Below are 110758 nucleotides of genomic sequence, written 5' to 3' on the forward strand. Positions count from 1 at the left end.
GAGTCCACCCTGCGCGCCCTGCTCACCACCGTGGTGGACGAGGCCGCGGCCTGACCCGGCCGCCGTGTCCATGCAGAGCAACCCCTTCGCCGAGATCGCCCTCGACGGCTCCCTGCTGCTGGCCGCGCCGATCGCCGTGCTGGCCGGCCTGATCTCCTTCCTCTCCCCGTGCGTGCTGCCGCTCGTGCCCGGCTACCTCGGGTACGTCACCGGCCTCGGCGGGGACGTGCTCACCAGCCGCCGCCGCGGGCGCCTCGTGCTCGGCTCCGTGCTGTTCGTGCTCGGGTTCGCCGTGGTGTTCGTGGGCATCACCGTGGTGTTCACCCAGGCCATGGTCTGGCTGCGGCGCGACGGCGCCTGGGTCACCCCCGTGCTCGGCGTGCTCGTGATGCTCATGGGCCTCGTGTTCCTCGGCGGCGGCGGCCGGCTTCAGCAGGAGCGCCGCGTCCACTTCAAGCCCGCCGCCGGCCTGGTCGGCGCGCCCCTGCTGGGCATGACCTTCGGCCTGGGCTGGGCGCCGTGCATCGGCCCCACCATGGCCGCCGTCCTGGCCATGTCCACGGCCAGCTCCGGCTCCGTGGGCCGCGGCGCCCTGCTCGCCTTCCTCTACTGCCTCGGCCTGGGCCTGCCGTTCGTGCTCATGGCCCTCGGCATGGAGCGCGGCATGCGGGCCCTCGGGTTCTTCCGCCGGCACCGCGTGCTGATCATGCGCCTCGGCGGCGCCCTGCTGATCGCGCTGGGCCTGCTCATGGTCACCGGCGTCTGGACCGCCTGGACCACGCAGCTGCAGCTGTGGTTCGCCAACGAATGGGAGATGCCCCTGTGAGCTCCAAGGCCGCCCGGACGCGCTCCGAGCCCGTCACCCTGCCGCGCCTCGGCCTGGCGGGCACCCTGCGCTGGATCTGGACCCAGCTGACCAGCATGAGCACCGCGCTCATGCTGCTGCTCCTGCTCGCCGTCGCCGCCGTGCCCGGCTCCCTCGTGCCCCAGCGCCGTGCCGGCCCCGAGATCGTGGACCAGTGGATCGAGGACAACCCCGTGTGGGGCCCCGTCCTGGACGCCCTGCAGTTCTTCGACGTCTACAACTCCGTCTGGTTCTCGGCCATCTACCTGCTGCTGTTCGTCTCCCTCGTGGGCTGCGTGTGGCCGCGCGCCATCCAGCACGCCAAGGCCCTGCGCCAGCCCCCGGCCCGCACCCCCCGCAACCTGACGCGCCTGCCGGCCTCCGGCGTCGTCGTCCTCGAGGAGGGCGGCCCGAGCCCCGAGGAGGCCGTGGCCAGAGCCCAGGCGTGGCTGCGCAAGCGCCGCTACCGCGTGGAGCACCGCCCCGAGGCCGGCGGCGCGTCCGTGGGCGCCGAGCGCGGATACCTGCGCGAGATCGGCAACATCCTGTTCCACGTCTCGCTGATCGGCGTGCTCGTGTTCATGGCCTACGGCGGCATGACCAAGTACGGCGGGCAGAAGATCATCGTGGAGGGCGAGGGCTTCGCCAACAACCTCGTGGCCTACGACTCCTTCACCCCCGGCACCTACTTCAGCGCGGACGACCTCCAGCCGTTCTCCCTCACCCTCGACTCCTTCGACGCCGTGTTCGACCGCGAGTCCGAGACCCACTACGGCCAGCCGCTGGACTACACCGCCGTCATGGACGTCCGCGAGGGCTCCGGCGGCGAGCTCCAGCGCCAGATCCTCAAGGTCAACCAGCCGCTGGACATCGACGGCGTGCGCGTCTACCTCGTGGGCAACGGCTACGCGCCCGTGGTGACCATCCGCGACGGCGCCGGGGACGTGGCCTTCCAGGGCCCCGTGGTCACCCGCGTGTTCGACCAGAACTACGGCTCGCAGGCCACCATCAAGGTCCCCGACGCGCGGCCGGACCAGCTGGGCTTCGTCGGCTTCTTCCTGCCCACGGCGGTGGAGGACGAGGAAGGCGCCGCGTTCTCCGCGGACCCCGAGCTGCTCAACCCGGAGCTGCAGCTGAACTCGTACTACGGGGACCTCGGCCTGGACACCGGCCGCCCGCAGAACGTGTACGTGCTGGACACCGCATCCCTCACCGAGCTCAACAGCCGCACCAACGAGAACGGCGGCATCGTGCTCAGCCCGGGCCAGACGTACGAGCTGCCCGAGGGCAAGGGCTCCATCAGCTTCGACGGCGTCCGCCGCTACGTCGGCCTGGACATCCACTACGACCCGGGCAAGTGGGGCGTCGGCGTGTTCGCCGGCACCGCCCTGCTCGGCCTGGCGATCAGTCTGTTCGTCCGCCGCCGCCGCGTGTGGGTGCGTGCCCGCACCGACGACGACGGCCGCACCCGCGTGGAGTACGCGCTGCTCGCCCGCGGCGAGGAGTTCGGTCTCCACGAGGAGCACGTGGCCCTGCGCGCCGCCATGGAGAAGTGGTGGCCCATCGTCGCCGCCACCGAGACGGCCGACGACGCCGCGGCCGGTGCCGCCCCCCAGTCCACCCCCACCACCCCCGAGACCCCCGCCGGCCCCGCCGACGCCCGATCAGGAGACTGACAGTGTTCAACCCCACGGCCCCCGTGAACGAGCAGCTGGCGCTGTACAGCGACCTCTTCATGCTCATCGCCGCGCTCGTGTACGCGGCGGCGTTCATCCTGTTCACCATCGACATGGCCACCGCCTCGGCCACCATCCGCCGCCTCGAGGCCGACCTCGCGGCCCAGCGCGGGCAGGTGCGCACCGCTCCGGACCGCGAGACCGTGGGGGCCGCCGTCGGCGGGTCCACGGCGGTCGGCGCGAGCGACTCCGACACGGCCCGGCCGGCCGCCGCCGCCGAGCCCGGCGTCGACGCGGACGCTGACCTCGTGGACGAGGACATGGACTACACGGGCGGCGGCCGCCGCCCGGTCGCCAACGTGGCCGTGGCCGTGCTGGCCGTCGGCTGGGCGCTGCACGCGTTCGCCGTCGTCGCCCGCGGCCTCGCCGCCTCCCGCGTGCCGTGGGGCAACCTGTACGAGTTCATGACCACGGGCGCGCTCGTGATCACGACCGTCTACCTGCTGTTCCTCTTCCGCAAGGACCTGCGCTTCGTGGGCACGTTCGTCACCGGTCTCGTGGTGGCCATGATGTGCGCGGCAACCATGGGCTTCCCGACGCCGGTGGGCCACCTCCAGCCGCCGCTGCAGTCGCCGTGGCTCGTCATCCACGTGTCCATCGCCGTGCTCGCCAGCTCGCTGTTCGCGCTGACCGCGGCGATGTCCGTGCTGCAGCTGCTGCAGGACCGTGCGGAGAAGCGCGCCGCGGCGGGCGAGCGCTCGTGGGCGTTCCTGCGCCTCGTGCCGGCCGCGCAGGGGCTGGAGAACTGGTCCTACCGCCTCAACGCGATCGCCTTCGTGATGTGGACGTTCACCGTGATCGCCGGCGCCATCTGGGCCGAAGCCGCGTGGGGCCGGTACTGGAACTGGGACACCAAGGAGGTCTGGTCCTTCGTCATCTGGGTGGTCTACGCGGCGTACCTGCACGCCCGCGCCACCCGCGGCTGGACCGGCGCCCGCGCGGCCTGGCTGAGCATCGTGGGCTTCCTGTGCATCGTGTTCAACTACACGATCGTGAACACGTACTTCCCGGGCCTGCACTCGTACGCGGGTCTGCCCGGCTGAGTCCGGCGGGGCCCCTCAGGCGCGCGGGCCGTCGCCGTCCGGGTCGGCGTCGTCGTCGCCCTGCTCCCGACGACGGCGCAGCTCCTCCTCGCGGGCGCGCAGCTCGGCCTCGCGGCGGTCCAGGTCCTGCTCGCGGGCGTCCTGGCGGCGCTGCATGCGCAGGCTGCGCAGGAACGCCTCGTCGTCGTCCGGGGCCCCGGTGGGCCGGGGCGCCGGGCGGCCGGCCGCGCCGGCCGGGCGGGCGCGGCCGAGCAGCAGCCACAGCAGCGGCCCCACGAGCGGCACGAGCACGATGACCGCCACCCACGCCGCCTTCGGCAGGCTGCGCACCTCGCGGGCGGGGGTCAGCAGCGCCTCGAACAGCGCGTAGAGGGTCAGGCCCGCGAGGATGATCGCGGCGGGGATGATGAAGCGGCCCATCCTTCCAGTCTAGGCGCGGGCTGGGCGGTCGGCGGGCGGGGCGTCCTTCCTCGTAGGATGGACCGGTGCGCATCTTCTTCTACGGTCTGGTCCGCGTGGTCGTCTTCGTCGCCCTGTGGGCGCTGTTCTACTACGTGATGGACCTCGGGATGATCTTCGGGGTGATCGCGGCCACGATCCTGACGTTCGCGGTCAGCTACCTCTTCCTCGGCCGCCTGCGCACGGGGGCCACCGAGGACCTGTCCGCCGCGTGGGAGGGCCGCCCGGGCCGCCGGGGCCGCACCGAGACCGCCGATGCGGACGCCGAGGACGCCTACACCGAGGGCCGGTTCCGCGAGTGAGCCCCGCGGGGCGACGGGGCGGATGCCGCCGCCGACGCCGTCGTCACCCCGTGCGGCTCAGAGCAGCGCGCCGAGAGTGAACGTGATCGCGTAGACGATCCCGATCACGCCGGTCGCGCGCAGCACCGGGATCAGCGCCCGGCGGTCGTCGGCGCGCAGCACCGTGCGGATCGGCCGGATCGCGAGCAGGCCGCCGATCGGCACGAGCAGCAGCCCCGGGTGCACCGCCACCCAGAACAGCGGCAGCAGCAGGGCGACGGCCAGCATGACGCCGTAGGACGCCCGCGCGGGTCCGTCGCCCAGGCGGGCGGCCAGCGTCATCTTCCCGACCTCGCGGTCCGTGGGGATGTCCCGGATGTTGTTGGCCATGAGCAGGGCCGTGGAGATCAGCCCGCAGCCGATCGCGCCGGCCCAGGCCAGGCCGCTGACGGCGTCGGCCTGGGTGTACGTGGTGCCGAGGACGGCCACCAGCCCGAAGAACACGAACACGAACACCTCGCCGAGGCCGAGGTACCCGTACGGCCGCTTCCCACCGGTGTAGAACCACGCGGCCAGCACGCAGGCGACGCCGACCAGCAGGAACCACCAGTGCCCCGAGAGCAGGATGAGCCCCAGGCCGGCCAGCCCGGCGAGGCCGAAGGACGCGAAGGCCGCCTGCTTCACCTGGGCCGCGGGCACGAGCCCGGAGACGGTGAGCCGGAAGGGGCCGACGCGCTCGTCGTCGGTGCCGCGGATGCCGTCCGAGTAGTCGTTGGCGTAGTTCACGCCGATCTGCAGTGCGAGCGACACCACGAGGGCCAGCAGCGCCGCGCCGAGGTGGAAGGAGCCGAGCTCCGCGGCGGCGGCCGAACCGACGATCACGGGGGCGATCGCCATGGGCAGCGTGCGCGGGCGCGCGGCGGCGACCCACTGGGAGAGCGTGGCGGCCATGGGCGGGGGTTCCTCCTGGGGAGCGGGGTGGGCAGCGGCGCGCGGCGGGCCGGGTCGACGGCGGCGCGCGGCCGGGGCCCGACGTCGGCCGGGCCCGGGTCATTCTCCCACGCGGGCGGGGCGGCGCTCAGCCGGCGGTGAACCGGGCGGCCAGGGCCTGCCGGTCGGTCTTGCCGGTGGAGAGCAGGGGCAGGGCGTCGAGGACGAGCCACGTCTTGGGCACCGCGGCCGCACCCAGCGCCTCGCGCACGTGGGCGCGCAGGACGGCCTCGTCGGGGGCCGCGGCCGGGTGGGCGGGCACGACGGCGGCGCACAGCCGGGCGCCCCACTCGGGATCCGGCACGCCGGCCACGTGGGCCGCCGCGACGCCCGGGTGCGCCTCGAGCACCGCGGTCACCGCCGCCGCGGACACCTTCACCCCGCCCGTGATGACGACGTCGTCCAGGCGACCGGTCACGGCCAGCCGCACGCCGCCGTCGTCGGTGGGGGAGAGCACGCCCGTGTCCTCGGTCAGGAAGGCGCGGGCGCCGTCCGCGGCAGCGACGAAGTGGGCGGCGGTGCGGGCGGGGTTGTCGAGGTAGCCGGCCGCCACCATGGGCCCGGCCAGGCGCACGCGCGGCGGGGCGTCGGGGTCGTCCGGGGCCACCGCGGCGGTGACGCCGGGCAGCGGCACGCCGTCGTAGACGCAGCCGCCGCACGTCTCGGCCATGCCGTAGGTGGCGGTGAGGCGCACCCCCGCCGCCTCGGCCGCGGCCCGCAGCGCGGGATCGAGCCGGGCGCCGCCCACGAGCACGCGGTCGAAGGAGCGCAGGGCCGCCCGCCCGGCCGGGTCGGCGTCGGCCGCGAGGAGGCGGGCGAGCTGGGTGGGGACGAGCGAGACGAGCCGGGGGCCGGCGTCGTCGGGCAGGGCGGCCGCCCCGGTGGCGAACGCCGCGGGCGTGAACGGGCCCGGTGGCAGGGCCACGGGTGCGGTCCCGGCCGCGATCGAGCGGGAGAGCACGGCGAGCCCGGCCACGTAGTGCACGCCGAGGGCCAGCAGCCACGCCCCCTCGCCGCCGAGCCGCCGGGCCGTGGCCGCGGCCGAGGCGCGCAGGGCCGCGCCGGTCAGGACGATCTGCTTCGGCGTGCCCGTGGACCCGGAGCTGCGCACCACGGCGACGGCGTCCGGGTCCCCGCAGCGGCGCGGGTCGCGGGCCTCGGGCCGGGGGAGCGCGGCGCCGTCGGCGGTCAGCTCGACGGGGGCGCCGCCGTCGAAGGCCGCCGCGAGGGCGTCCGTGGCGCGGGCGAGGGCATCGGCGGTGGCGGGCATGGCCCCGAGTGTAGGAGGCCCGACGGTCGGACGGACCCGCCCGGCAGACCGGACCCGCCCGGCCGGTCAGAGCATGAACGGCACGGTGGCGATCTTGACCACCATGATCAGTGCGAACAGCTGGGCGTACCCCTCGGTCACGCGGGCGTCGGTGGACCGGGAGAGCGCGTAGTCCAGGATCGCCGGCTGGCCCGTGATGCCCGCCAGCGCCCCGAAGGTGCGATCCACGGACTGCCCCAGCAGCCGTGCCGCGGCGATGAGCAGGGCCGCGGTCAGCGCGGTGAGCACGGCGGACATCAGGATGGCCAGCCCGCCGACCCGGGTGAACACCGTCTCGATGAACGCCGGGCCGGCGGCCAGGCCCACCACGCCCAGGAAGAGCATGAGGCCGAACTGCCGCAGTGTCAGTGCGATCTCCGTGGACGGCTCCCACACCGTGGGTCCCGTTCGGCCGATCGCACCGAGGGCGAGGCCGACGAGGATGCACCCGGCCGCCGGGCCGAGGGAGAAGGAGGCCCCGCCCGGAAGCGGGATCGTCACCATGCCCAGCAGGTAGCCCAGCGCCATGCCCGTGCCCAGGGAGATCCAGTCCAGGTCCGAGAGCCCGCGCGTCGAGTTGCCGAAGAAGTCGCGCACCGCCTCCATCCGCGGCGCGGTGGTCACGATGAGCACCCGGTCGCCGACCTTGAGCTCGGTCTGCGGGGTGGCCAGCGACTCGACGTCGTCGCGCCGCAGCCGGGCGACGTCGGTGCCGAAGCGCTCGCGCAGGGACAGCGTGCCCAGGCGGCGATCGGCCAGGGCGCGGGCCGTGACGATGACCATGGAGGTCTGCAGCGGGTTCATCACCCGCGCCGGGTCGGCGCCGGTGCGTCGGCCGAAGGCCTGCACGGCCGCGTCGATGTTCTTCTCCGTGCCGTCCAGGACGACCTCGTCCCCGGGTTCGATCCGGTCGGCGGAGCCGGCGATCCGGGCCATGCCGCCGTGGCGCAGCGCCACCACGCGCACCAGTCCCTCGGAGATCCCCGGGATGTCCCGCACGGCGAGGGCGGAGGTGGCGGCCGCGGCGGTGAAGCGCAGCTTGCCGTCGGTCACCGGCGCCGGATCGCGCGGGGAACTGCTCCACGGGCGGGCGGCGAGCAGGGTGATCGCGATGATGGTGCCGACCACGCCCACCAGGTAGGACAGCCCGTAGCCCACGGCCGGGGCCTGCCCGCCGGTGAGCTGGTTCGCCAGCGCCATCGCCGGCGTCGCGGTGAGCGAACCCGTCCACACGCCGATCGCCGTCGGCAGGTCCAGGTGGAGCAGCGCGGCCAGCGGGTGCACCGTGAAGGCGGTGAGGATCACCACGACGACGGCGGCCAGCATCAGGGGCAGGTTGCGGCGCAGGTCCCGGAAGAACACCTTGCCGGCGCCGAGCCCGATCAGGTAGGCGAAGAGGGCCAGGCCGAAGCTCTGGAACAGGGCCAGCCGGTCGCCGACGTCGGGCAGCACCGCTCCGACGAGCAGGCCCACGAACAGGGCTCCGGAGGCGCCGAGGCGGATCTTGCCCAGGGGGATGGTGCCGACGGCGGCGCCCAGGGCGACGGTGGCCATGAGGACGAGGATGGGCTGGTCGTTGAGCAGTGCGAGCATGGGCGGGTCTCCGTCCTGCCGTGGTGGTCGGTCAGAAGTGGTACGGGAAGGCGGACCAGTCCGGGTCGCGCTTCTGCAGGAACGCGTCCCGGCCCTCCACGGCCTCGTCCGTCATGTAGGCCATGCGCGTGGCTTCGCCGGCGAAGACCTGCTGGCCGGCCATGCCGTCGTCGGGAAGGTTGAACGCGAACTTGAGCATGCGCAGGGCCTGCGGGGACTGACGGTTGATGTCCGCGGCGTACTCGAGGGCGACCTCCTCGAGGCGCTCGTGGTCCACGGCCTCGTTCACCGCGCCCATGGCCACCATCTCCTCGGCCGAGTACTCGCGGGCGGTGAAGAAGATCTCGCGGGCGCGCTTCTGGCCCACCTGCCGGGCGAGCAGGGCCGAGCCGTAGCCGGCGTCGAAGGAGCCCACGGTGGCGTCGGTCTGCTTGAACTTCCCGTGCTCGCGGGAGGCGAGGGTGAGGTCCGCGACCACGTGGAGCGAGTGGCCGCCGCCGGCCGCCCAGCCGTTCACGACGGCGATGATCGCCTTGGGGGAGGTGCGCATCAGGCGCTGGACCTCGAGGATGTGGAGGCGTCCGGCGCGGGCCGGGTCGATGGTCTCGGCCGTCTCCCCCTCGGCGTAGCGGTAGCCGTCGCGGCCGCGGATGCGCTGGTCCCCGCCGGAGCAGAACGCGTGGCCGCCGTCCTTGGGGGAGGGGCCGTTGCCGGTGAGCAGCACCGTGCCCACGTCCGGGGTCATGCGGGCGTGGTCGAGGGCGCGGTAGAGCTCGTCCACGGTGCCGGGGCGGAACGCGTTGCGGACCTCGGGGCGGTCGAAGGCGATGCGCACTGTGGGCAGGTCGCGCACCCAGCGGCCGTCGGCGTCGCGCTCCACCTGGCGGTGGTAGGTCAGGTCCTCGAAGTCGAAGCCCTCGACCACGCGCCAGCGCGTGGGGTCGAAGATGTCGGAGACCTGTTCGGGCAGGCGGTCGCGGTCGGGGCGGGCGGCGTCGGGCTGCGGGGTGCTCATGGGGCCCGAGTCTAGGCCCGCCGGGCGAGGCGGGGGTGAGCCGCCCACAGTCGGCGGAGCCGCCGGCCCGCACCGCACGACGCCGTCCCCCTCGCCGCCGTGCGACCCACGGTCACTCCCGCGGATCACCTCTCCGGCCAGTCCTCCGGTCCCGAGGACCCGGCGGCGTACTCGTCGAGGGGCACCCGCCCCGCGTCCCACGCCTCGATCACGGGGGCCAGGATGCGCCAGCACTCCTCCGCGGCGTCGCCTCCCACCGAGAGCATCCGATCCCCGGTGAGCACGCCGCGCATCACCTCGCCGTACGCGTCCACGTCCTCCTCGGCCAGGTCCGCCGCGAGCACGCTGCGCTCCGCGACGAACGGGGTGTCCGGCCCGTCCACGGCCAGCTCCACCCGCAGGGCCCGCGGGTCCAGTCCCACCACGATCCGCTCCCGCCCCGCGGCCGCCTCCAGCCCCGCGGGCACCCCCTCGGGCGGCCGCAGCGAGAGCACGACCTCCCAGCGGCGCGGCTCGAGCGCCTTGCCGGACCGCAGCCGGAACGGCACGCCCGCCCACCGGTCGGTCCGGACCTCCAGCTCCACCTCGGCGAGCGTCTCGGTCCCGTTCTCCGGGTCCACGCCCTCCTCGGCGACGTAGTCGGGCACGTCCTGGCCTCCCACCGTCCCCGCGGTGTACCGGGCCCGGCGCGAGGAGGCGAGCGCGTCGTCGTCGCGCACGCGCGTGGCCCGCAGCACCTCGACGGCGGCGTCCTGCAGCGCGTCCGGGGTGAGACGCCGCGGGGGCTCCAGGGCCACCATGGCCAGCACCTGCAGCAGGTGGGACTGGAGCATGTCCTCGAGAGCCCCGGTGCCGTCGTAGAATCCGGCGCGCCCCTCCAGGGCCAGGGACTCGTCCGCCACGATGTCCACGTGCTCGACGTCGGCCGCGCTCCACACGCGCTCCAGCACGCGGTTGGCCGTGCGCAGGGTGAGCAGGCCCGAGACCATCGACTCCCTGAGGAAGTGGTCCACGCGGAACACGTCCTCCTCCTCGGCGATCCGCCCCAGCAGCGCGTTGAGCTCGCGCGCCGACCGCTGGTCCGAGCCGAACGGCTTCTCCAGCACGATGCGCAGCCCCGTCGGGCGGTCCTCCACCTGCTCGAGCGCCGCGCACGCCTCGGCGGCGAGGTCCGGGTCCAGCGCCAGGTACAGCACGACGACGGCCTCCTCCCCGGCGGCCTCGCGGGCGGCGACGAGCAGGGCGCCCAGGTCCTCGGGGTCCGAGGCGTCGGCGGTGCGCCAGACGGCGCGCTCGACGAGGCCCGCCCGTGCGTCGGCGTCCAGATCCGTCTCTCCCACGGCCTCCTCGATGACGCCGCGCCACTCCTCGAGCGAATGGCCGTCCGAGTGGGCCGAGCCCACCAGGGTCACCTCCGGCAGGTCGTGGACGGTGAGGGCCCGGGCCAGCCCCGGCAGCAGGAGCCGTCGGGTCAGGTCACCGGTCGCGCCCACGATCACAAGCGCCACGGACGCGGCGGCCCGGTCGTCGTCGGGTGCCGGGGATGCTCCGGCGGGGCAGGGGTTCTGGACGTCGGGCATGGGTCCTCCTGGACGGGGCGGGCAGACGGAACGGGGGAGCGGGGTGGGTGCGCGGGCGGCGGCCGGGAGGGACCCGGCCGACCACGCCATTCTCCCGGTGACGTCGTCGTGGGTCCACGCCGCGCCCCCGGCTGGCCCTGCCTCCCCCCGGGGTGATGGACTGCCCTGCATGAGCGCCCAGCCCCGCATCGACGACCACGCCTTCCTGTCCCACCAGCTCAGCGGGGCACTGGTGTCCCGGGAGGGGGCGATCACGTGGCTGTGCCTGCCCCGCTTCGACTCGGCCTCGGTGTTCACCTCGCTCCTCGGCACGCGGGAGCACGGCGAGTGGAGCCTGGGGATCGAGGACGGCGAGGTCGCGGAGCGCGCCTACCTGCCGGGCACCCTCGTGCTGCGCACCCTCTGGCGGTCGCCGTCCGGGGAGACCGAGGTGCTGGACTTCATGCCGCTCATGGACGCGGACGGCGTGGGGGACGCCCAGGGGGACGACGGCGGCCCCGACGGGACCGGGGCGTCCGAGGCGGCGCCGCGGGCCGACGTCATGCGGCTGGTCCGCTGCCTCGCGGGACGCGTGCGCGTGACACAGTCCGTGTTCGCCCGCCTCGACTACGGCGAGGTCGAGCCGTGGGTCTCGCGTCAGGAGGACGCAGACGGGGAGTCGTTCCTGGCCGTCGTCGCCGGCGGGGATGCGCTCGCGGTGCACGGGCCGGACCTGGAGCCGGTGGACGGGCATCACGAGGGCACGACGGAGCTGGTCGCCGGGGAGTCCGCCCAGTGGTGCCTGACCTGGTACCCGGCGTGGGGCATGGCCCCCTCCGCGCCCCGCGCCGAGGACGTGCTGGAGGCCACCGTGCGCAGATGGCGCGGCTGGCTGGAGGAGTCGACCCGACAGGCCCCGCGGGCGGACGACCCGCTCGCCGATCGGGTCCAGCGATCCCTCCTCGTGCTCAAGGGGCTCACGCATCGGGCCACGGGCGGCATCGTGGCGGCCCCGACCACGAGCCTGCCGGAGGACATCGGCGGGGTCCGGAACTGGGACTACCGCTATGTGTGGCTGCGGGACACGGCGCTCGCACTGGAGGCCCTGCTCGCGTACGGACACGTGGAGGTGGCGACGGCCTGGCGCGACTGGCTGCTGCGCGCCATCGCGGGGGAGCCCCACGAGGTGCAGGTCATGTACACGCTCTCGGGGGAGCGGTACATGCCCGAGCGCGAGCTCGAGCACCTCCCCGGCCACGCGGACTCCCGGCCCGTGGTCGTGGGCAACGGCGCCGCGGACCAGTGGCAGGCGGACGTCATCGGCACCGTGATGATGGCGCTGTGCGCCCTCCGGGACGCCGGCGTCCCGGAGGACGAGTGGTCCTGGCCGCTGCAGAAGCGGCTCGTGGAGCGCGTCGTCGCGCATCGGGAGGACCCGGACCACGGGCTGTGGGAGATGCGCGGGGAGCCTGCCTTCTTCACGCACAGCCGCGTCAAGATGTGGGCCGCGCTGGACCGTGCGCTGCACGCCGTGGCCACCCACGGCGTGCCCGCCACGGAGGCGGAGACCGCGGCGTGGGAGCGCCACCGGGACGAGCTGCGGGAGGAGATCCTCACCCGCGGCGTGCACGCGGACGGCCACTTCACCCAGGCCTACGGCTCGGATGCGGTGGACGCCTCCCTCCTCCAGATCCCCCACACCGGGTTCCTGCCTCCGGACGACCCGCGCATGCTCGCCACCGTGCGGCGGATCGAGGAGGAGCTCGTCACGGACACCGGCCTGGTGCTGCGCTACCGCCCGGACGGCTCCGACGGGTTGCCCGGTGAGGAGGCGCCGTTCCTCGCGTGCGCCTTCTGGCTCGTGGAGCAGTACGCGCGCACCGGCCGCCTGGACGACGCCGACGCCCTCATGGAGCGGCTCGATGCGTGCGCGAACGACCTCGACCTCATGGCCGAGGAGTACGACGACGGCCAGGACCGCATGGCGGGCAACTTCCCCCAGGCGTTCAGCCACCTGGCGCTGCTGCGCGCCGCCGACGCGCTGGCCCTGGTCCGCGCGGGCGACGGGGCCGGGGAGGCCGGAGACTGACCGGTTCCGGGCGAACACCCCGCCCCCGTCACACCACGCGGCGGGTCGCCCCCAGCGCGGTCAGCAGGAACGCGTACTCCCACGCGGTGTCCTCCCAGCCCTGGTACCGGCCGGACGCGCCGCCGTGGCCGCCGTCCATCTCGGTGCGCAGCAGCACGGGCGCGCCGCCGTCGGCCAGCGGCCTCGCCTGGTCCGAGGTGACGGTGCGGCGCAGCTGCGCCACCCACTTGGCGGGCTCCACGTAGAGCACGCGGGTGTCGTGCAGGCTGGTGACCGCGGCGATCGCCGGGTAGTCCACCGCCCGCACGTTCTCGTACGGGGTGTAGGCGCGCATGGCCTCGTACACGGCCGCGTCCTCGATCGGGTTGCCCCACTCCTCCCACTCGAGCGCGGACAGCGGCAGCTCCGGGTCGAGGATGGTGGTGAGCGCATCCACGAACGGCACCACCGCCAGGCACGCCCGGTACAGCTCCGGCGCGAGGTTCAGTACCGCGCCCATGAGCAGGCCGCCGGCCGAGCCGCCCATGCAGGCCACACGCGCCGGGTCCGCCCAGCCGAGGTCCACGAGGTGCCGGGTGGCGTCCACGAAGTCCGTGAAGGAGTGCCGCTTGGCCAGCTTCTTGCCGTCCTCGTACCAGCGCCGGCCCAGTTCGCCGCCGCCGCGCACGTGCGCGACCGCGAACACCACGCCCCGGTCCAGCAGGGACAGCCGGGCCACACCCAGCACGGGGTCCATGGACATCTCGTAGGAGCCGTAGCCGTACACCACGCACGGGGCCGTCCCGTCCGGCTTCACGTCGCGGCGCCGGATCACGGTGACGGGGATCCGCACGTCCTCCCCGGTCACCGACGACGGCTCGGACGCCGGCGCCCACACGCGCTCGGCCACGTAGTCGGCCGGGTCGTAGCCGGGCACCTCCGTCTCGCGGCGCAGGTGCACCTCGCCCGTCGCCGCCGAGACGTCCAGCACGCGCGCGGGCGTGATCCAGGACGTGTAGGCCAGCCGCAGGAACGGGGACTCGGCCGCCGTCGCGGACAGATGGCACGCGTAGAGCTCCTCGTCGAACGCGGGCTCGCGCCAGTGCGCGGCCTGCCCGGCCAGCACGGCGTCCAGCTCGGTGACGACGACGCGCGGGGTCGTCTCCCGGCGCACGGCCAGGGCGGCGTGGGTCAGGGTGACCATGACACCGTCGACCTTCACGTCCTCGCGGTGCGGCACGACGGTGCGCCAGGCGCCGCGGTCGGCGACGTCCGCCTCGGCGACCACCGAGAGCATCCCGTTGGGCGCGGCGACGGGGGCGCCGTCGTCGTCCAGGGCGCGGTCGTGGACCACGAGCAGCCGGCGGACGCCGTCGGCGTCGGTGACGGGCTCGACGTCGGCGAGCATCCGCCACGCGCGGGGGATCAGCACGCGCGGGGCCGGCAGGGGCGCGGCGGGGTCCTCCGGCAGGTCGACCACGAGGGTCTCGGAGACCTCCGAGTTGCCGACGCCGATCAGCAGCTGGGTGCGGTCGGCGACGCCCTCGAAGCCGGTCCACATGCCCGGGTCGGCCTCCTCGTGCAGGAGCACGTCCTCGGCCGGGTCGGTGCCGAGCACGTGGGCCTTGACCTGGTACGGCCGCCACGAGTCGTCCCACACGGTGTAGAACACGCGGGTGCCCGAGCGGTCGAAGCGGACGCCGTGGGCCACGTTCTCGACCGCGTCCGGCAGGTCCTCGCCCGTGGCGATCTCGCGCACGCGCAGGGTGAAGCGCTCGTCGCCGGTGTGGTCCACGGCGTAGGCCACCCGGGTGGCGTCCGGGCTGATGTGCAGGCCGCCGAGCGCGAAGAACGGGTGGCCCTCGGCCTCGGCGTTGCCGTCCAGGATCACCTGCTCGCCCGGCAGGGCGGCGTCCGGGGTGATGACGGGCGGGGTCCAGTCGGCCTCGAGGTCGCCGGTGTCGCGTGCGGGCACGCGGCAGTGGATCGGGTACTCGGCGCCCTCGCGGGTGCGCACGAAGTACCACCACCCGTCCCGGCGGGCGGGCACGGAGCGGTCCGTCTCCACCGTGCGGGCCTTGATCTCGCCGACGATCGCCTCGCGCAGCGGCGCCTGGTCCGCGGTCACGGCCTCGGTGTACGCGTTCTCGGCGGCCAGGTGCTCGAGCACGCGGGGCTCCGCCTTGCCGCGCAGCCACTCGAAGTCGTCCTGGAACGTGTGGCCGTGGTGGCGGCGGGTCACGGGCTCGGCGGAGACGGACGGCGGGACGGGGGCGTGCGACGTGGTCTGGGGCATGCGGCCCATCCCATCACGTCGCGCGGGGCGGGGCCGACACCCCGCGCCGCACACGACGACGGCGGCGCACCGGTCCGGTGCGCCGCCGTCGGGGGTGGCGGGTCAGTTCAGGCCGAGCGATGCCCGGACCACGCCGAGCCCGAAGTACGCGACGAACGCGAGCGCCACGAACCACAGCAGCGGGTGCACCTCGCGGCCGCGGCCCTGGCCCGTGCGGATCACCGCGTAGGCCACCACGCCGGCGCCGATGCCGTTGACGATCGAGTAGGTGAACGGCATGAGGATGAACGTGAGGAACGCGGGGAAGGCCGCGCCCGGGTCGGACCAGTCGATCTGCACCACGTGCTGGCACATCATGAACCCGACCACCACGAGCGCGGGGGCCACGGCCTCGAACGGCACGAGGTGGATGAGCGGGGAGAGGAACACGGCTGCCAGGAAGAAGAGGCCGGTGAACACGGAGGCCAGGCCGGTCCGGGCGCCCTCGCCGATGCCGGTGCCGGACTCCACGAAGATCTGGTGTGCCGAGCCGGAGGCGCCGCCGCCCACGGCGACCGCGAGCGCGTCCGCGGCGAGCACCCGGTTCAGGTCGGGGATGGAGCCGTCCGGGTTCACGGTGCCGGCCTCGCGGGCCAGGCCCACGGAGACGCCCATCGCGTCGAAGAACACGGAGAGCAGGATCGCGAACACGAGCAGGGAGGCCATCAGCCCGCCCACGGAGGTGAAGGCGCCGAACAGGTCCACGCTGCCGAGCAGGTGCAGGTCCGGGGCGGTCCACTCGGGCAGGGAGGGGGCGATCAGGGACCAGCCGGTGGGCACGGCGTTCCCGTCGGCGTCCACGGAGGGGCCGATGTGGAACACGGCCTCCAGCACGTTGGCGAGGATCGTCGCCGCGACGATGCCGATCAGGATGGCGCCGCGCACCTTGCGGATCACGAGGACCGCGGTCAGCAGCAGCCCGACGACGAAGACCAGCACGGGCCAGCCCTCGAGCTCGCCGCCCGTGCCCAGGCCCACCGGGACCGTGGTGTCGGCGGCGTCCGGCAGCCGCCGCACGAACCCGGCGTTGACGAGGCCGATCAGTGCGATGAACAGGCCGATGCCCACCACGATGCCGGACTTCAGCGCCTCCGGGACCGCGTCGAACACGGCACGGCGGAAGCCGGTCACCACGAGCAGCAGCATCACGAGACCGGCGAGGGTGACGAGGCCCATCAGCTGGGGCCAGGTGAGCCCCGGCGTCGTGGCGATGGTGATGGAGACGAACGCGGAGACGCCCAGGCCCGCGGCCACCGCGAACGGGTGCCGCGCCCACACGCCCATGACGATGGTCATGACGCCCGCCACGAGCGCGGTGACGGCGGCCACGGCGGGGATGCCCAGGGTGTTCCCGGCCGAGTCGGGCCCGGACAGGATCAGCGGGTTCAGCACCACGATGTAGCTCATCGCCAGGAACGTGGCGAGGCCGCCGCGGAACTCCTGGCCCACCGACGAGCCGCGCTCGGTGATGCGGAAGTACCGGTCCAGGGCGCCGCGGGCAGCGGCGGGGGACGGGGCGGGCGAGGGCGGTGGAGAGGCGGTGCGGGAGGCCATGGCACCAGCGTAGTGACCCGGTCCCACGACGATCGCGCGCGTGCCGTCCCGCTACGCTCGCGGGCATGCGTCCCCGCTCCGCCTCCGCCGCCCGCACCCGGGAGGCGCTGCGCGACGCCGTGCAGATCTACGCCCCCTCCACCGTCTACGCCGTCGGCCTGGGCGCCATGACGCCCGCGCTCGCGGTGGCGGCGCTGGCCCTCGGCCTGGACGCGGCGCGGGCGGCTGCCGTCGTGCTGCTGGTGGGGCTCGGCTCGCTCGTGGCCAACGGGCCGGTCTCGGCGCTCGCGGCCCGGGCGGGGGAGCGGGTCACCATGGTCGTCTCCGCCGTGCTCGGCACGGCCGGCGCGGGCCTGGCCTGGGCGACGACGGCCGGGGTGTCCTCCGGGCCGTCGGCGGCGGGGGTGGCCGAGCCGGGGCGGCTGGCGCTGTTCCTGGCCGCGGTGCTCGCCGTGGGCATGGCCGGGGCCGGGTTCAACCTGGCCCGGCAGGCGTACCTGGCGGTGGCGGTGCCGGCCACGCACCGGGCCCGCGCGATGTCCACGCTCGGCGGGACCGTGCGGATCGGGACGTTCCTGGGCCCGTTCCTGGGCGCCGCCGCGCAGGCCCCGCTCGGGCTGGACGGCGCGTTCGCCGCGGCCGCCGCGGCCATGGCCGTCGGCGCCCTGCTGTGCCTGCGGATCCGGGATCTGCCGGTGCCGGCGTCCGATCCGGTGGCGGGGGAGGAGCCCGGCCCGGCCGGTCGACCCCGGCTGCTGGACGTGGCGCGCGCCCGGCGCGGGGCGTTGCTCACGGCCGGCTTCGGTGTCGTGGCCGTCTCCGCCGCCCGCGCGGCGCGCAACGCCGTCATCCCGCTGTGGGCCACGCACCTGGGCCTGGACGCGGCGACGGCGTCGCTCGTCTTCGGCCTGGCCGGCGCGGCGGACCTGCTGCTCTTCTACCCCTCGGGCCGGCTCATGGACCGCTTCGGCCGGCGCGCTGTGGCGGTGCCGTGCCTGACCCTGCTGGGGGCGGGGTTCCTGGCGATCAGCCTCACCCGGGAGCCGACGGCGTTCGCGGCGGCGGCGGTGCTGCTGGGCATCGGCAACGGCTTCGGCGCGGGGATCGTGATGACCCTCGGGGCGGACCACTCGCCGCCGAACGCGCGCGCCCAGTTCCTCGGCCTGTGGCGCTCGATGTCCGACGCGGGGATGCTGGCCGGGCCGCTGCTGCTGTCCGGGGTGACCGCCGCGGCCGGGCTGGCCGTCGGCGTCGGCTCCCTCGCGGTCGTCTGCGGTGTCGGAGCGGTCGTGTTCGCCGCGGTGCTGCCGCGCGGGCCGGGGGCCGTGGCGGACCCGCCGGCCGTCGTCGTGCGCCCCCGCTGACCGGGGCGCCGGACCGTCGGCTCAGTCGGCGGTCTCGTCCGGGGGGATGGTCTGCCCGGAGGCCTGGTCGTCGAAGACCATGTACGTCTGCGTGTCGACGACGCTCGGCAGGGTCTGCAGTTCGTCGAAGATCACACGGCGCAGGTCGGCGGTGTCCCGCGCGCGGACCAGCAGGATCACGTCCATGTTCCCGCCCACGAGGGAGACGTGGGAGACCTCGGGGATGGCCAGGAGCGTGGCGCGCAGCTCTCGCCAGTCGTGCTGACGCAGCTTCATGGTCACGTGGGCGGAGGCCCCGAAGCCGACCTTGACGGGGTCGACCCGCACGGTGAAGCCTGTGATCACGCCCGCGTCCTGCAGGCGGTTCAGGCGCGAGTAGCAGTGCGCGCGGGAGATGTGCACGCGCTCGGCCAGGGCCGCGACGGACATCCGCCCGTCCTGCGTCAGTTCGCGGACGATCGCGCGGTCCACGCGGTCCAGCGGCTCGGCGGCCATGGCTCCTCCTGGGGCGGGCGGACGGGTCGGCCACGCGGCGGCGGACCGTCTACGTGGCACGAGTCACCATAGCAGTTCGTCTGATGGAGTGCCTGGTTTGCATTCGATTGTCTCGTGATCCCGGGCGGGCGAGCGACACATTGACCCTCTTGGGCACACTGAAGGCCACAGATCGAGAGGACCCGCCATGAGTGACCCCACCCCCGCCGTGCCCGGGGCCGTCCGGACCGACGAGGCCGAGACCCGCCCGAACGCCGGCGCCGCCTTCGGCATCTCCCTCGAGGAGTACCTGCTCCCCGCCGCCCGCCGCATCCAGCTGATCGGCGAGGACGGCACTCTGCTGGCCCCGGAGGAGCAGGGCACCGAGCCCGGCCACGAGTATCCCCTGCCCTCCGACGAGGAGCTGCTGGCCGCCTACCGCCACCTCGTCATCGGCCGCCGCGTCAACGACCAGGCCTACGCCCTGGTGCGCCAGGGTCGCATGGCCGTCTATCCGTCCTCGCATGGCCAGGAGGCCTCCGAGGTCGCCGCCGCCGTCTGCCTGGGCGAGGACGACTGGCTGTTCCCGACCTACCGCGACACCGTGGCCGTGATCGCCCGCGGCGTCCCGCCGCTCGAGGTGATGGTGGCCTACCAGGGCACCTGGCATCAGGGTTACGACCCCCAGAAGCACCACGTCTCCATCCAGTCCACGCCCCTGACCACCCAGATGCTGCACGCCGTCGGGATGGCCAAGGCCGCCCGCCTGCGCGGCGAGGAGGTCGTGTGCCTGGCCATGGTCGGCGACGGCGGCACCTCCGAGGGCGACTTCCACGAGGCGCTGAACTTCGCGGCCGTGTTCAAGCTGCCGGTGATCTTCTTCGTGCAGAACAACAAGTTCGCCATCTCCGTGCCGTTCGCCAAGCAGTCGGCCGCCCCGTCCCTGGCCCACAAGGCCGTGGGCTACGGCCTGGCCGGCGAGCGCGTGGACGGCAACGACCTCGGCGCCCTGCTGGCCGTGCTGGGCCGCGCCGTGGAGCTGTGCCGGCAGGGCCAGGGCCCCTTCCTCGTGGAGGCGGACACCTACCGCATGCAGGCGCACACCAACACGGACGACCCCTCGCGCTACCGCGACGACGCCGAGGTGAAGGAGTGGGAGGCGCGCGACCCGCTGCGCCGCATGACCGCCTACCTCGAGTCCACCGGCGCCCTCACCGAGGAGGTCTCGGCCCAGATCGCCCGCGACGCCGAGGACGTCGCGCAGCAGCTGCGTGACGCCATGAACGCCGAGACGGAGCTCGATCCGCTCGAGCTGTTCGACCACGTCTACTCCGTGCAGACCCCGCAGCTCGCCGCCCAGCGCGCGCAGCTGGCCGAGGAGCTGTCCCGTTCCGAGAACCAGGAGGCCTGAGCATGGCGACCCTGACCTTCGCCGCCGCGCTCAACGCGGCGCTGGCCGACGAGATGGCCGCCGACGACATGGTGGTGGTGTTCGGCGAGGACGTCGGCACCCTCGGCGGTGTCTTCCGCATCACGGACGGGCTGACCGCGCGCTTCGGTGAGGAGCGCTGCTTCGACACCCCGCTGGCCGAGTCCGGCATCGCGGGCATGGCCGTGGGCATGGCCCTCGGCGGCGCCCGCCCCGTGATCGAGATGCAGTTCGACGCGTTCGCGTACCCGGCCTTCGAGCAGATCGCCTCGCACGTGGCCAAGATGCGCAACCGCACCAAGGGCGCCACGCCCATGCCGATCACCATCCGCATCCCCTACGGCGGCGGCATCGGCGGCGTGGAGCACCACTGCGACTCCTCCGAGTCCTACTACGCGCACACCCCGGGCCTGAAGGTGTACACCCCGGCCTCGGTGAAGGACGCGTACATGATGCTGCGTTCGGCCATCCGTCTGGACGATCCGGTGGTCTTCATGGAGCCCAAGAAGATGTACTGGACCAAGGCCGAGCTCGACCTCGACCAGCTGCGCGAAGAGTTCGAGGAGGGCTGGGCCCGCGTCGAGGACAAGAAGGAGCACGGCGAGGCCTGGGCGCGCGCCGCCGTCGTCCGCGAGGGCACGGACGTCACCCTCGTCTCCTACGGGCCCTCCGTCCCCACCTGCCTCGCCGCCGCCCACGCGGCCGCGGAGGAAGGGCTCTCGGTGGAGGTCGTGGACCTGCGCACCGTGAACCCGCTGGACGAGGACACGATGACCGCCTCGGTCGCCAAGACCGGCCGCGCCGTCGTCGTCGCCGAGCCGCAGGGCTTCGCGTCCGTGGCCTCCGAGCTGGTGGCCCGGATCCAGCAGCGCTGCTTCCACTCGCTGGCGGCGCCCGTGGGCCGCGTGACCGGCTTCGACATCCCGTTCCCCGCGCCGAAGCTCGAGGAGCACCACCTGCCGAACATCGACCGCATCCTGGACGCGATCGACGACCTGAACTGGGACCTGGACGCCGAGGAGGCCCGCGCATGAGCAACACCTTCCTGCTGCCCGACCTGGGCGAGGGCCTGACCGAGGCCGACATCGTCCGCTGGCTCGTCGCCGAGGGCGACACCGTGGCCGTCGACCAGCCCATGGTCGAGGTCGAGACCGCCAAGGCCCTCGTCGAGGTGCCGAGTCCGTACGCCGGCACCGTGCTGACCCTGCACGGCGCCGAGGGCGAGACGATGGACGTCGGCAGCCCGCTGATCACCGTCGGCGAGGCCGGCGAGTCCGGTGAGGGCTCCGCGCCCGTCGCCGGCACCGAGGCCCAGGCCGTCCCGCCTTCGACCGGTGCGGCCGCGGCCGAGGCCGCCCGCCCCGGCGCGCTGAGCTACCGCGAGGAGGAGATGGCCGGGGTCCAGCCGAAGCCGGACAAGGCCCGCGGCGGCGACGGCGACGTCGCCGGCTCCGACGACGAGGCCTCCGGCGCCGTGCTCATCGGCTACGGCACCTCCGGCCACAGGGCCACCTCCCGCAGCCGTCCGTCCAAGCGCGGCCGCGGCGCCGCCCGCCCGACACCGGCCCCCACGGCCGAGGCCGGCGCCCCGCGCGTGGCCTCCCCGATCGTCCGCAAGCTCGCCCGCGAGAAGGGCGTGGACGTGGCCGCGCTGACCGGCACGGGCCCGGACGGCCTGATCACCCGCGCCGACGTGCTCGCCGCGGCCGAGGGCTCCACCCCGCAGACCGCCCCGACCCCGGCCCCGTCGGCCGCGGCCGCCGCGCAGGCGGGCGCCGTGGACGGGCGGACCGGCCTGGCCGTCGTCGCCCGCACCCCGATCTCGGGGGTGCGCAAGGTGATCGCGGACCAGCTCTCCCGCTCGCGCCGCGAGGTCCCGGAGGTCACGGCGTGGCTGGACGTGGACGTCACCGCCCTGCTCGAGCTGCGGGTCGCGCTCAAGGCGAAGGACCCGGAGAACGCGCCCTCGCTGCTCGGCCTGATCGCCCGTTTCACCCTGGCCGGCCTGCGCCGGTACCCGGTGATGAACGCGCGCATCGAGGCCGGGGCGGACGGCCAGGACGAGATCGTGGAGGTCGACGGCGTCCACCTCGGCCTGGCCGTGCAGACCGACCGCGGCCTCATGGTGCCCTCCGTCGAGCACGCGGAGAAGCTGTCCGCGGACGAGCTCACCGCCGCGATCAACGACACCGTCAGCCGTGCCCGCGCGGGCAGGGCCGCCCCGGCCGAGCTCACCCGCGGCACGTTCACGCTGAACAACTACGGCCCGCTGGGCACGGACGGCGCCACGCCGATCATCAACGTGCCCGAGGTCGGGATGCTCGGCATCGGCCGGATCATCGACCGCCCGTGGGTCGTGGACGGGGAGATCGTGGTCCGCAAGGTCACCGAGATGACCGTGACCTTCGACCACCGCGTCACCGACGGCGCCACCGCGAGCGCGTTCCTCACGTTCGTGGCGGACTGCCTCCACGACCCGACGGCGGCCCTCGCCCGGATCTGATCCGGACGATCCCCGCCCGCCCCGACCCCGGACGAGCCCTGCGATGTGGCGGCCATACCTCGCGGAAGGCCGCCACATCGCAGGGCTCGTCGCGTGGTGGGGGTGCGGTGAGCGTGCGGGGAGGGGTCAGTCCGCGCGGCCGCGGCGAAAGGCCGTGCCGAGCGCGCCCCACAGCAGGACCGCGGGGGAGGCGCTGAGCAGGATCCCGGCCGGCTCGGCCGCCGGGTGGGGGCCTGCGCCGCTGGTCGCGGGGGTGTCGAGGGTGAGGGCCAGCAGCGTCAGCCCGGCCGCCAGGCCCGCGACGCCCAGGGACCAGAGCGTGGCCTCCACGCCGCGGGCGCCGCGCGGTACGGGCCGCGGTGCGCCGTCGTACCGGGCGAACGGCACGGCGAGCAGGCCCCAGGCGGCGGAAACGAGCGCCGCGGCGGCCATGTCCGACGGCCGGTGCCAGGCCTCCGTGTAGGCGACGGCGCCGGTGCAGGAGCTCACCACGGCGCCGAGGACGGTGGTGAGAGGTCGCCACCGGGCGGGCACGAGCAGCAGCGCGGCCACCGCGGCGCCCGTCGCGAGCGTCATGTGGCCCGAGGGCAGTGAGTTGCCGCCGGACCACGGGACCCCGTCGGCGTGCTCGGGCCGCGGAAGCGCCGCCTTGAGCAGCTGCGTGGTGAGGTTGGACCCGGCCAGCACGAGGAGGGCGAGCAGCCCCCGCCGCCGCCACCGGGCCACGGCGAGCGCGCCGAGCGAGGCCAGCGCCATGCCGACCGCCAACGCGAGCGGCAGGATCCGCACCACCTGGGAGGTCACGTCCGGCACGGTGTCCGCGTAGCGCTCCTCGACGGCGCGGAACACCTGGTACTCGAGCACCTGGCCGGCGGAGGACCACACCAGGGCGGCGTAGACCAGCACGACGCCGGCCACGCACGCGGCCAGCGCCAGCCACCACGTCCACGAGGGGAGGCGGCGGGGGGCGCGGGCGGTGGGGGGCATGGGTTCCATTGTGTCGGACGCGCAGCCGTCATGCAGGCTTCATCGGACGGTCACGCCCCCGTCGCCGTCCCGTCCTCCGCGCCTCTGAGCCGCCTGCCTAGCCTGGGGCCATGACCCGCGTGCCCCCCGCCCACGGACATCGCCCGGCCCTCCGCGACTCCACCGGCTCGGCCCCCGGCCCGGGTGCCGAGCCGGGCCCCCGGCCCCGTCTCTCGGCCGAGGACCTGCTGGCCGCCCGGGACGCCCTGGCCCCCTTCGGCCGGCTGAGCCGGCAGGAGCCCATCGAGTGGGCCGCCGAGGAGCCCCTCGCCCCGGACCTGGCCGACTTCTACCGCTACGTGGGACCGGAGTGGCTGGAGATCGACACCCTCGGCCTGCCCGTGATGTTCTTCCCGCTGGACCGCCTGTGGGACGAGCAGGCCGGCTACCGGTGGAACCCCCGAACCGGTGCGCTGCTGGTGGACTGGAACGACGACTGGACCGTGGTGGCCAAGCAGGGCGCCGACCCGTTCATCCACGCGGCCTCCACCGGCCAGGTGCTCATGGCCCCGGGAGACGAGGGCTGGGAGGACCGCCTGGACGAGCCGCGACCGGTCTTCCGGGACCTCACCGAGATGACCCGCGCGCTCGCGGCCGTGGGCACGGCGTGGGCGCGCTTCGACGACCCGTTCACCGCCGACTGGCATCTCACCGAGGAGGTGACGGCCGCCGTCGTCGCCGGCCTGGAGGGGGTGCTCGGCGCCCACGACCGCGCCGTGGACCTGGCCCGAGCCCTCGGCTACCTCCGCGCCGTCTGAGCGTCGGCGCCGACACAGACAGTCCCACCCCGCCGGCGCCCGTCGGAACGGGAGCCGAGCGCCCTTCCTACACTGGCCGCATGAGCACCGCCCCCGCCCTGCCCCCGCTGCCCGGCGCGCCGGGCGGTCCCGCCCTGCCGAGCGTCGAGGAGCTGCTGGCCGACGCCGTCGCGGTCGCCCTGCCGATGCGCGTGAGGTTCCGCGGCACGGACCTGCGCCACGCCCTGCTGCTGCGCGGCCCGGCGGGCTGGGCCGAGTTCTCCCCGTTCCCGGAGTACGGTCCGCACGAGTGCGCCGCGTGGCTGGCCGCCGCGATCGAGGCCGGCTGGCAGGGCTGGCCCGCCCCGGTCCGCGAGACGGTCCCCGTCAACGCCACCGTGCCCGCGGTGGCCGCGGACGACGTCGAGGCCGTCCTGGCCCGCTACGGCGACGGCATCACCGCGGTCAAGGTCAAGGTGGCGGAACACGGCCCCGAGGGCGGGCTCGTCCCCGGCAGCCGCGAGGCCGACCTGGCCCGCGTACGGCGGGTGCGCGCGCTGCTGCCCCACGCGCAGGTCCGCGTCGACGCCAACGCCGGTTGGACGCCCACCGAGGCCGTGGACGTGCTCACCGCGCTGGCCGACGTGGGCCTCGAGTACGCGGAGCAGCCCGTGCCCGGCATCACCGACCTCGCGGAGGTCCGCGCGGAGCTGCGCGCCCGGGGCGTCCCCACCCCGATCGCCGCGGACGAGGCGGTCCGCAAGGCCGAGGACCCGCTCGCCGTCGCGGCCGCCGGGACCGCGGACCTGATCGTGGTGAAGGTCCAGCCGCTCGGGGGCGTGCGCCGCGCCGCGGCGATCGTGGCGGCCGCGGGGCTGCCCGCGGTGGTCTCCTCCGCGCTGGACACCTCCGTGGGCATCGCCGGCGGCGCCGCGCTGGCCGCCTGCCTGCCGTCCCTGCCGCACGCGTGCGGGCTCGGCACCGCGGCCCTCTTCGAGCACGACGTCGTCGCCCCGGCCTGGCGCCCACGCGCGGGGGCCCTCCCGGCGCCGGGGGAGCGGGCCCCCGCCCCCGACCCGGAGCTGCTCGACCGCGTCCGGGCAGACGGGGCGCGGCAGGCGTGGTGGGCCGACCGCGTGCGCGCGGCCCACGCGGTGCTGGCCGCGCAGGGCTGACGGGCCCGCCCGGTCCCCGTCGGCGCGGGGCATGTGAGTCGGATTACAGCACGTCGACGGGACGAAATCCGGCGGCCGGGAAGAGTTCAACTCGCGGCCACCTGGGCGTGGCTCGCCGCTCGGAGTGAGGGGCCAAGGTGAGGGCGGCCCCGGCCGGTCTCACCCCCGGGGTCGCCTCCGGCCCGGCACCGGACCCCGGACCATCCCCACGACGCGAAGGACCCCGTCATGCTGAAGCGCCTCCTCCCCATGGCCGGCCACACCCGTGGCAACCGCTCCGCCGTCACGTGCGAGCTCAAGTGCGGCAACGCGTGCGCCCACCCGGTGCCCAACACCTCGGCGAACCCGACCTTCCAGCAGATCGCGGAGACCGCCATCTCCCGCCGCTCCGCCCTGGTCGGCGGCACCGGCCTCGCCGCCGCCGTCGTCATCGGCTCCCAGGTGGCCCAGGCCCCCGAGGCGCTCGCGGACAACGGTCGGCGCCCGACCGGCGGCGGCAAGCTCCCCTTCGAGCCCATCGCCCCGGTGACCCGCACCGTGGACACCATGACCGTGCCGGAGGGCTACGACTGGGGCACCGTGATCCGCTGGGGCGACCCGCTGTTCGCCGACTCCCCGGAGTTCGACATCGAGCACCAGACCGGTGCGTCGCAGGCCGCCCAGTTCGGCTACAACAACGACTACCTGAACATCATCACCGACGGCGGCAACGACCGCTCCGGCTACCTCGTCTCCAACCACGAGTACACCAACGAGAACATCATGTTCTCCCCGGAGTACATCGCCTCGAACTTCGAGGACGTCGTCAACGTCGGCCTCCAGGCCCACGGCCTGTCCATCGTGGAGCTCAAGCGCGCCAAGCGCGGCGCCCAGTGGGAGTACGTCCGCGGTGGCCGCCGCAACCGCCGCATCACCGGCACCACCGAGTTCGAGGTCCGCGGCCCGGCCGCCGGCCACGCGCTGCTCACGACCGTCGAGGACCCGACCGGCACCCGCGTGCTGGGCACCCTGAACAACTGCGCCGGCGGCACCACCCCGTGGGGCACCGTGCTCTCCGGCGAGGAGAACTTCAACCAGTACTTCAAGGGCCGCGGCACCGCCGAGGAGAAGCGCTACGGCATCTCCACCTCCGCCACCCGCCGCGGCTGGGAGAAGGTCCACGACCGCTTCGACCTGACCAAGCCCGGCTACGAGAACGAGGCCAACCGCTTCGGCTGGGTCGTCGAGATCGACCCCGAGGACCCCACCTCCACGCCCGTGAAGCACACCCTCCTGGGCCGCTTCAAGCACGAGGCCGGCACCGCCGTGATCTCCCCGTCCGGCCACGCCGTGGTCTACTCCGGCGACGACGAGCGCCACGACTACCTGTACAAGTTCGTCTCCGCCGAGAAGGTCCGCGAGGGCGACAAGAAGCACAACATGCGCCTGATGGACAAGGGCACCCTCTACGTGGCCAAGTTCTCCGGCGACTCCCCGGCCGCCCAGATCGACGGCAGGGGCACCCTGCCCTCGGACGGCGCCTTCGACGGCTCCGGCGAGTGGATCGCCCTGGCCGACGAGAAGACGTCCTTCGTCCCGGGCATGTCCCTGGCCGAGGTCCTCGTCTACACCCGCCTCGCGGCAGACAAGATGGGCGCCACCAAGATGGACCGCCCGGAGGACGTCGAGACCAACCCGGTCACCGGCAAGGTCTACGCGGCCCTGACCAACAACACCAAGCGCACCGCCGTGGACGAGGCCAACCCGGTCATCGGCAACCGCGACGGCCACGTCATCGAGATCACCGAGCGGGGCGGGGATCACACCTCCACCACCTTCACCTGGGTCATCCTGCTGCTCGCCGGCGACCCGGCGGTCTCCTCCTCGGCCTACTTCGCCGGCTACCCGAAGGAGAAGGTCTCCCCGATCTCCTGCCCGGACAACCTGGCGTTCGACTCCGAGGGCAACCTCTGGATCTCCACCGACGGCCAGCCCGGCACCATCGGCTACGCCGACGCGCTGCACAAGGTCACCCTCGACGGCGCCGAGCGCGGCCGCGTCCAGCAGTTCCTCGCCGTCCCCCGCGACGCCGAGACCTGCGGCCCCGTGATCCACGACCGCGACAACTCCGTGTTCGTCAACGTCCAGCACCCGGGCGAGGACGGCACCTGGGGCGCGCACACCTCCTCCTTCCCGGACTTCCTGAGCCCGACCGGCCCGGTCCAGGTGGGCGACAAGGTCGCGGCCCCGCGTCCGTGCGTCGTCCAGGTGTTCAACGCCACCGGGAACAACGGCATCGGCAAGGGCGCCGGCAAGGAGAAGGGCAACAAGGGCAAGGGCAACGGCAACGGCAACGGCAAGGGCAACGGCAAGGGCAACGGCAACGGCAAGGGCCCGAAGGGCTGACCCCCGCCTCCGCGAGGACCCTCGACGAGGCCGTCACGGCCGGCGCCACCGCGTCACCGTGGCGGCCTCGCCGCGTCCGGGGCCCGTCCGCGCCCGGGCCTAGACTGGTGGCCACCATGACCTCCGTCGACTCCCTCTCCGTGGCACGCGCCGTCGCCACCGCCCTGATCGACGCCGGCATGCGGGACGCGGTGGTCTGCCCCGGCTCCCGCTCCGCCCCGCTGGCCTACGCGCTCGCGGCCCTCGAGCGCGCCGGCGAGGTCCGCCTGCACGTGCGGGTGGACGAGCGCTCGGCCGGCTTCCTCGCCCACGGGCTCTCGCTGGCCTCGGGGCGCCCGGTGGGCGTGCTGACCACCTCGGGCACCGCCGTCGGGAACCTGCTGCCCGCCCTGATGGAGTCCATCCACGCCGGCACGCGCGTGATCGCGCTGACCGCGGATCGTCCGCCCGAGCTGCACGGCACCGGCGCGAACCAGACCACGGACCAGAGGGGCGTGTTCGGCACGCACGTCCGCCATGCCGCCTCCCTCGGCTGCGACGCCGCCGACGGCGTGGATGCCGAGCAGCATCTGCGCCACGTGCGGGCCACCGTGCGCCGGGCCCTGCTGGCGGCCGAGGGGGTCGTCGCCGAGGCCGGTTCCGACGACGGCGCGCCCGGTCCGGTGACGATGGCAGAGGCCCCGGCCGGGCCGGTCCACCTGAACCTGCACTTCCGCGACCCGCTCGTGCCGAGTCCTGAGGAGGCGGCCGCCATGGGCGCCGCCGCGGCGCCGCACACCCCTGCTCCGGCCGTCGCCCCGACCGGCGCGAGCCCGGCCGCCGCCGCGTCGGCCTACCGGGCGCCCGGGGCGGTGCTCTCGGGGCTGCCCGAGCTGGACGTCGCCCGCCTGGACCAGCGGCGCACCGTCGTGCTGGCCTGCCACGGCGCCGGCCCCGTGGCCGCGGCCTTCGCGCTGTCCCTGGGCCTGCCCCTGCTGGCCGAGCCGTCGTCGAACGCGCGGTTCTCCGCCAACGCCATCGCCGCCTATCCGCTCCTGCTGGGCGCGGCCGGCGGGCGCGACGCGGACGCACACCCCCTTGCCGCCCGCATCGAACGGGTCGTGCTGTTCGGCCGGCCCACGCTCACCCGGACGGTCAACGCCCTGCTGGCCCGCCCCGACGTCGCCACGGCCCTGCACGCCCCCGAGCCCGCACCATGGTTCGAGCCGGGCCGGCGCCGGGAGACGCCCGTGGAGACCCTCGAGGAGCTCGCCGCCTTCGCCGGGCAGGGCGAGCCCGGCTGGCTCGCCGCGTGGCAGCACGCCTCGATGCGCGCCCAGGCCGCCGTGGAGGACGCGCTCGTCACCACCGACGCCGGCGACCGGCTCAGCCCGCAGACGGTGGCGCACGTGAGCGCCGCCATGGTCCGGGGTCCGCTCGTGCTGGGCTCGTCCTCGGTGATCCGGGACGTGGACCTGACCTGGCGGCCCCCCTCGGCGCCGGACGCGGAGGTGTACGCCAACCGCGGGCTCGCCGGGATCGACGGGACCGTCTCCACGGCCGCGGGCGTCGCACTGGCGCGCGGACGGCGGACCGTGGCCCTGCTCGGCGACCTCACCGCCCTGCACGAGGCGGGCGGCCTGCTCGTGGGCCCCACCGAGACCGAGCCGGACCTCGACCTCGTGGTCGTCAACGACGACGGCGGGGCGATCTTCGCGAGCCTCGAACACGGGGCCGTGGCCGAGGCGCCCGGCATGGCGGACCCCGTCGAACGGCTCTTCGGCACCCCGCACGGCGTGGACCTGGCCGCCCTGGCCGCCGCGTACGGCCTCCCGCACACGCGGGTCACCGACCGCGTCGACCTCGTCCGGGCCCTGTCCGACCCGGTGCGCGGCCGGCGTCTGCTCGAGGTCCGCTGCGACCGCGCCGACCGCCCGCGCGTCGCCGCCGCCCTGGCCGCGGCGGTGCGCGCCACGTTCCCGCCCGCGTGCCCCGTCCCGGACCCCGCGCCGGACGCCGGCCCGGCCCCCGCCCCGCCCACCGCCGAGCTCGCCGCCGAGGAGGCCCCCCAGTGACCGGCACGCCGACGTCGCCCGCGCCCGCCTCGACCCCCGCCGTCGTGCGCCGTGCCGACGTGCTGATCTCCGGCTGCGGCCCCGCCGGCGCCACCGCCGCCGCCCACCTCGCCGCGGCGGGGCTGGACGTGGTGGTGCTCGAGAAGACCGCGCACCCGCGTGAGAAGGTCTGCGGCGACGGCCTGACCCCGCAGGCGGTCCGGGAGCTGCAGCTGCTCGGCGTGCCCCACCGGGGTGAGCCCGGCGACGACGGCGGCTGGCGCGTCATCCGCGGCCTGCGGCTGCGCGCGGGCGAGCGCAGCGTGGACGTGCCGTGGGCGCCCACCCAGACGTGGCCGGACTACGCGCTCACGCGCACCCGACGCGATTTCGACGCCCTCCTGGCGGACCTGGCGCGCACCCGCGGCGCCGAGGTCCGCGAGCGGCACGCCGTCACCGGCGTCGTGCGGGACGAGGCCGGACGCGTGGTCGGGCTGGACGCGGAGCTGATCGCGCCGAACGGCCGCAAGACCGGGGAGACCGCCCGCTTCACCGCACCGATCGTGCTCGCGTGCGACGGCGTCTCCGCCCGCGCCGCCGTCTCCGCGGGCCTGCACCGCCGCGAGGACCGGCCCATGGGCGTGGCCGTGCGGGCCTACTACACCGCCGGCGCCGCCGTCGACGGGGCGATCCCCGCCCCGCCCGGCGACCGGGGGGAGTGGATGGAGTCCTGGCTGCGCCTGCCGGATGCCGAGGGCAACCCGCTGCCCGGCTACGGCTGGCTGTTCCCGCTCGCGGACGGCACCGTGAACGTGGGCCTGGGCATCCTGGACACCTCCCCGCAGTTCGGGAAGCTGGACTACCGCGGGCTGCTGAAGTCCTGGACCGGGGCGCTCACCGCGGACTGGGGGATCGCCGAGCAGACGCGCACCTCGCGGATCCTCGGCGCGGCCCTGCCGATGGCGTTCAACCGCACCCCGCAGCACGTGCCGGGCATGCTCCTGGTGGGCGACGCGGCCGGCATGGTGTCCCCGTTCAACGGCGAGGGCATCGGGTTCGCGATGGAGGCGGCCCGCCTCGCCGCGGACCTGGCGGTGCAGGCGCACGCGGCCGGGACCGACGGCGCCGCGGACGCGATCCTGTCCCGTTACCCGGTGATCACCCAGCACCTGTGGGGCCGCCACTTCGCCCTCGGCGCCCGGTTCGCCCGCCTGATCGGCGATCCGCGGGTGATGAAGGCGGCGCTGGGCGCCGGGATGGCCGCACCCCCGCTGCTGCGGGCCGCGGTGAAGGTCATGGGCAACACGGTGGACGCGCGGGGCGGCGACGCCGTCGACCGGGCCGTCCGCGTCCTCGAGGCCCTCACCCCCGCGCTGACGACCGCGGGCGGCGCGCCGTTGGGTAGGCTTGCCCGGTGACCACCGCAGACCCCGGCTTCGCCCTGCCCTCCGGCTTCGAACCCCTCGCCGAGCACGGCCGTGTCCTGGAGGTCGTGCTGACCGCGCTCGAGCAGGTCGAGGAGCAGCTGGACACCGCCCTCGGCTTCGACGACCTGTTCTCCGACACCGCCGCCCACCACCTGATGGCCGCCGGCGGCAAGCGGGTCCGTCCGGTCCTGACGGTGCTCGCCTCCCTCCTGGGCGACCCCGCCCTGGCCTCCGGCGAGGTCGCCGACGTGGACGCGCCCGCCCGCCAGGCCGCCGTCGTGATGGAGCTGACGCACCTGGCCACGCTGTACCACGACGACGTGATGGACGAGGCCCCCGTGCGCCGCGGCGCCCCCGCCGCCCACCGGCTGTGGGGCAACTCGGCGGCGATCCTGGCCGGCGACCTGATCTTCGCCCGCGCCTCCCAGCTCATGGCCGAGCTCGGCCCGCGGCCCGTGCAGATCCAGGCGGACACCTTCGAACGCCTCGTGCAGGGCCAGCTGTGGGAGACCCGCGGCCCGGCCGAGGGCGCGGACCCGATCGAGCACTACTACGCGGTGCTCTCCGGCAAGACCGGCTCGCTGATCGCCGCGGCCGGCATGCTCGGCGCGCTGCTGGGCGGGGCCGACGAGGCCGCCGTCCAGGTGATGCGCGCGTACGGCGAGAAGGTGGGTTTGGCCTTCCAGCTCGCCGACGACCTGATCGACCTCACCGGCGACGCCGAGCGGATCGGCAAGGTCCCCGGCACGGACCTGCGCGAGCGCGTGCCCACCCTGACCACGCTGCTGCTGGCCCGCGCCGCGCAGGGCGAGGGGCCGGAGGCCGAGGACGCCCGCCGGGTGCGCGCGCTCGTGGACGGGCCGCTCGACACCGACGAGCAGCTGGCCGCCGCCGTCGCCGCGCTCACGGGCCACCCCGCCATCGACGAGGCGTGGGAGATCACCCGCGGCTGGGCGGAACAGGCCAAGCAGGCGCTCGCCCCGCTGCCGGGCTCCGCCGTGAAGGCGGCGCTCGAGGCGTTCGCCGACTACGTGGTCGGGCGCTCGGCCTGACGCCGTGGTCCGCGGCTCCGCGGCGTCGCCGCCTCGATCCGGGGAGGCCGCTCAGTCCAGGCGGGTCGGGGCGGGGTCCAGCGCGGCCGCGAGCTCCCGCGCCTTGCCGGCGCGGACCTCCGGGGCCACCGGGTGGCGCAGCTGCCGGTAGAGCATGTCCCCCTCGAAGCGGGGGAACACGTGCAGGTGGTAGTGCCACACGTGCTGGTTGCCGGCGGGCTCGTTGTGCTGGCGTGTGGAGACCCCCTCCGGGGCCCACGCGCGCTTCATGGCCAGCGCCACCTGCTGGGCCATCAGCGCGATGCGCTGCAGCACGCGCGGGGGCAGGTCGTAAAGGTTCTCGTAGTGCTCGGCCGGGCAGACCATGGCGTGGCCCTCGTGGTCGCCGAACCCGTCCACGGCGATCAGCACGAGCAGGTCCTCGTCCTGGTAGACGGTGTCCCCGAGCTCGCAGCGGTTGCCCGGGTCGGAGACGTCGCCGGCCACGAGCCCGCAGAACGGGCAGACGTAGCCGTCCGGGGCGTGGGAGACCGAGGCGGGCGCGGTCACCGGTCCCGCCCCTCGCCGTCGTCCTCGGGGTCCTCGAAGGTCCACGCGAGCAGGTCCGTCAGGAACTCGCTGAAGGTGCCGCCCTCGTCCTGCCACTCGCCCTCGGGCGCGTCGGCACCGGCGGAGCGCCGCCACACCAGCGGGTCCGGCAACGCCAGGTTGTCCACCGGCAGGCCCCACACGACCGTCTCGTCCGCGTCCTCCAGGAACATGAGGAAGCCGTCCCGCACCTCGAGGTCCTCGGGGTCCCACACGTAGTGGTCCGTCTCCATGAGGTCGCCGCAGTTGCCCAGGGCGAGGTAGAACTCACGCAGGGCGGCCGGGATCGTGAGTCCGGCGCCGAGCTGCTCCGCCGCGGGGGACTGGGCCAGCCGGGCGTCGACGTCGGCCGGGGAGAGGCCGTCGTCCTCGGCCCAGGCGTCGCCCAACAGGTCCGGGACGAGCCGCTGGAAGGCCGGGAGGTACACGGGGGCGGGGGGCTTGGCGGGCATGTCGTCAGTCTAGGCGTGCGCGCCCTGCCCGGCCCGGACCGCCCGACGCTGCAGGCGGGAGGCGTTCAGCTGGTCCACGGTGAACACCGCCAGGGACAGCCAGATCAGCCCGAAGCCCGCCCAGCGGGCCGCGGGCATCTGCTCGCCGAGCACCGTGACCGCCACGAGGAACTGCAGGATGGGCGCCGTGTACTGCAGCATCCCGAGCGTGGTCAGCGTGAGGGAGCGGGCCGCCGCCGAGAACAGGATGAGCGGCACGGCGGTGAGCACGCCGAGCCCGGCCATGAGCCAGAAGTGGCCGGGCCCCTCGGTGACCGTGGTGAGCAGCCCGGCCTGCGCCAGCAGCACGCTGCCCACCACGAACACGGGGATCAGCACCACGGTCTCGGCGGTCATCGCGGTCACTGCGTGCACGGGGGAGGGGAAGCGCTTCTTCACGAAGCCGTAGAGCCCGAACGAGGTGGCCAGCCCGAGCGCGATCCACGGCACCTGCCCCATCGCCGCGGACATGACGACGACGGCGGCCACCGCGATCCCGACGGCCACCCACTGGCCCCGCCGCAGCCGCTCCCCGAGGAAGAGCACGCCGAGCAGGACATTCACCAGCGGGTTCATGAAGTAGCCCAGCGAGGCCTGGAGCACGTTGCCCGTGGTGACCGAGACCGCGTACAGCAGCCAGTTCACCGCGATGATCCCGGCGGCCAGACCCGTGGTGCCCCAGCGGCCGGGCGTGGCCAGCGCCGTCCCCAGCTCGCCCAGGCGGCGCATGAGGCCGAGCAGCACGAGGCAGAAGATCAGGGCGAACCCGATGCGCACCACCACGATCTCCAGGGCCCCGGCAGGTGCGAGCATCGCCATGTAGAGCGGCAGCAGGCCCCACACGAAGTAGGCGGTGAAGCCGAGGGCCAGCCCCCGCGGGTCGTCGGCCGGGGCGGGCGAGACGGTGGGCAGGGCACCGGTGTCGGGGGCGGCGCCGTCGGGGGTCACGCCGGGCCGGGCAGAGGGGGAGGAGGGGCTCACGCGGACCACTGTACGGTCCGGGTGAGCACTCTCACCCAGGTTCCTCCCGGTCACGGCGGTAGACTGGGGGGTCGATCCCGCGCGCCGGTGCCGGGCCTTGCCCCGCGCTCCGCCGGCGTGCCCCGCCGTCGTCGAAAAGGACCCACCCGCCGTGACCGTTCGCCCTGACCGCCCGTTGCGCATCGCCATCATCGGTGCCGGACCCGCCGGGGTGTACACGGCGGACATCCTGACCAAGGAGGAACGGGACTTCCCTGTCAGCATCGACCTGTTCGACCGGTACCCGGCCCCGTTCGGTCTGATCCGCTACGGGGTGGCCCCGGACCATCCGCGTATCAAGGGGATCGTGACCGCCCTGCACAAGGTCATGGACCGCGGGGACATCCGTTTCCTGGGCAACGTGGACTACGGCACGGACCTGAGCCTGGCGGATCTGCGTCGGCATTACGACGCGATCGTGTTCTCCACCGGTGCGGTGCGGGACGCGGCCCTGGACGTGCCCGGGGTGGAGTTGGCCGGCTCGTTCGGTGGCGCGGATTTCGCGTCCTGGTATGACGGGCACCCGGATGTGCCGCGGCACTGGCCGTTGGAGGCCACGCAGGTGGCGGTGATCGGCAACGGGAACGTGGCCCTGGATGTGGCCCGGATCCTGTCCAAGCATGCCGAGGACCTGTTGCCCACCGAGATCCCGGACAACGTGTACCGGGACCTGGCCGCCTCCCCGGTCACGGACGTGCACGTGTTCGGTCGGCGCGGGCCGGCGCAGGTGAAGTTCACCCCGCTGGAGCTGCGGGAGCTGGCGCATTCCCGGGATGTGGACATCGTGCTGTACGAGGAGGACTTCGACTTCGATGAGGCCTCGGAGCAGGCGATCGAGGAGAACAACCAGGTCCGCACCATGGTGGGCACGTTGACGAACTGGCTCATGGAGCAGGAGGACCGTCAGCAGAGCGCTTCCCGTCGGCTGCACCTGCATTTCCTGCAGGCCCCCGAGGAGTTCCTGGACGAGGACGGGGACGGCCGGGTGGACGGTCTGCGGATGCGTCGGATGGAGTTGGACGGTTCCGGTGGGGTCCGTCCGACGGGGGAGACCGTGGACTATCCGGTGCAGGCGGTGTACCGGGCCGTGGGGTATTTCGGTTCGCCCGTGGAGGGGGTGGAGTTCGATGAGGTGCGCGGGGTGATCCCGAACGCGCAGGGCCGGGTGCTGGACGCGGACGGCGCCCCGGTGCCGGGGCTGTACGCCTCGGGGTGGATCAAGCGGGGCCCGGTGGGCCTGATCGGGCACACCAAGGGTGACTCCCTGGAGACGATCAAGCATCTGATCGAGGACGAGCCGGGGCTGTGGACGGCCCAGGAGCCCTCCGAGGAGTCCGTGATCGAGCTGCTCGAGTCCCGTGAGGTGCCGTACACCACGTGGGCCGGCTGGCATGCTCTGGATGACCACGAGAAGTCCTTGGGTGCGCAGGCGACGGAGGCCGGTCCGGTGGCGCGGGAGCGGGTGAAGGTCGTGGACCGGGAGGAGATGACCCGCATCTCCCGCGACGGGGGGTCCGTCCCGTCCGTCTGATCCGGGGCGGGCCCTGGCCGCCCCGGCGCTAGGCTTCCGGGGTGGCCCGCCTCCTCGTCGACATCACCCCGCTGCGGGTCTCACCCGCCTACCGGCGGCTGTGGCTCGGCAACACGCTCTCGTACGTGGGCACGCAGCTCACGCTCGTGGCGGTGTCCCTCGAGGTGTTCGCCCTGACCGGCTCGTCGTTCGCGGTGGGCCTGCTCGGCCTCGCCGCGCTCGTGCCCCTCGTGGTCGCGGGCCTGTACGGCGGCGCGATCGCGGACCGGCACGACCGCCGCCGTGTCGCGCTGACCTCGTCGGCCGTCATGTGGCTGACCACGGTCGGCATCGCCGCGCAGGCCTGGGCCGGGCTCGAGTCGGTGTCGGTGCTGTACGCCCTCGTGGCCCTGCACTCCGGCGCGTCCGGCATCAACCAGCCCACCCGCGGCGCGATCATCCCCGCGCTCGTGGGCCTGCCGCTCGTGCCGGCGGCGAACGCGCTGAACATGATGACGTTCTCGGTGGCCCTGATGGTCGGCCCCATGCTGGGCGGCGTGCTCGTGGCGGCGGTCGGCTACGCGTGGACCTACTCGATCGACGTCGTCACCTTCCTCGCCGCCCTGTACGCCGTGTGGCGGCTGCCGTCCCTGCCGCCGCAGCGGGGCGAGGTCGCGGCCGCCTCGGGGACGCGCGGGGGCCTGGCCTCGGTGGTCGAGGGCCTGCGCTTCCTCGGCTCGCGACCGAACCTGCGGATGACCTTCCTCGCGGACATCGTGGCCATGACGACGGCGTTCCCGCGCGCCCTGCTGCCCGCCATCGGCGCCGTGGTGCTCGGCGGCGGTGAGGCCGCCGTCGGCGTGCTGCTGGCCGCGATGGCGGCGGGCGCGTTCCTCGCGGGACTGTTCTCCGCCCCGTTCACACGCCTGCATGCGCAGGGCTGGGGCGTGTACGTCTCGATCCTCGTGTGGGGCGCGGCGGTGGCCGCGTTCGGCGGCGTGGTGTGGTGGGCGCAGTCCCTGCCCGACGGCGATCCCCGCCTCACGCTCGCGTTCGCCCTCGCCGCGCTGTGCATGGCGGTGGGCGGGGCCGCGGACTCGCTCTCCGGCGTCTTCCGCGGCTCGATCCTGCAGTCCGCGACCCCGGACCACCTGCGCGGCCGGCTGCAGGGCGTGTTCGTCGTCGTGGTGGCGGGCGGGCCGCGCCTGGGCGAGTTGATCACCGGCGGTGTGTCCGTGGGCCTGGGGGAGGGGCCGACTCTGCTGGCCGGCGGTGTGCTGTGCATGCTCGGCGTGAGCGCGCTGATGCGGTGGCAGCCCGGCTTCCTGCGCTACGACGCACGGAACCCCACGCCCTGAGCGGGCGCGGGGTTCCGTGGTGAGTGCGTGGCGGGACGCTGTGAGCCAGCGAGCGCCGAGGATCACCAGGGAGCGCCGAGCCCGACGTTTCTGCCCGTGAGCCAGATGATTCTGCTGCAGATCGGGCCGCGAGACCGCCGAAACGTCTGGCTCGCGGCGGCCTGAGCCGCCCTCCGCGGGAGCCTCCACGACGACGGCGGCCGGCGGGTCAGCGGTCGCGGTCGGCCTGGAGCGTGGCCGGCACCGTGCCACCCAGGCGCGTCCAGTGGCGGACGAGGTCCTCGTCCGGGGCTGCCTGGAGCGTCTCGCGGGCCGCCTCCTCCGCCTTCTTGATGCGGCGCGCCAGACTCTGGTCCGCGCCCTCGTAGACGGCCGCGTGCCGGTGGGCGCGCAGCGATCCAGCGTCCTCCGTGCGACGCTCCACCGCCGCGAGCTGCTCGGCGATCGCGTCCTGGTTGGCGCGCTGGGCCTTCAGGTTCGCGGGGGCGAGCACCTGGGCCACGAACCCGTGGTCGAGGAGGAGGCCGCGCGGGGCGGCGACGCCGTGGCGCAGCGCGAGGTCCACATGGTCGTCGAAGGTCAGGAGCATGGCGGCCTTGGCGAACTTCAGGTCGTCGACCGGGCGGCCGTCCACGCGGGCCCGGGCCCGCGCCCGGCCGATCGTGGTGTCGGCGGACCACACGGCCCCGCGAGGGTCGATCAGGTACAGCATGGGGACTCCTGGTGGGATCGGAGGGGAGACGGCGTGCGGATCAGCGGAAGTTCACGAACTGCAGGTCCGCGTCCTCGAAGTCCTTGAGCATCGCGATGACCGACTGCAGGTCGTCGCGGGACTTGGAGGACACGCGCAGCTCGTCCCCCTGGATCTGGGCCTTGACGGACTTGGGGCCCTCGTCGCGGATCAGCTTGGTGATCTTCTTCGCGGTGGGCTGGTCGATGCCCTCCTTCATGGTCGCCTCGATGCGGTACTCCTTGCCGGAGGCGAACGGGGCGCCGGCGTCGAGGGACTTGAGGGAGATGCCGCGCTTGACGAGCTTGGACTCGAACACGTCCTTGACGGCCTTGACGCGCTCCTCGGAGGAGGCCTTCATGAGGATCTTCTCGCCGGAGAAGTCGATCTCGGCGCCGACGCCCTTGAAGTCGTAGCGCTGGGCGATCTCCTTCTGCGCCTGGTTCAGGGCGTTGGACACCTCCTGGCTGTCCACCTTGCTGACGACGTCGAACGTGGAATCGCTGGCCACGGGTGCTCTCCTTCAGGGTCTGCGGACGGGGCGCGCCCGTCGTCGACGGCCACTGCGGGGCCGCGCGGAGCGCTCTGCGGGCCAGCCTACCGGGGACGACGGACGCGGTCCCGGGCCGATTGGCGGCGTGGCGCGGAGATGCTGTACAGTGGACTCTCGCCCGACCGGTGCGGTCGTCCTCGAGACGTCCGGCAGCCGCCGGGTGGCAGGGCAGATTTCCCGAGCGGCCAAAGGGGGCTGACTGTAAATCAGCTGGCACTGCCTTCACTGGTTCGAATCCAGTATCTGCCACCGGAACGAAGACCCCGGGACCGTACGGTCCCGGGGTCTTCTGCCGTCCGGGGCCGTGGCACACCCCGCGTCCCCGCCCCGGGAGGTGGCGGCCTCCCGCCAGGCGACGTAGCCTGCCTGTGGTCCGTGTCACACCCGATGCCCTCCGCGGTCCGGCGGCGGCACGGCCGTGCATCGTGACGCCGTGCGGCGTCGCCCGACCGTCCGCGAGGAGCGCCCGATGACCGAGTCCACCGCCCCCGAGTCCTTCACCCAGGGACCGACCGACGTCGAGCTGCTCGAGCAGACCCTGGCCCAGAACCTCGACGACACCGCCCGCCGGTTCGCCGACCGCGCTGCCCTCCTGGAGTGTGGACCGGACGGGGACCCTGCCACCGGACGCACCTGGACCTACGGGCAGCTGCGGGAGGAGTCCGTGACGGTGGCCAAGGCGCTCATGGCTGCGGGCTACGAGGCGGGGGACCGGATCGGGATGTGGAGCCCCAACGTCGCCGAGTGGGTCTCGCTGCTCTACGGCGCGGCACGCGCCGGCGTCATCCTCGTGAACCTCAACCCGGCGTACCGCGCCCACGAGCTGACGTACGTGGTCGAGCAGTGCGACATGCGCGGGCTGGTGGTGGCCTGCGCGGACGCACGCATGGACCCGCCCGCCACCGCGCGGGCCGTGACCCGTGAGTCGGCGCCGCACCTGCGGCAGCTGATCATGCTGCCGGCCGGGAGCGGCGAGGACGCCTACGCCCACGTGCAGGACGGTGACGTGGCCGGCCGGCACGCCGCCGATCCCGTGGCCGAGGGCACGTGGGCCGCCTTCCTGGCCGGGGCCGCGCGGGTCTCGGACGAGGACCTGGCCGCGCGCGAGGCCGCCACCCGGCCGGCGGACCCCGTGAACCTGCAGTACACCTCGGGCACCACCGGCTTCCCCAAGGGCGTCACGCTGACGCATCGCAACGTGCTGAACAACGGCTTCCACATCGGCGAGCTGCTGGGCTACACGGAGGAGGACACCGTGGTGATCCCGGTGCCGTTCTTCCACTGCTTCGGCATGGTGATCGGCGTGATCGCCACCGTCTCCCATGGCTCGCTCGCCGTCATCCCGGCGCGCAGCTTCGAGCCGGTCTCGGCGCTGCGGGCCGTGGCCGCCACCGGCGCGACGAGCCTGTACGGCGTGCCGGCGATGTTCATCGCCATGCTCGCCCGGCCCGAGGCGGACGAGCTGGACCTGACGACGCTGCGCACCGGCGTGATGGCCGGCTCCACGTGCCCCGTCGAGGTGATGAAGAAGGTCATCGACCGGTTCCACATGTCCGAGGTCGCCATCTGCTACGGCATGACGGAGACCGCGCCCGTGTCCACCATGACCCGCCGCGACGACTCCCTGGAGGTGCGCACCCAGACCGTCGGCCGCACCATGCCCCACGTGGAGACGAAGATCGTGGACCCCGCCACCGGTGAGGTCGTCCCGCGCGGGGCCACGGGCGAGCTGTGCACCCGCGGCTACTCCGTGATGCTCGGCTACTGGGACGCCCCCGAGAAGACCGCCGAGGTGCTGGACGCCGACGGCTGGATGCACTCCGGCGACCTCGCCTCCATGGACGAGGACGGCTCCGTGCGCATCGAGGGCCGCATCAAGGACCTCGTGATCCGCGGCGGCGAGAACATCTCCCCGCGCGAGGTGGAGGAGTTCCTCTACACCCACCCGGACATCCAGGACGTCCAGGTGGTGGGCGTGCCGGACGAGAAGTACGGCGAGCAGCTCATGGCCTGCGTGATCATGAAGGACGGCGTCGAGCCGCTCACCGTGGACGCCGTCCGCGAGTTCGCCACGGGCCGGATCGCGCACTTCAAGATCCCGGCCTACGTCCGCGTGCTCGACGCCTTCCCCATGACCGTCTCCGGCAAGGTCCGCAAGGTCGAGCTGCGCGAAGAGGGCGCGAAGGTCGTCCAGGCCCAGGCCCAGGCCCACGCCCAGGGTGCGGGCTGACGACGACCGTCACCCTCAGGCGGCGGGCAGCGGGAACACGTCCCAGATGGTGCAGACCGCCTCGGGGGCGGCGCCCAGGATCGTGGCACGGTACGTGGTCGACCACGCCCGCGGGTCGGCGTCGCGCAGGCGCCACGTGCCGTCCGCGAGCACCGCGTCCACGAACGCGGAGGTGTCGGCGGGGCTGCCGTCCTCGTGGACCAGGGGGCCGCGACGCAGGGCTTCACCCAGGTCGCCCGCTCGGCCGACGGCGTAGAGCGCGGTCTCGTCCGTGTCCAGCACGAGGCCGCAGTCCTCCTCGAAGGCGGTGATCCAGGCCATCGCGTGCCGCATGGCCTCGTCCGGGTCGGGGTGGCGGGTCACGATGAGCACGGAGCCGCGCTCGCCCGGACGCAGGGAGCCGGGCGTGCCGGGGCCGTGCGGGTCGGGTTCGCGCGGGGCGGCGGCGGTGTGCGGGCGGGGCTCGAAGGCGGTGGTCATGGCGGTCTCCTCCCGGGTGGGGACTCATCAGGGTCCCGGCGGCGCCGCACCGGTCGGAGCGGCATCGCCCACGCTAGGAACCCGGGGCGGGCGGCCGGCCGGACCCGGCCGGGGCTGGGGAGGACACGCCGGGAGCAGCGGCCTGTGCAGGAGCGGAGGGGTCGCGCGGACGCGCCGGCACGGCCTCGGCCGGCCCGGCGTCGCGTCAGTGGGCGCGGTGGTCGGCCGGGGCGAGCTTGGGCCCGAACGCCTGCTTGCGCTCTCCGGAGAGCCCGATCATCCGCACCACCCGCTGCCGGTGCCCGGCCCATGGCGCGAGCAGGCGGAGCATCCCGGCGTCGTCGGTCCGGCGTCCCGTGAGGACCTGCCCCACGTACTGCGCCAGGTGGTAGTCGCCCACGGAGACGAGGTCCGCCGCCCCGTGGCTGCGCTGCAGCGCCTCGGCCGTGGTCCACGGCCCGATCCCGGGCACCGACTCCAGGCGCCGGGCCAGCGCGGCCACCCCGGCCGTGTCCCCGGGGGCGACCGCGTCGCCGAGCCGGTCGATGCTCGCGGCCCGCCGGGCGACCTCCAGCATGGTCCGCGACTGGGAGGGCTGCACCCGGGCCCGCGCATGCCAGTCCCACGAGGGGATCCGCAGGACGGCGGCCGGGGTCGGCGGCGGCAGCATCCCCGGCGGCACCGGGCCGGGGGCGGGCCCGTCGTCGTCGATCCGGGCGGCCAGCCGCACGAGGGTGCGCCAGCCGTGCCGCGCCTGGTCGTGGGTGACCTTCTGCTCGAGCACGGCGGTGAGCAGCTGCCGGGACAGCGCGCCCGCCGCTGGCAGCCGCAGCCCGGCCCGCATCCGCCGCGCCTCGCGCACGTGCGGCGGCAGCGCGGGCGCGCCGGAGTCCGGCCGCAGCAGGGCGTCGAAGGCGTCCCAGCCGTCGTCGTGCAGGCCGAGCAGGCGTTCCACGCCGGCGACGGCGGCGCTCGCGCCCGCGCCCCACGCGCGGGCCGTCACCGCGGTGCCGCCCCCTGCGGCCTCCCGGACGCCGGAGACCAGCAACGACGTCGGCCGGCCCGGGCCGCCCGACGCCACGTCCGGGGCGGGGGAGCGCAGAGTGAGCCAGACGCCCTGCGGTGTGGCGCGGACCGTGGGGTCGGCCGCACCGCGCTGCAGGGGGCGCAGGGTGAGCGCGACGTCCACGGGGACGGGCACGCGCACGCGGCGCTCGGCGTCCGGGGCGGTCATGCCCGCACCGTACACCCGGGCCCGGACAGGACGACGTCGGCCGTGACGGCGCGCACGCCGGGCGTTGCCCCGCGTGTCCGGAGCCCTCCTTCGGCGTCCGGCCCCTGGCGTAGCGTGGGGTGCGTGAGTGAAAAGACCCCCGCGCCCACCCCTGCGCAGCCCATGCAGTACGCCGAGAACGTCCTCGAGCTGATCGGGCACACCCCGCTCGTGAAGCTGCACTCCGTGACGGAGGGCATCGAGGCCACCGTCCTGGTGAAGGTCGAGTACCTGAACCCCGGCGGCTCCGTGAAGGACCGCATCGCGCTGAAGATGATCGAGGAGGCCGAGCGCGAGGGCCTGCTCGGCCCGGGCGGCACCGTCGTGGAGCCCACCTCGGGCAACACGGGCGTGGGGCTGGCCCTGGTCTCGCAGCTCAAGGGCTACCGCACCGTGTTCGTCACCCCGGACAAGGTGGGTCAGGAGAAGCGGGACGTGCTCAGCGCGTACGGCGCCGAGCTCGTCGTCACGCCCACCGCCGTGGACCCGACGTCCGAGGAGTCCTACTACGGGGTCGCCGACCGCCTCGTGCGGGAGATCCCCGGGGCCTATCAGCCCAACCAGTTCTTCAACCCCGCCGCCCCGGCCTCCCACTACGAGACCACCGGCCCCGAGATCTGGGAGGACACGGCCGGCCGCGTCACCCACGTCGTGATGGGCGCCGGCACGGGCGGCACCATCACGGGCACCGGCCGCTACCTCAAGGAGGTCTCGGCGGACCGCCCGTCCGGTCCGGTCCGCGTGATCGGCGCGGACCCCAGCGGCTCGGTGTACTCCGGCGGCGCCGGCCGGCCCTACTTCGTCGAGGGTGTCGGCGAGGACATGTGGGTGGACAACTACGACCCCGCGGTCCCGGACGAGGTCATCGCCGTCGAGGACGCCGAGGCCCTGGCCATGACCCGCCGCCTCGCCGCCGAGGAGGGCCTGCTCGTGGGCGGCTCCTCCGGTCTGGCCGTCGTCGCCGGCCTGCGCGCCGCCCGCGAGCTCGGCCCGGAGGACGTCATGGTGATCGTGCTGCCCGACTCGGGCCGCGGCTACCTCGCCAAGATCTTCAACGACCCGTGGATGGACGAGCGCGGCTTCGACTACGACGTCCGCGAGACCGTGCTGCCGGCGTGGGCGCGCGGGCGCACCCGCTCGGCGGTCCCGCAGATGGACGACGACGGCGCCACGGGGGCCGCCGGCGGGGCCGGCACGCCCGTCGAGGTGCTCGAGCACGCCGACGCCGAGCCGGCGACCCGCGCGGGCGCCCCCGCCGAGGCCGACCGCTGGTCCGCGACGGCGGGGGAGCTGCTGACCGAGAAGGCCGACCTGTTCCCGGGCTCCGTGCCCACCCTCGTCACCGCGGCCCCGACCACCTCGGTGGCGGACGCCGTGGCGACCATGAACCGGTACGGCGTCGACGCCCTGCCCGTGATCCTCGAGCCCCGGCACGACCTGCGGATCGGCGAGGTCCGCGGCACCGTCTCCTCCGCCGCGCTCGCGGACGCCCTCGCTGAGGGGCGGGCCACCGCGCAGACCCCCGTGGCCGACGTCATGGGCCCCGTGCTGCCCTGCCTGGGGGCGCGCACCCCGCTGCGCGCCGTGGCCCGGCGCCTCGCCCAGGACCCCGTGCTGCTGGTGCTCGAGGCCGGCCGCGTCCAGGGCGTCGTCACCCTGCACGACGTCCTCGCCCACGTCACCGCCTGAGGCCGGCCGCACCGGCCGCGCCCGCCCCACCCGACCCGATCTCTCCGAGGAGGCTCCCGAGATGACCGAGCAGAACGTCCACGAGGACCCGCACGCCACCACCCCCGACACCGGCGCCGAAGACGCCGCCGCCCACCCCCAGGGGGGAGGCTTCGGCACGCGCGCCGTGCACGCGGGCCAGCACCTGGACGAGGTGTTCGGCGCCGTCGTCCCGCCGATCCACCTCTCGAGCACCTACGCGCCCACGGCCGTCGGCGAGCTGCGGCGCGGCTACGACTACGGCCGCGGCACCAACCCCACCCGGGACGCGCTGCAGGAGCAGCTGGCCGCGCTCGAGGCCGGCGTCGACGAGTCCGGCGCCCCCCGGGCCACCGGCCTCACGTTCGCCTCCGGCCTGGCCGCGGAGACCGCGCTGATCATGGGCGCGGGCCGGCCGGGCATGACGATCGTGCTCGGCAACGACGTGTACGGCGGCTCCTACCGCCTCATCTCCCGCGTGCTCGCCCCGTGGGGCGTGGAGCACGTCGTCGTGGACATGGGGGACGCCGAGCAGGTCGCCGCCGCCGTCGAGCGCGCCGCCGCCGCGGGGCCGGTCATGGTGTGGCTGGAGACCCCGTCGAACCCGATGATGAAGATCTCCGACGTCGCCGCGGTCGCCGAGGCGGCCCACGCGCACGGCGCCCTGCTCGTGGTGGACAACACCTTCGCGACGCCGTACCTGCAGTCCCCGATCGCCCTGGGCGCGGACGTGGTGGTGCACTCCACCACGAAGTACATCGGCGGCCACTCGGACGTGATCGGCGGGGCGCTCGTGATCCCGGACGCCGCACTCGCCGAGCAGGTGAAGTTCCAGCAGTTCGCGGCGGGCGCCGTGAACGGGCCCCTGGACGCGTACCTGACCACGCGCGGCCTCAAGACGCTCGGCGTGCGCATGGACCGCCACCAGGCCAACGCCCAGGCCGTCGCCGAGTGGCTCACCGGCCGCGCCGAGGTCTCCCAGGTGCTGTACCCGGGGCTGCCGGACCACCCCGGCCACGAGCTCGCGCAGCGGCAGATGCGCGGTTTCGGCGGCATGGTCTCGCTGCGCCTGTCCGGCGGCGCCGCGGCGGCCCGCCGCGTGGCCGAGTCGACCCGCCTGTTCCAGCTCGCCGAGTCCCTGGGCGGCATCGAGTCGCTGATGAACTACCCGGCGGAGATGACCCACGCCTCCGTGGCCGGCACGGAATTGGCCGTCCCGGACGACCTGCTGCGCCTGTCGGTGGGCATCGAGGACGTCGAGGACCTCGTGGCGGACCTGGAGCGGGCTCTGGACAGCCTCTGACCCGCTGACGTCCGCCAGAGGTCTAGCGCACGGGTGGGGAGCACGGGGCGGCGTAGTGTGACGGGCATGACCCTCACCGCCTTCGTCAACGCCCATGTCGTCCCCGTCGCCGCCGAGCCGTTCGACGGCGCCCTGCTCGTCGAGGACGGCCGGATCACCGCGCTCGGCCCCGACGTCCAGGCACCCGACGGCGCCGACGTCGTGGACTGCGAGGGCCGCTGGCTGCTGCCCGGCTTCGTGGACGCCCACGTCCACCTCGGCATGCACGCCGAGGGCGAGGTCGGGGCGACCGCGGACGTCAACGAGATGACGGACCCAGTGATGGCCGGGGTGCGGGCGATCGACGCCGTCGACCCGAACGAGCCGGGCTGGAAGGACGCCCTGGCCGGCGGGGTGACCACCGTGAACGTCAACCCCGGCTCGGGCAACCCGATCGGCGGCCAGGCGGTGGCGCTGCACACCCACGGACGCACCGTGGACGAGATGGTGCTGCGCAGCCCCTCGGGCGTGAAGTCCGCCCTCGGCGAGAACCCCAAGAACGTCTACAAGGAGAAGGGCCGCACGCCGTCCACGCGGCTGGGCACCGCCCTCGTGATCCGCGAGGCGTTCCTGCGGGCGCAGGGCTACATGGCCCGCCGTGCGGAGGCCGAACGCGAGGACAAGCCCTTCACCCGCGACCCCCACCTCGACGCCCTCGCCCTCGTCCTGGAGCGCACGATCCCCTGGCGCCAGCACTGCCACCGCACCGACGACGTCGCCACCGCCCTGCGCCTGGCCGACGAGTTCGGCTACGACCTCGTCCTGGACCACGGCACCGAGGCGCACCCGCTGGCCGACCAGCTCGCGGCCCGCGGCGTGCCGGTGCTGATCGGCCCGCTGTTCACCACCAAGTCCAAGCCGGAGCTGCGGGGCCGCTCGATGCGCAATCCGGGGCGTCTGGCGCGGGCCGGCGTCGAGATCAGCATCATCACCGACCACCCGGTGGTGCCCATCGACTTCCTCGTCTACCAGGCCGCGCTGTCGGTGAAGGAGGGCCTGGACCGGGAGACCGCCCTGCGCGCCATCACCCTGCATCCCGCGCGCGTGCTCGGGCTGGACGACCGCATCGGCTCCCTCGAGGTGGGCAAGGACGCCGACCTGGTGCTCTGGTCCGGCGATCCACTCGATGTCATGCAGCGGGCCCTGCGCGTGTGGATCGGCGGCCGTCAGGTCATGGAGTACGACGTCGCCACGGCCCGGCCCGTCGTCGCCTCCGCCCGTCCCGTAGAGGACTGAGCGGCGCCGCCGCCCGGCGACGGGGGCCGGACGCGCGGGCTCAGCGCCGCAGGCGCGAGTGCACGGGCGGCAGCCAGACGAGCGCGGCGCCCAGGAGCATCACGCCGGCGAGGATGATCAGCAGGCCGTTGGCCCGCAGGAACGCGGGGGCGGCCAGCAGGACGGCGATGAACGTCAGGGTCCCGATCGCCGAACGACGGCGGCGCAGCAGACCGATCCAGCCCCACAGGGACGCCGCGGCCAGGAGGGCGACGGCGGTGCCCATCGTGAACTGCCCCGTCGCGCCGCCCAGCACGCCCACCGACTCCATGCCGGTGAGCGGATCGATGACGGGCTCGCCGCTGTCCTGTGCGCGGGCCCCGTTCCAGAGGAACGCGCCCGCGATGCCGACCAGCACCACGGTGACCGCGAGCCAGTAGAGGCGCGCGACCTTCAGGAGCGGGTGGACGAGGCCGGCGTCGGACTCGGCCGCGTCCCGCGCGGCCAGGTCGCGCTCGCGGTCCGCGCGGCGCCGTTCCAGGCGCTCCTCGTCCTCGGCGGTGAGGCGGGCGCGCTCGGCGCGCAGCCGTGCGTCGTCGGCCCGCTGACTCTCCCGGAAGGACTGGGCGGCGCGGCCGGCGGCCCGGCCGAGCCCGCGGGCGAGGGGGCGGTCTTCGCTGTTCTGGGGCACGTGCCGAGCCTATCTCCCCGGCCGGTGCGCGGCCGGGGTGTCCGAGGGCACAGCCCACCCCGCAGCCCGGTGGCGTAGACTGATCAGACCGGATCCGGTCTTTCCCCTGTGATGAGTGAGCGTGGACGCGTGTGCCACGCCGGACTGCAGATGTCTGTGCAGATGTGTGTGCGGGCCACGAACGTCGTGGCCCTCGGGGGCTGCCGGGTGGACGGAATCATCTGACCCAGCTGGCCCCTGCGCCCCACGACGTCGACCCGCGACCGACGTCCTCCGGCGTGCGCCCGCGCATCCCCACAGGAGGACCCATGTCCGACATCCTCGATCCCCAGACCACCGCCGAGGCCGCCCCCGAGCTCGCCGAGGCGGAGCAGGAGGCCACCGGGACCGTCCCGCAGGTCGACGCCGCCGAGCCCGCCGCCCCCGAGGCCCCGGCCGAGCCCGACGCCCCCGAGGCTCCCGCCGAACCGGCCGGCCCCACCTTCCTGGACCTCGGCCTGGACGCCCGCGTGCTGGCCGCCGTCGAGGACCTGGGCTACACCCGCCCCTCGCCGATCCAGGAGGCGACCATCCCGCTGCTGCTGGACGGCCGCGACGTCGTGGGCCTGGCCCAGACCGGCACCGGCAAGACCGGCGCGTTCGCGCTGCCGGCCCTGTCCCGCCTCGCCGAGACCACGGACGTGACCGGGCGCGCGGACACCCCGCAGGTGCTCGCGCTCGCCCCGACCCGCGAGCTCGCCCTCCAGGTGGCCGACGCCTTCGACAGCTACGCCAAGCATCTCGACGACGTCTCCGTGCTCGCGGTCTACGGCGGCTCCCCGTACGGCCCGCAGCTGGCCGGACTGCGGCGGGGCGCGCAGGTCGTCGTCGGCACGCCGGGCCGCGTGATCGACCACCTCGAGCGCGGCTCGCTGGACCTCTCCGACCTGCAGACCCTCGTGCTGGACGAGGCGGACGAGATGCTGCGCATGGGCTTCGCGGAGGAGGTGGACCGCATCCTCGCCTCCACCCCGGACACGAAGCAGACCGCGCTGTTCTCCGCCACCATGCCCCCGACCATCCGCCGCATCTCCGCCCAGTACCTGAACGCCCCGGAGGAGGTGGCCGTCGCCCGTCAGTCGACGACGTCCGCCACGATCCGCCAGCGCTACCTGCAGGTGGGTCACCAGTGGAAGTTCGAGGCCCTGAGCCGGATCCTCGAGACCGAGGAGCACGACGGCGTCATCGCCTTCGTGCGCACCCGTGCCGGTACCGAGGAGCTCGCCCAGAAGCTCACGCGCGCCGGGTTCAAGGCCGTGGCCATCTCCGGCGACGTCGCCCAGAAGCAGCGCGAGAAGACCGTGGAGGACCTGAAGGCCGGCCGCGTGGACATCCTCGTGGCCACCGACGTCGCCGCCCGCGGCCTCGACGTCGAGCGCATCTCGCTCGTGGTCAACTACGACATTCCGCAGGACGCGGAGTCCTACGTGCACCGCATCGGCCGCACCGGCCGCGCCGGCCGGCAGGGCGACGCCGTGCTCTTCATGACCCCGCGCGAGCGCTTCCTGCTCAAGCAGATCGAGCGGACCACCCGCCAGCAGGTCGAGGAGATGGCCGTGCCCTCCGTCGCCGACGTCAACGCGGCCCGCAAGCGCCGCTTCGCCGACGGCATCACCCGCACCCTCGAGCGCGCCTCGGAGGAGGAGCTGGCGGTGTTCGGTGAGATCGTCGCCGCGTACGTCGACGAGCACGAGGTCGAGCCGGCGCGTGTGGCCGCCGCGCTGGGCATGATGGCCCAGGGCGGCCGCCCGCTGCTGGCCCGCGAACAGGAGATCCCGTCCGGCGGCGGCCGGGGCCGCAAGGACCGCGACGGCGGTCGCGAGGGTGGGCGCGACGGCGGCCGTGAGCGCGGCGCGAGCGACGGCCGCGGCTCGCGTGGCCCGGCCCGGGAGCCCGCGGCCGGCAACGCGACGTACTGGATCGCCGTCGGCCACCAGGACCGTGTGCGGCCGGGCAACATCGTGGGCGCGCTGGCGAACGAGGTGGGCCTGCCCGCCTCGGCCATCGGCGCGATCGACCTGCGTGGCAACCACTCGCTCGTCGAGCTGCCGGCAGACCTGACCTCGGCCCAGCTCGAGGCCGCGGCCAACGCCGAGATCAACGGCCGTCGCCTCGACCTGCGCAAGGACACCGGCCGCCCGACCCGCGCCGAGCGCGACGGCGAGGACCGCGGTGAGCGCCGCGGCGGCTTCCGCAAGGACCGCGGCGAGCGCGGCGAGCGCGGCGGCTTCCGCGGGGACCGCGACGGCGGCCAGCGCGGCGGGTACCGCAAGGACCGGGACGACCGCGGCTCCCGCGAGGATCGTGGCGGCTTCCGCAAGGACCGGGACGACCGCAGCTTCCGTGGCGACCGCAGGGGACGCCCCGGCGGCCGCAAGCCCCGCTGGGGCGCCCAGGAGCGCTCGGATCGGGGCGCCCGCCGCTGATTCCGCCGGGGTGCCGACCCCGCCGGAGGCCGTGACCGGGGCCGATTTTGCATCGGCCCCGGGGCCCTGGTAGAGTCTCACCTCGTTGCCCCGATAGCTCAGTGGTAGAGCGCCATCTTGGTAAGATGGAGGTCCCGGGATCGATTCCCGGTCGGGGCTCTGACATGAGAGCCCGCCCTCGCGGCGTGAAAACCGTGAGTGCGGGCGTTCTCGTGTCGTGGCGGCGTAGCTCAGCTGGTTAGAGCGCACGACTCATAATCGTGAGGTCGGGGGATCGAGTCCCCCCGCCGCTACGGAATCGGACGGACCCGGTCACCTCCTCGGAGGGGCCGGGTCCTTTCGCGTTCCGGGGCCCGTCCGTCGCCCCGGTAGCCTGGCGGGCATGTCCACGCGTCGCCCCGCCCACCAGCCCACCCGCGGCACCGCCGCGCCCCGCGGCTTCGTCTCCCCGTGGGAGCACGGCTCCCGGCTGTACCGGACCCTCGTGCTGACCGGCTCCGCGCTGTTCCTCGTGGGCATCGTGCTGGCGGTCGTCGGCGGCACCACCGGACGCCTCGCCGTCTCCGGGACCGCCCTGGGCGTGCTCGGCGCGGGCGTCGCCGTTCACCTGTCCGCCCAGCTCGTGCGCTTCCGCCAGGCCGCCCGCCGGCAGGGGGAGCGGCGCCCCGGCCGTTAGGCTGGACGGCAGTCGAGAACCGTCCCGCAGGAGGCCCGAGTTGAGCGTGAACCCCGACGTCGCCGGGCGGAGCTATCCGCCCGCGCCCCCCTTCCAGGTCGGCCGGGAGACGGTCCGCGCCTTCGCCGAGGCCGTGCAGGCCCAGCATCCCGCGCACCACGACGTCGCGGCCGCCCGGGCCCTGGGGTACGCCGACCTGGTCGCCCCGCCGACCTTCGCCGTCGTCATCGCGCAGCGCGCCGAGGCCGCCGTCGTCGCCGATCCTGAGCTGGGGATCGACTTCTCGCGTGTGGTCCACGCGGACGAGCGCTTCGTCCACCACCGCCCGCTGGTGGCCGGGGACGAGGTCGTGGCGACCGTGCGGGTCGAGGCCGTGAAGTCCCTCGGCGGCAACCGCATGGTCACCACCGTCACCGAGATCGCGGATCTGGACGGCGCTGCCGTCTCCACCGTCACGTCCACCCTGCTGGTCCGGGGAGAGGAGTCCTGATGAGCACCGCCCCCCGCCTGTCCGACCTCGCCCGGGGCGAGGTGGTCGGCACGCGCACCGTCACGTTCACCCGCGCCGACCTCGTCGCCTACGCGGGTGCCTCCGGCGACCGCAACCCGATCCACTGGTCCCCGACGTTCGCCGAGCACGTCGGCCTGCCCGGCGTGATCGCCCACGGGATGCTCACCATGGGCGCGGCCGTGCAGCTCGTCTCGGACTGGGTGGGCGACCCGGGCGCCGTCGTCGACTACCAGACCCGCTTCACCGGCATGGTGCCCGTCGCGGACACCACGGGGCGCACGGACGACGACGGCGCGCCCGTCCCCGGCGCCACGCTCGAGGTCGTCGGCACGGTCGGGGCCGTGGACGAGGCCGCCGGGACCGTGCGGATCGACCTGAACGTCACCAACCCGGACGCGGCGAAGCCGCGCGTGCTGACCAAGGCGCAGGCCGTGGTCCGTCTGGCCGACCCCGCGGGGGAGAGCGCGTGAGCGAGCGGCTGGCGGACCACACCACCACCCGCGTCGGCGGGCCTGCGCGCGCGTGGGTCACCGCGCGCACCGAGGCCGAGGCGATCGAGGCCGTGCGCGCCGCCGACGCGGCGGGCGAGCCCCTGTTCGTCCTCGGCGGCGGTTCCAACACCCTCATGGCGGACGCCGGCTTCCCCGGCACCGTCGTGCGGCTGGCCTTCGAGGGCATCCACGTGCTGGACGGGCCGGCGCCCGGCGAGGGTGAGGCGCCGCCCGCCGGCGACGGGGCCCGGTCCGCGGACCACGAGGGGGAGGCCGTCGACGTGCGGGTCGCGGCGGGCCACCCGTGGGACGACGCCGTCGCATGGACCGTGGCGCACGGGCTCGGCGGGATCGAGGCGCTCTCGGGCATCCCGGGCGCGGCCGGCGCGACGCCCGTGCAGAACGTCGGCGCGTACGGCGCGGACGTCTCGCAGGTGCTCGTCGCCCTGCGCGCGTGGGACCGGGAGGCGGGCGACCTCGTCGAGCTGACGCCCGCGGACCTGCGCTTCGGCTACCGCGACTCCGTGATCAAGCGCTCCATGCTGGAGACCGGCGCGCCGAGTCCCCGGTGGATCGTGCTCTCGATCGACCTGCAGCTGCGCCGCGCCTCCTCCGACGCCGAGCCGACGGCGCCGGTCCGCTACGGGCAGCTGGCGGCCGCGCTCGACGTCGAGGAGGGCGCCCATGCCCCGCTCGCGGTGGTCCGCCGCGAGGTGCTGGCCCTGCGCGCCGCCAAGGGGATGGTGTCCGATCCGGCGGACCCGGACACGTGGTCCACGGGCAGCTACTTCACGAACCCGATCGTGCCCGCGTCCGTGCGGGCCTCCCTGCCCGAGGGCGCCCCGGCGTTCGCCGCCGGGGAGGCCGAGGACGGGACGCCGCTCGTGAAGCTCTCGGCGGCCTGGCTGATCGATCGCGCGGGCTTCGCGAAGGGCTTCGGGCTGCCCGAGGTCGCCCCCCGCGAGGGCGGGCCGGACGGCCGCGGAGCCGACGGCACCGGCCTGGCCGGGGGCCGCGCGTCGGTGTCCACGAAGCACACCCTCGCCATGACCAACCGCGGCGACGCGACCACCGAGGACGTCCTGACGGTCGCGCGCACCGTGCGCGACGGCGTGCGCGAACGCTTCGGCGTCGAGCTGCACCCCGAGCCGATGATCATCGGCACCAGCCTCTGACCCCCCTCCACTTTCGTTCGGGAAACGGCGCCCCCAGGAGTGCTTTCGTTCGGGAAACGGCGCCCCTTGGCGGGGCGGGCGCCGTTTCCCGAACGACAACGACCGAACACCCGCCGTTTCCCGAACGAAAACGGGGGCCGGGGGCGGGGGGCCGGGTACGGGGGCCGGGGCTGGGCCGGGTGCGCGCCGCCGCGCCGGCGTCGCGGCTCAGAGGTTGCCGGTGGCGATCATCAGCATGCGGCGCACGGGCTCGGCCGCACCCCACAGCAGCTGGTCGCCGACGGTGAACGCCGACAGGTACTCGGGACCCATGTTGAGCTTGCGCAGCCGGCCGACGGGGATCTGCAGGGTGCCGGTCGCGGCGATCGGGGTCAGGTCGGTGACCGTGGCCTCCTTGGTGTTCGGCACCACCTGCACCCACTCGTTGTCCGCGGCGATGATCTGCTCGACCTCGTCCAGCGGCACGTCCCGGGTGAGCTTGAGGGTGAGGGCCTGCGAGTGGGAGCGCATGGCGCCGATCCGCACGCACAGCGAGTCGAACGGGATCCGGTCCGCCCCGGTCAGTCCGAGCACCTTGTTGGTCTCGTCGTAGGCCTTGCGCTCCTCGCGGGAGACGCCGTCGCCCAGGTCGGAGTCGATCCAGGGGATCAGCGAGCCGCCCAGCGGCACGCCGAACTGCGTCGAGTCCAGGCCGTCGCGCTGCAGCTCGATCACCTTGCGGTCGATCTCGAGGATCGCCGACGCCGGATCGGCCAGCTCGGCCCGCACCGCGCCGCCCAGCTCGGCGTACTGGATGAGCAGCTCGCGCATGTGCCGGGCACCGCCGCCGGAGGCCGCCTGGTAGGTCATGGCGGTGCCCCACTCGACCAGGCCCGCCTTGAACAGGCCACCGAGGCCCATGAGCATGCAGGAGACGGTGCAGTTGCCGCCGATGAAGTCCTTCGTCCCGTTCGCCAGGGCGGCGTCGATCACGCCGCGGTTCACGGGGTCCAGTGCGATCACGGAGGTGTCCGCCATGCGCAGGGTGGAGGCGGCGTCGATCCAGATGCCGTCCCAGCCGGCGGCGCGCAGCTTCGGGTACACGGCCTGCGTGTAGTCCCCGCCCTGCGCGGTGAGGATCACGGGCAGGGCCTTGAGCGCGTCCACGTCGTACGCGTCCTGGAGCACGCCCGGGTCACCGGCCATGCCCTCGAGCACGGGCGCGGGACCGCCGGCGTTGGACGTGGAGAAGAAGACGGGATGGATACGGGCGAAGTCGCCCTCCTCGGCCATGCGCTGCAGGAGGACGGACCCCACCATGCCGCGCCAGCCGACCAGGCCCACGGTGGGCACGGCGGCCGCGTCGGGGGCGTTCACAGATGCGGGGGCAGCGGAAGTCATGCCCTCCAGGCTAGCGGCCCTGCTGCGCGCGCTTCCGCTTGTTCCACGCGATGAAACCGCCCACGGCGAACACCTGGGTCAGCACGAGCAGGAACACCAGCCCGGCGATGGTCTTGCCCTGCAGCACGAGGATCAGCCCGAACACGGCGCACACGAACGCCAGCACGGGCAGGACGACGAGCGCGAGGAACGAGACCGCCTGCGGGGAGAGCAGACGCTGGTCGGAGTCGGTCGGGGCCATGTCAGTCGCGTTCCCATCGTTCGAAGCGGTGGCGCGGGCCGGAGGCGGAGTCCAGCCACGCGTCGGGGGCGGGCTCGACGGCGGTGCGCCGCCAGCGGGCGTCGAGCAGCGGGGCGTGCGTGTCGCCGTCGACGTCGGCGTCGATCACGGTCACCTCGGCGCGCGAGGCCACGTCGAGGGCCTGCTCGTAGAGCGTCGCCCCGCCGATCACCCACACGGTGTCACAGCCGTCGGCCTCGGCCGCGGCGGCCAGGGCCGCCCCGAAGTCCGGCACGACGACGGCGCCCGCGGCCCGCAGCTCCGCGCCGGCCTCCTCGGTGGCCGTCAGGGTGCGGGAGACCACGATGTTCGTGCGCCCGGGCAGCGGGCGGAAGCGCGCCGGGAACGACTCCCACGTGCGCCGGCCCATGATCACGGGGTGGCCGTGCGTGTGGGCCCGGAAGTGCGCGAGGTCCTCCGGGACGTGCCACGGCATGGTGCCGTCGCGACCGATGACGCGCTCGGGGGTCTGGGCCCAGATCATGGCGATCACGGGCTCGGTGGGACGGGTGGCCCGGCTCATGGGGTCGCTGCGCATCCTCGGCTCAGACGGCGATCGGCGCCGTGATGGTGGGGTGGTGACGGTAGTCGAGGACCTCGAAGTCCTCGTAGTCGTAGTCGAAGATCGACGCGGGGGTGCGCCGCAGCCGCAGCCGCGGGTACGGGTACGGCTCGCGGGAGAGCTGCTCGCGCACCTGCTCCTCGTGGTTCGCGTAGATGTGCACGTCCCCGCCGGTCCACACGAACTCGCCGGGAGTCAGCCCGGTCTGCTGCGCGACCATCACCGTGAGCAGCGCGTACGAGGCGATGTTGAACGGCACGCCGAGGAACAGGTCCGCCGAGCGCTGGTAGAGCTGGCATGAGAGCCGCCCGGGGGCGCCGTCCTGACCGGGGGAGACGTAGAACTGGAACAGCGCGTGGCACGGCGGCAACGCCATCTCGTCCACCTCGGCGGGGTTCCACGCGGTGACGATGTGCCGGCGCGAGTCGGGGTTCGTCCGGATCTGCTCCACGACCTTGGCGATCTGGTCGATGTGGCCCCCGTCCGGGGTGGGCCACGAGCGCCACTGCACGCCGTAGACGGGGCCGAGCTCGCCGTCCTCGTCCGCCCACTCGTTCCAGATCCGCACGCCGCGCTCCTGGAGCCACCGCACGTTCGAGTCCCCGCGCAGGAACCACAGCAGCTCGAGCGCGACCGACTTGAAGTGCACGCGCTTGGTCGTGATCAGCGGGAAGGACTCGGCCAGGTCGAAGCGCAGCTGGCGGCCGAACACGCTGCGCGTGCCCGTGCCGGTCCGGTCCGTCTTGACGGCCCCGTGGGCCATCACGTCGGCGAGGAGGTCCTCGTAGGGGGTGGGGATGCTCACCCGGCCCACTCTAGCGATCCGAGCGGACGCGCTGAGCGTCGTCGACGGCCCGGCGGAGGCGGGTACCGGCAGGGCAGGGCCCCGCCCCCGGTCAGCCGTGGAAGACCATGTCCTGGTACTCGGGGTAGCGGCGCAGGTAGTCCTCCACGTAGGAGCACTCGGGCACGATCCGGTCACCCTCCGCGCGCAGCCGGTCCAGGACCATGGTCACGAGGGCGCGGGCATAACCGCGGCGGCCGAACTGCTCGTCGATGATGGTGTGCTGCAGGCGCAGGACCACGGTGTCCTCGCCGTCCGCGCCGCGCACGGTCTCCTGGTCGTAGCCGAGGAACCCGATGAAGGTCCCGTCCTGGCGCAGCTCGAAGCGCTGACGGTCCGGGTCCCGGGTCACCGTGAGGCGCTCGTGGACGATCTTCTCGGGCTGGCTCTGGGCGGCGGTGTTCTCCATGACCCGAGCCTAGGGCCGGGGGCGGGCCCGCTCAACGGTGGCCCGGTCGTGCGGGCCGAGGCCGGCGCGGGCGGCTCAGTCGTCCCAGGGGTCGTAGACCTCGACGGCCACCACGTCGCCGTCGAGGTCGAGCGCGCGGTGCGCCACCAGCACAGCGCCGGGCCGCAGCCACGGATCCTCGGTCGGCAGGGCCCGCAGCACGCGGTCCGCCTGGCCGGCGGCCGCGTCCTCGACCACCTCGAACAGGGTCGGCAGCACCGGCCGGTGCGTGCACACGACCAGCGGCCGGGAGCGGCCCATGAGCTCGGCCATCACCTTGCGGGTCTTCTTGGGCTTCTCCCGGGCCGTGGTCTCCGTGAACGCGCCCTTGGTCTTCAGCGGCAGCCGGCTGGACTTCACGAGCGGGGCCAGCGTCTCCACGCAGCGGCGCCACGGGGAGGAGACCAGCCGCTCCGGCCGCCAGGCCGACACGAGGCCCTCGACGGCGAGCGCCTGCCGCCGGCCCGTCGCCGCCAGCGGGCGCTCTTGCTCGGCGCGGGACCACGAGGAGCGGGGCTTGGCCTTGGCGTGGCGCAGCACCAGCAGCGGCACGGTCCGCAGGCGCCCCCGGGAGGCGGCACGCAGCAGCAGCTCGAGCGGTTCGCGATCCGAGTCGTTCGTCAGCAGCCGCCGGGCCTCGTCCGGCCCGACCCAGCGGACCTCGTCCACCTCGTCGCCGTCGGGCAGGGCGCGCTGGCCGTCGACCTCGGCGGCCCAGTACCAGACCTCCTTGCTCTGACGTACGCCCCGCTTGCCGGGCACCTCGTACGCGGTCACGCACAGCGGGATGCCCGGCCGCAGCTCCAGGCGGACCTCCTCGCGCAGCTCGCGGACCGCGCACTCCGGCAGCGTCTCACCCGGATCGAGCTTGCCCTTGGGCCACGACCAGTCGTCGTAGCGGGGCCGGTGGATCACCATCACCTCGAGGCCGCCGGGCACGCGGCGCCACGGCAGCATGCCGGCGGCCAGCACCTCGGCGCGGGGGCCTTCCGAGGCGCGGTCCTCCGTGGACCAGCGGGCGACGCGGTCGGCGTGGGACGAGGGCATGGGGCGGGTTCCTCTCGGGGTGCGGCGGCCGCGACGACTGCTGGGGCAGGGCACGGGGCGTGGCCGACCCCGCGGGGGCCGGCCCCACCAGGATACGAGGCCGCCGGGATGTGCCCGGCCGGTCCCCGCCCGAGGGTCTCAGGGGCGGCGGTACTGGGCGTCGGCGGCGAACAGCTCGAAGCCGAGGGACGCGTAGAGCGCGACGGCGGCCGTGTTGTCCGCGTCCACGTACAGGTCCACGACGTCGACTCCCTGTTCCGCCATCCGGTGCAGCCCCGCCAGCGTCAGGGCCCGACCGAGGCCGAGGCCCTGGGCGTCGGGGGAGACGCCCACGGCGTACACCTCCCCGACGCGCGGGCCGTCGGCTCCGGCATCCGGCTCCACCTTCGTCCAGTGGAAGCCGAGCAGCCGCCCGTCCGCCTCGCGGGCGGCGAGCAGGAGGCCGTCGGCGTCGAACCAGTCCTCCGCCATGCGGTCGTCGAGGTCGGCGCGGGTCAGGCTGCCCTGTTCGGGGTGGTCCGCGAAGGCGGCGGCGTTCACGTCCAGCCAGGCCTGCTCGTCCTGGCCGGGGACGAAGCCGCGCAGGGCCACCCCGTCGGCGAGCCGCACCTCCGGCAGGGCGGCGAGCGCCGCGTGCGACAGGCGCATCCGGCGCAGCTCGCGGACGGGCTCGAGGCCGTGCCGCCGGGCGAGCCGGACCGCCCCCGGGAGCATGCCGTGGGCCCAGACGCTCGTGGTCGCCTCCCGCGCCAGGTCCCGGACCGCGGCGGCCGCGGCGTCGGCCAGGACGGTCCCCCGTCCGGTGCGGCGTGCGGTCGGATCGACGACGAGCTCGAGCACGGCCGCCGCGCCCTCCGGCACGAGCACGGCCGCCCCGTCGATCGCCCCGTCCGTGCCCCGGGTGGCCCCCCACCAGAGCTGCCCGCCGCGGGCGAGCAGCACGCGCGTCTGGTCCGAGAGCGGGGGATGGCCGTCCGCCGCCCCGGCACGGTCGGCCAGGTCCAGGACGGCGCTCGCCTCCTCCGGGCGCGGGGTGACGACGCGCGGCATGCCGTCGGCGTCGGAGGTCGTGGGGGTGGGGTGTTCGGCCATGCCGGCCACCCTACGGAAGGAGGACGGTGGCCCGCGAGGTGCGCCCCGCCGTCGCCCGCCCAGGGCCCAGCCGGTGCGCACCTGGCAGGATGGGGCAGGTGATGCGCTTGTCCATGGCCCTGAGTGCGGCCGTCGCCGCCCTCGTCCTGGGCGGTGCCGCGTTGCTGGGCCCGGTCCCCGCCGCCCTCGCCGCCGCCGTCGTGATCCTGGTCATCGCCTGGGGCTGGCCGCGGCAGATGGGGGCGCCCGCGCGCCTCTCGCTCAGCGTCACCCTGGCCGTCGCCGGGGGCATCGCGGTGCTGCTCATGCTGCTGTGGCCGCCGCTCGAGGACGGCCACAGCGGGGCCTGGACGCTCTTCGAGCCGCTCGCCGTCGTCGTCGCCTGGAGCACCATGGCCTCGTTCGTCGTCCAGCTGGTGCGCGGGACCGGCCGGCCGCTGCGCCTCGAGTCCACCGTCGCCACGATGGGCGGGGCGTTCATGGCCGTCGTGACGGCGTGCTGGGTGGCCGTCTCACGCTGGAGCGACACCCCTGCGGTCGCCGGGCTGGTCATCACGCTGGCGGTCACGGTGGCCGCGGTCTCCCTCGTCGGCCTCACCCCGTGGATGCAGGGCCGGCCGGGAGTCCTGGCGCTCGTCGTCATCCCCCTCGGCACGGTGCTCGCCTGGCCCGTCTCGGCGCTGGCCGGCGTGGGCGCCCGGGACCGGCCGGCCGTCACGGCCGCGGCGCTCGCGGTGGCCGTGCTGGTGTCCCTGACCGCCGCCACGGCGCCGTCGTCGCGGCCGCGACCCGAGGACCGGCCGGTGGGCACCACCCTGCGCCCGCGCCGGGCGGGTTACGCCCTCGCGTTGGCGCCCGTGGGCGCGGCCGGCGTGGTGGCGCACGTCATGGTGGGCTTCCTGGCCTGACAGGTCGGGCCCGCTCGGTAGGATGTCCCGCATGGATACCCTTCTTGCGCTCGAGATCTTCTTCCTGGCCCTCGTGGTCCTGGCCGGCCTGGGCATGGCCGCCGTCGCCGCGGTCGTCATCAGCGGCCTCTTCAAGGGCCAGCGCTGAGGACGCGCGGCCCGCTGTCGGGCCGCGCCGTGATCTGCCATGGCGACTGAACTCCCGTACGACCTCACCCCCGAGCTCGCGCCCCTGTCCTGGCTCATCGGCAGCTGGGAGGGCCAGGGCCGCCTCGGCGACGGCTCCGCCGGGACCGAGATCTTCTATCAGCGGGTGGACTTCACCGAGCACGGTCTGCCGTTCGTGGAGTACCGCGCCGAGTCGTGGCTGTGCGAGGCGGACGGCACGCTGCTGCGTCCGCTGACCGTGGAGTCCGGCTTCTGGCAGGTGGACCGGGCGCGGCGCGACGGCGACGTCGGCCCCGGCATGCGCCCGGCGGACATCGTCCCCGCGTTCCGCTCCGCCGAGGACGTCGAGCGGCTGCGCGCCGGTGACGAGGGCTTCGGCCTGACCGCCACCATCACGCATCCGGGCTCGCTGTCCGAGCTGTACTACGGCCGCATCAAGGGCCCGCAGCTGCAGCTGGCCACGGACGCGGTCCTGCGTGGCTCCGCCGCCGGCCCGTACCACCGGGCCACCCGCATGGCCGGTCTCGTGAACGGGCAGCTGTTCTGGCGCTGGGACGTCGCGGACGCCGCGGGCGCCGAGCTCGAGGCGCACGCCTCCGCCATCCTGGACCGCATGCCGAGCGCGGCCGAGGGTCGGCTCGCTCCGGGGGCCGAGCGTCCTCGCGGGGCTCGCGGGGAGCAGTCGTGACGACCTCCCGCAGCCCGCTGCTGGACCTGGCCGTGGCCGAGCCGCAGGGGCCGGCCGGCGGCGCCGTCGAGGGCCGCGGCCCGGACGCCGGCGTCGCCGCGCACTACGGTCGCCCCCTGCCAGAGCAGCGCGCCCTCGCCCGGGGCCGCGCCCTGGTCGACCTCTCCCACCGGGCCGTGCTCTCCGTGTCCGGCCCGGACCGGCTGAGCTGGCTGCACACGCTCGGCACGCAGCACGTCGAGACGCTGCCCCCCGGCACGAGCACCGAGATCCTCTTCCTCGACGTGCAGGGGCGGATCGAGCACGCCGCCCACCTGCTCGAGGACGGTACCGCGGCCTGGCTCGTCACGGACCGCGAGGACGGCCCGGGCCTGGCCGCGTGGCTCACCTCGATGCGCTTCTCCCACGACGTCACGCTGCGGGACCACACCGGGGCGGTCGCCGTCGTGGGCGCCACCGCGCCCGTGCCCGGCTGGGAGGACCGCACCGTGTGGCTGGACCCGTGGCCGCGCGTCGGGGCGGGCGGCTGGGCCTACACGGCCGATCCGGATCCGGCGACCCACCCGGGTGCGGACTGGTCCTGGCGCGAGTACCTCATCACCCGGGCCGACCTCGAGGCCACCGTCCGCGCGCTCGGCACGGGCGTGCTCGCGGGCTGGTCCCTGGCGGGCACGACGGCGGCCGAGGCGCTGCGCATCGAGGCCGGCCGCCCCCGCCGGGCCCTCGACGTGGACGACCGCGCGATCCCGCACGAGCTGGACCTGCTGCGCACCGCCGTGCACCTCGAGAAGGGCTGCTACCGCGGTCAGGAGACCGTGGCGCGCGTGCACAACCTGGGCCGCCCGCCCCGCCGCCTCACCCGCCTGCTCCTGGACGGCTCCGTCCACGCGCTCCCCGAGCACGGTGCCCCCGTGATCCTCCGGCCGGCCGAGGACACGCCCGAGGCCCGCGCCGCCGCCCGTCCGGTGGGGACGGTCACCGCCGCGGCCCAGCACCATGAGGCGGGCGCCGTCGCCCTGGCGCTGCTCAAGCGCACGGTGCCCGTGGACGCCGAGCTGCTGGTCCGCGAGGACGCTCCCGGCGAGGACGGTGCCGCCGAGGGCGGCTGGATCGCCGCGAGCCAGGAGCCGCTCGTGTCCCCGGACGCCGGGCAGGTCGTCGGCCGACCGCGCGGCGTGGGCCGCCTGCGCTGACCGACTCGCCGGCTCAGTCCAGCGCGAGGACGGTCCGCGTGCCCGCCGCCTCCAGCCCGACGGCGATCGCCACGTGGTGCGCGGCTGTGTGGCCCGCCAGCACCTCGGCGAACGGCAGCAGCCCCTCCAGCGCCGCCCGGTCCATCGCCACGGCCACCGCGTAGCGGCCGAGCCCACGACCGCGCAGCCGCGGTGGGGTGAGGGTGCCCAGCGAGGCCAGCACGCCGCCCGTCACGCGATGCCCCGCCGCCGCCACCGCGGCTTCGATCGCCCGTCCCGCGCCGTCGTCGGGAACGAGCGCGACCGAGGACTCCCAGGAGGGGACACCCGCCTCGGCCATGTCGTCTGCGGGGGCCTGCGCGACCACGGCGTGGACGTGGGCGGGGTCGTCGGACACGGCGACGGTGCGCGAGGGGTCGACCGGCGGCGGTTCCTCGGTCGCGTAGAGCGTGAACTCGCCACGCGAGCGCACCGCCTCCCCGGCGGCGGCCCGCACCGCCGTCCGCAGCAGGGCCGACTCCACGCCCAGCGCCTCGGCGGGCACGCCGCGGCAGGCACGCGTGAACCACGCCGGCCCCGCCACGACGGTGGCCCAGGGCAGGGCCAGCACCTCCGCCTCGGCCCCATCCGGCCGGACCACCTCGATGCGGCGCGGCTCGGCGCCCGCCGCCGGGGCGTCGCCGGGCAGCAGCGCGGTGTCGGGCAGGCCGAGCCGACGCGCCAGCCCGAGGGCCAGCACGCCGACGGCGGGGTGGTCGGGTCTCACCGGCCGAACAGGATCTTCGCCTCGTCGTAGCGCGAGACCGGCACCTTCTTGAGGCCCTTGAGGGCGGCGCTCATGGGGATGGAGATGATCTCCGTGCCGTTGGCCGCCACCATCTGTCCCCAGCGGCGCTGCGCGACGAGGTCGACGGCGCCCATGCCGAAGCGCGTGGAGAGCACGCGGTCCGTGGCGGTGGGGGCGCCGCCGCGCTGGATGTGGCCCAGGATGGTGCTGCGCGTCTCGATGCCCGTCATCTCCTCGATCTCGCGGGTCACCCACTCGCCGATGCCGCCCAGACGCGGCCGGCCGGACGCCTCGACGCCGGCCTCGGCCAGCGGGTCGTCGTGGCCCTCGGGGACGAAGCCCTCCGCCACCACGACCAGCGGGGAGCGACCGCGGTCGTGGACCTGCTGCACCCACTCGGCGACCTGGGACATCGGGGTGCGGACCTCGGGGATGAGGATCGCGTGGGCGCCGGCGGCCATGCCCGAGTGCAGGGCGATCCAGCCGACGTGGCGGCCCATGACCTCGGCGACCATGCAGCGGTGGTGGGACTCGCCCGTGGTGCGCAGCCGGTCCATGGCGTCCGTGGCGATCTGCACGGCCGTGTCGAAGCCGAACGTGTAGTCGGTGCCCTGCAGGTCGTTGTCGATCGTCTTGGGCACGCCCACGATCGGCAGCCCGTCCGCGGCCAGGCGGTTCGCGCCGGCCAGGGTGCCCTCGCCGCCGATGGCGATGACGGCGTCGATGTCCAGCTCGCGCAGGTTGCGGAGCATGTTCTCCGGGCCGCCGCCCTCCGCGTTGTAGGGGTGCGTGCGGGAGGTGCCGAGGATGGTGCCGCCGGTGCGGGCCAGGCCGCGCACGCGGGAGCGGGGCAGGTCCTCGACGTCCTTCTCGATCAGGCCGGACCACCCGTTGCGGATGCCCACCATCTCCATGTCGTACGACTTGATGCCGTGCAGGACGGCGGAGCGGATGACGGCGTTGAGGCCGGGGCAGTCGCCTCCGGAGGTGAGCATTCCGACGCGCATGGGGGTCCTCTCGGGCGTTCTCGTGGGGGTCGGCACCACCCTAGGCGTGCCCGCCGCGTCGCGTCAGGGGACGGGCGACGGGCGGCGGGTCAGCCGAGGGCCACGAGGACGGCGACCTGGAGGGCCGTCGCACCCACGAGGATGCCGCTCGCCGGGCCGAGGGTGCCGGGACGACGGCCGCTGAGCAGAGCGCCCAGCAGGACGGGGGCGATCACCGCGAGCGCGGCGACGAGCATGGGCACCGCCAGCAGCGTGGGGGTCGGACCGACGCCGAGCAGCAGGCTGATCCCGAGGGCGGCGAGCGCGGCGAGGACGGCCCCGGCGTAGGTGGCGGCCTGCGCGATCGGCCCGAGGCGCGGCTTCGCGGCCGTGGCTGCGGACCCCGAGCCGGTCGGGGCGGTGGCCGCCCGGGGGGCCTCCTCGGCCAGGCGCGTCGCGGCTCGCCGCTCGCGGGAGTGGACGTGGTCGCGCCAGGTGCCGGTCGCGGGGTCGATCCACTCGGGGCGGAAGCCGTGCGGGTCGGTGACCTCGGCCGCCCGCTCGCGCGGACCTCCGCCGACGTACCAGGCCGGGCGCGGCACGGCGTGGGCGGGCTGGTCGGCGTCGGGGACCCGGCCCGGGGCCACGCGGGCCTGCGCCCGGCCGTCCCAGCGGGTCACGAGCCACCAGACGAGCACGGCCAGCGCGCCCAGGCCCAGGAGGGAGCCGGGGCCGCCCACGGCCGGGGCGATGAGGGTGAACCCGGCGCCGAGCAGCAGGTTGAGGGCGCCGATCGCCCCGATCACGCCGATGGCCACGGTGGCGTCCTGCCACTCCCTGCGGCGCAGGCGGCCGAACTGCACGCGTCCGTCGGCGTCGGGGAGCACGGCCCAGGCGGCCGCGTAGGCCAGCAGGCCCAGGCCCGCGGAGACCATGCACACGGCGACGAACACGCCGCGGGCGAGCAGCGGGTCGATGCGGTAGCGCTCGGCCACCCCGCCGAGCACCCCGCCGACCCACGAGGCCGGCGAGCGGCGCACGCCCCAGCTCAGGACGGCGCGGCGCAGCCAGCCCGGCAGGGCGTCCAGTCCGTCGGGGCCGGTCTCGCCCGAGGCGGCTCCGTCGGGGGCGACGTGGGGGCCGGGGCCGGTGAACGGGTCGTGTGTGCTCGTCATGTCTCCATCCTCGTCCGCCTGCGGCCCCCGCCCATCCGGGAACTCCCGGAATCCTCCCCGGATGTGCCGCCCCGTCCGACACGGCAGGATGGGGGCATGCCCACCCCGTCCGCGCCCGCGCCGGCCCCGCGTCCGCCGTTGATGCGGCACGGGGCCGACCGTCCGGTGTCCGGCGTCGCCGCGGGGCTCGCCCGGCACCTCGGGATGCCCGCCGGCCGCGTCCGCGCGGCCCTGGCGCTGCTGAGCCTGCTGGGCGGCGCGGGCCTGGCCCTGTACGTGTGGCTCTGGCTGCTCATGCCGGAGGAGGGTCCGGACGGCGCCCCCGCCGCCGACGCCCCCACCCTGCGTGGTCGCGCCCCCGAGGTGCTCGAGCGGGTGCGCGAGGGCGGCTGGCCGGTGCTGCTGGCCGCCGTGGTGCTCGGCGTGGGCGTGCTGACCGTCGCGGACGGCCTCGGCCTCACCGTCGACTGGGCGCTCGTGGGCCCGGTGGCCGTCCTCGTGATCGGCCTCGGCCTGGCCTGGATGCAGCTCGACCTGGCGGGCGGGCCCCGGGCCGGGCGGAGCGGACGACTGGTCCGCCTCGTGCTCGGCACGGCCCTCGTGCTGCTGGCGGTGCTGGCCATCGTCCTGGGCGCCGTGAGCTCGGGCGAGCTGTGGCGGGCTCTGCTGGCCGCCGTCGCGATGCTCGCCGGCGCGGCGCTGGTGGCCATGCCCTACGCCCTGGCCTGGCTGCGCCGACGCGACGCGGAGCGGACCGCGTTCGCGGTGCAGGCCCAGCGCGCCGAGATCGCGGCGCACCTGCACGACTCGGTGCTGCAGTCCCTCGCCCTCATCCAGCGGCGCGCCCAGGACGCGGACGTGGTGGCCCGGGTGGCCCGCGCCCAGGAGCGTGAGCTGCGTCAGTTCCTCGCCCTGGACTCCCGCGGCGGCCCGCACTCCCTGGCGGAGGCGCTCGACCAGCACGCCGCCGCCGTCGAGGACGCCCACGGGGCCCGGGTGGAGGTCGTGGCCGTGGGGCGGGCCGCGGGGGCGTGGCTCGAGCCGCTCGCGGCCGCGGCGCGCGAGGCCATGCAGAACGCGGCCCGGCACGCCGGCGACGCGCAGGTCTTCGCGGAGGCCGGTGAGGACGACCGCGGCCGCACCGTCGCGGAGGTGTTCGTCCGGGACCGCGGCCCCGGCTTCGACCTGCCCACGGTCCCGGCCGACCGGCTCGGCGTGCGGGAGTCGATCCTCGGCCGCATGGAGCGTGCCGGCGGGACCGCCCGCATCCGGTCCGGCCCGGGCGGCACCGAGGTCCACCTGACGCTGGCCGAGCCCGAGGGTGCGCGAGCGCGCACCGGACAGGAGCACCCATGACCGACCCCGCCCCGCGCACGGCCGTCATCGTGGACGACCACGCGATCTTCCGCTCCGGCCTGCGCGCCGACCTGGACCCGGACCGACTGGCCATCGTCGGCGAGGCCGGGGACGTGGACGAGGCCGTCCGCACCGTGCTGGACCTGGCGCCGGATGTGGTGCTGCTGGACGTGCACCTGCCCGGCGGGGCCGGCGGCGGGGGAGCGGAGGTGGCCGAGCGCGTCCTCGCGCGCCGACCCGCGCAGCGGTTCCTGGCCCTGTCCGTCTCGGATGCGGCCGAGGACGTCGTCGCCGTGATCCGTGCGGGGGCCCGCGGCTACATCACCAAGACGGCCTCCGGCGCGGAGGTGGCGGACGCGGCGGTCCGCGTGGCCGACGGCGACGCGGTGTTCTCGCCCCGGCTGGCCGGGTTCGTCCTCGACGCCTTCCGCGGCACGGCGCCCGCGCCCCCGCTCGTCCCCGCCGCGGCGGCGAGCGGGGCTGCGGCCCCCGACGAGGACCTCGACCGGCTCTCGGCACGGGAGCGGGAGGTCATGCGGCTGATTGCCCGCGGCTACACCTACCGGGAGGCCGGGGCGGAGCTGTTCATCTCGGACCGCACGGTCGAGACCCACGTGTCCTCCGTGCTGCGCAAGCTCCAGCTCTCCAACCGCCACGAGCTGACCCGCTGGGCCGCGCGCCGCGGATACGCCTGAGCCCCGCGGCACGCGGCGTCGCGGGGCTCAGGGGCGGGGTGTGCGGCTCAGGCGCTGAGCAGGGCGCGGATGCGCTCGACGCCCTCGGCGAGGTCCGCATCGCCCAGCGCGTAGGACAGTCGCAGGTAGCCGGACGGGCCGAACGCCTCGCCGGGGACCACGGCGACCTCCGCCTCGTCGAGGATGAAGGCGGCCAGCTCGGCCGACGTCGTGGGGGTGACGCCGCCGCGGTAGGTCTTCCCGAGCGCCTCCCGCACGTCCACGTACGCGTAGAACGCACCCTGCGGGGTGGGACAGTGGAAGCCCGGCACGGCGTCCATGGCTTCGACCATGGCCCGGCGCCGGCGGTCGAACGCCGTCTTCATCTCCGCCACGGCGTCCAACGGGCCGGCGATGGCGGCCAGCGCGGCCCGCTGCGACACGTTGGCCACGTTCGAGGTGGCGTGGGACTGCAGGTTCGTGGCGGCCTTGACCACGTCCAGCGGGCCGGCCATCCACCCGACGCGCCAGCCCGTCATGGCGTAGGTCTTGGCGACGCCGTTGAGGATCACGGACTGCTCCGCCAGCTCGGGCACGGCGCGGACGATCGAGGTGAACGGCATGCCGTCGTAGGTCAGGTGCTCGTAGATCTCGTCGGTGACCACCCACAGCCCCCGCTCCCGTGCCCACCGGCCGATCGCCGCCGTCTCCTCGGGGGAGTACACGGCGCCGGTGGGGTTGGAGGGGGAGACGAACAGGAGCACCTTGGTGCGGTCCGTGACGGCCTCGTCGAGCTGGTCCACGGTGACCTTGTAGCCCTGCTCGGGGCCGGCGAACACCTCGACCGGCACGCCGCCGGCCAGGCGGATCGCCTCCGGGTAGGTGGTCCAGTAGGGGGCGGGGACGAGCACCTCGTCCTGCGGGTCCAGCAGGGCGGCGAAGGCGTTGTACACGGCCTGCTTCCCGCCGTTGGTCACGAGCACCTGGGCGGCCTCGAGGGACACGCCGGAGTCGCGCAGCGTCTTGGCCGCGATCGCCTCGCGCAGCTCGGGCAGGCCGGCGGCGGGGGAGTAGCGGTGGTTCTTCGGGTCCCGGGCCGCGGCGACGGCGGCCTCCACGATGTAGTCCGGGGTGGGGAAGTCGGGCTCGCCGGCGCCGAAGCCGATCACCGGGCGCCCGGCGGCCTTGAGCTCCTTGGCGCGGGCGTCGACGGCGAGGGTGGCGGAGGGCGCGATGGCGGACAGACGGGCGGAGACGCGGCGGGCGGGCGCGGCCATGAGGACCTTCTTCGAGCTCGACGGGGAGGGCGGGGCGGAGCGGGGCTCCGTCCTGCCAGGGTACTGACTGCCCGGGGCCCGTTCGACTCCCGCCGCCCGATGGCGTATCCTGGATCTCCGGTACCGCGTTCGCGGTCGATCCCGCGAGGGTTCGGTCGGCTCCGTCGGTTCGAAGGGTAGTGGCGCAATTGGTAGCGCAGCGGTCTCCAAAACCGCAGGTTGCAGGTTCGAGTCCTGTCTGCCCTGCTCGATGCCGGGCCTCGTGCTCGGCATCGGACGTGTAGAAAGCGATTCGGCGATCCGACGAGTGAGGCCACGTGACTGAGATGGCGGCGAACGGCGGGGGGCCCGCCCCCACGCCGAGCAGGCAGCGTCGCGGGCTGTTCGCGCGGATCGCGCTGTTCCTGCGCCAGGTGGTGGACGAGCTCCGCAAGGTCGTCACCCCCACGAGCGAGGAGCTGCTGCGCACGACCGGAGTGGTGCTCGCCTTCGTGGCGTTCATGATCCTGCTGGTCATGGGGCTGGACTGGGTGTTCGGCACCGTGGCGGGTCTCCTGTTCGGCGCCGGCGGCCTCTGAGCCCGGCGCGGACGGTCCCGACGTCGCAGGACGCGTCCCCCGCACGCCCGTGAGGGCCCTCCCCGACGGCAGGGCCCGCCGTCCGTCAGCAGAAAGCAGGAACCGTGTCCGAGCAGGAACTGGATCGTCAGCCCGCCGAGGAGTCCGTCCCGATGTCGGAGGACGCCGTGGCCGAGGAGACCGCCGAGACCGCGCAGGACGCCGGCACGCCCGTCGAGGACGCCCTGGACGAGGTCGCCGGCAGCGGTGACGAGACCGCCGAGGCCACCGTGCAGGAGGCCGACCTGGCCGTCGCCGAGGGCGAGGACGCACCGACCCCCGTCGAGGAGCAGTCCGACGACGAGCCCGCCGTGGACCCCGCCGAGGAGCTGCGCACCCGCCTGCGCCGCCAGCCCGGCGACTGGTACGTCGTCCACACCTACGCCGGCTACGAGAAGCGCGTGAAGACGAACCTCGAGGCCCGCATCCTGACCCAGGACATGGAGGACTCGATCTACGAGATCGAGGTCCCCATGGAGGAGGTCGTGGAGATCAAGAACACCACGCGCAAGATCGTCTCGCGCGTGCGCATCCCGGGCTACGTGCTCGTCCGCATGGACCTCGACGACGCCTCGTGGGGCGTCGTACGGCACACCCCGGGCGTCACGGGCTTCGTGGGCAACGACGCCCACCACCCGCAGCCGCTCAGCCTGGACGAGGTGTACGACATGCTCGCCCCGTCCGTGATCCAGGAGGCCGCCCGCGCCGCCGAGAAGGCCGGCCTGGCCGTCCCCGCCGCGGCCGAGTCCGGCGCGCCCGCCGCCCCCGCGATCCACGTGGACTTCGAGGTCGGCGAGTCGGTCACCGTCAACGACGGCCCGTTCGAGACCCTCCCGGCCACGATCTCCGAGATCAAGCCGGAGGCCCAGCAGCTCGTGGTGCTCGTCTCGATCTTCGAGCGCGAGACCCCCGTGACGCTGTCCTTCAACCAGGTGACCAAGGCCATCTGAGGACACCCGACGCTTCCGCACCGGGCCGGCCGCCTGCCGGCCCGGACGCGGCACCGGCCGCCGCGCCACGGCGGCCACCGCCCCCGGTGCGCTCCTGCGCCGAGGGTCCCCCAGTGAGAGAAGGATCCACTCATGGCTCCCAAGAAGAAGGTCACCGGTCTGATCAAGCTTCAGATCCAGGCCGGCGCCGCCAACCCGGCCCCGCCCATCGGCCCCGCCCTGGGCCAGCACGGCGTGAACATCATGGAGTTCTGCAAGGCGTACAACGCCGCCACCGAGTCGCAGCGCGGCAACGTGGTCCCGGTCGAGATCACCGTGTACGAGGACCGCTCGTTCACCTTCGTGACCAAGACCCCGCCGGCCGCCGAGCTCATCAAGAAGGCCGCCGGCGTCGCCAAGGGCTCCGCCACCCCGCACACGGCCAAGGTCGGCACGCTGACCCAGGCCCAGTGCGAGGAGATCGCCCAGACCAAGATGGAGGACCTGAACGCCAACGACGTCCAGGCCGCCGCCAAGATCATCGCGGGCACCGCCCGCTCGATGGGCATCACCGTCGAGGGCTGACGCCCACCCCCACCCCCTTCCAGTGGCAGGGCCGAGCGCGGCCCGCAGACCACGACTGCACAAGGAGAAGAACGCAGATGGCACAGCGCAGCAAGGCATACAAGGCGGCCAAGGCCGCGATCGGCGAGGATCTGTACTCGCCGGTGGAGGCGATCCGCCTCGCCAAGGAGACCAACCCCTCCAAGACCGACGCCACCGTGGAGGTGGCCCTCCGCCTCTCGGTCGACCCCCGCAAGGCCGACCAGATGGTCCGCGGCTCCGTGAGCCTGCCCCACGGCACCGGCAAGACCGCCCGCGTCGTCGTGTTCGCCACCGGTGACCGCGCCGAGGCCGCCCGCGCCGCCGGCGCGGACGTCGTGGGCGACGACGACCTGATCGCCCGGATCTCCGAGGGCTGGGTGGACTTCGACGCCGCCGTGGCCTCCCCGGAGCTCATGGGCAAGGTCGGCCGTCTGGGCAAGGTGCTCGGCCCCCGCAACCTGATGCCGAACCCCAAGACCGGCACCGTGACCCCGGACGTGGCCAAGGCCGTGGCCGACATCAAGGGCGGCAAGATCGACTTCCGCGTCGACAAGCACTCCAACCTGCACTTCATCATCGGCAAGACCTCCTTCGAGGCCAAGGCCCTGGTGGAGAACTACGCCGCAGCCCTCGAGGAGGTCCTGCGTCTGAAGCCGTCCTCCTCCAAGGGCCGCTACATCTCCAAGGCCACCGTGGCCACCACCTTCGGCCCGGGCGTGCCCATGGACCCGAACGTGACCTCGGTGGACTCCTCCGAGCTCTGAGCCACGCGGCCCCGGTGATCGGGGCCCACGACGTCGGCCGGTCGTCCCCGCAGCGGGGACGACCGGCCGGCGTCGTCCCGGGTCGATTTTGCGGGCCCGCCCCGGACGTGTACGCTGGTGCCTACCGAAGACCGCCGGTCGTGGTGCCCTGCCTCCGGGCAGAGCCCACCGAAGGATCTCCCTGACGGAGACGGCCCGCGCAGGTGAACGTGAGCCACTCTCGCATCCGCACGTCGACCCTCCGGGTCCGGCCGCGTCGATGCTCCTGCTGCGCCCCGTGCATCTGCACGGGGCGCTTTCTCGTCTCGGGGTGGCGGTTCCCACGCATCATCGAGAGGAGTGCCATGGCGACGTCCGCGAAGGAGTCGGCGGTGGCTGAGCTCACGGACCTGTTCCGTGAGTCCAGCGCCGCTGTTCTGACGGAATACCGTGGCCTGACGGTGACGGAGCTCAAGCAGCTGCGCGACTCCATCCGTCAGGACGCGACCTACGCCGTGGCGAAGAACACGCTGGCCGAGATCGCGGCCAAGGACGCCGGTCTGGAGGGCCTCGAGGCTCACCTGTCCGGTCCCACCGCGATCGCGTTCGTGACCGGGGACCCGGTCAACGTCGCGAAGGCCCTGCGTGACTTTGCCAAGGATCACGAGAAGCTCGTGCTCAAGGGCGGCTACATGGATGGCCAGCCCCTGGACGAGGCCGGCATCAAGAAGCTCGCGGACCTCGAGTCCCGCGAGGTGCTGCTGGCCAAGTTCGCCGGCGCGATGAAGGGCAGCATGTCCAAGGCTGCCGCCCTGTTCCAGGCGCCGCTGTCCAAGACCGTCCGCACGGTCGAGGCGCTGCGCGCCGCGCAGGGCGAGGCTGCCTGAGCAGTCCGCCCCGGGCTGCACGGCCCACCACTTCACACGTAGTCAAGACGTACCCGTAAAGGAGCCATCATGGCCAAGCTGACCACCGAAGAGCTGCTCGCCGCGTTCGAGGAGCTGACCCTCATCGAGCTGTCCGAGTTCATCAAGGCGTTCGAGGAGAAGTTCGACGTCACCGCCGCCGCCCCCGTGGCCGTGGCCGCCGCCGGCGGTGCCGCCGGCGGTGCCGAGGCCGCCGCCGCCGAGGAGAAGGACGAGTTCGACGTCGTCCTCGAGGCCGCCGGCGACAAGAAGATCGGCGTCATCAAGGAGGTGCGCGCCCTCACCTCCCTCGGCCTGAAGGAGGCCAAGGACCTGGTGGACGGCGCTCCCAAGCCCATCCTCGAGGGCGTCAACAAGGAGACCGCCGAGAAGGCCAAGGAGCAGCTCGAGGGCGCCGGCGCCACCGTCACCCTCAAGTGATGATCGCGGCCTGAGCCGCATCACGCCTCCTCACGAGGCCCCCGGACCCGCGCTGCGGACCGGGGGCCTCGTGGCGTCCCGGGTCACGCACCCCCGGCTGGACAGGGGCGACGGGCGCGGATAGGATGGATCTTTGCATCTCCCCTGTTCCGTGCCGCCCGCAGGACCTCGCGTCCCGCCGTGGCCCGCACGGTTCCGCACGGCCTTCATATAGCGGTGGGCCGGCGCCGCCGTCTCGCGGCAGGGGAGCGAACGGAACCCAGAAGGCCTGTGGAAGGATCCTACGTGGTCGCCTCGAGCACCTCCAACGAAACCGCTACCGTCTCCCCGCGATCCGGCGCCTCCGCCGGACGCGTCTCCTTCGCCAAGATCTCCGAGCCGCTGGACGTGCCGGACCTGCTGGCGCTGCAGACCGAGTCGTTCGACCGCCTGATCGGCAATGAGCGGTGGGCCGCGCGCGTGGACGCCGCCCTGGCCGCCGACGACCACTCCGTGCCCGTCACCTCGGGACTGACGGACATCTTCGAGGAGATCTCCCCGATCGAGGACTTCCAGGGCACCATGTCCCTGTCCTTCGCCGAGCCCGAGTTCGCCGACGCGAAGATGACGGAGGAGGAGTGCAAGGATCGCGACGCGACCTTCTCCGCCCCGCTGTACGTCAAGGCCGAGTTCATGAACAACACGACCGGCGAGATCAAGCAGCAGACCGTCTTCATGGGCGACTTCCCGCTGATGACCCGCAACGGCACGTTCATCATCAACGGCACCGAGCGCGTCGTCGTCTCCCAGCTGGTCCGCTCCCCGGGCGCCTACTTCGAGCGCACCCCGGACAAGACCTCGGACAAGGAGATCTTCTCCGCGAAGATCATCCCCTCGCGCGGCGCCTGGTTCGAGCTCGAGGTGGACAAGCGTGACCAGGTCGGCGTCCGCCTCGACCGCAAGCGCAAGCAGCCCGTGACGGTGCTGCTCAAGGCCATGGGCTGGACCGAGTCCCGCATCCTGGAGGAGTTCGGCCACTACGACTCCATCCGCGCCACCCTCGAGAAGGACGGCACCGCGGACCAGGACGAGGCCCTGCTCGACATCTACCGCAAGCTGCGCCCGGGCGAGCCGGCCGCCGTCGACGCCGCGCAGACGCTGCTGAACAACCTGTACTTCACCCCGAAGCGCTACGACCTCGCCAAGGTGGGCCGCTACAAGCTCAACCGCAAGCTCGGCGTGGACGTGCACCTCGGCGACCCCAACGCGTCTGTGCTCACCGAGGACGACATCGTCCAGATGGTGCACTTCATCGCCGCGCTGCACGCCGGCGAGACCGTCATCAAGGGCACGCGCGACGGCGAGCCGGTGGATGTGCGCGTGGAGATCGACGACATCGACCACTTCGGCAACCGTCGCATCCGTGCGGTGGGCGAGCTGATCGAGAACCAGATCCGCACCGGCCTGTCCCGCATGGAGCGCGTCGTGCGCGAGCGCATGACCACCCAGGACGTCGAGGCGATCACCCCGCAGACCCTGATCAACATCCGCCCCGTGGTGGCGGCGATCAAGGAGTTCTTCGGCACCTCGCAGCTGTCCCAGTTCATGGACCAGAACAACCCGCTGGCCGGCCTGACGCACAAGCGTCGCCTGTCCGCGCTCGGCCCGGGCGGCCTGTCCCGCGACCGTGCCGGCATGGAGGTCCGTGACGTCCACCCGTCGCACTACGGCCGCATGTGCCCCATCGAGACCCCGGAAGGCCCGAACATCGGCCTCATCGGGTCGCTGGCGACCTTCGGCCGGATCAACTCCTTCGGCTTCATCGAGACCCCGTACCGCCGCGTGGTCGACGGCCGGGTCACGGACACCGTGGACTACCTGACCGCCGACGACGAGCTGGCCTTCCAGATCGCCCAGGCGAACGCCCCGGTGGATGAGGACGGCCGGTTCGAGGAGGAGTTCGTGCTCTGCCGCCAGCGCGGCGGCGACGGCGAGCCCGTGCTCTCGACCGTGGACGAGATCGACTACATGGACGTGTCCCCGCGCCAGATGGTGTCGGCGGCCACCGCCCTGATCCCGTTCCTCGAGCACGACGACGCCAACCGCGCGCTCATGGGCGCGAACATGCAGCGTCAGGCCGTGCCGCTGCTCCGCTCCGAGGCCCCCTACGTGGGCACCGGCATGGAGAAGTACGTGGCCGTGGACGCGGGCGACTCCGTGACGGCCACCCAGGGCGGCGTCGTGACCGAGGTGGCCGCGGACCTGGTGACCGTCATGAACGACGACGGCACCACCACGCACTACCCGATCATGAAGTTCGCCCGCTCGAACCAGGGCAACGCCTACAACCAGCGGGTGCGCGTCTCCGAGGGCGAGCGGGTGGAGCCGCTGAGCATCATCGCCGACGGTCCCGCCACGGACAACGGCGAGCTCGCGCTCGGCAAGAACCTCCTCGTCGCGTTCATGCCCTGGGAGGGCCTGAACTACGAGGACGCGATCATCCTGTCCCAGCGCATGGTCTCGGAGGACGTCCTCACCTCGATCCACATCGAGGAGCACGAGGTCGACGCCCGCGACACCAAGCTGGGCGCCGAGGAGATCACGCGCGACATCCCCAACGTGTCCGAGGAGGTGCTCTCGCAGCTCGACGAGCGCGGCATCATCCACATCGGCGCCGAGGTGGAGGCCGGCGACATCCTGGTCGGCCGCGTGACCCCGAAGGGCGAGACCGAGCTGACCCCGGAGGAGCGCCTGCTGCGCGCGATCTTCGGCGAGAAGTCCCGCGAGGTCCGCGACACGTCCCTGAAGGTGCCGCACGGCGAGTCCGGCACCGTCATCGGCGTGCGCATCTTCGACCGCGACGAGGACGACGACCTGCCCCCGGGCGTGAACCAGCTGGTGCGCGTCTACGTGGCGCAGAAGCGCAAGATCACCGACGGCGACAAGATGGCCGGCCGCCACGGCAACAAGGGCGTCATCTCGAAGATCCTGCCGCTCGAGGACATGCCGTTCCTGGCGGACGGCACCCCGGTGGACATCGTGCTGAACCCGCTCGGCGTCCCCGGCCGCATGAACCTCGGCCAGGTCATGGAGCTGCACCTGGGCTGGGCCGCCTCGCGCGGCTGGGACATCCAGGGCGAGCCGGAGTGGATCAAGGACCTGCCGAACTTCCCGCGGCAGTCCGGTCCGGTCAACGTGGCCACCCCGGTGTTCGACGGCGCCGAGGCGTACGAGATCACGGGCCTGCTCGGCCACGTGAACGTGACCCGCGACGGCGACCGTCTCATGAGCGACAGCGGCAAGGCGCAGCTGTTCGACGGCCGCACCGGCGAGCCGTTCCCGGACCCGGTGTCCGTGGGCTACATGTACATGCTCAAGCTGCACCACCTGGTGGACGACAAGATCCACGCCCGTTCCACGGGCCCGTACTCGATGATCACGCAGCAGCCGCTGGGCGGTAAGGCCCAGTTCGGCGGCCAGCGCTTCGGCGAGATGGAGGTGTGGGCGCTCGAGGCGTACGGCGCGGCGTTCACCCTCCAGGAGCTGCTGACCATCAAGTCCGACGACATCCACGGCCGCGTGAAGGTCTACGAGGCCATCGTCAAGGGCGAGAACATCCCGGAGCCGGGTGTTCCCGAGTCCTTCAAGGTGCTCATCAAGGAGATGCAGTCCCTCTGCCTGAACGTGGAGGTCCTCTCCGCCGACGGCCAGGCCATCGAGATGCGCGACGCGGAGGACGAGGTCTACCGCGCCGCCGAGGAGCTGGGCATCGACCTCTCCCACGCCGAGCCCAGCTCGGTGGAGGAAGTCTGAGCCGGGCCCGATCCCGCATCCACAAGACGTCACCTGAGAACCACTGAACCAAGGGAGTTCACCGGAGCATGAGCGTGAACAGCATGTCCACTGACAACTCTTTCGGCCTGATGCGCATCGGCCTGGCCACGGCGGAGGACATCCGCCGCTGGTCCTACGGCGAGGTCAAGAAGCCGGAGACCATCAACTACCGCACCCTGAAGCCGGAGAAGGACGGACTCTTCTGCGAGAAGATCTTCGGCCCCACCCGTGACTGGGAGTGCGCGTGCGGCAAGTACAAGCGCGTGCGCTTCAAGGGCATCATCTGCGAGCGCTGCGGCGTCGAGGTGACCCGCTCGAAGGTGCGCCGCGACCGCATGGGCCACATCGAGCTGGCTGCGCCGGTCACCCACATCTGGTACTTCAAGGGCGTGCCCTCGCGCCTGGGCTACCTGCTGGACCTGGCGCCGAAGGACCTCGAGAAGGTCATCTACTTCGCGGCGTACATGATCACCTCGGTGGACGAGGAGGCCCGGCACCGCGACCTGGCCAACCTCCAGGCCGAGTACGACCAGGAGACCCGTGTCCTGGCCGACCAGCGTGACTCCGACATCGCCGCGGTGGCCGCCGACCTCGAGAAGGACCTGGCCAAGCTGGAGTCCGAGGGCGCCAAGGCCGCCGAGAAGAAGAAGGCCCGCGACGCCGCGGACAAGACCATGGCGCAGATCCGCAAGCGCGCGGACGCGGACCTGGACCGCAAGGAGCAGGTCTGGGACCGCTTCAAGAACCTCAAGGTCGCCGACCTCGAGGGCGACGAGGGTCTGTACCGCGCCATGCGGGACAAGTACGGCCAGTACTTCGAGGGCTCGATGGGCGCGGAGGCGATCCAGCGTCGCCTGCAGACCTTCGACCTCGAGGCCGAGTCCGAGATGCTGCGTGAGACCATCAAGACGGGCAAGGGCCAGCGCAAGACCCGCGCCCTGAAGCGCCTGAAGGTCGTCAACGCGTTCCTGACCACGGACAACTCGCCCGAGGGCATGGTCCTGGACGCCGTCCCGGTGATCCCGCCGGAGCTGCGTCCGATGGTGCAGCTGGACGGCGGCCGCTTCGCGACCTCCGACCTCAACGACCTGTACCGTCGCGTGATCAACCGCAACAACCGCCTGAAGCGGCTGCTCGACCTCGGCGCGCCCGAGATCATCGTCAACAACGAGAAGCGCATGCTGCAGGAGGCCGTGGACTCGCTGTTCGACAACGGCCGCCGCGGCCGGCCGGTGACCGGCCCGGGCAACCGCCCGCTCAAGTCACTCTCCGACATGCTCAAGGGCAAGCAGGGCCGGTTCCGTCAGAACCTGCTCGGCAAGCGCGTGGACTACTCGGGCCGCTCGGTCATCGTGGTGGGTCCCCAGCTCAAGCTGCACCAGTGCGGCCTGCCGAAGCAGATGGCGCTGGAGCTGTTCAAGCCGTTCGTGATGAAGCGTCTCGTGGACCTGAACCACGCGCAGAACATCAAGTCCGCCAAGCGCATGGTGGAGCGCTTCCGTCCGCAGGTCTGGGACGTGCTCGAGGAGGTCATCACCGAGCACCCGGTCCTGCTGAACCGCGCCCCCACCCTGCACCGTCTGGGCATCCAGGCCTTCGAGCCGCAGCTCGTGGAAGGCAAGGCCCTGCAGCTGCACCCGCTGGTCTGCTCCGCGTTCAACGCGGACTTCGACGGCGACCAGATGGCGGTCCACCTGCCCCTGTCGCCGGAGGCCCAGGCCGAGGCGCGCCTGCTCATGCTCTCGAGCCACAACATCCTGAAGCCCTCGGACGGCCGTGCGGTCGCCGTGCCGGCCCAGGACATGATCATCGGACTGAACCACCTCACCACGGTGCGTCCGGACGAGGTCGGCGCGGGCAACCTGTACGCGACCGTCGGCGAGGCCATCATGGCGTTCGACGGCGGCGACCTGCACCTGAACGCGCCCGCGCGGATCGGCGTCGAGGGCTTCGTGCCGTCGGCGGACGTGCCGGCCCCCGAGGGCTGGTCCGAGGGCGAGATCGCCCTCATCGAGACCACCCTGGGCAAGGTGCTGTTCAACGAGCTGCTGCCGGACGACTACCCGTGGCTGGACAAGCAGGCGACCAAGGGCACCCTCGGTCAGCTGGTCAACGACCTGGCCGAGCGCTACCCGATGGTCGTCACCGCGCAGACGCTGGACAACCTCAAGGACGCCGGCTTCCACTGGGGCACCTGGTCGGGTGTGACCGTGGCGATCTCGGACATCACCTCCGACTTCGACAAGGCCGCCATCATGGAGGGCTACGAGGAGCAGGCCCAGCGCGTGCAGCAGCAGTACGACAAGGGCCTGATCGCGGACGACGAGCGTCGCTCCGAGCTGATCGACATCTGGAACAAGGCCACCGACGAGGTCGCCGCGGCCATGAAGGACGGCCTGCCGGAGCTCAACACCATCAACCGCATGGTGTCCTCCGGTGCGCGAGGCAACTGGCTCCAGGTGCGCCAGATCGCGGGCATCCGCGGCCTCGTGGCCAACCCGAAGGGTGAGATCATCCCGCGTCCGATCAAGTCCTCGTACCGCGAGGGCCTGTCCGTGCTCGAGTACTTCTCCGCCACCCACGGCGCCCGCAAGGGCCTCGCGGACACCGCGCTGAAGACCGCGAACTCGGGCTACCTGACCCGTCGTCTCGTCGATGTGTCCCAGGACGTCATCGTCCGCGAGGACGACTGCGGCACCGAGCGCGGCCTGTCCGTCACGATCGCCGCCCCGAACGCCGACGGCGAGCTGGTGGCCCACGAGCAGGTCGAGAACTCGGCCTTCGCCCGCACGCTGGCCCAGGACGTCACGGGCGAGGACGGCACGGTGCTGGCCTCGGCCGGTGCGGACGTGGGCGACGTGCTGATCGGCGAGCTGGTGGCCGCCGGCGTCACGGAGATCAAGGTCCGCTCGGTCCTGACCTGCGAGTCCGCCGTGGGCACCTGCGCGAAGTGCTACGGCCGCTCCATGGCCACCGGCCAGCTGGTGGACATCGGCGAGGCCGTCGGCATCATCGCGGCCCAGTCGATCGGTGAGCCGGGCACCCAGCTCACCATGCGCACGTTCCACACCGGCGGTGTGGCCTCGGCCGACGACATCACGCAGGGTCTGCCCCGCATCCAGGAGCTCTTCGAGGCCCGCACCCCGAAGGGCGTGGCCCCGATCTCCGAGGTCGCCGGCCGCGTGACCATCGAGGACACCGAGGCGTCCGTGCGCCTGCTGCTCACGCCGGACGACGGCTCCGAGGAGATCGCCTACCCGGTGCTGCGCCGTGCGCGCATCCTCGTGGCCGACGGCGAGCACGTGCCGGTGGGCACGCAGCTCGTGGCCGGCGCCGTGGACCCGAAGCAGGTCCTGCGCGTGCTCGGCCCGCGGGCCGCGCAGCGGTTCCTCGTGGACGAGGTGCAGAACGTGTACCAGTCCCAGGGCGTGGGCATCCACGACAAGCACGTGGAGGTCATCGTCCGGCAGATGCTGCGTCGCATCACCGTCATCGAGTCCGGTGACACCGACCTGCTGCCGGGCGAGCTCACGGACCGGGCGCGCTTCGTGGCCGCCAACCGCGCCGCCGTCGCTGAGGGCCGCCAGCCGGCCTCCGGCCGCGACGAGCTGATGGGCATCACGAAGGCCTCGCTGGCCACGGACTCGTGGCTGTCGGCCGCGTCCTTCCAGGAGACGACCCGCGTCCTGACGCAGGCGGCCATGGAGGGCAAGTCCGACCCGCTGCTGGGCCTGAAGGAGAACGTGATCATCGGCAAGCTGATCCCGGCCGGCACGGGCCTGGACCGCTACACGAAGACCGTCGTGGAGCCGACGGAGGAGGCGAAGGCCAACCTGTTCGCCTCGCCGGCCGGCTTCGCGGACTTCGACTACCCGGGTCTGGACCAGTCGCTCGGCGAGAACGACTTCCACGCCGTCTCGTTGGACGACTACGACCGCGGGGGCGACTTCCGCGCCTGATCCCCGTCCCCCAGGGGGCCCGCCGCTCCGCCGCTCACGCGGGGGAGGGGCGGGCCCCTTGGCCGTGCGGGGCCGGCTCGTCGAGGGCGCCGGGGCGTGCTATGCTGTCAAGGATTGTTTTTCGTGTGGCAAATTGGACGCTGTCCGGGTCGCGGGGTCATTGCGCGGCAGATGCCACACTTTTGCACGCCTGCGGACGTCTGCTCGTTGCGAGCCCCCACAGGGAGAGGCAGAGCAGAGGAACGAGCAGCCGGCGCCCCGGGCGCCGGTCGATCACGTCAGCGATCACCGAAACACAGGAAGGCTGAAGAGTGCCTACGATTCAGCAGCTGGTCCGCAAGGGCCGCTCACCCAAGGTCGTCAATACGAAGGCCCCTGCCCTGCAGGGGAACCCCATGCGTCGTGGCGTGTGCACCCGTGTGTACACCACCACGCCCAAGAAGCCGAACTCGGCGCTGCGCAAGGTCGCCCGTGTGCGCCTGAACGGCGGCATCGAGGTCACCGCCTACATCCCCGGCGAGGGCCACAACCTGCAGGAGCACTCGATCGTGCTCGTCCGCGGCGGTCGTGTGAAGGACCTGCCCGGCGTGCGCTACAAGATCGTGCGCGGCGCCCTCGACACCCAGGGCGTGAAGAACCGCGGCCAGGCCCGCTCCCGCTACGGCGCCAAGAAGGAGAAGAAGTAATGCCTCGTAAGGGTCCTGCGCCGAAGCGCCCCCTCGTCGTCGATCCCGTCTACGGCTCCCCGCTGGTCACGCAGCTGATCAACAAGGTGCTCGTCGACGGCAAGAAGTCCACCGCCGAGCGCATCGTGTACGGCGCGCTCGAGGGCGCCCGTGCCAAGAACGGCGCCGATCCCGTGGCCACCCTCAAGAAGGCCATGGACAACATCAAGCCGGCCCTCGAGGTGCGCTCCCGCCGCGTCGGCGGCGCCACCTACCAGGTGCCCGTCGAGGTCAAGCCGGGCCGCTCCACGGCCCTGGCCCTGCGCTGGCTGGTCGGCTTCTCCAAGGCCCGCCGCGAGAAGACCATGACCGAGCGTCTGATGAACGAGATCCTGGACGCCTCGAACGGCCTGGGCGGCGCCGTGAAGCGTCGCGAGGACACCCACAAGATGGCCGAGGCCAACAAGGCCTTCGCCCACTACCGCTGGTGATCCGTGTGGCCCGGGGCGCGCGATCCGCGCCTCGGGCCGCAGGTGCGTCCTCTCGGACGGGCCACCCACCGCATCCACCTCACGAGCCCCCCATTCCACCCGACCAAGGGAGACACCGTGGCACAGGACGTGCTGACCGACCTGCACAAGGTCCGCAACATCGGCATCATGGCCCACATCGATGCCGGCAAGACCACCACCACCGAGCGCATCCTGTTCTACACGGGTGTCAACCACAAGCTGGGCGAGACCCACGACGGCGGCGCGACGACGGACTGGATGGAGCAGGAGAAGGAGCGCGGCATCACCATCACCTCCGCCGCGGTGACCTGCTTCTGGAACGACCACCAGATCAACATCATCGACACCCCCGGCCACGTGGACTTCACGGTCGAGGTGGAGCGCTCGCTGCGCGTGCTCGACGGCGCCGTCGCCGTGTTCGACGGCAAGGAGGGCGTGGAGCCCCAGTCGGAGACCGTGTGGCGCCAGGCGGACAAGTACAACGTCCCGCGCATCTGCTTCGTCAACAAGATGGACAAGCTGGGCGCGGACTTCTACTTCACCGTCGACACCATCGTGAAGCGCCTCGGCGCGCGTCCGCTCGTGATGCAGCTGCCGATCGGCGCCGAGAACGACTTCGTGGGCGTCGTCGACCTGCTCTCCATGAAGGCCTTCGTGTGGCCGGGCGACGCCAAGGGCGACGTCACCATGGGCGCCTCCTATGAGACCCGCGAGATCCCCGCCGAGCTCCAGGAGAAGGCCGAGGAGTACCGCAACGAGCTCGTCGAGGCCGTCGCCGAGACCTCCGAGGAGCTCATGGAGAAGTACCTCGAGGGCGAGGAGCTCACCGTCGAGGAGATCCAGGCCGGCGTGCGCCAGCTGACCGTGAACGCCGAGGCCTACCCGGTGTTCTGCGGCTCCGCGTTCAAGAACCGTGGCGTGCAGCCGATGCTGGACGCCGTGGTCGCCTACCTGCCGAACCCGCTGGACGCCGGCTCCGTCAAGGGCCACGCCGTGAACGACGAGGAGGAGGTGCTGGAGCGCGAGGCGTCGAAGGAGGCCCCGTTCTCGGCCCTGGCCTTCAAGATCGCCACGCACCCCTTCTTCGGCACGCTGACCTTCATCCGCGTGTACTCCGGCCGCCTGGAGTCCGGTGCGCAGATCCTCAACGCCACCAAGGGCAAGAAGGAGCGCATCGGCAAGCTGTTCCAGATGCACGCCAACAAGGAGAACCCGGTGGACGAGGTGGTCGCCGGCCACATCTACGCCGTGATCGGCCTCAAGGACACCACCACGGGCGACACCCTGTGCGATCCCGCGAACCCGATCATCCTCGAGTCGATGACCTTCCCGGAGCCCGTGATCTCCGTGGCCATCGAGCCGAAGACCAAGGGTGACCAGGAGAAGCTCTCCACCGCCATCCAGAAGCTCGTCGCCGAGGACCCCACGTTCCGCGTGAACCTCAACGAGGAGACCGGCCAGACCGAGATCGGCGGCATGGGCGAGCTCCACCTGGACGTGTTCGTGGACCGCATGAAGCGCGAGTTCAAGGTCGAGGCCAACGTGGGCAAGCCCCAGGTCGCGTACCGCGAGACCATCAAGCGCAAGGTCGACAAGGTCGACTACACGCACAAGAAGCAGACCGGCGGCTCCGGCCAGTTCGCCAAGGTGCAGCTGTCCTTCGAGCCCCTGGACACCGCCGACGGCGAGGTCTACGAGTTCGAGAACGCCGTCACCGGCGGTCGCGTGCCCCGCGAGTACATCCCCTCGGTGGACGCGGGCATCCAGGACGCCATGCAGTTCGGCGTGCTGGCCGGCTACCCGATGGTCGGCGTGAAGGCCACCCTGCTCGACGGCGCGTACCACGACGTCGACTCCTCGGAGATGGCGTTCAAGATCGCCGGCTCCCAGGCCTTCAAGGAGGGTGTCCGCAAGGCCAACCCGATCATCCTCGAGCCGCTGATGGCCGTGGAGGTCCGCACCCCCGAGGAGTTCATGGGCGACGTCATCGGCGACCTGAACTCCCGCCGCGGCCAGATCCAGTCCATGGAGGACGCCACCGGCGTGAAGGTGGTCAACGCCCTCGTGCCGCTGTCGGAGATGTTCGGCTACATCGGCGACCTGCGCTCCAAGACGCAGGGCCGCGCGGTGTACTCGATGACCTTCCACTCCTACGCCGAGGTCCCCAAGGCCGTGGCGGACGAGATCATCCAGAAGTCCCAGGGCGAGTGACCGCAGGTCACCTGCTCTGAACGACCTGCCCCGGGTCGGCCGCCGCAGCCGCGGCCGGCCCGGGGCGACCGGACCGCCCTCCCCGGCGCGGCGGTCCGCGATCAGGACGGGTCAGGTCCGGTCCGCTTCCGGCGGTCCCGACGGCCTGGAACCGGACTGGCCCTCGTGAGGCCGGGATTTCCCCAACCCCGCACCATCCGAGTAGACTCAGTCAAGTTGTCAGCACGTCGCAGGCGGCTGAGCAGTCTTCTTGACGATGAACCAGTTCTTAGGAGGAACTAGTGGCAAAGGCAAAGTTCGAGCGGACGAAGCCGCACGTCAACATCGGCACCATCGGCCACGTTGACCACGGCAAGACCACGCTGACCGCCGCCATCTCGAAGGTCCTGTACGACAAGTACCCGGACCTGAACGAGGCCCGTGACTTCGCGACGATCGACTCCGCCCCCGAGGAGCGTCAGCGCGGCATCACCATCAACATCTCCCACGTGGAGTACCAGACCGACAAGCGTCACTATGCTCACGTGGATGCCCCCGGTCACGCCGACTACATCAAGAACATGATCACCGGCGCCGCTCAGATGGACGGTGCGATCCTCGTGGTCGCCGCCACCGACGGCCCGATGGCCCAGACCCGTGAGCACGTGCTCCTGGCCCGCCAGGTCGGCGTGCCGGCCCTGCTCGTGGCCCTGAACAAGTCGGACATGGTCGAGGACGAGGAGCTCCTCGAGCTCGTTGAGATGGAGGTCCGCGAGCTGCTGTCCTCCCAGGACTTCGACGGCGACGAGGCCCCGGTCATCCGCACCTCCGGTCTGAAGGCCCTCGAGGGCGACCCCCAGTGGGTCAAGTCCGTTGAGGACCTCATGGAGGCCGTGGACGAGTTCATCCCGGACCCGGTCCGCGACAAGGACAAGCCGTTCCTGATGCCGATCGAGGACGTCTTCACCATCACCGGTCGTGGCACCGTGGTGACCGGTCGCGCCGAGCGCGGCACCCTGAAGATCAACTCCGAGGTCGAGATCGTCGGCATCCGCGACGTGCAGAAGACCACCGTCACCGGCATCGAGATGTTCCACAAGCAGCTCGACGAGGCCTGGGCCGGCGAGAACTGCGGTCTGCTGCTGCGCGGCCTGAAGCGCGACGACGTGGAGCGCGGCCAGGTCGTGGTGGAGCCGGGCTCCATCACCCCGCACACCAACTTCGAGGCGAACGTCTACATCCTGTCCAAGGACGAGGGTGGGCGTCACAACCCGTTCTACTCGAACTACCGCCCGCAGTTCTACTTCCGCACCACCGACGTCACCGGCGTCATCACGCTGCCCGAGGGCACCGAGATGGTCATGCCCGGCGACACCACCGAGATGTCGGTCGAGCTCATCCAGCCGATCGCCATGGAGGAGGGCCTCGGCTTCGCCATCCGCGAGGGTGGCCGCACCGTGGGCTCCGGCCGCGTCACCAAGATCACCAAGTGATCTGACGCATCCCGTCTCGTGGCTCCGTTGAGCCGCTGACGCGCGACGCCCCCGTCTCCGGGTCTCCCGGAGGCGGGGGCGTCGCCGTGTCCGACGACGGCGCGGCGGCGGCGGCTAGGCTGGGGAGCATGCCTGAACTGCTCATCCTCATCGTGGTGCTCGCCGTGGCCGTCGTGGCCGTGCGCTGGGCGCTGCGGACCTTCCGTTCCGAGATCGACCGTGCCCGGCGCATCCGGCGCGCGAACCGCGGCGGGGAGCTGGAGCGATGAGCCTGCCCGGCCCGCGCCGCCTCTTCGCCGTCACGGCGATGGCCGAGATGTTCACCTGGGCCGGTCTGCTGATCGCCATGGGCCTCAAGTACGGCGGAGTCACGGAGCGGGTGGTGCCGATCGCCGGCGGCGTCCACGGCTTCGTGTTCCTCTGCTACCTCGTGGTGACGGTCGCCGTGTGGATCGACGGGCGGTGGCCCGTGGCCCGCGGACTCCTCGGCCTCGGTTCGACGATCGTCCCGTTCATGACGGTCCCGTTCGAGCGGGCCCAGCGGCGGCGCGGCGAGCCGGCGTCGCGGTGGCAGGTCGTGGACCGCGCGCCGGGGGAGCGGCGGCCCCTCGAACGGCTTCTCGTCGTGGTGCTGCGCCATCCGGTGGTCAGCGCGCTGGTTGCGGTCGCCGTGGTCGCCGTGGTCTTCACCCTGCTGCTCAACGCCGGCCCGCCCACCGAGTGGGGTCGCTGAGCCCGGGGGACCGCCGGGCCCGGCCCGCCGATTGGCGGACCGGGCCCGCTTCTGTCTATACTGATTCGGTTGCTCAAGCGCCATTGCGCTGTCGTCGTGTGTCTCGCGGCGGCAGCTCGGCCCAGATGTGACGTCACCACTCCGACCCACCGCAGGCGTGTGCCCTCCCAGGAATGCGACACGCCCGAACGCGTGGACCGGAGTCCGGCGGCGGCGAGGAACCCGGTCCGACCGGATTCGCCCCGCGCGGGTGGAGGACAAGAAGGCGGACCCGATCCGCCGCACAGGGACAGGAACAGCACACCCGACGAGAGAGGCGTGACGCCATGGCGGGACAGAAGATCCGCATCCGGCTGAAGTCGTACGACCACGAGGTCATCGACGTCTCGGCCCGCAAGATCGTTGACACGGTCACGCGCGCAGGCGCGACGGTGGTCGGCCCCGTGCCGCTGCCGACGGAGAAGAACGTGTACTGCGTTATCCGTTCTCCCCACAAGTACAAGGACAGCCGCGAGCATTTCGAGATGCGCACCCACAAGCGGCTCATCGACATCATCGACCCGACCCCGAAGGCCGTCGACTCGCTCATGCGACTGGACCTGCCCGCGGACGTCAACATCGAGATCAAGCTCTGAGAGGGAGGTGCTGAGAGACTATGACCAACACCCAGAACATCAAGGGCCTGCTGGGCACGAAGCTCGGCATGACCCAGGTCTGGGATGAGGACAACAAGCTCATCCCCGTGACCGTGGTCAAGGCAGACCCGAACGTCGTCACCCAGCTGCGCTCCGAGGAGACCGACGGCTACACCGCCGTGCAGATCGCCTACGGCCAGATCGATCCCCGCCGCGTGACCAAGCCCCTGGCCGGTCACTTCGAGAAGGCCGGCGTGACCCCGCGTCGCCACCTCGTCGAGCTGCGCACCGCCGACGCCGCCGAGTACTCGCTCGGCCAGGACGTGACCGTGGAGGTCTTCGAGGCCGGCCAGAAGGTCGACGTCGTGGGCACCACCAAGGGCAAGGGCTTCGCCGGCGCCATGAAGCGCCACGGCTTCGCCGGTGTGGGCGCCTCGCACGGTGCGCACAAGAACCACCGCAAGCCCGGCTCCGTGGGCGGCGCGTCCACCCCCGGCCGCGTGTTCAAGGGCCAGCGCATGCCCGGTCGCATGGGCGCCGTGCGCCAGACCACCATGAACCTGACCCTCCACGGCATCGACGTGGAGAACAACCTCCTGCTGATCAAGGGCGCGGTGCCCGGCTCCAAGGGCCAGGTCGTGCTCGTCCGCAGCGCCGTGAAGGGAGCCTGAGACCATGGCTGAGAACTCCGTGAAGACCGTCCAGGTCGATCTGCCCGCCGAGCTCTTCGACGTGCAGTCCAACGTGCCGCTCATGCACCAGGTCGTCGTCGCCCAGCTCGCCGCCGCCCGTCAGGGCACGCACAAGACGAAGCGCCGCGGCGAGGTGTCCGGTGCCGGTCGCAAGCCGTTCAAGCAGAAGGGCACCGGCCGCGCCCGTCAGGGCTCCATCCGCGCCCCGCACATGACCGGTGGTGGCGTCGTCCACGGCCCGACCCCGCGTGACTACTCGCAGCGCACCCCCAAGAAGATGAAGGCCGCCGCCCTGCGCGGTGCCCTGTCGGACCGCGCCCGCAACGGCCGCGTCCACGTCATCGAGGCCCTCGTGTCCGGGACCACCCCGTCCACCAAGGCCGCCAAGGCGGGCCTCGCGTCCCTGAACACCGGCCGCAAGAACGTGCTGCTGGTGATCGACCGGGCCGACGACGTCGCCGCCCTGTCCGCCCGCAACCTGCCCGCGGTCCACACCCTGTACGCCGACCAGCTGAACACCTACGACGTGCTCGTCTCCGACGACGTCGTGTTCACCCAGGCGGCCTACGAGGCGTACGTGGCCCAGGCTTCCGGCGCCAAGAAGGAGGATGCCCAGTGAGCGGCTCCATCAACAAGGATCCCCGCGACGTGATCATCGCTCCCGTCGTGTCGGAGAAGAGCTACGGTCTGATCGACGAGGGCAAGTACACCTTCCTGGTCGACCCGCGCTCCAACAAGTCCGAGATCAAGCAGGCGGTGGAGCGCATCTTCAACGTCGACGTGGCCTCGGTCAACACCCTGAACCGTTCCGGCAAGCGCCGTCGCACCCGCTTCGGGTGGGGCCAGCGCAAGTCCACCAAGCGTGCCATCGTCACGCTCAAGGACGGGACCATCGACATCTTCGGAGGTCCGCTCGCCTGATCGGCGTGCGGAGACCACTTAATCGAGGAACTGACACATGGCTATCCGTAAGTACAAGCCGACCACCCCGGGCCTGCGTGGCTCGTCCGTGGCCGACTTCGCAGAGATCACCCGGTCCACGCCGGAGAAGTCCCTTCTCCGTCCGCTGCACAAGACCGGCGGCCGCAACAACACCGGTCGCATCACCACCCGTCACAAGGGCGGCGGCCACAAGCGCCAGTACCGCCTGGTCGACTTCCGTCGCCACGACAAGGACGGCGTGCCCGCCACCGTCGCGCACATCGAGTACGACCCGAACCGCACCGCCCGCATCGCGCTGCTGCACTACGCGGACGGCGCCAAGCGCTACATCCTGGCCCCGGCCAAGCTGAAGCAGGGCGACGTGGTCGAGGCCGGCCCGAACGCCGACATCAAGCCCGGCAACAACCTGCCGATGCGCAACATCCCTGTGGGCACCACCATCCACGCGGTGGAGCTGCGCCCCGGCGGCGGCGCCAAGATGGCCCGCTCCGCCGGCGCGTCCGTGCAGCTGGTCGCCCGCGAGGGCAAGTACGCCCAGCTGCGCCTGCCCTCCGGTGAGATCCGCAACGTCGACGTGCGCTGCCGCGCCACGATCGGCGAGGTCGGCAACGCCGAGCAGTCGAACATCAACTGGGGCAAGGCCGGCCGCATGCGCTGGAAGGGCGTCCGCCCGACCGTCCGCGGCGTCGTCATGAACCCGGTCGACCACCCGCACGGCGGTGGCGAGGGCAAGACCTCCGGCGGTCGTCACCCCGTCAACCGGAACGGCAAGCCCGAGGGCCGCACGCGTCGTCCGAACAAGGAAAGCGACAAGCTCATCGTGCGTCGCCGTCGTACCGGCAAGAACAAGCGATAAGGGAGCAGGGAAGACATGCCTCGCAGCCTGAAGAAGGGCCCCTTCGTCGATCAGCACCTCTACCTGAAGGTTCTGGCCGAGAACGAGAAGGGCAGCAAGAACGTCATCAAGACCTGGTCCCGCCGGTCGATGATCATCCCGGACATGCTGGGTCACACCATCGCGGTCCACGACGGACGCAAGCACGTCCCGGTGTTCGTCACCGAGTCCATGGTGGGTCACAAGCTGGGCGAGTTCGCCCCGACCCGGACCTACCGCGGCCACGTGAAGGACGACAAGAAGGGCAAGCGCCGCTGAGCCTGAGGGCACAGCACGCTTGACCTTCTCGAGAATCGAAAGAGAGAAGCAATGGAAGCCAAGGCAATTGCGCGCCACCTGCGCGTGACGCCGATGAAGGCCCGGCGCGTCGTCGACCTGGTCCGTGGCAAGCAGGCCACCGAAGCACTGGCCATCCTGAAGTTCGCCCAGCAGGGCGCTTCGGAGCCGGTGTACAAGCTGGTGGCCTCCGCGGTGGCGAACGCCCGCGTCAAGGCGGACCGCGAGGGCCAGGCCTTCGACGAGGACGCCCTCTACATCACCGAGGCCTTCGTGGACGAGGGCCCGACCATGAAGCGGTTCCAGCCCCGTGCTCAGGGCCGCGCGTACCGCATCAACAAGCGCACGAGCCACGTGACCGTGGTCGTCGCGTCCAAGGACGAGAAGGGTGGGAACTGACAATGGGCCAGAAGATCAACCCCAACGGGTTCCGCCTCGGCATCACCACCGACCACGTCTCGCACTGGTTCGCGGACTCCCACAAGGAGGGCCAGCGCTACGCTGACTTCCTCAAGGAGGACGTCAAGATCCGCGAGCTGATGACCACCGGCATGGAGCGCGCCGGCATCTCCAAGGTGGAGATCGAGCGCACCCGTGACCGCGTGCGCGTGGACATCCACACCGCGCGTCCGGGCATCGTGATCGGCCGCCGCGGCGCCGAGGCCGACCGCATCCGCGGTGAGCTCGAGAAGCTCACCGGCAAGCAGATCCAGCTGAACATCCTCGAGGTCAAGAACCCCGAGACCGATGCCCAGCTGGTGGCGCAGGGTGTGGCCGAGCAGCTCGCCTCGCGCGTGGCGTTCCGCCGCGCGATGAAGAAGGCGATCCAGTCCGCCATGCGCGCCGGCGCGCAGGGCATCCGCATCCAGTGCTCCGGCCGCCTCGGCGGCGCCGAGATGAGCCGCTCGGAGTTCTACCGCGAGGGTCGCGTGCCGCTGCACACCCTCCGCGCGAACATCGACTTCGGCAAGTTCGAGGCCAAGACCACCTTCGGCCGCATCGGCGTGAAGGTCTGGATCTACAAGGGCGACCTGACCGCCAAGGAGCTCGCGGCCAAGGAGGCCGCGCAGCCCTCCGGCCGTGGCCGTGGCGGCGAGCGCCGCGGCGGCGGTGAGCGTCGTCGTCGCAACGATCGCGCCGAGCGTGCTCCCCGCCAGGAGAACGCCGGCGCCGGCGCCGAGACCCCGGCCGCCGCTCCCGCTGAAGGAGGCAACGCCTGATGCTGATCCCCCGTCGCGTCAAGCACCGCAAGCAGCACCACCCCAAGCGTTCCGGCGCCGCCAAGGGCGGCACCACCGTGACGTTCGGCGAGTGGGGCATCCAGGCGCTCACGCCGGCCTATGTGACCAACCGTCAGATCGAGGCCGCCCGTATCGCCATGACCCGCTACATCAAGCGTGGCGGCAAGGTCTGGATCAACATCTACCCGGACCGTCCGCTCACCAAGAAGCCCGCCGAGACCCGCATGGGCTCCGGCAAGGGCTCGCCGGAGTGGTGGGTCGCCAACGTCAAGCCCGGACGCGTGCTCTTCGAGCTGTCGGGTGTCACGGAGGACGTCGCCCGCGAGGCGCTCCGCCTGGCCATCCACAAGCTGCCGCTGAAGGCCCGTATCATCCGTCGAGAGGGTGGTGAGTGATCCCATGGCGATCGGCACCAAGGATCTGAACGTCGAGTCCCTGGACGGGATGGACAACGCCCGCCTGCTGGAGGCCCTGAAGTCCTCCAAGGAGGAGCTGTTCAACCTGCGCTTCCAGGCCGCCACCGGTCAGCTGGACAACGCCAGCCGGCTGAAGGCCGTCAAGCGTGACATCGCGCGCATCTACACGATCCTGCGCGAGCGCGAGCTGGGCATCCGCGGCGATGTCGCCGCCGAGGCGCAGGCCGAGAAGAACGAGGAGGCTGCCAAGTGACCGAGCAGACCCCGGCCGTCTCCGAGGAGCGCGGCTACCGCAAGGCCCTCCGTGGCATCGTCGTCTCCGACAAGATGGACAAGACCATCGTCGTCGAGGTCGAGGACCGCAAGAAGCACTCGCTCTACGGCAAGGTGCTGAAGACCTCGAAGCGCGTGAAGGCGCACGACGAGGACAACACCGCCGGCGTGGGCGACCGCGTCCGCCTCGCCGAGACCCGCCCGCTGTCCGCCTCCAAGCGGTGGCGCCTGGTGGAGATCGTCGAGCGCGCCAAGTGATCGACCCGGCCCCCTGAGGGCCGGCGACGCAGAGGGCCGCCCCGTGCACTGGCACGGGGCGGCCTTGTGCGTTAGACTCTGATATTCGTGCGCCCTCTCGTTGGCAGGACCATCCATCCTGTGTGCCGAGGGCCGCGCACGCCGATCCCGGATCCGCCTCGGCCCTGCCCTGCGCGCCCCTCCGCTCTCGACCTCCCCGACGCTGTCTGAACACGCGTCGCCGGGGGACGACGGCGGGCGGCCCGCCTCGGGGGAGGGGTAAGCGTCCCGGGATGCCCGTTCAACCGTTCCGCAAGGCTCGCCCATCGTGGGGGAGAACCGGCGCGACGCTAGGAGAGACAAGTGATCCAGCAGGAGTCGCGGCTCAAGGTCGCCGACAACACCGGTGCGAAGGAAATCCTGACCATCCGTGTTCTCGGCGGTTCCGGACGCCGCTACGCAGGCATCGGCGACACCATCGTCGCCACCGTGAAGGACGCCATCCCCGGCGGCAACGTCAAGAAGGGCGACGTCGTCAAGGCCGTGGTGGTCCGCACCCGCAAGCAGTCCCGCCGTCCCGACGGCTCGTACATCAAGTTCGACGAGAACGCGGCGGTCATCCTGAAGACCGACGGCGAGCCCCGTGGCACGCGCATCTTCGGCCCCGTGGGTCGCGAGCTGCGTGACAAGAAGTTCATGAAGATCGTGTCGCTCGCCCCGGAGGTGATCTGACCTCATGGCCAAGATCAAGAAGGACGACCTCGTCCAGGTCATCAGTGGCAAGGACAAGGGCAAGCAGGGCAAGGTCCTGCGCGTGTTCCCGGCGGATGAGCGCGTGCTCGTCGAGGGCGTGAACCGCGTGACCAAGCACCTGCGCGCCGGCCAGGACAACAACGGTTCCACCGAGGGCGGCCTGCAGGTCGTCGAGGCCCCGATCCACATCTCGAACGTGGCCGTGGTGGACCCGAAGACCAAGAAGCCGACCCGTGTGGGCTACCGCTTCGAGACCGTCGAGAAGGACGGCGTGAGCAAGACCGTGAAGGTCCGCTTCGCCAAGGCCTCGGGGAAGGAGCTGTGATGACCGAGGTGCAGCAGACCGAGAAGGTCATCCCGCGTCTGAAGACCAAGTACCGCGACGAGATCCGCGGCGCCCTGCAGGAGCAGTTCCAGTACGGGAACGTCATGCAGGTGCCGGGTCTCGTGAAGGTCGTCGTCAACATGGGCGTCGGCGAGGCCGCCAAGGACTCCAAGATCATCGACGGCGCGGTCGCCGACCTCACCGCCATCACCGGCCAGAAGCCGATGATCACCAAGGCCCGCAAGTCCATCGCGCAGTTCAAGCTGCGTGAGGGCATGCCCATCGGCACGCACGCCACGCTCCGTGGCGACCGCATGTGGGAGTTCCTGGACCGCCTGGTCACGCTCGCGCTGCCGCGCATCCGTGACTTCCGCGGCCTGTCCGACCGCCAGTTCGACGGCAACGGCAACTACACCTTCGGCCTGTCCGAGCAGACCGTGTTCCACGAGATCGATCAGGACAAGATCGACCGCGTGCGCGGCATGGACATCACCGTGGTGACGACCGCCAAGAACGACGACGAGGGCCGCGCGCTGCTGAAGGCGCTGGGCTTCCCGTTCAAGACCGACCAGTAAGACCTCCACGTCACAGGTCCTCCACCGGTGAACCGGTGGCGGAAACCACGGCGAGAAAGGGCGTGAAGCCCACATGACCATGACCGATCCCGTCGCAGACATGCTGACCCGTCTGCGCAACGCAAACTCGGCCTACCACGACACCGTGTCCATGCCGTCCTCGAAGCTGAAGACTCGCGTCGCCGAGATCCTCAAGGCCGAGGGCTACATCCAGGACTGGCGCGAGGAGGAGGCCGAGGTCGGCAAGAAGCTGACCATCGACCTGAAGTTCGGCCCGCAGCGTGAGCGTGCGATCGCCGGCCTGCGCCGCATCTCCAAGCCGGGCCTGCGCGTGTACGCGAAGTCCACGAACCTGCCCCACGTGCTGGGCGGCCTCGGCATCGCCATCCTGTCCACCTCCTCTGGTCTCCTCACGAACCAGCAGGCCGCCAAGAAGGGCGTGGGCGGAGAAGTCCTCGCCTACGTCTGGTGACGGGCAAGACGGAAGAAAGGCTGAACTGACATGTCTCGAATCGGACGTCTCCCGATCACCATCCCCGCCGGCGTCGATGTGACCATCGACGGCGACCGCGTCTCCGTGAAGGGCCCCAAGGGCCAGCTCGAGCACTCGCTGCCCACGCCCATCACGGTCACCCTCGAGGAGGGGCAGGTCACCGTGGCCCGCCCCGACGACGAGCGTGAGTCCCGCTCCCTGCACGGTCTGACCCGCACCCTCATCAGCAACATGGTCGAGGGCGTGACCAACGGCTTCTCCAAGCAGCTCGAGGTCGTCGGCACCGGCTACCGCGTGCAGGCCAAGGGCCAGGACCTCGAGTTCGCCCTGGGCTACTCCCACCCCGTCCCGGTGAAGGCGCCCCAGGGCATCACCTTCACGGTGGAGGGCAACAAGGTCACCGTCGCCGGTATCGACAAGCAGCAGGTCGGCGAGACCGCCGCCAACATCCGCAAGCTGCGCCGCCCCGACCCGTACAAGGGCAAGGGCGTGCGCTACGCGGGCGAGCAGATCCGCCGCAAGGCCGGAAAGGCAGGTAAGTGATGTCTACTCTGAAGGTGAAGGGCAAGGGCAAGTTCACCGCCCGCACCCGCCGCCACCTCCGGGTGCGCAAGCGGATCTCCGGCACCACCGTCCGTCCCCGCCTCGTCGTCAACCGCTCTGCACGGCACATGTTCGTGCAGGTCGTGGACGACACGCAGAGCCGCACGCTCGCGTACGCCTCCACCATGGAGGCCGACGTGCGTGCGCTCGAGGGCGACAAGACGGCCAAGGCCAAGCGCGTGGGCGAGCTCGTCGCCGAGCGTGCCAAGGCGGCCGGCATCGATGCCGTGGTCTTCGACCGCGGCGGCAACAAGTACCACGGGCGCGTCGCGGCCGTGGCCGACGGTGCGCGAGAGGGTGGGCTGCAGCTGTGACCGAGAACATCAACCAGAAGGACACTCAGGTGACCGAGAGCACCGAGACCACCGTCTCCGAGACCGGGTCGGGCTCGGCGAGCCAGACCACCGAGCGCGCCACCGGTGGCCGCGGCGGTCGCGACGGCGGCCGCGGTGGCCGTGACGGCGATCGTCGTGGCGGCCGTCGCGACGACCGCAACCGTCGTGGCGCCCAGGACGACGAGAAGGACCAGTTCCTCGAGCGCGTCGTGGGCATCAACCGCGTCTCCAAGGTCGTCAAGGGCGGCCGCCGCTTCTCCTTCACCGCCCTCGTGGTGGTGGGTGACGGCGACGGCACCGTCGGCGTCGGCTACGGCAAGGCGAAGGAGGTCCCCGCCGCGATCCAGAAGGCCGTGGAGGAGGCCAAGAAGTCCTTCTTCCGCGTCCCCCGCGTCGGCTCCACCATCCCGCACCTGGTGCAGGGTGAGGACGCCGCCGGCGTCGTGCTGCTCCGCCCGGCCTCCCCGGGTACCGGCGTGATCGCCGGCGGTCCGGTGCGCGCCGTGCTCGAGTGCGCCGGCATCCACGACGTGCTGTCCAAGTCCATGGGCTCCGTGAACGCGATCAACATCGTGCGCGGCACCGTGGACGCCCTCAAGAAGCTGGAAGAGCCCCAGGCCGTCGCCGCCCGCCGCGGCAAGGCCCTGGACGAGATCGCCCCCCATGCGATGCTGCGCACCATGGAGAACGATCGCGCCCAGAAGAGCGCGAAGGCAGGTGCGTGAGCCGTGTTTGAGCCCACCCGCAAGAACATCCAGCCCTCGGACGCCACCCTGGTCATCACCCAGACCCGCGGCGTCACGGGCTCCAAGCAGAACCATCGGGACACCCTGCGCTCGCTGGGCCTGAAGCGGATCGGCCACCAGGTCACCCGCAAGGCCGACGCGGTGACGGTCGGCATGGTCAACACCGTGCCGCACCTGGTGTCCGTGGAGGAGGTCAACAATGGCTGACAACGACGCCATCAAGGTCCACGACCTGCGTCCGGCCCCCGGTGCCAAGACCGCCAAGACCCGTGTGGGTCGCGGTGAGGCGTCGAAGGGCAAGACCGCCGGTCGCGGCACCAAGGGCACCAAGGCCCGTTACCAGGTCCGTGCGGGCTTCGAGGGCGGCCAGCTGCCCCTGCAGATGCGTCTGCCGAAGCTCCGCGGCTTCAAGAACCCGTTCCGCACGGAGTACCAGGTCGTGAACCTGGACAAGCTCTCCGCGCACTTCCCCGAGGGCGGTGAGGTCACCGTGGACGCGCTCGTGTCCAAGGGCCTCGTCCGTCGCGGTCAGCCCGTGAAGGTGCTGGGCACGGGGGAGATCACCTCGGCCGTGCAGGTGAAGGCGAACGCCTTCTCCTCGTCCGCCGTGGAGAAGATCCAGGCCGCCGGCGGGTCCACCGAGACCCTCTGACACGCCGACCCATCGACCGAGGGCCCTGGCCCGGAGCAGCCGCTCCGGGCCAGGGCCCTCGGTCCGTCCGTGTAGACTCGCACAGCGGCCGCCCCGGTGTGGCCGCCGTCTCGTGCCCCGCCCCGCGGCCGGCGCGCGCCCCACAGGACCACCGCAGGAGGACTCGTGCTCAAGGCCATCGCCCGGATCGTCCGGACGCCTGACCTGTTGCGGAAGATCGCCTTCACGCTCGGGCTCATCGCCGTCTACCGGATGGGCGCCTTCGTGCCGGCCCCCGGGGTGGACTACCCGGCGGTGCAGCAGTGCCTCGCGGCGGGCAACGCCCAGGGCGGCCTGTACTCCTTCGTGAACATGTTCTCGGGCGGGGCGCTCCTGCAGGTGTCCGTCTTCGCGCTCGGCATCATGCCCTACATCACGGCGTCGATCATCGTGCAGCTGCTGCGCGTGGTGATCCCGCGCTTCGAGCAGCTCCACCAGGAGGGCCCGCAGGGCCAGGCGACGCTGACGCAGTACACCCGTTACCTGACCCTCGCCCTCGCCCTGCTGCAGGCGACCACGATGGCCTCGCTGGCCCGCACCGGGGCGCTGCTCGGATGCAGCCTGCCGCTGCTGCGCGACGGCTCCATCCTCACGGTGCTGCTCGTGGTCATCGCCCTGACCACCGGCTGTCTCATCGTCATGTGGTTCGGCGAGCGGATCACCGAGAACGGCGTGGGCAACGGCATGTCCCTGCTGATCTTCACCTCCATCGCGGCGGGCTTCCCGGCCGGCCTCGGCCAGGTGGTCCAGACGCAGGGCTGGCGCGTGTTCGCGATCGTCATGGGGATCGGCCTGCTCACCATGCTGGCCATCGTCTTCGTGGAGGAGTCGCAGCGCCGGATCCCGGTCCAGTACGCCAAGCGGCAGATCGGCTCACGGACCGTGGGCGGGTCGAGCACCTACATCCCGGTCAAGGTGAACATGGCCAACGTCATCCCGGTCATCTTCGCCTCCTCCGTGCTGATGCTCCCGGGCATCCTCATCCAGTTCAACACGCCGCAGGACGGCAGTGCGCCGGCCCCGTGGATCACGTGGCTGAGCCGGTACTTCGGCCCCGGTGACCACCCGGTGTACATGGCCCTGTACTTCCTGCTCATCATCGGCTTCACGTACTTCTACGTGTCCATCACGTTCAACCCGGTGGAGATCTCGGACAACATGAAGCGCTACGGCGGCTTCATCCCCGGCGTCCGCGCCGGCCGGCCCACCGAGCGTTACCTGCAGTACGTCATCAGCCGCATCACGTTCGTGGGTGCCCTCTACCTCGGTATCGTGGCCATGATCCCGCTGATCGCCTTCGCGGTGATCGGCACCAGCCAGAACTTCCCGCTCGGCGGCACGTCCATCCTCATCATGGTGGGCGTCGGCCTCCAGACCGTGAAGCAGGTCAGCGCACAGATGGAGCAGCGCCACTACGAGGGCCTGCTGCGCTGAGCCCCGACCCGATCCCGCAACGCCGTCCGTATCGACAGTGAGGAACACACGATGACCCGCATGCTGCTCATGGGCCCTCCCGGTTCCGGCAAGGGCACCCAGGCCGCCCGGATCGCCGACAAGCTGGGGATCGTCCCGATCTCCACCGGTGACATCTTCCGCCACAACGTGAAGTCGATGACGCCGCTCGGCGTCGAGGCCAAGAAGTACATCGACAACGGCGACTTCGTCCCCGATGAGGTCACGAACCGCATGGTCGCGGACCGCATCGCCCAGGCCGACGCGGAGCACGGCTTCCTGCTGGACGGCTATCCGCGCACGAAGGGCCAGGTCGAGGCGCTGGACGCCATGCTCGCCGAGGCCGGCCAGTCGCTGTCCGCCGTCGTCGAGCTGGAGGTGCCCGACGAGGAGCTCGTGGAGCGCCTGCTCAAGCGTGCCGAGATCGAGGGCCGCGCGGACGACACCCAGGAGGTCATCGAGCACCGCCTGGACCTGTACCACCGCGAGACCGAGTCCGTCATCCAGGAGTACGTGGAGCGCGGCATCGTCGCCCGCGTGGACGGCACCGGGCAGATCGACGACGTCACCGAGCGCCTGCTGCAGGCCGTGTACTCCGTGCGCTCCGCCACGGGCTCCCTGCCCCTGATCCAGCCGGGTGCGGAGTCCTGACCCCGTGATCGGCCGCCGCTCGCTCGAGCTCAAGACCGCCCCCCAGCTGCTGGCCATGCAGCGCGCGGGGGTGGTCCTGTCCGAGGCACTGGACGCCACGCTGGCCGCGGCCGCGCCGGGCGTCACCACCGCGGAGCTGGACGCCGTGTTCGCGGGTGTGCTGGCCGAACGCGGTGCGACCTCCAACTTCCTGGGCTACTACGACTTCCCGGCCTCGATCTGCACCTCGGTCAACGAGGAGGTCGTGCACGGCATCCCCGGAGACCGGGTCCTGCAGACCGGCGACGTGCTGAAGGTCGACGGGGGCGCGATCGTGGACGGCTGGCACGCCGACTCGGCCCGCACGGTGATCCTGGGCTCCTCCGCGGCCGGCACCGCGGACCCGGCCGACGAGCGCCTCTCGGCGATCACGCGGGAGGCGCTCTGGGTCGGCATCGCGGCCTTCGCCTCCGCCACCCACGTCGGGGACATCGGGGACGCCATCGACGACTTCGTCTCGGCGCAGCCGGGCGAGGAGCTCGGCATCCTCGAGGAGTACGTGGGGCACGGCATCGGCTCGGCCATGCACCTGCCGCCGGACGTGTTCAACTACCGCACCGGCCACCGGGGGCCCAAGATCCGCCCCGGTCTGGCACTCGCCATCGAGCCGATGCTGGTGCGTGGCTCCATCGACACGAAGGTGCTCGCGGACGACTGGACCGTGGTGACCCTCGACGGCGCCCGCGCCAGCCAGTGGGAGCACTCGGTCTGCCGGCACGACGGCGGCCTGTGGGTGCTCACCGCGCCCGACGGCGGCGCCTCCGAGCTCGCCCGGTTCGGCGTGGTCCCGGTCCCGCCGGGGGAGTGAGGGTCCCGAGCTGTCGGCCGTCCGTCCCGCCCGTCCGGCGGACCGGGCGGCCGTCGTCGTCTGTGCTGGTCCGCACGCCGAGAATGCGGTATCATCGAACGTTGTTCGTGTGCGCGCACTCGTGTGCGCCCGCGAGCAGACCCGTTCCCGCCCCGTCATCCGGCCCTCCGTGGCCGTGCCCGGGGCATGACGATTGTGGAGGACATGGCTAAGAAGGAAGGTGTCATCGAGGTCGAGGGCACGGTGTCGGAGGCATTGCCGAACGCGATGTTCCGGGTCCGTCTGCAGAACGAGCACGTCGTGCTCGCCACGATCTCCGGAAAGATGCGTCAGCACTACATCCGCATCCTCCCCGAGGATCGCGTCGTGGTGGAGCTTAGCCCGTACGACCTCAACCGGGGTCGGATCGTGTACCGCTACAAGTAAGAACCCCCGTCCAAGCGAGCGCAGGAGGAAGAGCCGTGAAGGTTCAGCCGAGCGTGAAGCGGATTTGTGACAAGTGCCAGGTCGTGCGCCGTAAGGGCCGCGTGCTGGTGATCTGCTCGAACCCGCGCCACAAGCAGCGCCAGGGCTGATCGCCTCCCCGGGAGCCCGGGGAGCGACGCCGTCGCGTTGACCACACCACCCACCGGCCATCGGGCCGAACAGCAGGGACAGCGGTCCACCCCGTGAGGGGAGGGCCCCCACCTCCGGCCGCAGGGGCCGGGGACCGACGACGGCGGACGCCCGTTGCGGAGCACGCCGGATCTTCCCCGGCGCCGCGACGACGGGTCCGCGAGGCCCAGTGCCGCGTCGTACGGGACGTCCCTGGTGCAGACCCCTGCTGCAGAAGAACAGGAGGACGGCCACATGGCTCGTCTTGCAGGCGTTGACATTCCGCGCGAGAAGCGCGTGATCATCGCACTCACGTACATCTACGGTGTGGGCAAGACCCGCGCTGAGGAGACCCTCGCCGCCACGGGCATCGACCCGAACATCCGCGTGAAGGACCTCTCCGACGAGCAGCTGGTGCAGCTGCGCGACCACATCGAGGGCAGCTACAAGGTGGAGGGCGACCTCCGCCGCGAGGTGGCCGCCGACATCCGTCGCAAGGTGGAGATCGGCTCCTACGAGGGCCTGCGCCACCGCCGCGGCCTGCCGGTGCGCGGCCAGCGCACGAAGACCAACGCCCGTACCCGCAAGGGCCCCAAGAAGACGGTCGCCGGCAAGAAGAAGTGATCCTGCGCCGGCGGTGACCGCGTCCACGTCCGGACGCCCCGCCCGCAGCATCAGCACCAGCAGCTTTCCCGGAGGAGAATCACATGCCCCCCAAGACTCGCGCATCGGCTGCCCGCAAGCCGCGTCGCAAGGCCAACAAGAACATCACCGTGGGCCAGGCCCACATCAAGAGCACGTTCAACAACACCATCGTGTCCATCACGGACACCACGGGTGCCGTCATCTCCTGGGCCTCGTCCGGCGAGGTCGGCTTCAAGGGGTCGCGCAAGTCGACCCCGTACGCCGCGCAGATGGCCGCCGAGCAGGCCGCCAAGCGTGCGCAGGAGCACGGCATGAAGAAGGTGGACGTCTTCGTGAAGGGTCCGGGCTCGGGCCGCGAGACCGCCATCCGCTCCCTGCAGGCCGCCGGCCTCGAGGTGGGGTCCATCCAGGACGTCACCCCCATGGCCCACAACGGCGCTCGCCCGGCGAAGCGCCGCCGCGTCTGACCTGAGCGCTGTGTCCGCGTCCGCCCCGCCCGGGGCGGACGCGGACAGGTCTGCGGACCTGCCCCCACCCCGTCCTCGTTTCCACCCACCGCGTGCGTCATATGGCGGACGCTCGCCGAAAGGAAATGTCCGTGCTCATTGCACAGCGCCCCACGCTGACCGAAGAGGTCGTCTCCGACCGTCGTTCCCGGTTCGTCATCGAGCCCCTGGAGCCCGGCTTCGGCTACACCCTCGGCAACTCCCTGCGCCGCACTCTGCTCTCGTCGATCCCCGGTGCTGCCGTGACCAGCATCCGCGTGGACGGCGTGCTGCACGAGTTCAGCACCGTCAACGGAGTCAAGGAGGATGTCACCGAGATCATCCTCAACATCAAGAAGCTCTCCGTCTCCTCGGAGAACGACGAGCCCGTGGTGGCCTACCTGCGCAAGCAGGGGGCCGGCGTCGTCACCGCCGCGGACATCACCGCGCCGGCCGGCGTCGAGATCCACAACCCGGACCTGCACATCGCGACCCTGAACGCGAAGGGCAAGTTCGACATGGAGCTGACCATCGAGCGCGGTCGCGGCTACGTGACCGCCGCCCAGAACAAGTCCGCGGACGCGGAGATCGGCCGCATCCCGGTCGACTCCATCTACTCCCCGGTCCTCAAGGTGACCTTCAAGGTCGAGGCCACCCGTGTGGAGCAGCGCACCGACTTCGACCGTCTGATCCTGGACGTGGAGACCAAGGAGAACATGCTGCCGCGTGACGCGGTGGCCTCTGCCGGCTCCACGCTGGTCGAGCTGTTCGGCCTGGCCCGCTCGCTCAACGTCGAGGCCGAGGGCATCGACCTGGGCGACGAGCCCGAGGTCGTCGAGGGCTCCGCCGACCTGGCCCAGCCGATCGAGGAGCTCGAGCTCACCGTGCGCTCGTACAACTGCCTCAAGCGCGAGGGCATCCACACCGTGGGTGAGCTCGTGGGCCGTTCCGAGGCCGACCTGATGGACATCCGCAACTTCGGCGCGAAGTCCATCGACGAGGTCAAGGAGAAGCTCCAGGAGCTGGGCCTGTCCCTCAAGGACTCGCCGGCCGGCTACGACCCGCAGGCGCACGCGCGCCAGATGGACGACGACCCGTTCTCGGACTTCTGAGCCGATTCCGCACCACCTGACATCTTCGACCCGACGCCGCAGCCGGCTGAAGGGTCCCACCCGAGGAGAAACACCATGCCTACCCCCACCAAGGGTCCGCGTCTGGGCGGCAGCCCGGCCCACGAGCGCATCATGCTGGCGAACATGTCCGCCCAGCTGTTCGAGCACAAGTCGATCACCACGACGCTCACCCGCGCCAAGCGCCTGCGCCCGTACGCCGAGCGCCTGATCACCTTCGCCAAGAAGGGCGATCTGCCGGCCCGCCGCAAGGTGCAGGGTCTCATCGCCGCCAAGAACCGCACCAACAAGGCGGTCGTGCACGAGCTGTTCACCGTGATCGGCCCGGCGATGGCCGAGCGCAACGGCGGCTACACCCGCATCACGAAGATCGGCAACCGCCAGGGCGACAACGCGCCCATGGCCGTGATCGAGCTGATCATGGACCCGATCTCCGGCAAGCAGGCCGTGGTGCGTGAGGCCGAGCAGGCCGCCGCGTCCGCGCCGGCCGCGCCGGCCGAGTCCACCCCAGTGGAGGCCGTCGACCCGGCCGCCACCGAGGAGGTCACCGTGGCCGAGTCGCAGGAGGCCGCCGCCGAGATCGACGGCGCCGTGCCCACCAACGAGGACGGCTCGGCTCCGGCCGAGGCCACCATCAAGGGCAACGCCAGCTCGAAGAAGTACCACGTCCCCGGCTCGCGCTGGTACGACCAGACCACCGCCGAGGTCTGGTTCTCCACCGTCGAGGAGGCCAAGGCCGCGGGCTTCGAGCCCGCCGGTGGCGAGGCCGCCCAGAAGATGGCCTGACGCCATCGCGTGAGTCCGCGTCCGTCCCCGTGACGACGCATCGGCGAGGGCCGTCCACCACTCGGTGGGCGGCCCTTCGCCGTCCCCGGCCCCGCCCCGACCCGCTTGAGGAGCAGCATGCGCGAGCAGCACCGCCCGGACGCCCCGCCGGCGCCCGGGGATCCCGCGTCCGTGCGCGTCCGCCTGGACCTGGCCTACGACGGCGGCGCCTTCCACGGCTGGGCCCGCCAGCCCGGTCTCGACTCGATCCAGGGCGCTCTGGAGGAGGGGCTCGAGCGGATCCTGCGCCGGCCTGTGCGCACGGTGGTCGCCGGCCGCACCGACGCGGGGGTGCACGCGCGCGGCCAGGTCGTCCACCTCGACCTGACCGAGACGGAGTGGGCGGGCCTGACCCGCGGCCGGCCCGGCCTGGAGCCGGCCACCTCCCTCACCCGACGCCTCGGCGGGGTGCTCTCCGGGTGGGGCGGGGCCGTCGTCGTGCACGGGGCGCGGCGGGCTCCCGCGGGCTTCGACGCCCGGTTCAGCGCGCTGTGGCGCGAGTACGAGTATCGGATCGACGACGCTCCCGCCGCGCGTGATCCGCGCACGCGGGGCTTCACCCACTGCCACGGCGCTGCCCTGGATGATCGCCTCATGGCCCTGGAGGCCGACGCCGTCCTCGGACTGCACGACTTCCTGTCCTTCTGCCGGCCCCGCGAGGGCGCCACGACCATCCGCGAGGTGAAGCACCTGGAGGTGCGACGCGATGAGGACGGCGTCGTGCGCATCCGGATCCGGGCCGACGCGTTCTGCCACAACATGGTCCGGGCGATCGTCGGGGCGCTGCTCCAGGTGGGGGAGGGGGCACGCGAGCCCGGCTGGCTCGCTCACCGGGTGGCGAGGCCTGCCCGCGACTCCGAGGTGCGCCTCGCCCCGCCCGGGGGGCTGACGCTGCTCGCCGTCGGCTATCCCGACGAGGCGGAGGAGCTGCACCGGCGCGCCGAGGGCACCCGGGCGAAGCGGACCCTGTGAGCCGGGGCGGCCCGCGGTGGCGGCTTTTGGCTCCGGGGCCCGCGTTCGGTAGGATGGGTGGACGTTGCGCATGCCCGCACCCGGATGCGTCGTGCCGCGAGTGGCTCAGTTGCATGGCCTTCAGCTCGCGCCGCACCCCCGGGGCATCGGGCCCGGACGCCTTCCAGCCCTCACCTGGGGGACCGGCGCGCACGGAGAACTGACAGCGCGAGCGCGCCGGAATCACGACCCGGCGGGCAGGTGCTGTGGACCACCACCGACCCTGAAGGCAGACAACGTGCGTACGTACTCTCCCAAGCCTGGCGACGCCGACCGTCAGTGGCACATCATCGATGCCACCGACGTCGTCCTCGGCCGCCTGGCCTCCCACACCGCCACCCTCCTGCGCGGCAAGCACAAGCCGACGTTCGCCCCCCACATGGACATGGGCGACTACGTCATCATCGTGAACGCCGAGAAGGTCGCCCTCACCGGCGCCAAGCTCGAGAAGAAGCGCGCCTACCGCCACTCGGGCTACCCGGGCGGCCTGAAGTCGCAGTCCTACGCCGAGCTGCTCGAGACCAACCCGGTCCGCGCCGTGGAGAAGGCCGTCAAGGGCATGCTCCCGAAGAACTCGCTGGCCGCCCAGCAGCTCTCCAAGCTGAAGGTGTACAAGGGCGCCGAGCACCCGCACACCGCCCAGCAGCCCCAGACCTTCGAGATCGGCCAGGTCGCCCAGTGACCCCGGCGGGCCACTGACGCAGACCTTCCCTGAGGAGAACCATGAGCATCAACGAGAACGACGACGTGGAGCTGACGAGCTACACCTCTGAGTCCACCGCCACCGCCGAGGCCCCCGCCGCCTCCGAGCGCCCGGCCCTGACCGTGCCCGGCTCCGCCGTCGGCCGCCGCAAGGAGGCCGTGGCCCGCGTGCGCCTCGTCCCCGGCTCCGGCCAGTGGACCATCAACGGCCGTGCCCTGGAGAACTACTTCCCGAACAAGCTGCACCAGCAGGAGGTCTCCGACCCCTTCACGCTGCTGGAGCTGACCGGCGCCTACGACGTGATCGCCCGCATCCACGGCGGCGGCCCCTCCGGCCAGGCCGGTGCGCTGCGCCTGGGCATCTCCCGCGCCCTCAACGAGATCGACCGCGAGCACAACCGCCCGGCGCTCAAGAAGGCCGGCTTCCTGACCCGCGACGCGCGCGTCATCGAGCGCAAGAAGGCCGGCCTCAAGAAGGCCCGCAAGGCCTCGCAGTTCTCGAAGCGCTGATCCTGCGCCGCACGGTGTCCCCACCGTGCCCCCGCCGACGCCCCGTCCCGCTCCTGACGAGCGGGGCGGGGCGTCCGCCGTCTCCGTGGGCCGGCGGCACCTGAGCCAGAGGTAATATGAAGACGCATGGCGACGACGCCATGACGGGCCGCTCGCCCGTCCGGTGCGCGGTCCGGTCGAAGACACCCTCAGGAGCCGCCGTGGCCGAGAACACGAGTCCTACGCCCGACCCCCGCACCCGTGGCGAGCACGGCACGGAGCACACCGCGCAGGCCCCCTTCGCCGTGACCCGTGACTACGCCGCCGAGGTGGACGAGATCCGGGAGCTCGGCCGCAAGCTCGGCGGGGAGAAGAAGACCCCCACCCCGGACCCGCAGGCCTGGCGTGAGGGCTACCCGTACAAGACCAAGCTCAGCCGCAAGAGCTACGAGCGACGCAAGCGTGAGCTGCAGATCGAGCTGCTGAAGATGCAGCTCTGGGTCAAGGAGACAGGACAGAAGGTCCTGATCATCTTCGAGGGTCGCGACGCCGCCGGCAAGGGCGGCGCCATCAAGCGCTTCAACGAGCACCTCAACCCCCGCGGTGCCCGGACCGTGGCCCTGGAGAAGCCCACGGAGGAGGAGGCCTCGCAGTGGTACTTCCAGCGATACATCCAGCACCTGCCCTCCGGCGGTGAGATCGTGATGTTCGACCGCTCCTGGTACAACCGGGCCGGCGTCGAGCGCGTCATGGGCTACTGCACGGCGCAGCAGTACCTCGAGTTCATGCGCGAGACCCCTGAGCTGGAGCGCATGCTCGTCAACTCCGGCGTGCACATCATCAAGTTCTGGTTCTCCGTGTCCCAGCGTGAGCAGCTCAACCGCTTCGCGGCGCGGGAGACCGACCCGGTGCGTCGCTGGAAGCTCTCGCCCACCGACCTGGCCTCCCTGGACAAGTGGGACGACTACACGAACGCGAAGGAGGCCATGTTCTTCTACACGCACACGGCCGACGCCCCGTGGACCGTCGTGAAGTCGAACGACAAGAAGCGCGCCCGCCTCGAGGCCATCCGCCACGTGCTGCACACGCTGCCCTACCCGGACAAGGACGAGCGCATCGTCCACCGCCCCGACCCGCAGATCTGCGGCCCGGCCAACGAGCTGGCCGAGTACGGCGAGGTCTCCGGCGGCTCGTTCCCGCGCGTGCGCTGACCGGGCCGCACACGACGGCGCCCCTCACCGTCCGGTGAGGGGCGCCGTCGTGTGCAGCGGGGCGGATTCAGCCGCGCTCCTCCTCCACGTACTCCGGGGTGACGTGTGCGTCGTCGAAGAGGTTGTCCGCCCCGAAGCCCTCCGAGACGTGGTACTCGCCCGAGGCCAGGGAGAGGCGGACGTCCTCGCGCAGGATCGGCAGCTTGGCGTAGAACGCGTCGCCGCAGCAGCTGGTGGCGGTGACGTCGCGGTGGCCGATGATGCGGGACGGCGGCAGCTCGTACTGCTGGCAGATGTAGGCGACGAGCGGCACCAGGCCGGCGTAGAGGCTCTGCGGCGGCGGGTTCAGCATGTACAGCCCCTCGCACTCGATGCCGAGCGCATACGCGTTGAACCCGAGCGCGTGGACGCCGAGCATGAACGTCTGTCCGTCCTCGAGCGCGTGCCGGGAGCCGTGGCGGCCCTCCATCGCAAAGCCGCCGCGGGAGACGGTGAAGTGCTGCCCGGTGTCGCCCCAGTCGTTCGCGGGGCTCATGTGCGCGTTCTGGACCACCTGCGCGATGCTTTCCGCCGCCTCCCGGGAGCCGTCCGTGACGTTCGGCGTGGTGGTGTGGTGGATCACCAGGTAGGAGGGGCGCTCGTTCAGGGTCTGCAGGTAGTAGTTGGGCTGCATGGCGCCCCACTGCGCCGTGGTGATGATGTCCGGGGCGGGCAGGCGGGTGGCCTGCTCGTCGCCCTCCGAGCTCTGCTCGGCCTGCTCATCACGCCCGCAGCCGGCCACGCCGGCGGCGATCGCCAGGCCCGTGCCGCCCAGCACGCTGCGGCGCGTCCAGGAATGGGGGAGCGGGGGCGGGGTCACGTCGGGCATGGATCGAGGTCCTTCGGGTTCGGGGCGGGGCCTCCCGGGCGGATGTGAGCGGACGGGCGCGGCCGCGGGGGCTCGACCGGTCCGATGCTACCGCCCCCCGGCCCGTTTCGTGACCCTCCCGTGATGCAGGCCGCAGGGGCGGCCCCTACACTGACTGATCATGTCGAGATTGTTCGGAACCGATGGCGTCCGTGGCCTGGCCAACGAGACCCTCACCGTGGAGTTGTCCGTCCAGCTGGCCCAGGCCGCCTCGCCCGTCCTCGGCGCGGAGGCCTTCGACGCCGGCCGACGCCCGGTCGCCGTCGTGGCCCGGGACCCGCGCATCAGCGGTGAGTTCATCGCGGCCGCCGTGCAGGCGGGCCTGGCGTCCTCCGGCGTGGACGTGTGGGATGCGGGTGTGCTGCCGACCCCCGCCGCCGCCTATCTCGTGGGGGACCTGGACGCCGACTTCGGTGTGATGATCTCCGCCTCCCACAACCCGGCCCCGGACAACGGCATCAAGTTCCTCGCGCGCGGCGGCGAGAAGCTGACCGACGCGCAGGAGGACGAGATCATCCGCCACCTCGAGGGCGTGACGCCGCGACGGCCCCAGGGCGCGGACGTGGGCCGCGTGCGCGTCTTCGCGGATGCCGAGGACCGCTACGTCCTCCACCTCCTGCAGACCCTCCCGCACCGGCTGGACGGGCTCAAGGTCGTCCTGGACTGCGCACACGGCGCGGCCGCCGGCTGCTCGCCCGAGGCGTTCCGCGCCGCCGGCGCGGAGGTCGTCGTGATCGGCGCGTCCCCGGACGGGCTCAACATCAACGACGGCTACGGCTCCACCCACCTCGAGAAGCTCCAGGCGGCCGTGCGCGAGCACGGCGCGGACCTCGGCATCGCGCACGACGGCGACGCCGACCGGTGCCTCGCCGTGGACGAGCGCGGCGAGGTCGTCGACGGCGACCAGATCATGGGCGTCATGGCCGTGGCACTCAAGGACCGCGGCGTCCTGCGCGACGACACCCTGGTCGTGACCGTCATGTCCAACCTGGGCCTGAAGCTGGCCATGGGCCGGGAGGGCGTCCAGCTCGTCGAGACTCAGGTGGGCGACCGCTACGTCCTGGCCGGCATGAAGCTCGGCGACTACTCACTCGGCGGCGAGCAGTCCGGCCACGTGATCTTCTCGGACCACGCCACCACCGGCGACGGGGTCCTCACCGGCCTGCAGCTCGCCTCGCGCGTCGCCGAGACCGGCACCCCGCTCTCCGAGCTGGCCGCGGTGATGGACCGGCTGCCCCAGGTCCTCGTGAACGTGCGCGGCGTGGACAAGTCCCGCGCCGCCGAGGACGAGGCCGTCCAGGCGGCGGTCGCCGAGGCGGAGGCCCGCCTCGGCGAGACCGGCCGCGTGCTGCTGCGCCCGTCGGGCACGGAGCCGGTCGTGCGCGTCATGGTCGAGGCCCCGGACGAGGAGACCGCCGGCCGGGAGGCCCAGGTGCTGGCCGACGTCGTGCAGCGCGAGCTGCGCCTGCACGACTGACCGGACCGATGACGTCGGACGCGGCCCCCCGGCCCCGCCGCTGGACCCTGTTCGCGGGGCTGCTCGCGGGGCTGGCGGTCCTGTGGTCGGCCGCGTTCCTCGCCGTGGACGCGCCCGTGTGTGCGCGGCAGAGCGCCCCCGTGGAGTGGTTGCCGTGCCTGGATCCGGACCGGCAGGACTCGGAGGTCGCCCCGGACGCCGGGTCCAGCGCGGACCGGACGACGTCGCGGCCCTGAGGGCACGGCCCCGGTGCCGCCGAGGGCATGGAGGAAGGGCCCGGGGGGACTCGCGTGAGTCGTCCCGGGCCCTTCGGCGTCGGACAGGGGGAGATCAGAGGGCGGTGGTCCCGGAGGTGGGGCCGCCGCGGCGCTCGGCGAGCAGGTCGCGGATCTCGGTGAGCACGGCGACGTCGGCGGCCACCTCCTCCTCGGCGGGGTCGATGCCGAGGCGGCGGTTGCGGGCCTCGATCATCTTGTTCATCGGCATCACGATGGCGAAGTACACGGCCGCGGCGATGAGCAGGAAGTTGACGATGGCGGTGAGCAGCACGCCGAACTTCACGTCGTTGCCGTTGACCGTCAGCACGGCGAACGAGTCGAAGTTCGGCGAGCCCACGGCGGCAGCGATGAGCGGCATGAGGACCGCCTCGACGAGCGCGTTCACGATCTTGCCGAAGGCGGCGCCGATGATGACGGCGACGGCAAGGTCGAGGACGTTGCCCTTCATGATGAAGTCTTTGAATCCCTGGAGCATGGGGAGAATCCTACGTGTCACGAAGGCGGCGCGGTACAGGGTCGTGCGTCTCAGTCCGCGTAGTCGGGTGCCGGCGGCAGACCCCACGCGGTCTCGAGGACGCCGCCGGCCGCCTCGACCCGGGCCGCCTCCGCGGACCCGACGTAGCGCAGGTGCCACGGCTCGTGATCGAAGCCCGTCACGTCCTCGGCCCCGGCGGGATAGCGGATGACGAACCCGTACTCGGCGGCGTGCGCGGCCACCCAACGGCCCGCGGCGGTGTCGCCGAAGCACGCTTCCAGGTCACACGCGGGGGTCGCGGCGTCGCCCACGTCCCAGGCCAGGCCGGTCTGATGCTCGGAGTACCCCGGACGCGCGGAGACGCGGTCGGCCTCGGCGCGGCCCAGCTCGTCGACCCAGTGGCCGTACGTCCGGACCTGGTAGTCGTACGAGCGGTAGGCGCTCAGGGTGGTGAGGCGGTGACCCGCCGCCGCGGCGGCATCCAGCAGGTCACCGGCCGCCGTCGCGGCCTCCGCCCGCAGGGGCAGCTCGCTGCCGGGCACGGCCACCAGATCCGAGGGCGCCCAGTCGGGCGGAGCCACGGGGCGGGTCTTGTTCACGACGACGTCGAGGGCGGCCGGGTCGGCGTGCGTGCCCGACGACGGCGCCGTGCTCGAGGCGGCGCCGGACGACGCGGCCGCGCTCGCGGAGCCGGACGTCGGCGTCGTCGGTGTCGAGGACGGGCCCGCGGCGGGCGTGCCGCAACCGGCCACGAGCAGCGCGAGCGCGGCCAGCGCGGCGAGAGGGAGGGTGCGACGCATGGATCAGACCTTCCTCAGCAGCACGCGGGTCACCTCGTGTTGCGCGTTCTTCGTGAGCACCAGCCGGGCGCGCCCGCGGGTCGGGCGCACGTTCTGCTCGAGGTTCGGGCCGTTGATGGAGTCCCAGATGGACTCGGCCGTCGCCTGAGCCTCGGCGTCCGACAGGGAGGAGTACCGGTGGAAGTAGCTGCGCGGGTCGGCGAAGGCCCCCGAGCGCAGACCCATGAACCGGTCGATGTACCAGGACCGGATCCAGGACGCGCGCGCGTCCACGTACACCGAGAAGTCGAAGAAGTCGGAGACGGAGAGCCCGGCGGTGCCGTCGGCCCGGGTGCGCGGCGGGGCCAGCACGTTGAGTCCCTCCACGATCAGCACGTCGGGACGGTGCACCACCTGTTCCTCGCCCGGCACGATGTCGTAGGTGATGTGCGAGTACACGGGCGCGCGCACCTCCTGCGCCCCGGACTTGACGTCCGCCATGAAGCGCAGCAGCGCGCGGCGGTCGTAGGACTCGGGGAAGCCCTTGCGGGACATGATGCCGCGCTCGTGCAGCACCGCGTTGGGGTGCAGGAAGCCGTCCGTGGTGACCAGCTCGACGCGCGGCGTCGTCGGCCAGCGGCGCAGCATCTCCTGGAGCACACGCGCCGTCGTCGACTTGCCGACGGCGACCGACCCGGCAACCCCGATCACGTACGGGGTGCGCCCCGTCCGCTCGCCGAGGAACGCGTTGGTCGCGCTGCGCAGAGCCGCGGAGGCCTCCACGTTGATGCTCAGCAGGCGCGAGAGCGGAAGGTAGACCTCGGCGACCTCGCGCAGGGACAGATGCTCGCCGAGGCCGCGCAGACGCTCCACGTCCGCCTGGTCGAAGGGCTGCGCCATCTCCGAGGCGAGACGGGCCCAGGTCTGGCGGTCCAGCTCCACGAAGGGGGAGCGCTGGTGGCCGTCGGGCACGGCGTCCGCGGGCTCCTCGGGGCCCACGAGGGGCAGCTCGGAGGTCGGGGGGGTGTAGGTCACCCGATCCATTATGGCCGCGGCCCGCCCGGAGCGGGCCCCCGCGTGACGTCACAGGGCCCGGATAGGATCGGCCCATGCGCGTTCTCGTGACCGGCGGTGCCGGATACCTCGGATCCCACACCGTGCTCACGCTGCTCGAGGCGGGCCACGACGTCCTCGTCCTGGACAGCCTGGTCACGGCGACGACGACGTCGCTCGAGCGCGTCGCCGAGCTCGCCGAAACGCGTCTGGGCGGGTCGCGGCTGCGCCTGCACGTGGCCGACATCCGC

Annotated in this window: 115 protein-coding genes and 4 tRNA genes (2 of these 119 running past the window's edge); 86 read left to right on the plus strand and 33 right to left on the minus strand. The window is 72.7% G+C overall.

The annotated features are described in order from the left end of the window. The 4 genes in view from ABIB16_RS04435 to ccsB are tightly spaced (at most 16 nt apart) and all read left to right on the plus strand, a layout consistent with a single transcriptional unit that may run on beyond the window. Positions 1-54, plus strand: partial view of a TlpA family protein disulfide reductase gene (locus ABIB16_RS04435; RefSeq protein WP_095353668.1) — the end only. The gene continues 561 nt to the left of window position 1, outside the view; 54 of the gene's 615 nt are visible here — the last part of the coding sequence; its start codon lies off the left edge, out of view; it ends in the stop codon at positions 52-54. A gap of 16 nt (positions 55-70) precedes the next feature. Beyond that, on the plus strand, positions 71-826 hold the full coding sequence (locus tag ABIB16_RS04440; RefSeq protein WP_036336893.1) for a cytochrome c biogenesis CcdA family protein: 756 nt from the start codon (positions 71-73) through the stop codon (positions 824-826). Beyond that, positions 823-2520 carry a cytochrome c biogenesis protein ResB gene (resB, locus tag ABIB16_RS04445; protein ID WP_095353667.1) on the plus strand — a complete coding sequence of 566 codons (1698 nt, stop codon included), beginning with the start codon at positions 823-825 and terminating at the stop codon, positions 2518-2520. The genes ABIB16_RS04440 and resB overlap by 4 nt, the downstream gene beginning before the upstream one ends. 2 nt (positions 2521-2522) lie before the next feature. Continuing rightward, the gene (gene ccsB, locus ABIB16_RS04450; RefSeq protein ID WP_095353666.1) at positions 2523-3623 is read left to right on the plus strand and encodes a c-type cytochrome biogenesis protein CcsB; all 1101 of its coding nucleotides are present in this window, start codon (positions 2523-2525) and stop codon (positions 3621-3623) included. Positions 3624-3638: 15 nt separating this feature from the next. On the opposite strand, the gene ABIB16_RS04455 is transcribed toward ccsB, so the two are convergent. Then, a complete protein-coding gene (locus ABIB16_RS04455) occupies positions 3639-4043 on the minus strand; it encodes a PLDc N-terminal domain-containing protein (protein ID WP_010080314.1) in 405 nt (134 codons plus the stop codon). 65 nt (positions 4044-4108) lie between these two features. On the opposite strand from ABIB16_RS04455, the gene ABIB16_RS04460 reads away from it, so the two are divergent. Beyond that, positions 4109-4384: a DUF4229 domain-containing protein gene (locus ABIB16_RS04460; RefSeq protein WP_010080315.1), complete on the plus strand. Its 276-nt coding sequence runs from the start codon at positions 4109-4111 to the stop codon at positions 4382-4384. A gap of 57 nt (positions 4385-4441) precedes the next feature. On the opposite strand, the gene ABIB16_RS04465 is transcribed toward ABIB16_RS04460, so the two are convergent. The 5 genes from ABIB16_RS04465 to ABIB16_RS04485 all read right to left on the minus strand — a co-directional run bounded on the left by ABIB16_RS04465 (position 4442) and on the right by ABIB16_RS04485 (position 10850). Beyond that, the gene (locus tag ABIB16_RS04465; protein ID WP_036316696.1) at positions 4442-5314 is read right to left on the minus strand and encodes a 1,4-dihydroxy-2-naphthoate polyprenyltransferase; all 873 of its coding nucleotides are present in this window, start codon (positions 5312-5314) and stop codon (positions 4442-4444) included. 127 nt (positions 5315-5441) lie between these two features. Further along, the gene (locus tag ABIB16_RS04470; protein WP_095353665.1) at positions 5442-6623 is read right to left on the minus strand and encodes an AMP-binding protein; all 1182 of its coding nucleotides are present in this window, start codon (positions 6621-6623) and stop codon (positions 5442-5444) included. Between the two features lie 66 nt (positions 6624-6689). Further along, positions 6690-8255 (minus strand): aspartate:alanine exchanger family transporter, encoded by a 1566-nt coding sequence (locus tag ABIB16_RS04475; RefSeq protein ID WP_036316699.1) that lies wholly within the window; start codon positions 8253-8255, stop codon positions 6690-6692. A gap of 31 nt (positions 8256-8286) precedes the next feature. Beyond that, a complete protein-coding gene (locus ABIB16_RS04480) occupies positions 8287-9270 on the minus strand; it encodes a 1,4-dihydroxy-2-naphthoyl-CoA synthase (RefSeq protein ID WP_051995303.1) in 984 nt (327 codons plus the stop codon). A 125-nt stretch (positions 9271-9395) separates the two neighbouring features. Then, positions 9396-10850 carry a glucose-6-phosphate dehydrogenase gene (locus ABIB16_RS04485; protein WP_080772569.1) on the minus strand — a complete coding sequence of 485 codons (1455 nt, stop codon included), beginning with the start codon at positions 10848-10850 and terminating at the stop codon, positions 9396-9398. A 169-nt stretch (positions 10851-11019) separates the two neighbouring features. Between ABIB16_RS04485 and ABIB16_RS04490 the strand changes: the two genes are divergently transcribed. Next, on the plus strand, positions 11020-12918 hold the full coding sequence (locus tag ABIB16_RS04490; RefSeq protein WP_041104046.1) for a glycoside hydrolase family 15 protein: 1899 nt from the start codon (positions 11020-11022) through the stop codon (positions 12916-12918). 28 nt (positions 12919-12946) lie between these two features. On the opposite strand, the gene ABIB16_RS04495 is transcribed toward ABIB16_RS04490, so the two are convergent. Together ABIB16_RS04495 and ABIB16_RS04500 are read right to left on the minus strand one after the other, a co-directional pair. Then, the gene (locus ABIB16_RS04495) at positions 12947-15193 is read right to left on the minus strand and encodes a S9 family peptidase (protein ID WP_041104048.1); all 2247 of its coding nucleotides are present in this window, start codon (positions 15191-15193) and stop codon (positions 12947-12949) included. A gap of 102 nt (positions 15194-15295) precedes the next feature. Continuing rightward, a complete protein-coding gene (locus ABIB16_RS04500) occupies positions 15296-16786 on the minus strand; it encodes an NCS2 family permease (protein WP_041104070.1) in 1491 nt (496 codons plus the stop codon). Positions 16787-16851: 65 nt separating this feature from the next. Here ABIB16_RS04500 and ABIB16_RS04505 point away from each other — a divergent pair, with 65 nt between their 5' ends. Next, positions 16852-18150 carry an MFS transporter gene (locus ABIB16_RS04505; RefSeq protein WP_052520069.1) on the plus strand — a complete coding sequence of 433 codons (1299 nt, stop codon included), beginning with the start codon at positions 16852-16854 and terminating at the stop codon, positions 18148-18150. A 21-nt stretch (positions 18151-18171) separates the two neighbouring features. Here the strand turns inward: ABIB16_RS04505 and ABIB16_RS04510 are convergent, their stop codons facing one another. Then, the gene (locus ABIB16_RS04510; protein WP_036316705.1) at positions 18172-18645 is read right to left on the minus strand and encodes an Lrp/AsnC family transcriptional regulator; all 474 of its coding nucleotides are present in this window, start codon (positions 18643-18645) and stop codon (positions 18172-18174) included. Positions 18646-18832: 187 nt separating this feature from the next. Between ABIB16_RS04510 and ABIB16_RS04515 the strand changes: the two genes are divergently transcribed. From ABIB16_RS04515 to ABIB16_RS04525, 3 genes are read left to right on the plus strand one after another with little or no spacing between them, the layout of a single operon-like run. Continuing rightward, a complete protein-coding gene (locus ABIB16_RS04515) occupies positions 18833-20035 on the plus strand; it encodes a thiamine pyrophosphate-dependent enzyme (protein WP_041104050.1) in 1203 nt (400 codons plus the stop codon). A gap of 2 nt (positions 20036-20037) precedes the next feature. Then, the gene (locus ABIB16_RS04520; RefSeq protein WP_041104052.1) at positions 20038-21087 is read left to right on the plus strand and encodes an alpha-ketoacid dehydrogenase subunit beta; all 1050 of its coding nucleotides are present in this window, start codon (positions 20038-20040) and stop codon (positions 21085-21087) included. Next, on the plus strand, positions 21084-22556 hold the full coding sequence (locus ABIB16_RS04525; protein ID WP_041104054.1) for a dihydrolipoamide acetyltransferase family protein: 1473 nt from the start codon (positions 21084-21086) through the stop codon (positions 22554-22556). The genes ABIB16_RS04520 and ABIB16_RS04525 overlap by 4 nt, the downstream gene beginning before the upstream one ends. 126 nt (positions 22557-22682) lie before the next feature. Here the strand turns inward: ABIB16_RS04525 and ABIB16_RS04530 are convergent, their stop codons facing one another. Then, a complete protein-coding gene (locus tag ABIB16_RS04530; RefSeq protein WP_041104931.1) occupies positions 22683-23543 on the minus strand; it encodes a phosphatase PAP2 family protein in 861 nt (286 codons plus the stop codon). A gap of 110 nt (positions 23544-23653) precedes the next feature. On the opposite strand from ABIB16_RS04530, the gene ABIB16_RS04535 reads away from it, so the two are divergent. The 6 genes from ABIB16_RS04535 to ABIB16_RS04560 all read left to right on the plus strand — a co-directional run bounded on the left by ABIB16_RS04535 (position 23654) and on the right by ABIB16_RS04560 (position 32391). Then, on the plus strand, positions 23654-24340 hold the full coding sequence (locus tag ABIB16_RS04535) for a hypothetical protein (RefSeq protein WP_250161723.1): 687 nt from the start codon (positions 23654-23656) through the stop codon (positions 24338-24340). 80 nt (positions 24341-24420) lie between these two features. Continuing rightward, on the plus strand, positions 24421-25494 hold the full coding sequence (locus ABIB16_RS04540) for an o-succinylbenzoate synthase (protein ID WP_250161724.1): 1074 nt from the start codon (positions 24421-24423) through the stop codon (positions 25492-25494). A gap of 228 nt (positions 25495-25722) precedes the next feature. After that, positions 25723-27879: a PhoX family protein gene (locus tag ABIB16_RS04545; RefSeq protein WP_354436069.1), complete on the plus strand. Its 2157-nt coding sequence runs from the start codon at positions 25723-25725 to the stop codon at positions 27877-27879. Between the two features lie 116 nt (positions 27880-27995). Further along, entirely contained in the window at positions 27996-29933 is a 1938-nt protein-coding gene (menD, locus tag ABIB16_RS04550; protein ID WP_041104939.1) for a 2-succinyl-5-enolpyruvyl-6-hydroxy-3-cyclohexene-1-carboxylic-acid synthase, read from the plus strand. After that, a complete protein-coding gene (locus tag ABIB16_RS04555; RefSeq protein WP_082836653.1) occupies positions 29930-31330 on the plus strand; it encodes a geranylgeranyl reductase family protein in 1401 nt (466 codons plus the stop codon). Before menD ends, ABIB16_RS04555 begins: the two co-directional genes overlap by 4 nt. Next, a complete protein-coding gene (locus ABIB16_RS04560; RefSeq protein WP_144879414.1) occupies positions 31327-32391 on the plus strand; it encodes a polyprenyl synthetase family protein in 1065 nt (354 codons plus the stop codon). The genes ABIB16_RS04555 and ABIB16_RS04560 overlap by 4 nt, the downstream gene beginning before the upstream one ends. A 51-nt stretch (positions 32392-32442) precedes the next feature. Here ABIB16_RS04560 and ABIB16_RS04565 read toward each other — a convergent pair whose 3' ends face one another. From ABIB16_RS04565 to rarD, 3 genes are read right to left on the minus strand one after another with little or no spacing between them, the layout of a single operon-like run. Next, positions 32443-32940, minus strand: coding sequence for an HIT family protein (locus ABIB16_RS04565; RefSeq protein WP_144879416.1), 498 nt, complete (start codon positions 32938-32940; stop codon positions 32443-32445). After that, positions 32937-33431 (minus strand): hypothetical protein, encoded by a 495-nt coding sequence (locus tag ABIB16_RS04570; protein WP_144879418.1) that lies wholly within the window; start codon positions 33429-33431, stop codon positions 32937-32939. The genes ABIB16_RS04565 and ABIB16_RS04570 overlap by 4 nt, the downstream gene beginning before the upstream one ends. 9 nt (positions 33432-33440) lie before the next feature. After that, positions 33441-34460, minus strand: a complete 1020-nt coding sequence (gene rarD / locus ABIB16_RS04575; RefSeq protein ID WP_144879465.1) for an EamA family transporter RarD — start codon at positions 34458-34460, stop codon at positions 33441-33443. Between the two features lie 142 nt (positions 34461-34602). On the opposite strand from rarD, the gene ABIB16_RS04580 reads away from it, so the two are divergent. After that, the gene (locus ABIB16_RS04580; protein WP_354436070.1) at positions 34603-36021 is read left to right on the plus strand and encodes an FAD-dependent oxidoreductase; all 1419 of its coding nucleotides are present in this window, start codon (positions 34603-34605) and stop codon (positions 36019-36021) included. A gap of 41 nt (positions 36022-36062) precedes the next feature. Continuing rightward, positions 36063-37358 (plus strand): MFS transporter, encoded by a 1296-nt coding sequence (locus tag ABIB16_RS04585; protein ID WP_354436071.1) that lies wholly within the window; start codon positions 36063-36065, stop codon positions 37356-37358. Between the two features lie 208 nt (positions 37359-37566). Here ABIB16_RS04585 and ABIB16_RS04590 read toward each other — a convergent pair whose 3' ends face one another. Further along, positions 37567-38070, minus strand: coding sequence for a hypothetical protein (locus tag ABIB16_RS04590; RefSeq protein ID WP_230278056.1), 504 nt, complete (start codon positions 38068-38070; stop codon positions 37567-37569). A gap of 40 nt (positions 38071-38110) precedes the next feature. Beyond that, positions 38111-38599, minus strand: coding sequence for a YajQ family cyclic di-GMP-binding protein (locus tag ABIB16_RS04595; RefSeq protein WP_002856881.1), 489 nt, complete (start codon positions 38597-38599; stop codon positions 38111-38113). A 209-nt stretch (positions 38600-38808) separates the two neighbouring features. On the opposite strand from ABIB16_RS04595, the gene ABIB16_RS04600 reads away from it, so the two are divergent. Next, a tRNA-Tyr gene (locus ABIB16_RS04600) sits at positions 38809-38890 on the plus strand. Positions 38891-39110: 220 nt separating this feature from the next. Beyond that, a complete protein-coding gene (locus ABIB16_RS04605; RefSeq protein ID WP_134416932.1) occupies positions 39111-40871 on the plus strand; it encodes an AMP-binding protein in 1761 nt (586 codons plus the stop codon). Between the two features lie 15 nt (positions 40872-40886). On the opposite strand, the gene ABIB16_RS04610 is transcribed toward ABIB16_RS04605, so the two are convergent. Both ABIB16_RS04610 and ABIB16_RS04615 read right to left on the minus strand, forming a co-directional pair. Then, complete coding sequence (locus ABIB16_RS04610) at positions 40887-41351, minus strand: hypothetical protein (protein ID WP_041103583.1); 465 nt, start codon at positions 41349-41351, stop codon at positions 40887-40889. Positions 41352-41556: 205 nt separating this feature from the next. Then, positions 41557-42585 carry a DNA-3-methyladenine glycosylase family protein gene (locus ABIB16_RS04615; protein WP_163721103.1) on the minus strand — a complete coding sequence of 343 codons (1029 nt, stop codon included), beginning with the start codon at positions 42583-42585 and terminating at the stop codon, positions 41557-41559. Between the two features lie 162 nt (positions 42586-42747). Here ABIB16_RS04615 and ABIB16_RS04620 point away from each other — a divergent pair, with 162 nt between their 5' ends. The 3 genes from ABIB16_RS04620 (at position 42748) to ABIB16_RS04630 (ending at position 46909) form a co-directional block, all read left to right on the plus strand. Then, complete coding sequence (locus tag ABIB16_RS04620) at positions 42748-44313, plus strand: pyridoxal-phosphate dependent enzyme (protein ID WP_036317690.1); 1566 nt, start codon at positions 42748-42750, stop codon at positions 44311-44313. 61 nt (positions 44314-44374) lie between these two features. Further along, entirely contained in the window at positions 44375-45634 is a 1260-nt protein-coding gene (locus ABIB16_RS04625; protein ID WP_354436072.1) for a cystathionine gamma-synthase, read from the plus strand. Between the two features lie 66 nt (positions 45635-45700). After that, complete coding sequence (locus ABIB16_RS04630; RefSeq protein WP_230278055.1) at positions 45701-46909, plus strand: amidohydrolase; 1209 nt, start codon at positions 45701-45703, stop codon at positions 46907-46909. Positions 46910-46949: 40 nt separating this feature from the next. Here ABIB16_RS04630 and ABIB16_RS04635 read toward each other — a convergent pair whose 3' ends face one another. Continuing rightward, complete coding sequence (locus ABIB16_RS04635) at positions 46950-47579, minus strand: hypothetical protein (RefSeq protein WP_354436073.1); 630 nt, start codon at positions 47577-47579, stop codon at positions 46950-46952. Between the two features lie 308 nt (positions 47580-47887). Here ABIB16_RS04635 and ABIB16_RS04640 point away from each other — a divergent pair, with 308 nt between their 5' ends. The 7 genes from ABIB16_RS04640 to ABIB16_RS04670 all read left to right on the plus strand — a co-directional run bounded on the left by ABIB16_RS04640 (position 47888) and on the right by ABIB16_RS04670 (position 52897). After that, complete coding sequence (locus ABIB16_RS04640; RefSeq protein WP_237069003.1) at positions 47888-50044, plus strand: DEAD/DEAH box helicase; 2157 nt, start codon at positions 47888-47890, stop codon at positions 50042-50044. A gap of 87 nt (positions 50045-50131) precedes the next feature. Further along, a tRNA-Thr gene (locus tag ABIB16_RS04645) sits at positions 50132-50203 on the plus strand. A gap of 60 nt (positions 50204-50263) precedes the next feature. Further along, positions 50264-50337, plus strand: a tRNA-Met gene (locus ABIB16_RS04650). A gap of 89 nt (positions 50338-50426) precedes the next feature. Further along, the gene (locus ABIB16_RS04655; protein WP_041103577.1) at positions 50427-50720 is read left to right on the plus strand and encodes a hypothetical protein; all 294 of its coding nucleotides are present in this window, start codon (positions 50427-50429) and stop codon (positions 50718-50720) included. A gap of 40 nt (positions 50721-50760) precedes the next feature. After that, positions 50761-51210 carry an FAS1-like dehydratase domain-containing protein gene (locus ABIB16_RS04660; protein WP_041103576.1) on the plus strand — a complete coding sequence of 150 codons (450 nt, stop codon included), beginning with the start codon at positions 50761-50763 and terminating at the stop codon, positions 51208-51210. Next, complete coding sequence (locus tag ABIB16_RS04665) at positions 51210-51701, plus strand: MaoC/PaaZ C-terminal domain-containing protein (protein WP_041103575.1); 492 nt, start codon at positions 51210-51212, stop codon at positions 51699-51701. Before ABIB16_RS04660 ends, ABIB16_RS04665 begins: the two co-directional genes overlap by 1 nt. Further along, positions 51698-52897 (plus strand): UDP-N-acetylmuramate dehydrogenase, encoded by a 1200-nt coding sequence (locus tag ABIB16_RS04670; protein WP_206496844.1) that lies wholly within the window; start codon positions 51698-51700, stop codon positions 52895-52897. The genes ABIB16_RS04665 and ABIB16_RS04670 overlap by 4 nt, the downstream gene beginning before the upstream one ends. Positions 52898-53104: 207 nt before the next feature. Here the strand turns inward: ABIB16_RS04670 and asd are convergent, their stop codons facing one another. From asd to mshD, 7 genes are all read right to left on the minus strand, one after another. Then, entirely contained in the window at positions 53105-54277 is a 1173-nt protein-coding gene (gene asd / locus ABIB16_RS04675) for an aspartate-semialdehyde dehydrogenase (protein ID WP_044659549.1), read from the minus strand. Between the two features lie 10 nt (positions 54278-54287). Then, positions 54288-54518, minus strand: coding sequence for an NF038396 family protein (locus ABIB16_RS04680; protein WP_044659550.1), 231 nt, complete (start codon positions 54516-54518; stop codon positions 54288-54290). Position 54519: 1 nt separating this feature from the next. Continuing rightward, the gene (locus tag ABIB16_RS04685) at positions 54520-55080 is read right to left on the minus strand and encodes a dihydrofolate reductase (protein WP_044659551.1); all 561 of its coding nucleotides are present in this window, start codon (positions 55078-55080) and stop codon (positions 54520-54522) included. A gap of 22 nt (positions 55081-55102) precedes the next feature. After that, the gene (locus ABIB16_RS04690; RefSeq protein WP_002854751.1) at positions 55103-55933 is read right to left on the minus strand and encodes a thymidylate synthase; all 831 of its coding nucleotides are present in this window, start codon (positions 55931-55933) and stop codon (positions 55103-55105) included. A gap of 82 nt (positions 55934-56015) precedes the next feature. Next, positions 56016-56372, minus strand: coding sequence for a GNAT family N-acetyltransferase (locus ABIB16_RS04695; RefSeq protein WP_041103569.1), 357 nt, complete (start codon positions 56370-56372; stop codon positions 56016-56018). 75 nt (positions 56373-56447) lie between these two features. Further along, the gene (locus ABIB16_RS04700) at positions 56448-57458 is read right to left on the minus strand and encodes an NUDIX hydrolase (RefSeq protein WP_163721099.1); all 1011 of its coding nucleotides are present in this window, start codon (positions 57456-57458) and stop codon (positions 56448-56450) included. Between the two features lie 138 nt (positions 57459-57596). Further along, on the minus strand, positions 57597-58550 hold the full coding sequence (gene mshD / locus ABIB16_RS04705; protein WP_041103567.1) for a mycothiol synthase: 954 nt from the start codon (positions 58548-58550) through the stop codon (positions 57597-57599). A 101-nt stretch (positions 58551-58651) separates the two neighbouring features. On the opposite strand from mshD, the gene ABIB16_RS04710 reads away from it, so the two are divergent. The 3 genes from ABIB16_RS04710 to ygfZ all read left to right on the plus strand — a co-directional run bounded on the left by ABIB16_RS04710 (position 58652) and on the right by ygfZ (position 61507). Further along, complete coding sequence (locus ABIB16_RS04710; protein WP_230594474.1) at positions 58652-59458, plus strand: hypothetical protein; 807 nt, start codon at positions 58652-58654, stop codon at positions 59456-59458. A gap of 187 nt (positions 59459-59645) precedes the next feature. Beyond that, the gene (locus tag ABIB16_RS04715; RefSeq protein ID WP_036337900.1) at positions 59646-60314 is read left to right on the plus strand and encodes a nitrobindin family protein; all 669 of its coding nucleotides are present in this window, start codon (positions 59646-59648) and stop codon (positions 60312-60314) included. Further along, positions 60311-61507 carry a CAF17-like 4Fe-4S cluster assembly/insertion protein YgfZ gene (ygfZ, locus tag ABIB16_RS04720; protein WP_041103565.1) on the plus strand — a complete coding sequence of 399 codons (1197 nt, stop codon included), beginning with the start codon at positions 60311-60313 and terminating at the stop codon, positions 61505-61507. Before ABIB16_RS04715 ends, ygfZ begins: the two co-directional genes overlap by 4 nt. A gap of 13 nt (positions 61508-61520) precedes the next feature. Here the strand turns inward: ygfZ and ABIB16_RS04725 are convergent, their stop codons facing one another. The 3 genes from ABIB16_RS04725 to ABIB16_RS04735 form a co-directional block, all read right to left on the minus strand. Then, positions 61521-62273, minus strand: coding sequence for a GNAT family N-acetyltransferase (locus tag ABIB16_RS04725; protein WP_041103564.1), 753 nt, complete (start codon positions 62271-62273; stop codon positions 61521-61523). After that, on the minus strand, positions 62270-63301 hold the full coding sequence (locus ABIB16_RS04730) for a 6-phosphofructokinase (protein ID WP_036317733.1): 1032 nt from the start codon (positions 63299-63301) through the stop codon (positions 62270-62272). Before ABIB16_RS04730 ends, ABIB16_RS04725 begins: the two co-directional genes overlap by 4 nt. A gap of 89 nt (positions 63302-63390) precedes the next feature. After that, on the minus strand, positions 63391-64455 hold the full coding sequence (locus ABIB16_RS04735) for a PspC domain-containing protein (RefSeq protein ID WP_041103563.1): 1065 nt from the start codon (positions 64453-64455) through the stop codon (positions 63391-63393). Positions 64456-64551: 96 nt separating this feature from the next. Here ABIB16_RS04735 and ABIB16_RS04740 point away from each other — a divergent pair, with 96 nt between their 5' ends. Both ABIB16_RS04740 and ABIB16_RS04745 read left to right on the plus strand, forming a co-directional pair. Continuing rightward, on the plus strand, positions 64552-65811 hold the full coding sequence (locus tag ABIB16_RS04740; RefSeq protein ID WP_036317738.1) for an ATP-binding protein: 1260 nt from the start codon (positions 64552-64554) through the stop codon (positions 65809-65811). After that, positions 65808-66506: a LuxR C-terminal-related transcriptional regulator gene (locus ABIB16_RS04745; RefSeq protein WP_041103562.1), complete on the plus strand. Its 699-nt coding sequence runs from the start codon at positions 65808-65810 to the stop codon at positions 66504-66506. The genes ABIB16_RS04740 and ABIB16_RS04745 overlap by 4 nt, the downstream gene beginning before the upstream one ends. A 47-nt stretch (positions 66507-66553) precedes the next feature. Here the strand turns inward: ABIB16_RS04745 and ABIB16_RS04750 are convergent, their stop codons facing one another. After that, positions 66554-67762: a pyridoxal phosphate-dependent aminotransferase gene (locus tag ABIB16_RS04750; RefSeq protein WP_041103561.1), complete on the minus strand. Its 1209-nt coding sequence runs from the start codon at positions 67760-67762 to the stop codon at positions 66554-66556. Positions 67763-67935: 173 nt separating this feature from the next. Between ABIB16_RS04750 and ABIB16_RS04755 the strand changes: the two genes are divergently transcribed. The 48 genes from ABIB16_RS04755 to ppk2 all read left to right on the plus strand — a co-directional run bounded on the left by ABIB16_RS04755 (position 67936) and on the right by ppk2 (position 105538). Continuing rightward, positions 67936-68008 (plus strand) — tRNA-Trp (locus ABIB16_RS04755). Positions 68009-68088: 80 nt separating this feature from the next. Beyond that, complete coding sequence (gene secE / locus ABIB16_RS04760) at positions 68089-68340, plus strand: preprotein translocase subunit SecE (RefSeq protein WP_036317743.1); 252 nt, start codon at positions 68089-68091, stop codon at positions 68338-68340. A gap of 104 nt (positions 68341-68444) precedes the next feature. Further along, positions 68445-69329, plus strand: a complete 885-nt coding sequence (gene nusG, locus ABIB16_RS04765) for a transcription termination/antitermination protein NusG (protein WP_036317744.1) — start codon at positions 68445-68447, stop codon at positions 69327-69329. Between the two features lie 132 nt (positions 69330-69461). After that, complete coding sequence (gene rplK / locus ABIB16_RS04770; RefSeq protein WP_010080374.1) at positions 69462-69893, plus strand: 50S ribosomal protein L11; 432 nt, start codon at positions 69462-69464, stop codon at positions 69891-69893. Positions 69894-69970: 77 nt separating this feature from the next. Continuing rightward, positions 69971-70678 (plus strand): 50S ribosomal protein L1, encoded by a 708-nt coding sequence (gene rplA, locus ABIB16_RS04775; RefSeq protein ID WP_036317746.1) that lies wholly within the window; start codon positions 69971-69973, stop codon positions 70676-70678. A gap of 344 nt (positions 70679-71022) precedes the next feature. Further along, on the plus strand, positions 71023-71544 hold the full coding sequence (gene rplJ, locus ABIB16_RS04780) for a 50S ribosomal protein L10 (RefSeq protein WP_002854782.1): 522 nt from the start codon (positions 71023-71025) through the stop codon (positions 71542-71544). Between the two features lie 69 nt (positions 71545-71613). Continuing rightward, the gene (gene rplL / locus ABIB16_RS04785; RefSeq protein ID WP_036317747.1) at positions 71614-72003 is read left to right on the plus strand and encodes a 50S ribosomal protein L7/L12; all 390 of its coding nucleotides are present in this window, start codon (positions 71614-71616) and stop codon (positions 72001-72003) included. Between the two features lie 285 nt (positions 72004-72288). Next, positions 72289-75795 (plus strand): DNA-directed RNA polymerase subunit beta, encoded by a 3507-nt coding sequence (rpoB, locus tag ABIB16_RS04790; RefSeq protein WP_036317750.1) that lies wholly within the window; start codon positions 72289-72291, stop codon positions 75793-75795. 83 nt (positions 75796-75878) lie between these two features. Beyond that, a complete protein-coding gene (locus tag ABIB16_RS04795) occupies positions 75879-79775 on the plus strand; it encodes a DNA-directed RNA polymerase subunit beta' (RefSeq protein WP_036317751.1) in 3897 nt (1298 codons plus the stop codon). A gap of 311 nt (positions 79776-80086) precedes the next feature. Continuing rightward, positions 80087-80461: a 30S ribosomal protein S12 gene (gene rpsL / locus ABIB16_RS04800; RefSeq protein WP_002854787.1), complete on the plus strand. Its 375-nt coding sequence runs from the start codon at positions 80087-80089 to the stop codon at positions 80459-80461. Next, a complete protein-coding gene (gene rpsG, locus ABIB16_RS04805; RefSeq protein WP_010080379.1) occupies positions 80461-80931 on the plus strand; it encodes a 30S ribosomal protein S7 in 471 nt (156 codons plus the stop codon). Before rpsL ends, rpsG begins: the two co-directional genes overlap by 1 nt. Before the next feature lie 117 nt (positions 80932-81048). After that, entirely contained in the window at positions 81049-83163 is a 2115-nt protein-coding gene (gene fusA, locus ABIB16_RS04810; RefSeq protein ID WP_041103560.1) for an elongation factor G, read from the plus strand. Between the two features lie 281 nt (positions 83164-83444). After that, on the plus strand, positions 83445-84635 hold the full coding sequence (gene tuf, locus ABIB16_RS04815; protein ID WP_041103559.1) for an elongation factor Tu: 1191 nt from the start codon (positions 83445-83447) through the stop codon (positions 84633-84635). 128 nt (positions 84636-84763) lie between these two features. Further along, complete coding sequence (locus ABIB16_RS04820) at positions 84764-84904, plus strand: hypothetical protein (protein ID WP_354436074.1); 141 nt, start codon at positions 84764-84766, stop codon at positions 84902-84904. Next, the gene (locus ABIB16_RS04825; protein WP_354436075.1) at positions 84901-85368 is read left to right on the plus strand and encodes a DUF3817 domain-containing protein; all 468 of its coding nucleotides are present in this window, start codon (positions 84901-84903) and stop codon (positions 85366-85368) included. Before ABIB16_RS04820 ends, ABIB16_RS04825 begins: the two co-directional genes overlap by 4 nt. 326 nt (positions 85369-85694) lie before the next feature. Further along, complete coding sequence (gene rpsJ / locus ABIB16_RS04830) at positions 85695-86003, plus strand: 30S ribosomal protein S10 (RefSeq protein ID WP_002857463.1); 309 nt, start codon at positions 85695-85697, stop codon at positions 86001-86003. A gap of 20 nt (positions 86004-86023) precedes the next feature. Beyond that, on the plus strand, positions 86024-86674 hold the full coding sequence (gene rplC, locus ABIB16_RS04835; protein ID WP_010080384.1) for a 50S ribosomal protein L3: 651 nt from the start codon (positions 86024-86026) through the stop codon (positions 86672-86674). Between the two features lie 4 nt (positions 86675-86678). Further along, complete coding sequence (gene rplD, locus ABIB16_RS04840; RefSeq protein ID WP_041103272.1) at positions 86679-87314, plus strand: 50S ribosomal protein L4; 636 nt, start codon at positions 86679-86681, stop codon at positions 87312-87314. Further along, positions 87311-87616 (plus strand): 50S ribosomal protein L23, encoded by a 306-nt coding sequence (gene rplW / locus ABIB16_RS04845; protein ID WP_002857471.1) that lies wholly within the window; start codon positions 87311-87313, stop codon positions 87614-87616. The genes rplD and rplW overlap by 4 nt, the downstream gene beginning before the upstream one ends. A 37-nt stretch (positions 87617-87653) precedes the next feature. Continuing rightward, on the plus strand, positions 87654-88493 hold the full coding sequence (gene rplB, locus ABIB16_RS04850) for a 50S ribosomal protein L2 (protein ID WP_010080386.1): 840 nt from the start codon (positions 87654-87656) through the stop codon (positions 88491-88493). Between the two features lie 15 nt (positions 88494-88508). Then, the gene (rpsS, locus tag ABIB16_RS04855) at positions 88509-88790 is read left to right on the plus strand and encodes a 30S ribosomal protein S19 (protein WP_002857475.1); all 282 of its coding nucleotides are present in this window, start codon (positions 88509-88511) and stop codon (positions 88788-88790) included. A 51-nt stretch (positions 88791-88841) separates the two neighbouring features. Further along, positions 88842-89207 carry a 50S ribosomal protein L22 gene (rplV, locus tag ABIB16_RS04860; RefSeq protein WP_017487837.1) on the plus strand — a complete coding sequence of 122 codons (366 nt, stop codon included), beginning with the start codon at positions 88842-88844 and terminating at the stop codon, positions 89205-89207. Positions 89208-89209: 2 nt separating this feature from the next. Beyond that, positions 89210-90028 (plus strand): 30S ribosomal protein S3, encoded by an 819-nt coding sequence (gene rpsC / locus ABIB16_RS04865; protein ID WP_002857479.1) that lies wholly within the window; start codon positions 89210-89212, stop codon positions 90026-90028. Further along, entirely contained in the window at positions 90028-90444 is a 417-nt protein-coding gene (gene rplP / locus ABIB16_RS04870; RefSeq protein ID WP_036317764.1) for a 50S ribosomal protein L16, read from the plus strand. Before rpsC ends, rplP begins: the two co-directional genes overlap by 1 nt. A 4-nt stretch (positions 90445-90448) precedes the next feature. Further along, positions 90449-90718 carry a 50S ribosomal protein L29 gene (gene rpmC, locus ABIB16_RS04875; RefSeq protein WP_036317766.1) on the plus strand — a complete coding sequence of 90 codons (270 nt, stop codon included), beginning with the start codon at positions 90449-90451 and terminating at the stop codon, positions 90716-90718. After that, on the plus strand, positions 90715-90996 hold the full coding sequence (gene rpsQ / locus ABIB16_RS04880) for a 30S ribosomal protein S17 (protein ID WP_036317768.1): 282 nt from the start codon (positions 90715-90717) through the stop codon (positions 90994-90996). Before rpmC ends, rpsQ begins: the two co-directional genes overlap by 4 nt. A 342-nt stretch (positions 90997-91338) precedes the next feature. Beyond that, positions 91339-91707: a 50S ribosomal protein L14 gene (rplN, locus tag ABIB16_RS04885; protein WP_002857487.1), complete on the plus strand. Its 369-nt coding sequence runs from the start codon at positions 91339-91341 to the stop codon at positions 91705-91707. A 4-nt stretch (positions 91708-91711) separates the two neighbouring features. Then, the gene (gene rplX / locus ABIB16_RS04890) at positions 91712-92053 is read left to right on the plus strand and encodes a 50S ribosomal protein L24 (protein WP_354436076.1); all 342 of its coding nucleotides are present in this window, start codon (positions 91712-91714) and stop codon (positions 92051-92053) included. Then, entirely contained in the window at positions 92053-92628 is a 576-nt protein-coding gene (gene rplE / locus ABIB16_RS04895) for a 50S ribosomal protein L5 (protein WP_354436077.1), read from the plus strand. The genes rplX and rplE overlap by 1 nt, the downstream gene beginning before the upstream one ends. Positions 92629-92701: 73 nt before the next feature. Beyond that, positions 92702-93100: a 30S ribosomal protein S8 gene (gene rpsH / locus ABIB16_RS04900; RefSeq protein WP_002857494.1), complete on the plus strand. Its 399-nt coding sequence runs from the start codon at positions 92702-92704 to the stop codon at positions 93098-93100. Positions 93101-93130: 30 nt separating this feature from the next. Further along, positions 93131-93664 (plus strand): 50S ribosomal protein L6, encoded by a 534-nt coding sequence (gene rplF, locus ABIB16_RS04905; RefSeq protein ID WP_036317775.1) that lies wholly within the window; start codon positions 93131-93133, stop codon positions 93662-93664. Continuing rightward, positions 93664-94038, plus strand: a complete 375-nt coding sequence (rplR, locus tag ABIB16_RS04910) for a 50S ribosomal protein L18 (RefSeq protein ID WP_354436078.1) — start codon at positions 93664-93666, stop codon at positions 94036-94038. Before rplF ends, rplR begins: the two co-directional genes overlap by 1 nt. After that, positions 94035-94784 carry a 30S ribosomal protein S5 gene (gene rpsE, locus ABIB16_RS04915; RefSeq protein WP_002857500.1) on the plus strand — a complete coding sequence of 250 codons (750 nt, stop codon included), beginning with the start codon at positions 94035-94037 and terminating at the stop codon, positions 94782-94784. The genes rplR and rpsE overlap by 4 nt, the downstream gene beginning before the upstream one ends. A 3-nt stretch (positions 94785-94787) precedes the next feature. Further along, entirely contained in the window at positions 94788-95012 is a 225-nt protein-coding gene (gene rpmD, locus ABIB16_RS04920; RefSeq protein ID WP_002857502.1) for a 50S ribosomal protein L30, read from the plus strand. Continuing rightward, positions 95005-95457, plus strand: coding sequence for a 50S ribosomal protein L15 (gene rplO / locus ABIB16_RS04925; RefSeq protein WP_036317776.1), 453 nt, complete (start codon positions 95005-95007; stop codon positions 95455-95457). Before rpmD ends, rplO begins: the two co-directional genes overlap by 8 nt. A 165-nt stretch (positions 95458-95622) precedes the next feature. Further along, positions 95623-96930, plus strand: coding sequence for a preprotein translocase subunit SecY (gene secY, locus ABIB16_RS04930; RefSeq protein WP_354436079.1), 1308 nt, complete (start codon positions 95623-95625; stop codon positions 96928-96930). A 51-nt stretch (positions 96931-96981) separates the two neighbouring features. Beyond that, positions 96982-97599, plus strand: coding sequence for an adenylate kinase (locus tag ABIB16_RS04935; RefSeq protein WP_354436080.1), 618 nt, complete (start codon positions 96982-96984; stop codon positions 97597-97599). 4 nt (positions 97600-97603) lie between these two features. Further along, positions 97604-98446 carry a type I methionyl aminopeptidase gene (map, locus tag ABIB16_RS04940; RefSeq protein ID WP_354436081.1) on the plus strand — a complete coding sequence of 281 codons (843 nt, stop codon included), beginning with the start codon at positions 97604-97606 and terminating at the stop codon, positions 98444-98446. A 204-nt stretch (positions 98447-98650) separates the two neighbouring features. Then, entirely contained in the window at positions 98651-98872 is a 222-nt protein-coding gene (gene infA, locus ABIB16_RS04945) for a translation initiation factor IF-1 (RefSeq protein ID WP_010080397.1), read from the plus strand. A 35-nt stretch (positions 98873-98907) separates the two neighbouring features. Beyond that, complete coding sequence (gene rpmJ, locus ABIB16_RS04950) at positions 98908-99021, plus strand: 50S ribosomal protein L36 (protein ID WP_002857509.1); 114 nt, start codon at positions 98908-98910, stop codon at positions 99019-99021. A gap of 274 nt (positions 99022-99295) precedes the next feature. Continuing rightward, positions 99296-99664, plus strand: coding sequence for a 30S ribosomal protein S13 (gene rpsM / locus ABIB16_RS04955; protein ID WP_017487821.1), 369 nt, complete (start codon positions 99296-99298; stop codon positions 99662-99664). Between the two features lie 83 nt (positions 99665-99747). After that, a complete protein-coding gene (gene rpsK, locus ABIB16_RS04960) occupies positions 99748-100152 on the plus strand; it encodes a 30S ribosomal protein S11 (RefSeq protein WP_002857513.1) in 405 nt (134 codons plus the stop codon). Between the two features lie 131 nt (positions 100153-100283). After that, positions 100284-101282, plus strand: a complete 999-nt coding sequence (locus ABIB16_RS04965) for a DNA-directed RNA polymerase subunit alpha (protein WP_049146318.1) — start codon at positions 100284-100286, stop codon at positions 101280-101282. A 75-nt stretch (positions 101283-101357) separates the two neighbouring features. Beyond that, positions 101358-102086: a 50S ribosomal protein L17, sunset domain variant gene (gene rplQ / locus ABIB16_RS04970; protein ID WP_041103274.1), complete on the plus strand. Its 729-nt coding sequence runs from the start codon at positions 101358-101360 to the stop codon at positions 102084-102086. A 117-nt stretch (positions 102087-102203) separates the two neighbouring features. Continuing rightward, positions 102204-103097, plus strand: a complete 894-nt coding sequence (gene truA / locus ABIB16_RS04975; RefSeq protein ID WP_354436082.1) for a tRNA pseudouridine(38-40) synthase TruA — start codon at positions 102204-102206, stop codon at positions 103095-103097. A 277-nt stretch (positions 103098-103374) separates the two neighbouring features. Continuing rightward, complete coding sequence (gene rplM / locus ABIB16_RS04980; RefSeq protein ID WP_002857519.1) at positions 103375-103818, plus strand: 50S ribosomal protein L13; 444 nt, start codon at positions 103375-103377, stop codon at positions 103816-103818. A gap of 41 nt (positions 103819-103859) precedes the next feature. Then, positions 103860-104348, plus strand: a complete 489-nt coding sequence (gene rpsI, locus ABIB16_RS04985) for a 30S ribosomal protein S9 (RefSeq protein ID WP_036381561.1) — start codon at positions 103860-103862, stop codon at positions 104346-104348. A 200-nt stretch (positions 104349-104548) separates the two neighbouring features. Continuing rightward, positions 104549-105538 carry a polyphosphate kinase 2 gene (gene ppk2 / locus ABIB16_RS04990; RefSeq protein WP_119217871.1) on the plus strand — a complete coding sequence of 330 codons (990 nt, stop codon included), beginning with the start codon at positions 104549-104551 and terminating at the stop codon, positions 105536-105538. 67 nt (positions 105539-105605) lie between these two features. On the opposite strand, the gene ABIB16_RS04995 is transcribed toward ppk2, so the two are convergent. Next, on the minus strand, positions 105606-106406 hold the full coding sequence (locus tag ABIB16_RS04995) for a peptidoglycan recognition protein family protein (protein WP_061867115.1): 801 nt from the start codon (positions 106404-106406) through the stop codon (positions 105606-105608). A gap of 160 nt (positions 106407-106566) precedes the next feature. Between ABIB16_RS04995 and glmM the strand changes: the two genes are divergently transcribed. After that, entirely contained in the window at positions 106567-107922 is a 1356-nt protein-coding gene (gene glmM, locus ABIB16_RS05000) for a phosphoglucosamine mutase (RefSeq protein WP_029248315.1), read from the plus strand. A gap of 8 nt (positions 107923-107930) precedes the next feature. Beyond that, complete coding sequence (locus ABIB16_RS05005; RefSeq protein ID WP_010080407.1) at positions 107931-108158, plus strand: hypothetical protein; 228 nt, start codon at positions 107931-107933, stop codon at positions 108156-108158. 94 nt (positions 108159-108252) lie between these two features. Here the strand turns inward: ABIB16_RS05005 and mscL are convergent, their stop codons facing one another. From mscL to coaA, 3 genes are read right to left on the minus strand one after another with little or no spacing between them, the layout of a single operon-like run. After that, entirely contained in the window at positions 108253-108675 is a 423-nt protein-coding gene (gene mscL / locus ABIB16_RS05010; RefSeq protein WP_036315841.1) for a large conductance mechanosensitive channel protein MscL, read from the minus strand. A gap of 50 nt (positions 108676-108725) precedes the next feature. Then, entirely contained in the window at positions 108726-109475 is a 750-nt protein-coding gene (locus ABIB16_RS05015) for a M15 family metallopeptidase (RefSeq protein ID WP_354436083.1), read from the minus strand. A gap of 3 nt (positions 109476-109478) precedes the next feature. Continuing rightward, positions 109479-110489, minus strand: coding sequence for a type I pantothenate kinase (coaA, locus tag ABIB16_RS05020; RefSeq protein ID WP_044659424.1), 1011 nt, complete (start codon positions 110487-110489; stop codon positions 109479-109481). A 74-nt stretch (positions 110490-110563) separates the two neighbouring features. On the opposite strand from coaA, the gene galE reads away from it, so the two are divergent. Continuing rightward, positions 110564-110758 carry the start of a UDP-glucose 4-epimerase GalE gene (gene galE / locus ABIB16_RS05025; RefSeq protein WP_354436084.1) on the plus strand. The gene runs 861 nt beyond the window's last position, so 195 of the gene's 1056 nt are visible here — the first part of the coding sequence; its start codon is at positions 110564-110566; its stop codon lies off the right edge, out of view.

This window comes from Micrococcus sp. UYEF5 (assembly GCF_040546065.1).
In the GTDB taxonomy this organism is placed as follows: domain Bacteria; phylum Actinomycetota; class Actinomycetes; order Actinomycetales; family Micrococcaceae; genus Micrococcus; species Micrococcus luteus.

What these genes read in the sequence shown, in the direction of transcription:
- ABIB16_RS04745 (WP_041103562.1), top strand. Translation starts at nt 65,808, where the DNA reads ATGACCGACCCCGCCCCGCGCACGGCCGTCATCGTGGACGACCACGCG.
- ABIB16_RS04730 (WP_036317733.1), bottom strand. Translation starts at nt 63,301, where the DNA reads ATGCGCGTCGGAATGCTCACCTCCGGAGGCGACTGCCCCGGCCTCAAC.
- ABIB16_RS04485 (WP_080772569.1), bottom strand. Translation starts at nt 10,850, where the DNA reads ATGCCCGACGTCCAGAACCCCTGCCCCGCCGGAGCATCCCCGGCACCC.
- ABIB16_RS04625 (WP_354436072.1), top strand. Translation starts at nt 44,375, where the DNA reads ATGACCGAGCAGAACGTCCACGAGGACCCGCACGCCACCACCCCCGAC.
- secE (WP_036317743.1), top strand. Translation starts at nt 68,089, where the DNA reads ATGGCGGCGAACGGCGGGGGGCCCGCCCCCACGCCGAGCAGGCAGCGT.
- ABIB16_RS04510 (WP_036316705.1), bottom strand. Translation starts at nt 18,645, where the DNA reads ATGGCCGCCGAGCCGCTGGACCGCGTGGACCGCGCGATCGTCCGCGAA.
- ABIB16_RS04465 (WP_036316696.1), bottom strand. Translation starts at nt 5,314, where the DNA reads ATGGCCGCCACGCTCTCCCAGTGGGTCGCCGCCGCGCGCCCGCGCACG.
- rplA (WP_036317746.1), top strand. Translation starts at nt 69,971, where the DNA reads ATGGCACAGCGCAGCAAGGCATACAAGGCGGCCAAGGCCGCGATCGGC.
- ABIB16_RS04520 (WP_041104052.1), top strand. Translation starts at nt 20,038, where the DNA reads ATGGCGACCCTGACCTTCGCCGCCGCGCTCAACGCGGCGCTGGCCGAC.
- truA (WP_354436082.1), top strand. Translation starts at nt 102,204, where the DNA reads ATGCGCGAGCAGCACCGCCCGGACGCCCCGCCGGCGCCCGGGGATCCC.
- mshD (WP_041103567.1), bottom strand. Translation starts at nt 58,550, where the DNA reads ATGGCCGAACACCCCACCCCCACGACCTCCGACGCCGACGGCATGCCG.
- ABIB16_RS05015 (WP_354436083.1), bottom strand. Translation starts at nt 109,475, where the DNA reads ATGCGTCGCACCCTCCCTCTCGCCGCGCTGGCCGCGCTCGCGCTGCTC.
- ABIB16_RS04665 (WP_041103575.1), top strand. Translation starts at nt 51,210, where the DNA reads ATGAGCACCGCCCCCCGCCTGTCCGACCTCGCCCGGGGCGAGGTGGTC.
- ABIB16_RS04795 (WP_036317751.1), top strand. Translation starts at nt 75,879, where the DNA reads ATGTCCACTGACAACTCTTTCGGCCTGATGCGCATCGGCCTGGCCACG.
- ABIB16_RS04610 (WP_041103583.1), bottom strand. Translation starts at nt 41,351, where the DNA reads ATGACCACCGCCTTCGAGCCCCGCCCGCACACCGCCGCCGCCCCGCGC.
- ABIB16_RS04495 (WP_041104048.1), bottom strand. Translation starts at nt 15,193, where the DNA reads ATGCCCCAGACCACGTCGCACGCCCCCGTCCCGCCGTCCGTCTCCGCC.
- rplQ (WP_041103274.1), top strand. Translation starts at nt 101,358, where the DNA reads ATGCCTACCCCCACCAAGGGTCCGCGTCTGGGCGGCAGCCCGGCCCAC.
- ABIB16_RS04590 (WP_230278056.1), bottom strand. Translation starts at nt 38,070, where the DNA reads ATGCTGTACCTGATCGACCCTCGCGGGGCCGTGTGGTCCGCCGACACC.
- ABIB16_RS04500 (WP_041104070.1), bottom strand. Translation starts at nt 16,786, where the DNA reads ATGGCCTCCCGCACCGCCTCTCCACCGCCCTCGCCCGCCCCGTCCCCC.
- menD (WP_041104939.1), top strand. Translation starts at nt 27,996, where the DNA reads ATGACCTCCGTCGACTCCCTCTCCGTGGCACGCGCCGTCGCCACCGCC.
- ABIB16_RS04820 (WP_354436074.1), top strand. Translation starts at nt 84,764, where the DNA reads ATGCCTGAACTGCTCATCCTCATCGTGGTGCTCGCCGTGGCCGTCGTG.
- ABIB16_RS04470 (WP_095353665.1), bottom strand. Translation starts at nt 6,623, where the DNA reads ATGCCCGCCACCGCCGATGCCCTCGCCCGCGCCACGGACGCCCTCGCG.
- ABIB16_RS04825 (WP_354436075.1), top strand. Translation starts at nt 84,901, where the DNA reads ATGAGCCTGCCCGGCCCGCGCCGCCTCTTCGCCGTCACGGCGATGGCC.
- ABIB16_RS04995 (WP_061867115.1), bottom strand. Translation starts at nt 106,406, where the DNA reads ATGCCCGACGTGACCCCGCCCCCGCTCCCCCATTCCTGGACGCGCCGC.
- rplD (WP_041103272.1), top strand. Translation starts at nt 86,679, where the DNA reads ATGGCTGAGAACTCCGTGAAGACCGTCCAGGTCGATCTGCCCGCCGAG.
- rplE (WP_354436077.1), top strand. Translation starts at nt 92,053, where the DNA reads ATGACCGAGGTGCAGCAGACCGAGAAGGTCATCCCGCGTCTGAAGACC.
- ABIB16_RS04480 (WP_051995303.1), bottom strand. Translation starts at nt 9,270, where the DNA reads ATGAGCACCCCGCAGCCCGACGCCGCCCGCCCCGACCGCGACCGCCTG.
- rpmC (WP_036317766.1), top strand. Translation starts at nt 90,449, where the DNA reads ATGGCGATCGGCACCAAGGATCTGAACGTCGAGTCCCTGGACGGGATG.
- rpsS (WP_002857475.1), top strand. Translation starts at nt 88,509, where the DNA reads ATGCCTCGCAGCCTGAAGAAGGGCCCCTTCGTCGATCAGCACCTCTAC.
- rpsH (WP_002857494.1), top strand. Translation starts at nt 92,702, where the DNA reads ATGACCATGACCGATCCCGTCGCAGACATGCTGACCCGTCTGCGCAAC.
- ABIB16_RS04570 (WP_144879418.1), bottom strand. Translation starts at nt 33,431, where the DNA reads ATGCCCGCCAAGCCCCCCGCCCCCGTGTACCTCCCGGCCTTCCAGCGG.
- ABIB16_RS04535 (WP_250161723.1), top strand. Translation starts at nt 23,654, where the DNA reads ATGACCCGCGTGCCCCCCGCCCACGGACATCGCCCGGCCCTCCGCGAC.
- ABIB16_RS04695 (WP_041103569.1), bottom strand. Translation starts at nt 56,372, where the DNA reads ATGGAGAACACCGCCGCCCAGAGCCAGCCCGAGAAGATCGTCCACGAG.
- ABIB16_RS04515 (WP_041104050.1), top strand. Translation starts at nt 18,833, where the DNA reads ATGAGTGACCCCACCCCCGCCGTGCCCGGGGCCGTCCGGACCGACGAG.
- rpsI (WP_036381561.1), top strand. Translation starts at nt 103,860, where the DNA reads ATGAGCATCAACGAGAACGACGACGTGGAGCTGACGAGCTACACCTCT.
- ABIB16_RS04620 (WP_036317690.1), top strand. Translation starts at nt 42,748, where the DNA reads ATGCAGTACGCCGAGAACGTCCTCGAGCTGATCGGGCACACCCCGCTC.
- ABIB16_RS04680 (WP_044659550.1), bottom strand. Translation starts at nt 54,518, where the DNA reads ATGGCCCCGACCGACTCCGACCAGCGTCTGCTCTCCCCGCAGGCGGTC.
- rplV (WP_017487837.1), top strand. Translation starts at nt 88,842, where the DNA reads ATGGAAGCCAAGGCAATTGCGCGCCACCTGCGCGTGACGCCGATGAAG.
- ABIB16_RS04545 (WP_354436069.1), top strand. Translation starts at nt 25,723, where the DNA reads ATGCTGAAGCGCCTCCTCCCCATGGCCGGCCACACCCGTGGCAACCGC.
- rplO (WP_036317776.1), top strand. Translation starts at nt 95,005, where the DNA reads ATGGCTGACAACGACGCCATCAAGGTCCACGACCTGCGTCCGGCCCCC.
- ABIB16_RS04640 (WP_237069003.1), top strand. Translation starts at nt 47,888, where the DNA reads ATGTCCGACATCCTCGATCCCCAGACCACCGCCGAGGCCGCCCCCGAG.
- rpsJ (WP_002857463.1), top strand. Translation starts at nt 85,695, where the DNA reads ATGGCGGGACAGAAGATCCGCATCCGGCTGAAGTCGTACGACCACGAG.
- infA (WP_010080397.1), top strand. Translation starts at nt 98,651, where the DNA reads ATGGCTAAGAAGGAAGGTGTCATCGAGGTCGAGGGCACGGTGTCGGAG.
- ABIB16_RS04490 (WP_041104046.1), top strand. Translation starts at nt 11,020, where the DNA reads ATGAGCGCCCAGCCCCGCATCGACGACCACGCCTTCCTGTCCCACCAG.
- rplF (WP_036317775.1), top strand. Translation starts at nt 93,131, where the DNA reads ATGTCTCGAATCGGACGTCTCCCGATCACCATCCCCGCCGGCGTCGAT.
- ABIB16_RS04700 (WP_163721099.1), bottom strand. Translation starts at nt 57,458, where the DNA reads ATGCCCTCGTCCCACGCCGACCGCGTCGCCCGCTGGTCCACGGAGGAC.
- ABIB16_RS04455 (WP_010080314.1), bottom strand. Translation starts at nt 4,043, where the DNA reads ATGGGCCGCTTCATCATCCCCGCCGCGATCATCCTCGCGGGCCTGACC.
- rpsK (WP_002857513.1), top strand. Translation starts at nt 99,748, where the DNA reads ATGCCCCCCAAGACTCGCGCATCGGCTGCCCGCAAGCCGCGTCGCAAG.
- ABIB16_RS04615 (WP_163721103.1), bottom strand. Translation starts at nt 42,585, where the DNA reads ATGACCGCCCCGGACGCCGAGCGCCGCGTGCGCGTGCCCGTCCCCGTG.
- asd (WP_044659549.1), bottom strand. Translation starts at nt 54,277, where the DNA reads ATGACTTCCGCTGCCCCCGCATCTGTGAACGCCCCCGACGCGGCCGCC.
- rplC (WP_010080384.1), top strand. Translation starts at nt 86,024, where the DNA reads ATGACCAACACCCAGAACATCAAGGGCCTGCTGGGCACGAAGCTCGGC.
- ABIB16_RS04715 (WP_036337900.1), top strand. Translation starts at nt 59,646, where the DNA reads ATGGCGACTGAACTCCCGTACGACCTCACCCCCGAGCTCGCGCCCCTG.
- rplK (WP_010080374.1), top strand. Translation starts at nt 69,462, where the DNA reads ATGGCTCCCAAGAAGAAGGTCACCGGTCTGATCAAGCTTCAGATCCAG.
- ABIB16_RS04740 (WP_036317738.1), top strand. Translation starts at nt 64,552, where the DNA reads ATGCCCACCCCGTCCGCGCCCGCGCCGGCCCCGCGTCCGCCGTTGATG.
- ABIB16_RS04505 (WP_052520069.1), top strand. Translation starts at nt 16,852, where the DNA reads ATGCGTCCCCGCTCCGCCTCCGCCGCCCGCACCCGGGAGGCGCTGCGC.
- rplL (WP_036317747.1), top strand. Translation starts at nt 71,614, where the DNA reads ATGGCCAAGCTGACCACCGAAGAGCTGCTCGCCGCGTTCGAGGAGCTG.
- ABIB16_RS04440 (WP_036336893.1), top strand. Translation starts at nt 71, where the DNA reads ATGCAGAGCAACCCCTTCGCCGAGATCGCCCTCGACGGCTCCCTGCTG.
- ABIB16_RS04605 (WP_134416932.1), top strand. Translation starts at nt 39,111, where the DNA reads ATGACCGAGTCCACCGCCCCCGAGTCCTTCACCCAGGGACCGACCGAC.
- ABIB16_RS04525 (WP_041104054.1), top strand. Translation starts at nt 21,084, where the DNA reads ATGAGCAACACCTTCCTGCTGCCCGACCTGGGCGAGGGCCTGACCGAG.
- ABIB16_RS04655 (WP_041103577.1), top strand. Translation starts at nt 50,427, where the DNA reads ATGTCCACGCGTCGCCCCGCCCACCAGCCCACCCGCGGCACCGCCGCG.
- ABIB16_RS04540 (WP_250161724.1), top strand. Translation starts at nt 24,421, where the DNA reads ATGAGCACCGCCCCCGCCCTGCCCCCGCTGCCCGGCGCGCCGGGCGGT.
- rpsG (WP_010080379.1), top strand. Translation starts at nt 80,461, where the DNA reads ATGCCTCGTAAGGGTCCTGCGCCGAAGCGCCCCCTCGTCGTCGATCCC.
- rplR (WP_354436078.1), top strand. Translation starts at nt 93,664, where the DNA reads ATGTCTACTCTGAAGGTGAAGGGCAAGGGCAAGTTCACCGCCCGCACC.
- ABIB16_RS04710 (WP_230594474.1), top strand. Translation starts at nt 58,652, where the DNA reads ATGCGCTTGTCCATGGCCCTGAGTGCGGCCGTCGCCGCCCTCGTCCTG.
- rpsM (WP_017487821.1), top strand. Translation starts at nt 99,296, where the DNA reads ATGGCTCGTCTTGCAGGCGTTGACATTCCGCGCGAGAAGCGCGTGATC.
- ABIB16_RS04475 (WP_036316699.1), bottom strand. Translation starts at nt 8,255, where the DNA reads ATGCTCGCACTGCTCAACGACCAGCCCATCCTCGTCCTCATGGCCACC.
- ABIB16_RS04735 (WP_041103563.1), bottom strand. Translation starts at nt 64,455, where the DNA reads ATGACGAGCACACACGACCCGTTCACCGGCCCCGGCCCCCACGTCGCC.
- rpsC (WP_002857479.1), top strand. Translation starts at nt 89,210, where the DNA reads ATGGGCCAGAAGATCAACCCCAACGGGTTCCGCCTCGGCATCACCACC.
- rplJ (WP_002854782.1), top strand. Translation starts at nt 71,023, where the DNA reads ATGGCGACGTCCGCGAAGGAGTCGGCGGTGGCTGAGCTCACGGACCTG.
- ABIB16_RS04935 (WP_354436080.1), top strand. Translation starts at nt 96,982, where the DNA reads ATGACCCGCATGCTGCTCATGGGCCCTCCCGGTTCCGGCAAGGGCACC.
- glmM (WP_029248315.1), top strand. Translation starts at nt 106,567, where the DNA reads ATGTCGAGATTGTTCGGAACCGATGGCGTCCGTGGCCTGGCCAACGAG.
- ABIB16_RS04750 (WP_041103561.1), bottom strand. Translation starts at nt 67,762, where the DNA reads ATGGCCGCGCCCGCCCGCCGCGTCTCCGCCCGTCTGTCCGCCATCGCG.
- rplB (WP_010080386.1), top strand. Translation starts at nt 87,654, where the DNA reads ATGGCTATCCGTAAGTACAAGCCGACCACCCCGGGCCTGCGTGGCTCG.
- mscL (WP_036315841.1), bottom strand. Translation starts at nt 108,675, where the DNA reads ATGCTCCAGGGATTCAAAGACTTCATCATGAAGGGCAACGTCCTCGAC.
- ABIB16_RS05005 (WP_010080407.1), top strand. Translation starts at nt 107,931, where the DNA reads ATGACGTCGGACGCGGCCCCCCGGCCCCGCCGCTGGACCCTGTTCGCG.
- rplP (WP_036317764.1), top strand. Translation starts at nt 90,028, where the DNA reads ATGCTGATCCCCCGTCGCGTCAAGCACCGCAAGCAGCACCACCCCAAG.
- ABIB16_RS04630 (WP_230278055.1), top strand. Translation starts at nt 45,701, where the DNA reads ATGACCCTCACCGCCTTCGTCAACGCCCATGTCGTCCCCGTCGCCGCC.
- ABIB16_RS04530 (WP_041104931.1), bottom strand. Translation starts at nt 23,543, where the DNA reads ATGCCCCCCACCGCCCGCGCCCCCCGCCGCCTCCCCTCGTGGACGTGG.
- rplX (WP_354436076.1), top strand. Translation starts at nt 91,712, where the DNA reads ATGGCCAAGATCAAGAAGGACGACCTCGTCCAGGTCATCAGTGGCAAG.
- ABIB16_RS04685 (WP_044659551.1), bottom strand. Translation starts at nt 55,080, where the DNA reads ATGAGCCGGGCCACCCGTCCCACCGAGCCCGTGATCGCCATGATCTGG.